The following is a 115,343-nucleotide window of genomic DNA, read 5'->3' as shown; positions in this document are numbered from 1 at the left end:
ACAACCTAAAGCGAGCGCAAGGGTACGCGCGCGCGGGTTAATCTCCCCGGCAGGAAGCGAGGAGGATTAATGGCGATTGAAGAAGCATTCATCATGCAGCGTGCACGACAGCTTTACTGGCAGGGCTACCCGCCAGCAGAGATCGCGCGCCTGATGGGGATCAACCAGAACACGGTTTACTCATGGAAAAAGCGAGATGAATGGGACGCCACACCGCCGATCCAGCGTGTGACAACCTCCATTGATGCCAGGCTAATTCAGCTCACTGGCAAAGACAAAAAGACCGGCGGTGATTTCAAAGAGATTGACCTGCTCACCCGTCAGCTGAAAAAGCTGGATAACGGCACAGCGGCCACCCAGCCGAAGAAAAAGATCCGCAAAAAGCAAAACTATTTCTCAGAGTCGCAGATTGCCGCGCTGCGGGAGAACATTCTCGGCTCTCTGCACTGGCACCAGAAAGGGTGGTATGACAATCACCACTGGCGCAACCGCATGATCCTGAAAAGCCGTCAGGTTGGCGCGACGTGGTATTTCGCACGTGAAGCTCTGGTGCGCGCCCTGTCTGAGGATGTGAAATATAAGCATCAGCGCAACCAAATCTTTTTATCGGCAAGCCGCCGCCAGGCGTACCAGTTTCGTAGTTTCATTCGCTCGGCCGCCGAAGAAGTTGACGTGGAGCTCAAGGGCGGCGACATGATTCAGCTGTTCAACGGCGCCGAGCTGCATTTTCTTGGCACGTCAGCGGCTACCGCTCAGTCATACACGGGCAACCTGTATTTCGACGAATTCTTTTGGGTAGGCCAGTTTGCCAACCTGAAAAAAGTCGCGGGCGCCATGGCAACGCTAAAAGGCCTAACGCGTACCTATTTTTCCACCCCTTCAGCCGAAAGCCATGAGGCTTATCCATTCTGGACAGGTGAAGCATTTAATAAAGGTCGCAGCCATGGCAAGCGCATTGAGTTTGATACATCCTGGAAAACGCTTAACAGCGGCCTGATGTGCCCGGACAAGATCTGGAGGCAGATTGTCACGTTGCAGGATGCTATCGACCATGGATGGGATCTGACTGATATCGACGAAATCCGGGAAGAGAACAGCCCGGAGGAATACGACAACCTGTACGGATGCCAGTTCATCAAAAGCGGTGAAAGCGCCTTTGACTATAACAGGCTACTGGCATGCGGCGCTGATGGTTATGACGACTGGCCCGACTGGCGGCCATATGCGGCCCGCCCCATGGCTGATCGTCCCGTCTGGATTGGCTATGACCCGAACGGCGCCAGCGGCAAGGGGGACAGTGGAGCCATATCCGTTAACGCTGTGCCGATGGTGCCCGGCGGCAAGTTCCGCACGATTGAGACACTACGCATACGAGGGATGGAGTTCGAAGAGCAGGCCAATCTCATTATCGGCATGCTCACCCGGTACAACGTGCAGCACATTGGGATCGATGGCACCGGTATTGGTGAAGCGGTTTATCAGCTGGTTAAAAAGCATTTCCCGGCAGCGGTTTGTTACCAGTTCTCACCGTCCAGCAAGCGAATGCTCGTGCTGAAGATGCAACAGCTGATTCGTGGCGGGCGCTGGGAGTTTGATCGTGGTGAGCTTGACCTGGTTGGTGCATTCAACTCTGTCCGCAAGATCGTTACCCCTGGCGGCGTTGTCACTTACGACACGGACCGCTCTCGCGGCGTCAGTCATGGCGATCTCGCATGGGCGACGATGCTTGCCACCATTAACGAACCGCTGGGACAAGAAGGCGGCAGCAGTATGACAGTTACGGAGTATTAACCTTGAGCAAACAAAGACCCACACGCGGCAGGAAGTATGCCAGGGAGCAGGCAGATCTCGCCGCCTCACTGAAAGCGTCACCGGAGCTGAACTCATTCACCTTCGACGGCCCATGGCCGGTGAGTGGTGCCAGCGACCTGCTTGATAACATGTATTGCGCAGACAACGGGCGATACTACGAAACCCCTATTGACTGGTATGGCCTCGCCCGTCAGTTTGGCTATGCGAGCTGGCACCAGTCGGCGCTTTATTTCAAGCGCAATGTCCTTGCCGGATGCTTTATCCCGCACAAACTTCTTTCCCGCCAGGTGTTCTCCGCCTTCGCACTGGACTGGTTTGTCTTCGGGAATGGCTATCTTGAGATGCGAAAAAACCGGCTTGGTGGTTCCTTTGGCTTTCGTCACTCGCTGGCGAAATACACACGCCGTGGTTCTGACCTGGACACTTACTGGTTTATTCAGGCCGGGCTACAGGATCACATGTTTTCAATGGGCTCGGTATGCCACGTTCTCAGCCCGGATATTCACCAGGAAATATACGGCATGCCTGAGTATTTCGCTGGCCTGCTGTCTGCAAACCTGGCCCATTCTGCTGACAAGTTCAGAAAGCTCTACTACGACAACGGCTCGCACGCTGGCTGCATCGTCTACGTTAACAGCGCGATGGCCGACCAGGAGAGCCTTGATAAGCTCAAAAAGACGCTGACGGATACCCGGCGCGGCGGGGCGTTTAAGAACATCCTTCTGCACGCACCTAACGGCGGCAAAGACTCAGTGCAAATACTGCCATTCAGCCAGATATCGGCTAAGGATGAGTTTGTGGGGGTGAAGTCTTCCACCCGCGATGACATGCTGGCAGCGCACCGGGTGCCGCCGCAGCTGATGGGAGCCATTCCGGAAGGGAACGGTTCATTCGGTGATATTGAGAAAGCGGCTCGCGTGTTCGCCGTCAACGAGCTGACACCCTGCATGGAGGCCATGAAGCATGTTAACGACTGGCTGGGTGAGGAGGTGATTCGCTTCAACCCTTACGCATTGCTTGAACCCACGAAGTGATCTCCTGGCCGCATCGTCATTTCTGGCGGTGCGGTACCACCCGCAGCACCATCATTTCCGGCCATATCGGCCACTCGCGAAACACAAATAAACCACACCCCCTACCAGACGCAACCAGCGGGCTTCTGGTGCGACTTCTCTCGCGCTGCCGCTTCGCTCAACCATCAACATGAGCGCCCGACAGGCGGCGAATGGCGGAGGATATGCCCCCCTTCCTGACCCCCTTTGCGCGCGCTTGCTCCCCCGCCTCGCCTGCGCGCTAAACCGACCTCTTTTTGTGCACTTTGTGCAGGCCGCCCAGGCCCCGCCAGCGCTGGGGCGGCATGGAAAAAAAGTTGTTTCAAAAATTGTGCAGATTTGTGCAACTTTTTGCATCCGCGCGGCCCCATTTTTACACCTGATCAACCTCGCCGAGCGCCACCATGATCGCCAGGCGCTCGGCAGGCGGTAACGCTGCAAATTTTTCCTTCCAGCGCTGCGCTTTTCGCTTAATTCGATAGCGATCATTGTAATTTTTACCTGCAAAAGTATGCGAATAAGCGCGCCCCTCCTGGTAGTTCATCCAGATTTTCTCCGTCCTCACCCCGCCGCGTGTCATTGCCTGAAACTCTTTGCTGCGCCAGCCCACTAACGTTTCGTCATAAAGCTGCGACGGATAGCCAGAAAGGATCACGCTGACGTTCTCCGGCAGACTCATCAGGCAGGCTAACAGACGCTCATGATCCGCAACGGTATATTCATGACGGTACCGGGCGCGGCTGGTGCGCGTTTCTGGCAGATAGGGAGGATCGGAATAGACCAGCACGCGGCCATGTCGAGTAAAGTCCTCTCTTTCCAGAAAACCTACAGCATCACCGTGATACAGGTTCAACAGAGGCGGAGTTTCCCCCACCTCTGACCAGCGATTTCGGGTTAACTTAAAAGCAGTTTCATCTACATCAATTCCAATCGTCCTGGCTGCGAGTGGCTTGTAAAACATTACCGCACCACTGCCCAGGTGCGTTTCAATGTAGGTATCATGCGGAGGCATTTCAGCAATAATCTTTTGATAAACCCCACTCGCCGCTTTACTTCCCAGATAGCTCATAACTTTCTTGCTCCAAAAAACAAACCTGCAGCACCGCCGGAAATGACGGCGCTCGATAGAATGGCCAGCACAGCCAAAAGTGACCATGGCAGACCAGCGCCCTCACAGCTTCATCAGGTTTTTGATCACAATCCTGGTGATAAGGCTGTTGTTCTGCTTAGCTTTTTCCAGGATATAAGCGCAATGCTGGTCTTTAAGCTCATCTGGATTGACACATTGCCCCGCCCCATGCTCAACGGTTACCGATCCATTGCCGTTATAAACAATGCGCCCTTCTGCGTCGTACCCTTCGAAGTAGCTGATATAACTTGATTTCATTTTCGCTCCTTAGCATCAATCCCGGCTTTTCGCTTAGCCGCCTTCTTCCAGCGCGTGACCAGGTCACACACCGCCATGTATTCAGACGTCGGTTTATCTTTCTCACCGGCACGCCATGCCTTCACTTCCTGCAACCGGCCATTGCTCATGGCGATCAGTCCGCCGCCGTGGCGAACGCGGGCACCGCCAGCAATCGACCTCACAACGTCATCGCTGACGAAAATCCTGCAACTACGCAGCTGCGCGCCGATGCTGGCGATGGTTTCCTGGCTGGCTCCGTCTTGTTTCGCAGCCTCTCTTTTCTGTACCTGCCGCAGTGCCGCTTCGGCTTTTTTCTTCTGATACTCCGCAACAGCTGCGGCATAGTTATCCGCACGCCGCTCCGCTTCAGTCCGCAGCTGTTGCCGCCAGCGCTGTTCTGCCTCTTCTGGTGTCAGGCTCATATCTTTCGCAGCGACCACTTTTGGCCCCCACGCCAACGCAGTTTCATCATCAACAGACGTGCGCAGGCCGCGCGCGGTACGCTCGAAGGCATGATCTGAGCTTTCGCGGCCAAAGTTTTTCAGTCTGCTGGTGATTTCCTGCCGCTGCTGGCGTGAATATCGCCGCAAATCTTCGATATTCAGCGGAAGTTCTGTCATCTGACTGTCCGGGTGATCAATACCGACATGCATCGTCGTTTTTGACGGTGTGGTACCAGCTGGCACCGCCACTTTTAACGGTGGTTTTTCGTCCGTTCCGGAGCGCCCCGTACAGTTATTGACAGAACTCCGAGGGGCCGCTGCGCGGCCTTCTAAGGTCAAAATCTCGACCGGCGACGGCTTACGCTTCGGCACAATCTTGTAATCGGTGGTGCGGGTGAAAATGACTGATTCGCTGCCCGTATAAGGGCAATAAACGCCAGTAATTTTGGCGACCGTGTCACCATAATCATTGCCGTTTTCGGTGAATTCATAGTTAAGCCGAACGCGCAGGCAATCGCGCGCGACAAATGGCCCGCCCTGAGCGTTGGTATATCCCGGCCAGTCTGGCGCATCGGCTGCGGCGCGTGCCGCTTCCAGCTCCGGATGCAATACCAGCTCGCGGTCACCTAACCGGCGCAGCTCCCGCCAGGTGGTCACCGGCGCGCCGCCAATCTGCTGAAACTGGCGGATATTCCAGCGTGAAGCCCAGGCACGCACGCGCTTTGCCATATCCCTGACTGGCTGGCCTGACTCAAGATCAAGCTCACCATCCATGCCGTAGCCGTCGATATTTTTGGAAATGTATTTGGCGATATAGCCCGTCGCCGAGCCAAATTGCTCGTCGATTGGCTTAACGGTAAAGCGGTGCTCCTGCGCCCCCGGCTCCTGTCCGTCTTCTCTCATGGCATGCTTACGGAAAATGGCTGTTGCATACTCCACTTCCTCAGGACGGAGGAAGAGCAACAGGTGCCAGTGAGGGGTTCCATCGTGGTGAGGCTCTGCAACACGAAAACCAAATGTACGAATACCTTCGCGACTCCATTTGGCTCTGACGCGCGCCCAGACTTTGCAAAGGTATTTTTGCGTCTGGCGCGGGCTGACGTGCTGGTACTTATCGTTTCGTCTGCCAGACTGGACATGTGTTGAGTGGTAACGCGACGGCGCTGTCAGCGTGTAGAACATGCCAACCAGCCCCATTTCATTCGCCATATCCTCAAAGCCGCGCATGCGCACCATCAGCTCATGTCGCGCGATCTTCGGGTTGGAAACACTACCCATCACCTTATCCAGTAATGAGCTGCGCTCGCCGGTGTCCTGGTCTTCCAGCTCCATCGCCTGAAGGAATTCGAAGTTCGCTTTTTTCTGCGCAACCCATTCCCTGAAGCAGGGATCAGAGCAATATGGTGAAGCCACTTTGCTGACATAGCCGGTCGCGATCATAAGATGCTCGCGCCAGCAGTCATGGATGCGGCGGATTTTGTTAAGCCACCATTTTTCGGAATGAAGTCTGCCAGCGGCACGCAGTGCCTCGTCGGCGTCCAACTCTTCATCGCAATAGCGCACCCACCCTGGGATCGCGATATTGAGCGTCGCCGCTTTGCTCGCTATAGCCCCGTATGCGTAAATCGACGAAAACTCGAGATCGGATGTTTGTTCATACTGAAAATCAAACTCGCGCATAAACTCGCTTTTCATCAGATTCGCAAGCTTATACGCCAGTCTTTTCAGGCGCTTTTTGTCCGCCCACGGCAACAGGTGAAATTCATCACGCAACGGAAGAAGAAGCGCCGGGAGCGTACTTTGTGGGAGATATTGCGCGTTAACCGCATCAACACGGCGTAAAACGTGCCGCTCAAACGTACCGAACAGCCAGCGCACGACGTCTTTTGGCTTGCTTCGTTCGAGGTTTTCAAGGTGCTGCGAGAAGCGCTTACGGATAAACGCCGGGAGCGTTTGCACCCGGCGGCGGAGGTAGTTAGCGCGGCCATTGCGATCAAATGCCTCACGCGCACCACCCTCGCGCGGGCGCAATGGTGCGCGGTAGACCGTATCAACCAGATCGCCATAAGCGAGCGCCCTGCGCTCGCCGTTCGGTGTCAGATACTCAATGGCTGAGCTTTCGGTTTTATGAGGGTTGATGGCCTGCCGTTTGGTATTCCATTCCCATGCTAACGCGGCGAGATCAGACATAACTCACCGTCGCCATATAAGCACTTATGAATGCCGCCGCCGCTTCGATGTTGATGGCGTTTCCGTAGGTGCGCAATCTTCCCACTCTGGCGGGAACCCCATTAACCAAAGGCTTAAGGCCGGGTTTAACTGGCCTCCACTTTCCATCTCTGCAAAAGAGCCAGTCAGAAGCTCCCCAGAAGCCGTTAACCGCGCCGGGCCTGCTATCTGTGCTACCACATCCAGCGTGTCCGTTGACAGCTTCCCATTCCTCACTCTGCCCCCCCGATAACCGCCCTTTCCATCCCTCGCCGCAGGGGTGGGCCAGCCCGCAAGACAAGCAAAGTCCTGTAAGTTCGATTGGCGCCCAGCCAGCTTCCTGGCGATCACCTTCTCGGCATCCTGATAAGCGTTCTTCGTATTGCTTGCTGTTGGTGTCGGCCAGCCAGTAAGTGCGCTCCCGGATGTGCGGCGCACCGACGCCCGCAGACGGAAACGCCGACGCCCCGAAGGCATAGCCCAAACTTTCCATGTCAGTTTGTACAAGGTCGATCCAGTCTTCAGCATCTTTACTTGAAGACTGTTCGCCAAATACCACGACAGGGCGGCACTGGCCGATAAGCCAATGTGTGGAGGGCCATAAGTGCCGCTCGTCAGCAAACCCAAGTCCTTTGCCTGCCGCGCTGAAAGGTTGGCAAGGGCATGACGCTGTCCATGCTGGACGATCATCTGGCCAGCCTGCGCGACGCAATGCGAGTGACCATCCGCCAATTCCGGCGAAGAAATGGCATTGTCTGAAACCTTTGAGATCATTTGGGGTTACATCCTCAATTGAACGTGTATCAACAACACCTGGAGCTATATGGCCGGCGTCGATTAAGTTGCGCAGATGCTGCGCTGCATGAGGGTCGATTTCGTTGTAATAAGCCGTCATCGCGCACCACCTACACCGTCACGGTGTCGCCGGGCTTAACCTGCCGGGCGTCTTTTTCGGTATCACGGATAATGGTCGTGCTGCTGTACCTGCCCCAGCTCAACACCTCCACCTCAACGATCCAGAAATGGCGGTATGGGCGAACGTCGAGCACGCGAGTGATCACTGCATCAACTGTATTCATCGGGTGGCGCCCTCCCGAATCTCTTCGATTGAATCAAGCAGCAATCGACGGCGGGTATGTTCGGCAAAGTGGCGTTTGCCGGTGTCTTTCCGGTAGCACTCTGTTTTACCGACTACCCACATGGATTCCGTCTGATGCAGCTTCTTGCGCTGTGGGCCGTCTTTGGTGATAACGATGCCCGTATGAGTCTTTTTGATGGTCATCAGAAAGGCTCCTGCGTTTCACAGCCCTTGGCAGGGTCGAAGCCTAAAAACATCTCGCCGTAAGTCGCATTCCCCATTACCGGCCCACAATCCGGACAGCAACCACCGCCAGCACGATCGCAGCCATCACACACGCGAAGAACGCCAATAACCTCGCCAGCCATATCGCGGCTTTTGGCGCTCACAGAGCGGCGGACACTCAGGGAGTGAAGATTGAAGGCGGAATAAATTTCGCGAGTTTCAGGCGTGTCGCTGTTTGAGATGATCGAGAGGGTGGCGTACTGACGGTTAACAGCCACAAGAGCCGCTACCAGTGCGCGATGATCATCCAGGGTAAATGGTTTGCCGTAGGCGGTGAAATTGGCGGTGTCGCTCGCAGGGATGTAGGGCGGGTCACAATAAATCACCGCGTCATGCGCGAGTTGCATAACGTCAGGGATAGATTGGCGGAAATCACTATGGACAAAGACTGCTTTTGTGTCGCTGGCCTTTTCGGCGAATAAGCGCATTTCCGCTTCTGGAAAGTAAGGCTCGGCATACTTACCGAATGGAACGTTGAATTCGCCCTTCTGGTTAACGCGATACAGACCGTTATAGCCATGGCGATTCAGGTACAGGAAATACGCGGCATAAAGCATTGCAGCGTCCGGATTAGAGTCAGCCTGGCGGGCCAGTGAATTGAACTCTGTGCGCCGTCTGTAGTATTCCTCCGCACTGTTTCCGCCTTTGAAAGCCCATCGGCAGGCGGCAATAGCGTCTTCTTTGCGGCCGGTTAATTGTCGGAAAAAATTAATCAGCGCGATATTGCTGTCACAGAGAACATAGCGGCGGTAATCCGTGTTCATAAACACTGTTCCGCTACCCACAAACGGCTCAATCAGACAATCCGCTTTCGGCAAATGCTTAAGCAGCTGCGGCATAACGCGGGTTTTTCCTCCCGCCCATTTAATTGGCGATCTGATCATTTGCGAAATTCCTGGTTGTAGGTTTCATGGGTCATGAGTCGCCACTGAGCGCCGCCGTTCTTGCTAAGCAAGCGCCAGCGACGGCCAATACGGATCACGAGATAGGCGTGCGGTTTGATGCGGGTGAAGTTGCGCTGACCACGTGAAAAACATTTCAGGGCTGCGGCGGCCCTGAGGAATACATGCAATGGCGCACTGCAAGCTATTGAAAGACGCGGATGCATGGCAGACCTCACAGGGACTCAAAGTGAGGACTGGTCAGGCGCTGCCAGACCTCGCAAACCTGCTCCGCCCGATATACCGCATCGGTCAGCATGTAGGTTGCCGTCGAGCGGCGCGGGTGCGGCGTATATCCGGTGATACCGGCGATGTGGATCAACGTAGAGAGATGTCGAATTTCGAAAGGCGGCAGAAGCTGATCTGGGATGCCATAGCGGGAGAGAGCATGAGCCAGCGTAGCCACATCAGCTGAATTGCTCGCAGACCAGCAATAGAGTTTTTCGTGTTTTGATGCGGTGGTATTGATAAACCGACAGGCGGACTGTATGGCGTCAATCTCGCTGCAAGTTGCACTGATAACCTCAGCGCGCTGTGCGTTGTCTCCCTTCATGAGCTGCAAAACAGCTTCAGGATAAATGCCCCCTACTGTCCTGATATTTATGGCGCGATAGAATTGAGGACCAATCTGACCTGTCGAGGGCTCGAAGAAAACACACTCAATAGCAAAAATTGGCGAGTCTGGCGCTTTTCCCAGCGCGCGAATATCTAACATGAAGTTATTCATTATTTGTTATCCTCGTTAATGGTTAATTCGCGGCTTGCGATCCACCGCTCGACTGATGAATAAATCTCTTCTGGTGTGGCGCTTTCCTTTTTCAGCTGGCTGACAAAAATACGAAGCAACCCCAAAATGTGGGCGCGCTCGTGCTTTCGTGCGTTGGTGCTTATCTCTACAAACTCCGGATCACTTATTTCGCCATCCAGCTTTATTGACTTAACCGACATGCAACCTCCTGAAAAAGGCAAAACGAATCCCCGGCAAAATAAATGCCGTTAATTTAAGCCTGCTTAATTAGTGGTTAGGGCGAGGTTTTCTTTTAACCTGTTTAAACAACCTTTCGTGCCAGTAATAAAGAAAATCAATAAAGGTCATTCGCGCACGCTCGTGATTGCCTCGGATTGTTTTCTCCAGCCCGTAAATAATCAAATCAATAGACGGGCTATCTGGCGCAACGATAATGCGATTTCCGTTTTTCAAAATTACGGTAAAACCCTGCTCCGCATTTTCTACCGCCTCTCGGATCAGCATTTCCCGTTCCCACGATGTTTTCTCTTCAGTAAACATGTAAGCCCCTTTTTTTGTTACAAGAGTTTTTTAAATGCTCTTGCCAGGGTAGCCAGCACACCTTTATTTATCTTTTTTGTATAAATAAAAGGTTTGTTCATTTCCTTAACAAAACGAACCTTATTAGGTTCCGGCTTAAAGAAACGCCCGTCCGGGCATTCAATCCAGCCCCGCGTATTACGGTAGTGCGTAACCTGACAACCATTTTTCAGGAGGCTTGCAAGTGATGGGATCTCTTCGTTCATATCGTATACCTGTTAAAGTTGCCCGCGTGCTTTGCGCTCTACTTCTTCCCGGCGCGCTTTAAATTCTGATAAGGCTTTTTCTCTTTTCTGCCTAACTTTCTTGCAGTGCAACCTGATTAAAAACTGAATCAGGCTTATTACTGCGATTGAGAAAATTAAGAGCCCAACAATCATTTCAAGCTTCATATTTTTCACCACGCTTTAATCTATCAATGGTCACCATTGCCTCTGCAAAGGCAAAATCAATACCGAAATAGCAGCCGCCGTGCGTAATCTGATATCGCTGGCGGCTGTATGGTTTTTTGCGTGGGAGTTTCAGAATGGTAAAGCCACGGTAAAGGCTGGTTTTACTATTCAGCTGCGTCACCGCTCCGCCAAATCCACTTTTCATGTTCCCCCTCCCTGAAGCGGTTAGCATTAAAGCCCCATCCACAACAACCAGGCATCACGCTGTTCTACCGGGCGGTTGTAATACGCCTCACGCACAGCACGATTGAACTCAGGGATGTAAACCCAGCGCTCACCCGCGCGTGCGTTCGGTTTGGTTGGGTCGCGCAGTTCAATCACTGGCAGCTTTCGGGCTTTGATCATTTCTTCTACTGCGGTCTTAGGTTTGCCGATCAGCTCGGCGAACTTCTCTACGTGGACAGCATCAAGTGGGTACTTGATTGCGTGGTCTTGAGCTTCCATAACACCTCCGAATAGTTGCCGGGCAACCCAGCCCGGCTCAGGGTTTTGTGGTAAATTTTTATTGTGCCCGGCTCTTGACTGGATAGGGGCACGATATTCATTTCAAACAACAAGGAACTACTTATGACCCAAGAAGAAAAAACACTTTTCCTCTTCCAGCAAACTTGCGTGATGCTGGCCAGCCCCTCCTCCACTGTGTCCGTTGGAGGCGGCTCTATCGCAATTCCTCAATCCACGCGCATCAAAAGAAATTTCGACGATATCTATGAAGCGCTGGAGCAAAAGCTCGATGAGAAGCTAAATAAACAAAACATTTCTCAAGATAAGTAAGCAGCTAACTCCATAATCTTGCTTAAGTCTTTGCCGGAGAGATTCTTGCCTGACTCTCCGGCTTTTTCTGTCACAGCCTCGATAGCAGCTAGCGCCAGGAGAACATGGTCCTTACGTTCAACCTCGGTTCCTTCACTAAGCGACAAACCCTTTGACCTCACAGTACCCATCGTTCACCCCCTGCGGGTTACATGTTAATCTCGTAAGATCCAGCCCTTTCTAAACCGTTTGAAAACGTTCTAGCGGCTGGTTTTCACTCCTCGCAAGGTTCCATAAACGAACCTTGATGAGGGCAAATCTAGTTCTAATTTGGAACTCTGTCAATGACCTTTGAAGAGAAGCTAAAACTCATCCGCAGTGCGGAAGAGATCAACCAAGCACAACTTTCTGATATGACTGGAATTTCATTAAGTACGTTGAAGAAGATTGAGGCTGGGTATCACGATCCGGGCTGGAATGTTTTAAGCAAGATCACTCAACATCCCCGCTTTCAGAAATACACGCTATGGCTGATGACTGACAAAACCTCCCCGCAGGCTGGTCAGATTGCACCGGCCCTCGCGCACATTGGGCCAGACTCGCCGGAATCAGACCAATCCGAGAAACAGACTGGTTAACACTTTACAAGCAATACATTTTCAATATTTGTTACCAAGAAAGTGATATCTGCGCCGGAGGGCTTTCTTATGTCGATTAAGAAGCTCGATGATGGTCGCTACATGGTGGACATTAGACCGCGCGGGGCAGCAGGACGCCGCATCCGCAAGACTTTTGAGAGAAAGGCAGAAGCTACAGCGTTTGAGCAATACACGATAGCGAACGCCAGCCAAAAAGAATGGGCTGGTAAGCGCGCCGACCGGCGGCCTTTAAGTGAGTTGCTCGACGCCTGGTGGCGGTACCACGGGCAAAACCATGAAAACGGCAAAAAGGAATTCAATCACCTTTTGAAGACAATAAGCGGCCTCGGCGATCCCGTCGTTAGTCGGTTAAGCAAAAGGGATTTAATGGATTACCGCTCAAGCCGTTTGAATGCCGGGATCAAAGCATCAACGATTAATCGCGAGATGTACCGATTATCCGGCATGTTTACGAAGTTAATACAGATTGAGGAATTTAGCGGTCAACACCCCGTTAACGGGCTTCCACCACTGGCGGAAGAAAACCCGGAAATGACATTCCTGGAGCGGGAAGAGATCAACAGTTTGCTGAGCGTGCTGGAGGGGGATTATCTGTTAGTTGCCCTGCTATGCCTGAGTACCGGCGGAAGATGGTCGGAGGTCGCCACGCTTAAGCGGTCGAATATCGTTAACTGCCGCGTCACGTTCCTGAAGACCAAGAACGGGAAAAAGCGAACGGTGCCGATCTCTGAAGAGCTGGAAAACAAGGTGAAAAAAGAGGCCAGCGGGAAGCTGTTCAAAGTGGATTATGAAAGGTTCTGCAAAATACTGCGGGCGGTTAAGCCGGACATTCCGGAAAACCAGGCAACACACATCCTGCGACACACTTTTGCAAGCCATTTCATGATGAACGGCGGGAATATTATCGCCCTGCAACAGATCCTGGGGCATGCGAATATTCAGCAAACGATGGTCTATGCGCACCTGTCGCCTGACTACCTGCAAAACGCGGTTACACTGAATCCATTGCAGGGAGGAATTGCGGCATAAAATGCGCCCCGGAGTGTCCACATACTGTCCACACTCCGGGAAATTTGAAAACGTTCCAAACCTTCACAACTCTTTTTAAGTCGTTGTTTTGATTTGAATACAGAGGTAAGTGATTGATAAAAAAAACCCCCACATCATGTGGGGGAAGACAGGGATGGTGTCTATGGCAAGGAAAACAGGGTTTACTGGTTACTACGGGTACTGCTATTGCTACTGAAAAACGTCGTTTCCGAGTTTCGCTGCATCCGTGCAACCTCACGCAGCTGGTCCATACGCTGCTGATGTTTGGTGTTCAAAACCGCTTGCTGCTCGGGCGTTAGCAGGTGGAACATTTGGTTGCGGACCTTCGCCATCTCTACCTGGCGGGCAACTTGTTCCTGTGCCATTTTTTCTGCCTGAGCGCGTACAGCGCTTTCGTCAAAATTTTCTGCGGTGACAAGGCGATGCATTGTCTCCATTTCGCTAACATTAACAGGGGGCTGGTCATGTCTTGCCCTCTGCATCAGATCTCGCATCTGTTGACGCTGATGTTCGGTTAAACTTATGCCGTCAAACATATGGCTTTGGCTACTGTGCTGCGTTGTGCCCTCTTGTGAGGAACCGTTATCGCTGATGATAGCTACAGCAGCCTGGCTAAACGCACTGAACGCCAGCGTTGAGGCCATGACGGCAGCGGTAACTTTGCGCATCACTTGCTCCCAAAATCTTTCGTGTCGCGATTCAACGAGAGACAGTCTACGATTCAGGCTGCAAACATGCGTCAGGGGGTGTAAAACAACGTAAAGTCATGGATTAGACAGCCTTGATGTCGTAATTTCTGCCTCGGAGGTATTTAAACAATGAATAAAATCCTGTTAGTTGATGATGACCGAGAGCTCACATCCCTTTTAAAGGAGTTGCTCGACATGGAAGGTTTCAACGTTCTGGTTGCCCATGATGGCGAGCAGGCGCTGAGTCTCCTTGACGACAGCATCGATTTACTTTTGCTCGACGTCATGATGCCGAAGAAAAACGGCATTGATACGCTGAAAGAGCTTCGCCAGACACACCAGACACCCGTAATTATGCTGACCGCACGCGGCAGCGAACTTGACCGCGTACTTGGCCTTGAACTGGGTGCGGATGACTATTTACCGAAACCGTTCAACGACCGTGAACTGGTCGCCCGTATTCGCGCTATCCTGCGTCGTTCGCACTGGAGCGAGCAGCAGCAGAATACCGACAACAGTTCGCCGACGCTGGAAGTGGACTCCCTGAGCCTGAACCCGGGCCGCCAGGAAGCCAGCTTCGACGGCCAGGCGCTGGAATTGACCGGCACGGAGTTCACCTTGCTTTATCTGCTGGCGCAACATCTCGGCCAGGTGGTATCGCGTGAACATCTGAGCCAGGAAGTGCTGGGCAAGCGTCTCACGCCGTTTGACCGCGCCATCGACATGCACATCTCTAACCTGCGCCGTAAGCTGCCGGAGCGTAAAGACGGTCACCCATGGTTTAAAACCCTGCGTGGTCGCGGTTATCTGATGGTCTCCGCTTCATGATAGGAAGCTTAACCGCCCGCATCTTCGCCATTTTCTGGCTGACGCTGGCACTGGTTTTAATGCTCGTACTGATGTTGCCAAAACTCGACTCACGCCAGATGACGGAGCTTCTCGACAGCGAGCAACGTCAGGGCGTGATGATCGAGCAGCACGTCGAAGCCGAGCTGGCAAATGACCCGCCAAACGATTTGATGTGGTGGCGCAGGCTGTTTCGCGCTATCGACAAGTGGGCACCACCCGGGCAACGCCTGCTGCTGGTCACCAGTGAAGGCCGAGTCATTGGTGCCGATCGCAATGAAATGCAGATTATCCGTAACTTTATCGGTCAGGCAGATAACGCCGATCACCCCCAGAAGAAGAAATATGGCCGCGTTGAGATGGTGGGGCCTTTTTCTGTCAGGGACGGGGAGGATAATTATCAGCTCTACCTGATTCGACCGGCGAGCAGTTCCCAGTCTGATTTTATCAATCTGCTGTTTGACCGTCCGCTCCTGCTGCTGATTGTCACCATGTTGGTTAGCTCGCCGCTGCTGTTATGGCTGGCGTGGAGCCTGGCAAAACCGGCGCGTAAGCTGAAAAATGCCGCCGACGAAGTGGCGCAGGGCAACCTGAGACAGCATCCTGAGCTGGAATCCGGGCCACAAGAGTTTCTTGCTGCAGGTGCCAGTTTCAACCAGATGGTGAGCGCGCTGGAGCGTATGATGACGGCGCAGCAACGGCTGCTTTCGGATATCTCGCACGAACTGCGTACCCCGCTAACACGGCTACAGCTTGGTACCGCCCTGCTCCGTCGTCGCAGTGGTGAGAGCAAAGAGCTGGAACGTATTGAAACGGAAGCGCATCGTCTGGACAGCATGATCAACGATCTGCTGGTGATGTCGCGCAATCAGCAGAAAAACGCGCTGGTCAGCGAGACGGTGAAAGCCAATCATCTGTGGCATGAAGTATTAGACAACGCGGCGTTCGAAGCAGAACAGATGGGTAAATCCTTTACCGTCAACTTCCCGCCGGGGCCATGGCCGCTGTACGGTAACCCTAACACGCTGGAAAGTGCGCTGGAGAACATCGTACGTAACGCCCTGCGCTACTCGCATACGAAGATTGAGGTCGCCTTCTCGGTGGATAAAGACGGGATCACCGTGATCGTCGATGATGATGGTCCTGGCGTGAGTCCGGAAGACCGCGAGCAGATTTTCCGACCGTTCTACCGTACCGACGAGGCGCGTGACCGCGAATCTGGCGGTACGGGGCTGGGTCTGGCGATTGTTGAAACCGCCATGCAGCAGCACCGTGGCTGGGTGAAAGCTGACGACAGCCCACTGGGCGGATTACGGTTAACGCTGTGGCTGCCACTGTATAAACGTTCCTGACCCCCACGACCCCCGATGTTGCATCGGGGGTCGTGGTTCATGATCTTATGCTGCCTCACTGACTGACATAACTTTCTGTTTTTTGATGCGTTTCACCAGCAATGTCGAGCAAATAAATCCTGAAAGACTAAAGGCAATCATCACGCTGAACACATAGTTGTATCCGGTGATCCCTTTAAAGTTATCCAGAATCCAGCCGTAGAGTGTGTACGCAAACATCGCGGGCATATAGCCGATAATACAACCAAATGCCATTGCCGAACCGGCATATTGCCGTGGGGTTCCAATTTCATCCATCGGGGCAAAGAAGATGGCACGCTGCGAGAAGATGATGGCGCCAAACCCTAACGTTGCAACCATCCCGATGTAAACGTTCATCGACTGATGAGGGAGTTGCATAAACAACATCATCGCAACGGCTGAAATCAAGAACGTCCATTTCAGGTAGACCGTGGGAGACTTAGCGACTTTATCTGCCAGGAAACCACCCACCGGCCCACCCACCATTTTGAGGGCATACTGGTTAATGATCCCGTACGCCCCTACCAGCGCAACCGGAAGCATGTAGATGTCTTTCAGGAACGGGATGAAATAGGTTAAACCGCAGTAAGCCGCATACACAAAAAAGATACCAAATGATGCTAACCAGACGTTCGGGCAGGTCAGAACATGCTTAATACCTTTCAGGGTTTCAATGTTTGCGCTGCTTCCTTTAGCGTTTTTGACATGGTCATCATCAACGATGAAGTAGGTGATAACACCGGCCATCAGGGTTATGAATGTGTAGTAGAGCAAACCAGCCTGCATCCCTGCTTTCCCTTCACCAAAGTGCACAAAGACGAACAGCGCGCCAGAAGCCACAATAACGTCCACCACACCACGCCCAGCCTCCAGAAGCCCGAACAACCGCCCTTGTTCTTCTTGTGTTCCTAACAGGCGCACAGCTTTTAATAACACCGGCCAGTAAACGACATCAGCAAAGAAGGCCATCGCCGCAAAGCAAATAAGATAACCAGTGAAAGACGGCAGCGTGGATAAATAGAGACCACACAGCCCCACACCAATTAACCCGAAGGGCAGAAGGATCTTCTTAGAATAGCGGTCGGCAATATATAAAGAGAGGAAAAGCCCCGTGGTTTGCACAATCGTATATACCGTAAAACTGAGCCCTATTTGTGTATTTGTCAGCCCCCAGTCACTTTGCATTGGGACATAAAAGACATCCTTCATGCTGGAAAGCTTAAATATCGTCCCACCACCTAATACCAAAAAGCACAGACGAGCCCATTTATTCATGAACATATTCGACACCCTCACTGCAATTTTGAGAGAAAACCGTTCTGTAATATATAAAAATCCAGGCCACCCCTGAAAAAGGAAGCCGTAAGACACTGTTAAATTAATTAAGCAGGTTGTTTTATATTTATAAATTTAGCGCACAAATTACGAATAAATTCAATTTGAGAAATAGCATACTCTTTTTCCTGTGCCAGACGAGCATCAACCAGTTCATTATCAGGAAGTGGCGTAAAACTTGCGTCACGCCACGGTATCCAGGGGTTATCTCCTTCATCATCAAAACGAAATGCTGGTGCGTAATAATCAACCTCTTCTTCAAGGCCAAAAGAAGTGACCTGGGCCTGGTCGTTACCCAACAGTAAAAGTTCACGCAACATCATCTCTACAGGTAGATCGCCGAGCCCTGTACGGCAGGCTTCATGCGCCCATCCTTTACCCTCTTTTATCACTCTGGCATCCTTGATATGAACCTGAGTGATGTAAGGCGACATAGTCCGTAACGCAGCCATTGGCTCTTCATTAGCATTGATCATATTGCCAAAATCAAAGAGTATTGAGAGGTTTTTCATACCACTGTTTTTTACCAGTGTAACCAGCTCATGTCCTTTGAGATCTTCATGCTGTTCAATCGTAAACTGGATACCGCTATTATCAAACTGCGCCAGATAAGCGATATCCTGGGTGATTTTTTCCAGTACTGAATTTAAACGCCCCTCATAACGTGGATAAAATCTGACAGAGGTAGCACCTGTGGCCTGCGCAATAGCAATAGCCTCATCCAGGGTCTTTTTATCTGACGCGCTGGTTTCAATATGAATATCCAGCCCGTATTGCTCGGCTTTCTTTTTAAAAGAACCCAATTGCTCTGGTCGCATATTTCTCAGTGAAAAGGATTCACCGTCTTCAACATGCACTTTCACACCCGATAAATGATTCTGATATGCAATATCCAGTAAATCTTCAGGAAGAACTCTCTCGTAGCGCATGTTTAAATGAAAGGCATAGGCGTGCAAATAAAGACGAATATTTTTTGCACGCTCAGCCAGTTTTTCTCTGATAACGTTTTCCATAATTTTTCTCACTCATCACGAATAACCAGTTCGACGGATTCAAGTCTCCAGTACTCCAGATCAACCTGAACCACTTTCTTTTCAGAGGTGGCACGATGCTTCTCTACCAAAATACCGTACGTATTGGGTGCTACTCCCAGCTCTTTGCAGGCAAGCTCAGGCATATTGACGGGTTTGAAAATCATCTCTTTGATGGTTAAGGCAAGCCCAAACTGCTCTTCCCAGACTTTAGAAAAAGCGTGGTTTTCCAGCTTCACCATAAACTCCGGGGCGGCTTCGGCATCAATCCAGGACTCATGGTAAAAAACTTTATGATCGTCCAGTCCGCACCAGCCGGTAATCAGGTAGGGAGCCCTGGAAGACGAAAAAGCTTTCTCAATATGACGAGGGACGGTATCAACAACATCTTTGGTCAAATAACCCCAGGAAGGTTTTCGCCCCTGCGCACGCGCCTCCGCATTAAAACTGGAGAGCGATTTTGGGTTGTAGATGAATCGCCGGGGAGAGATGAACCACCCGCTGCGGTTCTTGCGGAAAATACGTGCCGCAACCTCAAGCTCAATTAAAACCTGCCTTAAGGTCATGCGTTTAGCATCAAGCAATTCGCACAATTCGCGCTCGGAGGGAAGTCTGGAGCCCGGCGGAAAATCATTAGCCGCTAGCCAACTTTCGAAGCGGTCTCTCAGGAGATCAACATTGTTTTTTTCTTTCATGTCTCGCAATCTGGTTTAAACCAATTTGAAGACACAATATTTGAGCGGAGAAAATTCTCAAGTTTTTTCGGCAAGCTGACGCTATTTTTGTGGGCCAGGTATCAAGTTCATGATTAGCGAGGACAGCGCCAGAAAGGTGCTGTCCTCTTGATTCAGGCGGAGGCTCTCGTTTTTGCAGAAACCGCTATTTCCCCCACAATCTCCGCGAATTATCCTCGATCTCCCCACTAATACGCCGCTTCTGCATCGTTCTTGTCCAGCTGGTTGATAACCCTGCCGCCGACAGGAGGCGATGATACTGGTCGTCGTCAAACGGCATATGCCAGGCTATCGCGCAGGCGTCATACACTGAGACATCGCTCAGGCGTGATGCCAGTTCCAGCGGCGCGTCCGCAGAAACTTGCCCTGCCAGCACTACGCGGTACAGCCAGCCGGTTTTGCCTGCCGTTTGCAGTTGGGCAGACATATCGCTGATGCCAAAATGGTAGTTAAGTTTGAAGCACGGTGAGCGCGGCTGCGTCACCTGAATCAGGGTGTCGCCCCAGCGGAAGATATCGCCGATGAAAACATCCCTCTCCGTCAGCCCTTCGGTGGAGAGGTTCTCGCCAAAGGCTGGTGCGACAAAGAGGTCCGCCTGCTCGGGGAATTCGGTTATCCAGTATTGATAGTGCTCGCGCGGATAGTGGCACAGCGCCCGATCGGGCCCACCGTGGATTTTCCTCTCGGCCTGCTCGTCGCCCGCAAGCCCAAGCTCGGTTAACGTCAGCTCACCGTCGACCTGCACTTTGGCGATGGCACTCGGGCGGCTGCCGTCGTACTCCCTGACCTTGCCTGTAAATACATTCACCGGGTAATGCATTGCTGCTCCTTTTTGCAGATACAAAAAAGCGAGTCATCAGACTCGCTTTTCCTTATTCCTTTCGCAAGTTTTTTAGCGGTTAGTTCACGGTAAGATCCAGCGTTAACTTGTACTCAAATGCATAGCTGGTGTGCCAGTCTTTACCCAGGAAGTGAACCAGCCCGGTGTAATGTCCTGCTGGTAAATCCGGATTATCCGTGCGAGCGTAGGTAAATTTCGCACGCATCCCACCATTGGTGCTGCAGCTCGCGGCTGCATTAAGCGGACGCAGAGAACAGTCAGACTCTCTGTACCCTTTCAAATTCACCATATACTGCTGCCCACTTTCGTCGGTCAGCATGACAGGTGTGGAAACGGCAGAATATCCGCTGGGTGCCCATTCCAGCTGAGTCGGGCCATTTGTTGGATCAACCGTAACAAAACCTAATGACGGGAACCCACCGATCTTTGCTGAAGAATAATTTGATGAATCTGAGTTAATAACCCAGGTATCTTCAATCGTGTTAATAAACTTCACGTTAGCGTTAGACAACGTCGAGTTATTAATGGAAGCCGTCACCGTTGCCATCCCGATATCATGGCCTGAAAGTGTGACAGTGGCGATACCCGAAGCATCCGTTTTGGTACTGGCAGCCGACAGAGTGTTCATCGTGGTTTGCCAGTTTATCGACGCGTCCGGAACAAGGTTCTGGTTAGCGTCTTTTACCTCAACAGTGTATTTCGCAGAATCTACACCGTTGCTGAGTGCAACCGACTTATCCACATTGAGTGACACCAGCTCAGCGGTTTTAACATCGCCGATAAAACTGACCTTAGCCGCTGTAAGCGACTGACCACCTGCCGCCAGCGTTGCCGTCATCACGGCATCACCTGCTTTTGTCGTCGTGCCACTTATCGTCGCAATACCGTTCGCATCCGTCACGCTACTGTCGCCGGATAACGTCATGGCGGCATCATTACTGCGCCAGTTCACAACTATCCCTGGCAAGAGGTTGCCATTCGCATCCTTCACCGTCACCGACCAGGTGACGCGTTCTGCGTTATCCGCCACAGCTTTCGACTTATCGGCTTTGATGGCAGATAACGTCGCCGTATCTGCGTTGCCGATGTAGTTGACCGTCAACGTTTGCTGCGTATGGTTAATTCCCGCGCCAATGACCGTCGGTTGCGCTTTTGTAGCCGTAAATGTAATTTCGGCAATACCTTCGCTATTCGTCGTACTGCTATCGGCAGGCTGGAATTCACCGCTATCGTTATCCGACCCCCAATGCACGATGGCATTGTTAACCGGGTGGTTTCCCTCATCCACCACTGTGGCCTGGAGCGTAATGACATCTTTGCCAGCCACCACATCCGCCGTTTTGCTGGAGGTAATCTGAGACACTTTCTCTGTCGCAGCATCGGCAACATAACGCAATGTCGCAGAGGGTTTATTCACACCATTGAATGTTGCAATCGCTTTGCAGGCGACAACATCCGAGCTCGACAGCATAACGTTTGACTTACCAGCATCATCAGTCACCTGCTCCGCGGCGGATAACTGATAATTCCCCGCAGGCGTTACCTGCCATCCCACATTGGCCTGACTGACCGCGTTACCGTACCGATCTTTTACTGTTGCAGTTAATGCGATTTGATCCTCGCCATTGGCTGCAGCGCTGGATTTATCTGCCACAACCGTTACGGGTATTGCGCTCTGAAGATCGGGAACAATAGTGAGTTGCACTGTTTTTTCGCTATTATTACTGCTCTTAGCCATCACTATGGTCGATGTTGCCAGCGTGCTACTGTAGGTAACGGACGTTTTACCCTCACTATCTGTCGTTGTGCTGGTTTCACTGAATATGCCACTCGCGTTATCACCAGACCATACAACCGGAGCATCTGCGACAGGATGATTGTAATCATCCATAACCGTTGCCGTTAATGTGACTTGCTCGCTTCCTGCGCTGATATCGCTGGTTTTATCTGCAACCAGTGAACGGATCGCTGCCGTAGAAGAATCGATCGTAAACGACACGCTGTCAGATGTTTCTTCATGCCCATTAACAACCGCTTTCACACGATAGTCCGCGACCTGGTCTGATTTCAGGGTAACCGAGACATTTCCCTGGGCATCAGACTCACTCGTTGTCGAGGAAAGCACACCTGTCGCTGGCACCACAGACCAGGCCGCCGTCTCGCCACTCACTGGATTACCGTTTTTATCCGTTACCACGCCAGTGAACGTGATGCTGTCCACGCCGTTAGCCATCGCAGTCGCTTTGCTCACCGACAGATCGCCAATCTGCGCTGTCGTGCTATCAGCAGTGAAAGTCACCACCGGCGCATTCCAGGCGGATCCTGTTCCAGCCTGCGCGGTGAGGCTTACGTCCCCGGCTTTCAGCGTCGTCACACTTACTGACGCAGTGCCGTCTGCACCTGTCTGTGACGTTGCTAAAGACAGTTTCGCGGAAGAAGGTGTGACGCTCCAGTTTACATCCATTCCCTGAAGCGGATTGCCATTCGCATCCGTCACGGTTGCGGTATAAGTCACCTTGTCTTTGCCATCGGCCATCGCGAGTGTTTTATCCGTGGTCACCTGCGAAACCTTGCCAGTGGCCGTATCGGCTACAAACACCAATTCAGGTGAGTTCACCGCAGTTCCCGTCGCAGTATTCACCGATACGATAACGGTTCCCTGCTGCGTGGCGGTGAGTGTCACTGACCCCATACCTGACTCATTTGTCGCATTCTGTGATGCGCTCAATGTGCCTTGCCCCTGAACAATGGACCACTGCAACGTTGATGCAGGAACCGGATGATCGTTAGCATCAACAACTTCCGCCGTCAGCGTAATACGATCATTGTTATTCGCTGTCGCCTGAGATTTATCGACATTCAGCGTTTTCACCACTGCCGTTGTGCTATCCACGGTAAAATTAAGTGCAGGAGATGTCTGCGTTTGTCCGCCCATCGTCGCCGTCACTTCAAGCGTTTCAATGCTTGCTGAAGTGACTTCAATGGTCGCTATCCCGAGAGTGTTAGTTTCAGTAGATGTCCCGGAAAGGTGGGCGGTCGCGCTGCCCGTAGACCAATCGACTTTTGCACCCTTCACCGGGTTTTTGTTGGCATCTTCCACTTTAACTTCAAGTGAAATCGTATCCTGCCCGTTCGCCAGCGCACTGGTTTTACTGGCCGTGATAGTTCCAAGGGTTGCGCTTTCGCTATCGGCAACAAAGGTGAGTTTGTCAGAGGTGACGCTCTCGCTATTGCCGGCAGTGGCGGAAACAATTCCCTGCCCGGCTTTAGCCGAGGCGATCGAGATCGTCGCCACCCCTTGTTCATTGGTGTTGCTCTGTTTATCCGCGAGATGTACCGACGTATTTGCAGAGTCTATCGCCCATTGCACAGGCTGATTAACCAGCGGATGCTGACTGTCATCAGTCACCACCGCTGTAAGCGTGATCGTATCCTGATTATCCGCTTTGGCGACGGTCTTATCCGCTTCAAGATGCGTCACGACGGCGGAATCGGCATCAGCGGTGAATTGCAGCGCAGGGCCTGTAATCGATTCGCCATTTTCCAGTTGCGCGTTAACCGTCAGACTAAGTACATCGTGACTGGTGACCGATACCGTCGCATTACCTTGCGCATCGCTGGTGCTTTGCGCAGCAGAGAAAACGGCATGCGAGTTATCCCCCTGCCATTTAACCTTCGCACCTTGTACCGGTTCATTCGCCGCATTAACCACATGCGCCGTCAGCATAATCGCATCCTGACCGTTCGCCAGTGCCGTATTTTTTGACGCCTCCAGATGGTCAAAGTGTTGAGAGTCGTCTGTTGCATCAAGAGTGACCACGGTTTTATTCAGCTTCGTCGTATCGTACAACGGCTGGATTGTCACATCCCCCGGCACACTTCCGCTGGTGAATGTACTCACATACACCCCTGCGGACTGTTCCCGAAACGCCGTCATTTTCTCGCTAACCAGGTCGGTACCCACCGTCTTTTTCCGTGCGGACACGCGGAGCAACTGGCTGCTCAGATGGCTGGCAAGCCCCGTAATTTTCTGCCCGCCACCGGATGTTATCGTCACCATGACTTGTGTGGTACTCACGCCATCGGCTGGCAAATGCGTATTTTCGGAAGTGGTATCAGAAGTGACCTGAGTGACGTCAAATCCATTCACCGCCACGGTCATATGCGCGGTATCAGATTTATTTCCTCGATTGTCATAAGCCGTTGCGGCTACCACATACATATTTTTCTCAGCACCGTTTTGCTCATAATGCGGTAATACAACAAACCAGGCGCCATTTTTCTCGCTAATTTTCCCGCCATTTTTAACCAGATTTTCGTCTTGCCAGACAATATGATCGACAGGGTATTTTGTCTTAACGTTCACAGTAACAGGCACTGTTTTCGATTCAACGCCTTCAATACGCTCAGGAAGCGAGAGCGAAATAAGATCCTGCTTACGGTATTCCAGCACAATGTTATTGTTACGATTAACCAGATCCATTCGACTGCCAAGTAATGTGCGGCGCTCTTTGACTTTTTCGGAGTCTAGCTGTGTTGCAATGGGTACACCCGGCATCCAGTTAACATTAAATTCAACCTGTGTATCATTGTGATCACCCTTACCCATTTTTTGGTTAAGACCAAATGAAAGAAGGGGGAATGGGGTAAAGTTAATTCCAGCAGTAACAGCATAAGGATTTTTTTGGCGGTCATCATCGTCGTCACCAAACAAGGCAACATCGTCGCCATAATATTGTTCCCAGACCAGTTTTGCGCCGAGCTGAGGATAAACGGGTAAATACCCCTCTGTACGCACATCATAGCCATCTGCGACGCGCTCTTCGTAATCCTGATGTGTTGAAGATGTTTTCCACCCGGAAAGGCGTTTATAACCGTTGGCACTGAGCTTCAAGTAGTCCCAACCTAATTCGCCACCGATACCCATTCGCTGGTGCGTATTGCCGGATACTTGCTGATCATAGAAGGCGTTCACCCCCCACATCCAGCTATCAGCAAAGTAGCGATAGCCAAGGCCGGCGTTGAAGATGTTACGATCGTCTTCGCGTCGCCCACCCAGTTGCGTGAATAATAAATTGGCGCCTTTATCATCATACAGCGGGAGCAGCAGATCCAGATTCGCACTCTCCAGCGAAAAGTTCTGATCAAGACCAATATTCACTCTGGCCGTGCCAAATTGCTGCAACCACTGTTGAATTTCATTAGTGGCTTTACTTGAACCGCTATTAATCAAGGAATTTATAATAGCGTCACTTTGGTAATGGTGCCAACTTACTGATTTAGTGTACGATGGTGTTTTTGAGGTGCTCCCGTGGCTTCCATCTCCATCAGTTGTCCCTCCTGCTCAGCTACTGAAGGCGTGGTGCGTAACGGTAAAAGTACTGCCGGACATCAGCGCTATCTCTGCTCTCACTGCCGTAAAACATGGCAACTGCAGTTCACTTACACCGCTTCTCAACCCGGTACGCACCAGAAAATCATTGATATGGCCATGAATGGTGTTGGATGCCGGGCAACCGCCCGCATTATGGGCGTTGGCCTCAACACGATTTTACGTCACTTAAAAAACTCAGGCCGCAGTCGGTAACCTCGCGCATACAGCCGGGCAGTGACGTCATCGTCTGCGCGGAAATGGACGAACAGTGGGGCTACGTCGGTGCTAAATCACGTCAGCGCTGGCTGTTTTACGCGTATGACAGGATACGGAGGACGGTTGTGGCGCACGTCTTCGGTGAACGCACTCTGGCCACACTGGAGCGTCTTCTGAGCCTGCTGTCGGCCTTTGAGGTCGTGGTATGGATGACGGATGGCTGGCCGCTGTATGAATCCCGCCTGAAGGGAAAGCTGCACGTAATCAGCAAGCGTTACACTCAGCGAATTGAGCGGCATAACCTGAATCTGAGACAACATCTGGCAAGGCTGGGACGGAAGTCACTGTCGTTCTCAAAATCGGTGGAGCTGCATGACAAGGTCATCGGGCATTATCTGAACATAAAACACTATCAGTAAGTTGGAGTCATTACCCGTCACTTTTATTATCCTGGCTTAATAATGAGCCAGCACCAGAAAGCACCCCGGCTATATCTTTATCACTATCGCGGGTATCTGATGGCGTATCTTTTACTTTTGTAGTATTATTTTCACCACTTTTTGTATTGATTTCTACGTTCCGATTTGTTTCGGCATGCGCGGGAAACGAGAACAAGAATGCATTACAAAACGTGAAGTGCAGGTAAAAAAACAGGTAATGGTGCCAACTTACTGATTTAGTGTACGATGGTGTTTTTGAGGTGCTCCCGTGGCTTCCATCTCCATCAGTTGTCCCTCCTGCTCAGCTACTGAAGGCGTGGTGCGTAACGGTAAAAGTACTGCCGGACATCAGCGCTATCTCTGCTCTCACTGCCGTAAAACATGGCAACTGCAGTTCACTTACACCGCTTCTCAACCCGGTACGCACCAGAAAATCATTGATATGGCCATGAATGGTGTTGGATGCCGGGCAACCGCCCGCATTATGGGCGTTGGCCTCAACACGATTTTACGTCACTTAAAAAACTCAGGCCGCAGTCGGTAACCTCGCGCATACAGCCGGGCAGTGACGTCATCGTCTGCGCGGAAATGGACGAACAGTGGGGCTACGTCGGTGCTAAATCACGTCAGCGCTGGCTGTTTTACGCGTATGACAGGATACGGAGGACGGTTGTGGCGCACGTCTTCGGTGAACGCACTCTGGCCACACTGGAGCGTCTTCTGAGCCTGCTGTCGGCCTTTGAGGTCGTGGTATGGATGACGGATGGCTGGCCGCTGTATGAATCCCGCCTGAAGGGAAAGCTGCACGTAATCAGCAAGCGTTACACTCAGCGAATTGAGCGGCATAACCTGAATCTGAGACAACATCTGGCAAGGCTGGGACGGAAGTCACTGTCGTTCTCAAAATCGGTGGAGCTGCATGACAAGGTCATCGGGCATTATCTGAACATAAAACACTATCAGTAAGTTGGAGTCATTACCAAAAAACACCTGCAAACATATTGTTAGCCTTTTATTAACATGCATGGACATTGACCTGAAAAGGGTGAGAACAAAAGCGTTAGCAACTGTCAGCCAGAATATTTTTCAGGTCAAATTATATTCATACAGATAAACCTCGAGTGCTGATATTTTCTTAATTAGAATTTAAGTAAAAATAATCTGATACGCTGAGAGGAAACAATTAAAAAAGCCTGGTGAAATTAACCAGGCTTCATTTATGAATTAACCGGTGATGCCGATATCAGGGATTATTTTTTAGCAGCAAAACGTGCAGCGGCTTCGTCCCAGTTAACAACGTCCCAGAATGCTTTGATGTAGTCCGGGCGACGGTTCTGGAATTTCAGGTAGTAAGCATGTTCCCATACGTCCAGACCCACGATTGGGAAACCGGATGCACCAGAAATTGCTTCACCCATCAGAGGGGAATCCTGGTTAGCCGTTGAAACTACCGCCAGTTTGTCACCTTTCAGTACCAGCCACGCCCAGCCAGAACCAAAACGCGTTGCAGCCGCTTTTTCGAATTCTGCTTTGAAGTTGTCAACTGAACCGAAGTCGCGCTCGATCGCCGCTTTCAGGTCACCCTGCAGGGTGGTACCGGTTTTCAGGCCTTTCCAGAACAGGCTGTGGTTCGCATGACCACCTGCGTTGTTACGCAGTACGGTTTTCTTGTCCGCTGGCAGTTGATCCAGTTTGGTGATCAGCTCTTCAGCAGACAGGTTAGCGAACTCTGGCAGGCTTTCCAGCGCCGCATTCGCGTTGTTCACATAGGTCTGGTGGTGTTTAGTATGATGGATTTCCATCGTCTGCTTGTCGAAATGCGGTTCCAGTGCGTCGTAGGCATACGGCAGGGATGGCAGTGTATAACTCATAATCCTCTCCATTATTGTCGGGCGGCACAGCTGTTAATGCCGCGTAAGCAGTTGGTTCATTATAGTTAATTAAATGATATTGAAAATGATTATCAATGCCGTAATTTTTATAAGGTTATTTGCTTTTAGGAAATGGAGAAATTGTTATTTCTATCATTGAGTTAACACAAATTGCCCAGCGCTTTAATTCTGTTCCGCCACCAGCAGCGCATACGTGTCTGGCTCCAGAGCTTTAAAGATGTGCGGACGATCGGCGGGATAGCAGATGTAATCCCCCGCATTCAGCTCTTCCGCCGCGTCAATCAGGCCGACCAGTGCCCGCCCCTGCGTCACGATAATATGCTCTACCGAGCCAGGCGAATGCGGCTGAGAGAGTCGATCTGCACCCGGTTGGGTCATCAGAAGGTAAACATCGCGACGCGCGCCCGGTGGACACGCCGCCAGTAAAATGGCTTCATAGTTAGCCTGCCCGGCGACCACTTTGGTCCCTTCACCGCGGCGAATCACCTGCGTGGTCGGCTGTTGTGGTTCCAGTAAACGGGCGAAAGGAATATCCAGCGCCACGCAAAGCGACCACAGCGTTTCCAGGCTAGGGTTGCCATTGCCAGACTCCAGCTGGGACAACGTGGATTTAGCGATCCCGGCACGGCGGGCAATTTCCGCCAGTGAAAGTCCGGTTCGCTGGCGTTCTCGCAACAGACTTTTGGCGATTACGCTAATTGGCTGCGTCATATAACGGCCTCTTGTTCTATAAATCGAACGAATCGTTCGTCTTGAAAAACTGTTCTGTTGCGTTCATTATAATGGATACACGTTCGATATGGCTAAAATTGTATGAAGCATCATTTCTCTTGCCTGAAAGGCGACACGATAAAAGCAATCATCCTGGTTTGTCTCGCCGTAGGTGTGGTCGGGATGTCATACGGCTCGCTGGCGATAGCCTACGGTTTTCCTGTTTGGGTACCGTTTGTGCTTTCCATTACCGTACTCGCGGGCGCGTCCGAATTTATGTTTATCGGCATTGTCGCGAGCGGGGGTAACCCTCTGGCGGCTGCGGCTGCCGGGTTGCTGGTGAACGCCCGCCATGTGCCGTTTGGCGTCACGGTGCGTGAACTGGTCGGCAAACGTGGTTTGAGTTTTTTGGGCTGTCACATCATGAACGATGAAAGCGTGGTGTTTGGCCTGTCGCAAAAAACGCCCGAACAGCGTAAAGCTGCCTACTGGTTATGTGGTTTAGGTGTGGCGATTATCTGGCCGCTGGGAGCGCTGCTGGGTGCCATGGTCGGTAAACTTCTGCCAGATCCAGAAACCATCGGGCTGGATGCGGTGTTCCCGGCCATATTACTGGCCTTAGTGGTACCCGCATTTAAAAACCGTACCACGCTGATCCGTGCCTGTAGCGGCGCAGTGTTGTCACTGTCTGCCGTACCGTTTGCTCCGGTCGGTTTGCCGGTTCTGCTGTCTTTACTGGGCCTGGCGGCGAGGAAAAAATAATGGGAAACATGACATTCTTTATTCTGGGGATTGCCATCTTATCGGCAGGGACGTATCTGATGCGTCTGGGTGGTGCAAAGCTCGGCAGCAGGCTGGCACTGTCGGAGCGTTCACAGTCGCTGCTTTCTGACGCGGCAACGGTTTTACTCTTTTCCGTGGCGCTGGCGACAACCTTTTATGAAGGGGAACATTTTGCGGGTATGGCGCGCGTGCTGGGCGTGGCGTTTGCGGTGTTTCTGGCCTGGCGGAAGATGCCGTTAATTGTGGTGATCGTTGCGGCGGCGGTGGTAACGGCGCTACTGCGCCTGGCGGGGATACAATAAAAAAAGCGCCCCGGGGGCGCTCTTTCGACGGTAAAGCGAGATTATTTGTTCAGTTCAGCCGTCATGTGTACACGGTTACCGGAGAATGCCTGGGTAATTTTGTAAGATGACGCGCCTGCTTCCTGAGCCTGTGCAGCGATTTTCGCTTCTGCGCCGTCAATGGTAGAGGCTGTTGCGGTCACAGTCTGTGCTGCGAAAGAACCGAAAGAAGTAGCCAGAGCGATTACAGCGACAAAAGTTTTGATGTTTTTCATGATTTAAACCCTTTCGTTAAGTTGTTTAGATAAGGCGTTGTGCCTTGATGAGATAAATACTAGACCTCATCACCAACAACTAAAAGCGGAAGGATTTGCTAATATCATTCAAAATTACTGATCAACAATTAAGCGCTGAGGATGGGTATAAATTGTCGCCCTTCCCGGCTTGCAGAAGCCCACCAGCGTCAGGTTACAGCGCTCCGCCACCTCCACCGCCAGCGTCGTTGCGGCTGAGACCGCAAACAGAATTTCCACACCGCACATCGCGGACTTTTGCACCATCTCATAGCTGGCGCGGCTGGAAACGAGTGCCGCCCCCTGCTTCCAGACGTCATTTTCACGCGCACGGCGACCGAGCAGCTTATCCAGCGCCACGTGGCGACCCACATCCTCATGCCCACCGGCAATTTCACCTGATGGCAGCACCCAGGCTGCGGCGTGTGTACAACCGCTCAGTTGACCTATCGGCTGAACGTCGTTGAGGTGTTCAAGCGCATGGTCGAGATACGCCAGATTAAAGGTCTGAGTAAACGGCAGGGGCGTAACGGGTTTACCAATATCGTTGAGTTGCTCAACGCCGCAGACACCGCAACCGGTGCGCCCTGCCAGCGCACGTCGACGCTCTTTCAGCCCCATAAAACGGCGGCTCGAGAGTTCAATTTGCACTTCCAGGCCGTTGCAGGCCTGAACCACATCCATGCCGTAGATCTCCTGCGGGTGCTCAATGATGCCCTCCGAAAGAGAAAAACCAATGGCAAAAAGCTCGAGATCTTTCGGAGAGGCCATCATCACCGCATGCGAAATACCGTTGTAAACGAGGGCAACGGGAACTTCCTCGGCCAGAAAATCGGGCGTGGCGTGAGTGATGTGGGGTGGCCTGTGCACCGACAATTCCACAATGCCCGCAGGCAATGACGACGAGTGAGGAGCACGGTTTTGTTTAGACACAGCGGTATTCCTGAACAACCACTAAGGTGAGCCTGCTATTGCAACATAAACTGCAGGTCTTACGCATAGTATGGATCAACTTTTCAACAACCATTCTCCTACTCATTTCGGAGGGGTGCAACCCGACACCCGCTACACGGCTTTAACATGTCGAGCTTCCAATGTGATCAATATCACACTTTATAATCAGCAAGGTGATAATACGTTCACTTTGTTTTAACGCCATGAGAACAGGCATACCGACATTGTGGTATTCTTATGATATCCCTCGTGGAATTGAGGGATTAACGCAAATTTTTCTCCTTTGCGGTCATTCTTTAGCCGCGAAGTCAAAACACCATATATAAGCAATGTCGAAACAAGGAGTGACCCATGCAGGTCAGCAGAAGGCAGTTCTTTAAGATCTGCGCTGGCGGTATGGCAGGCACCACGGCAGCGGCACTGGGCTTTGCGCCCGGCGTAGCGCTGGCGGAAACGCGGCAGTATAAGCTGCTGCGCACCCGTGAAACCCGTAATACCTGTACGTACTGCTCTGTCGGTTGCGGGCTGTTAATGTATAGCCTCGGCGACGGTGCTAAAAACGCCAAAGCGTCTATTTTCCATATCGAAGGCGACCCGGATCATCCGGTCAACCGCGGCGCGTTGTGCCCGAAAGGGGCCGGTCTGGTGGACTTTATCCACTCCGAAAGCCGCCTCAAATTCCCTGAATATCGTGCGCCTGGCTCCGACAAATGGCAGCAAATTAGCTGGGAAGAAGCGTTTGACCGCATCGCAAAACATATTAAAGAAGATCGCGATGCCAACTTTGTTGAGAAAAACGCCGACGGCGTCACGGTCAACCGCTGGCTCTCCACCGGGATGCTGTGTGCCTCTGCTTCCAGCAACGAAACCGGTTATTTAACCCAGAAATTTACGCGTGCACTCGGTATGCTCGCGGTCGACAACCAGGCGCGTGTCTGACACGGACCAACGGTAGCAAGTCTTGCTCCAACATTTGGTCGCGGTGCGATGACCAACCACTGGGTCGACATCAAGAACGCCAACCTCATTGTGGTGATGGGCGGTAACGCCGCTGAAGCGCACCCTGTCGGGTTCCGCTGGGCGATGGAAGCCAAAATCCACAACGGTGCGAAACTGATTGTGATCGATCCCCGCTTTACGCGTACTGCGTCAGTGGCGGATTTCTACACCCCTATTCGTTCAGGTACTGACATCACTTTCCTGTCAGGCGTATTGCTGTACCTGATGACCAACGAAAAATATAACCGCGAATACACCGAAGCCTATACCAACGCCAGCCTGATCGTGCGTGAGGATTACCACTTCGAAGATGGCCTGTTCAGCGGTTATGACGCCGAAAAACGCAAGTACGATAAAACCAGCTGGAACTACGAGCTGGATGAGAAAGGCTTTGCGAAGCGCGATACCACCCTGCAACATCCGCGCTGCGTGTGGAACCTGCTGAAAGAGCACGTTTCCCGCTATACGCCAGACGTTGTCGAAAACATCTGTGGTACGCCGAAGGCGGACTTCCTGAAGGTGTGCGAGCTTATCGCCGAAACCAGCGCGAAAGACAAAACAGCATCGTTCCTGTACGCCCTCGGCTGGACGCAGCACTCCATCGGTGCGCAGAACATCCGTACCATGGCGATGGTTCAGCTCCTGCTCGGCAACATGGGGATGGCAGGCGGCGGCGTGAACGCCCTGCGCGGTCACTCCAACATTCAGGGCCTGACCGACCTCGGTCTCCTGTCTCAAAGCCTGCCAGGCTATATGAATCTGCCAAGCGAGAAACAGCCAGACCTGCAAACCTACCTGACGGCCAGCACGCCTAAACCGCTGCTTGAAGGCCAGGTGAACTACTGGGGCAACTATCCGAAGTTCTTCGTCTCCATGATGAAAGCGTTCTTCGGCGACAAAGCGACGGCGGAAAACAGCTGGGGCTTTGACTGGCTGCCGAAGTGGGACAAAGGTTACGACGTTCTGCAGTATTTCGAGATGATGCACCAGGGTAAAGTGAACGGCTATCTGTGCCAGGGCTTTAACCCGGTTGCCTCGTTCCCGAACAAGAACAAGGTTGTTGAGTCCCTGTCGAAGCTGAAGTTCCTGGTGACGATTGACCCGCTCAATACCGAGACCTCAACCTTCTGGCAGAACCACGGTGAATCGAACGACGTCGATCCATCGAAGATTCAAACCGAAGTGTTCCGTCTGCCATCGACCTGCTTCGCGGAAGAGAACGGTTCTATCGTCAACTCCGGACGCTGGCTACAGTGGCACTGGAAAGGCGCGGACGCCCCGGGCATCGCCATGAACGACGGCGAGATCCTGGCCGGTATCTTCTTACGCCTGCGTAAGATGTATGCGGCTGAAGGCGGCGCGAACCCGGAACCGGTGCTGAACATGAGCTGGAACTACTCGACGCCGGAAAACCCAGCGCCGGAAGAAGTGGCCATGGAAAGCAACGGCAAAGCGCTGGCGGATGTTATCGATCCAGCCACCGGGACCGTGCTGGCGAAGAAAGGCGAGCAGCTGAGCACCTTCGCGCATCTGCGTGATGACGGCACCACCTCAAGCGGCTGCTGGATCTTTGCCGGTAGCTGGACGCCGAAAGGCAACCAGATGGCCAACCGCGACAACGCCGACCCGTCAGGTCTTGGCAACACGCTGGGCTGGGCGTGGGCGTGGCCGCTCAACCGCCGCATCCTCTATAACCGCGCATCCGCTGACCCACAGGGTAACCCGTGGGATCCGAAGCGTCAGCTTCTCAAGTGGGACGGTGCGAAATGGGGCGGTGTAGATATTCCGGACTACAGCACTGCCGCACCAGGCAGCGATGTCGGGCCGTTTATCATGCAGCCTGAAGGGATGGGACGCCTGTTTGCTATCGATAAGATGGCGGAAGGGCCGTTCCCGGAACACTACGAGCCGTTTGAGACGCCGCTGGGCACCAACCCGCTGCACCCGAACGTGGTCTCTAACCCAGCAGCCCGTATCTTCAAGGGCGATTTCGAAGCGCTGGGTAAAAAGGACAAGTTCCCGTACGTGGGCACCACTTACCGTCTGACCGAGCACTTCCACTACTGGACCAAGCACGCGCTGCTTAACGCCATCGCGCAGCCGGAACAGTTTGTGGAGATCGGTGAAAAGCTGGCGAACAAGCTCGGCATTGCCCATGGCGATACCGTGAAAGTCTCCTCTAACCGTGGTTACATCAAAGCCAAGGCGGTGGTGACCAAGCGTATTCGCACGCTCAACGTTCACGGTCAGCAGGTGGATACCATCGGTATTCCAATTCACTGGGGTTATGAGGGCGTGGCGAAGAAAGGGTTCATTGCGAACACTCTGACGCCATTCGTCGGCGATGCGAACACGCAGACGCCGGAGTTTAAGGCCTTCCTCGTGAACGTGGAAAAGGTGTAACGGAGACGACTTATGGCTTATCAATCTCAGGACATTATCCGTCGTTCCGCGACTAACGGTTTCACGCCCGCGCCTCAGGCGCGGGACCACCAGCAGGAAGTGGCGAAGCTTATCGACGTGACCACCTGTATCGGCTGTAAAGCCTGCCAGGTGGCCTGTTCAGAGTGGAACGACATCCGTGACGAAGTGGGTCACAACGTCGGGGTCTATGACAACCCGGCGGACCTGACCGCCAAGTCCTGGACGGTGATGCGTTTCTCGGAAGTGGAGCAGAACGACAAACTGGAATGGCTTATCCGCAAAGACGGCTGTATGCACTGCGCGGATCCGGGCTGTCTGAAGGCGTGCCCGTCAGAAGGGGCTATCATTCAGTATGCCAATGGTATCGTCGACTTCCAATCTGAGCAGTGTATTGGCTGCGGCTACTGCATTGCCGGCTGTCCGTTCAACGTGCCGCGACTGAACCCGGAAGACAACCGCGTCTACAAATGTACGCTGTGTGTTGACCGTGTAAACGTCGGCCAGGAGCCGGCTTGCGTGAAGACCTGCCCGACAGGTGCTATCCACTTTGGTTCGAAAGAGGATATGAAAACGCTGGCGGCAGAACGCGTAGGCGAGCTGAAAACCCGTGGTTACGACAACGCAGGCCTGTACGATCCGGCCGGGGTTGGCGGTACGCACGTGATGTATGTGCTGCACCACGCCGACAAGCCGAATCTGTATCACGGCCTGCCGGAAAACCCGGAAATCAGCGCCACCGTGAAGTTCTGGAAAGGCATCTGGAAACCACTGGCAGCGGTTGGTTTTGCTGCTACCTTCGCAGCGAGCATTTTCCACTACGTCGGTGTCGGCCCGAACCGCGCGGAAGAGGAAGATGACAACCTGCATGAAGAGAAAGACGAGGTGCGCAAATGAGAAAACGTGACACCATCGTGCGCTATACCGCGCCGGAACGTATCAACCATTGGGTCACCGCCTTCTGCTTCATGCTGGCGGCGATAAGCGGGCTGGGGTTCTTCTTCCCGTCCTTCAACTGGCTGATGCAGATCATGGGGACACCACAACTGGCGCGTATACTGCACCCGTTTGTTGGCGTCATCATGTTCGCGTCGTTCATCATCATGTTCTTCCGCTACTGGCACCATAACCTAATCAATCGGGATGATATCTTTTGGGCGAAGAATATTCGTAAGATCGTCGTCAACGAGGAAGTGGGTGATACCGGACGTTATAACTTCGGCCAGAAATGCGTATTCTGGGCGGCGATTATCTTCCTGGTCCTGTTGCTGGTGAGCGGCGTGATCATCTGGCGTCCGTACTTTGCGCCTGCTTTCTCAATCCCGGTGATCCGATTCGCGCTGATGCTGCATTCATTTGCCGCAGTGGCGTTAATTGTGGTTATCATGGTGCATATCTACGCCGCCCTTTGGGTGAAAGGCACCATTACCGCGATGGTGGAAGGATGGGTAACCAGTACGTGGGCAAAGAAACATCACCCACGCTGGTACCGTGAAGTCCGCCAGAAACAGGAAAAGTCATCTGAATGAGTATTCGCATAATCCCGCAAGATGAGCTGGGGTCGAGCGAGAAACGCACGGCGGAATATATTCCGCCGTTGTTATTCCCCAGGCTCAAGAACCTCTACAACCGCCGCGCAGAGCGTCTGCGCGAGCTGGCAGAGAACAACCCGCTGGGCGATTTTCTGCGCTTCGCCGCGCTGATTGCCCACGCGCAGGAAGTGGTGCTGTACGACCACCCTCTGCAAATGGACCTGACTGCGCGCATTAAAGAAGCCAGTGAGCAAGGCAAACCACCGCTGGATATTCACGTGCTGCCGCGCGATAAACACTGGCACAAGCTGCTGCATTCGCTGATTGCCGAACTGAAGCCAGAGATGAGCGGCACCGCGCTGGCCGTTATCGAAAATCTGGAAAAAGCCTCCGATCAGGAGCTGGAAGAGATGGCGAGCGCGCTGTTTGCTTCCGATTTTACGCTGGTCAGCAGTGATAAAGCCCCGTTTATCTGGGCTGCGCTGTCGCTCTACTGGGCGCAAATGGCGAGCCTGATCCCCGGTAAAGCCCGTGCAGAATATGGTGAAGCACGCCAGTTTTGCCCAGTATGTGGCTCTATGCCGGTATCCAGTATGGTGCAGATTGGTACCACTCAGGGGCTGCGCTACCTGCACTGCAACCTGTGTGAAACCGAATGGCATGTAGTGCGCGTGAAGTGCAGCAACTGTGAACAGACTCGCGATCTCAACTACTGGTCGCTGGAAAACGAAGAAGCAGCGGTAAAAGCCGAAAGCTGCGGCGACTGCGGGACTTACCTCAAGATTCTGTATCAGGAAAAAGACCCAAAAGTCGAAGCGGTAGCCGACGATCTCGCCTCGCTGATTCTGGACGCAAAGATGGAGCAAGAGGGCTTTGCCCGCAGCTCGATCAATCCGTTCCTGTTCCCGGGTGAAGGGGAATAATCTCCCGTAACCGTGCCGGGCGACATCAGCTTGCCCGGCCTACAGCTCGACAGCAATACACACCGCTTTCCAGATTTTTATCCTCGACAACATTCTTGTTTTCTTTTGAATTAAACCAGGCTATAAAGCTGTATATCCATACAGTTAAAGGGCATTTTCATGGCACTGGAAAAGGGTATTGCGCAGCTGGTTCAGGGATTTATCGCTGCAGGTCGGCCATCGTCGCGTCGACAGACCATTGAGGTACGACGAGCAGGGTATGTTGCCAGCACGGGGCTTGCCGGGAAGATAGAAACGCGCGTTCAGGTGGAGACGTTTGTCCTTGATGGACTTACCATCCGGGTGTTTTCACCTCTCAATGCGTCTGAATTATTGCCGGCAGCCATCTACTACCACGGCGGGTGCTTTATCAGCGGTGGGTTTGATACGCATGATAATCAGCTCCGCCAGCTGGCATTTTACGGTAACTGCCGGGTGATTGCGGTTCAGTACAGACTGGCACCCGAGCATCAATTCCCCGCAGCACATGACGACGCAGAACGCACTGCAGAGCTTGTCTGGCAGAATGCAGACAAACTGGGTGTAGATAAAAACCGAATCACCCTTTGCGGCGACAGTGCAGGTGGACATCTTGCGCTGGTGACATCACTGCGGCTCAAAGATAAAGGCCTGTGGAATCCAGCACAGCTCATCCTGATCTATCCCATGCTTGATGCCACAGCCAGCTTTGAAAGTTATGCCCTGAATGGCACGGATTATATTATCACCCGCGATACCCTGCTCAGCGGGTATGAAATGTATCTCGCAGAGACTGACCTTCAGCATCCGGAAGCCAGCCCACTGTGGCGCGATGATTTTCACGGCCTTCCGCCTGTGCACATTATTACCGCTGAATACGATCCGCTATGTGATGAGGGAGAAATGCTGTTCCAGCATCTGACTGAGCAGGGTGTGAAGTGTACTGCTCAGCGCTGGCTGGGCGTTATCCATGGCTTCTTTCAGCTTGGCGGTGTTAGTCAGTCAGCACGAGACGTTATGCGGGACATCGCCTGGCGAATTAGCTCAGCCAGGCAATAACAACGAAGGGATTATTCCTCTTCGTTCCCACCCTCTTCATACGCGCCGAATGGCTTCGCCGGAAGAACAATATAGGTGCCTTCAAACACCGCGCCAGATGTTTTGTCACCAAACAGTTCAACCTGCATTTGTACGCGGGCTTTGCGACCTCGGGCCAGGCGATCGAGGTCGCCCCCCAGTGAACCCAGATCGGCCACGGCGCTCGGTTTACCGCTGATCGGTGCGCTATAGCGGATATGGGCGTCGGCCAGAATGATCGTCCCCCCCAGATGGCGCTCACGCAGCATCAGCCAGATAAGCCCCCAGCCGGTCAGCGTAGCCAGCGAGAACAGACTTCCGGCAAACAGGGTGTGGTGTGGGTTTTGATTGCCGATCTCCGGCATGGTGGTGATAAATTTTTGTCCTGTGTACTGCTGAATACGGACACCCATTTTTTCACTCAGCGGAATGTGCTGATACCAGGCTTGCTGTAGCTGCCCGCACCAGTCGGCGCGATGCAAAATATCATCCAGCGTGGCGATAGGTTTAATCATCAAAAAGTGACGAATCGGTGTGGTTTGCGGGGTAGTGATTTCCCCCTGATTAACAAAACCAAGTTTCGCGAAGAACTCCACGGCATCTTCGCGGGCACTACAGGTGACGCGCTTAACGCCTTCCTGACGGGCGACAGATTCCAGGGTCATCGCCATCAGCGTCCCCAGGCCTTTGTCCTGCACGGAGGGATGAACCGCCATAAAGCGAATAGACGCTTCGTTATCGGCGTTGATATACAAACGCCCGACGGCGACGAGGTTGCCCTCTTCATCCATCACCATCTGATGGTGGGCCATCGCGTCCCAGGCGTCGCGTTCAGACCCTTTTGGCTGATGTAATGGCTTGCGCAGCATTTCCCAGCGGAACTGGTAATAGGCTTCTAACTCTTCTTCCGTTTGCGGTACTCGAAGGTGATACATAGCTGTACTCTCTCTTGTTACCCGCGGCCACGCCGCCAGTTGGCTCATACCTGGAGCCAGAATGTGACGGGGCCATCGTTCACCAGCGAAACCTGCATATCCGCAGCGAATCTTCCGGTTTGCGTATTCATTTCCTGCTGGCGACAGCGCTCAACAAAATACTCATAAAGTTCTTCAGCACGATCAGGTGCGGCGCCTTTAGAAAAACTCGGACGCATGCCGCGCTCGGTATCCGCCGCCAGTGTGAACTGGGACACCACCAGCACGCTGCCGCCCGCCTGCTGAACGTTAAGGTTCATCTTACCTTCCGCATCGCTGAAAATACGGTAGCCCAACACACGCTCACACAAGCGGTTGGCTTTTTGTTCGTCATCATCCTTTTCGACACCTAACAACACCAAAAGTCCTGGGCCAATTTCACCCGTCACCTCTCCCTCCACGGTGACGCTGGCACGGGTTACGCGCTGTATCAATGCAATCATGGTTGGTCTGCTTCTTGTTGTTTTTCAGCTGCTGCTGCTTTTTTGAGTTCGCGATAGACACCGAGAGTGACAGTTATTTCGGCACCAAGCAAGACGATACACCAGGTCCAGTAGACCCAGACAAACAAAATCGGGATCACCGCCAGCACGCCGTAAATCAGCTGATAGGACGGAAACATGGTGATGTAGAGGGCAAACCCTTTCTTCCCGAGCTCAAAGAGCAACGCCGCCACTAGCGCCCCCACGACCGCATCACGGTTAGGCACGCGCGTGGTCGGCACGACGCTATAGAGCAGCCAGAATGAGAGCCAAGACAGGATCAGCGGGAAGATGCGAAGCACATTATCAATAACGCCGTTTAAATCACTCGCCCAGCGTAATGAAAGAAGATACGAGCTGATTGCCAGACTCGCCCCGGCCAGCAACGGACCCAGCGTCAGGATCATCCAGTAAACGGCAAAGGAGTACACCTTCGGTCGTGCCTTTTTACTCCGCCAGATGGTGTTCAGCGCGTTATCAATGGCGTACATCAACAGCAGCGCTGTGACGATAAGACCGCATGCCCCCACTGCCGTCATCTTGTTGGAGTTAGCAACGAACTGCTCAATGTAGTTCTGGATGACATCCCCGGTTGCAGGAATAAAATTTGCGAAGACAAAATGGCGAAGCTGCAGACTAACGTCTGCAAACATTGGAAAAGCGGAAAAAAGCGCAAAGATAACCGCCACCAGCGGCACTAATGAGAGCAACGACACGTACGCGAGATTACCCGCCAGCGTGGTCATGTTGTCCTCATCAATGCGATGCCAGAGCAGTTTTAGCCAGGCTCTCAGCGGACGAGTATGATGGGTGGCTTTTTGATGAACGGTTTTTAGCATAACTGCTTCGCAAAGTAGTTTGGTATCGTCTCTTTTCCGGTCACCAGAATTGACGTAATACCCAACTGGTTAGCTCCCTCTATATTATCGGCGTTGTCGTCGAAAAAGACCGCATCGGCCGCGGTAAATCCTTCTGTCTGAAGAACAGCCTGATAAATTCGTGCCTCAGGTTTACGCATCCCCATTTCCTGCGAAAGATAAATCTTATCTGCCGCTGCCTTAACTTCAGGGTACTCCTCAGGCCAGAATGTGGTGTGCAGACGGTTGGTATTTGACAACACCACCACACGATGTCCTTGCTCTCGCAGTTTGTGCATGATGTTCGTAACTTCCGGACGTATCGCCACAAATACCGCCTGCCAGCCGTGAGAAAACTGCTCGTAGCTTAACGGCAGATCCAGCTCATGGCAGAAACGTTCGGCGAACTCTTCATCGCTGATTTCGCCGCGTTCGTGTTGATGGAAGGTCTCGCTCATCACGAAACTCTGCTTCAATGTCGCCAGTGGGACACGGCTAAAATCGCTCCATGCGCCCAGCACCCGATTAAAATCGATATCGACGATTACATTTCCTAAGTCAAAGATATAAAGCATGTTTATCTCCTGCTCGCCGTGGAAAAGTAACTGTAGCGGGAAAGATAAGCTTTGGCTATGCGCCAGATTCAGCTTAGGGGGATTGATCTAAAGAACGAAAATTTAGCATTCGGAGATGCTATTGAGTTTCGGGACAATAGTCAGTGAGACGAGTTTTATTTAAGTGCGTTTTTGCAGAGGTATTCGTATCAATTCAATCTGTAAAACACTACAGAAAAACGCTTCCGTACAGTTTCTTTTCATCACCACATTACCACTACTTACTCCATGGGAATCCCATTTCACGCGGCTTTGCTCGAGATTGATACAAATTCACTTTACTCAAATTTACATTTAGATACAAATACTGCATTTATCTTCTTTTTTATAATGGTAGGTTTACATTACTTTACACATGGAGCAGCACTTTTCGTGAAGATTAAAAAGGGATACATCCTCTGTGCCGTTTTAATAGCGATACTCTGCACTTTCGCTATTTACTCATACAACGCCTACCGATATAAAAAAGCCAGCAGAGATATTTTATATCAACTCTCTAGCCAACTTATTGTGAGGCAAGGGCTTGAACCAAAACTTTCAACCCACCTCGTTTTTGATACATTATATATCGACGGAAATATATCAAAAGATGATGACAAAATAATTTCTTCAATTATCAAAAAAAACCTTATTCCTGTAAGAACAATATCGATAAACAGTGGTGGCGGTGATGTCGAAGCTGCAATCAAAATAGCACGCATTATTCATAACAAAGAAATTAACATTGAGGTCAGGCGATTATGTCTTTCTTCCTGTGCTAACTATCTTTTCCCTGCGGCAAAAAACAAAATCATCAATTATGGTTCCATTATTGGTTTCCATGGCTCACCTAATTCTGATGACAGTAAGTTAACGACCACGGTTAACGGTGAAATCAATACAGACACAACGATAACAGATCGCATTTTCTCAGAAATAAGAAAAACGGATAAAGCATTTTACAAAGATATAAATGTGTCATGGATGATGCCACTTTGCGGGCAAAAAGAAAATATTGGTGATCCAGACACAGGTCTGTCGACGTACAGCGAAAAGGATTTTACGCGTTTTGGCGTAAAAAACATTTCATTCACGGATGGTGAAATGGTATGGAAAAAGTCTATGGATATTATGGGTATACCTTTTGCTCACTATTGCAAGGAAAATTAATAATGCGTGAACTCAATGAAAATGAATTAAGCAATGTAAGCGGTGCAGGAATGTGGGGTTCTATCGGTAGTGCGATTGGTGGGATGTTCGGTGGTGGTAGTGCTGGTTGTAACGGCAGCTATTCCCACACCAGTACCACCAACAAGGATGGTTCTCACTCTGAAAGCACCTCCTTTAGCGGCGGTTGCTCAGTTAACGTTGGTGGTAAAAGCGGTGGTTCGTCAAAAGGTAATGGAGGTTCGAAAAATGGCGGTGGCCGCCAGGGTAATGATCACGGCAGACATTAATTCCTGAATCGTTATCACTCATAGCCGCTGATATTGAGCGGCTATTTCCACAGCCGTAAGAGGCCAGATATGTTTCGCAAGGAAGCTATTGAATATAAGAGTACCCGATGGGAAGGAAAGGCCGTACTTCTCCCAGGGATCCCTTTTGCTTTTATCGTATTGCTCAGCCTGTTTTTTATTGCCTCTATTTCTATTTTTATTGCCAAAGGTTCCTATACCCGGCGCGTCATTGTTCACGGTGAGATAACGACTTTCCCCGGTGCAGTGAATATCTCTGCATCAATGCAGGGTACGGTAGTGAAGAGTTTTGTTAGCGAAGGCGATCGTATAAAAAAAGGTGACGCACTCTTCCTCATTCATTCAGGTGTATCGACGCAATCAGGTCTGGTTGATGAGAACAAAAAAAAGGAGATCACGCTACAGATAAACAGTATCAATGTAATGATGGCAAATTTGATCTCTTCGAAAAAACGTACGCTCAACGCACTGATAATTCAGAAAGTACATTATCAGTCCAGTTTTAACACCTCATCTGAATTGCTTGTGCAGGCTGAGCGGGAACTGCATCAGATTGAGAAAAACGTTAACGATTACCGCAGTTATCAGGAAAAAGGTCTGGTCACGAAAGACCAGATGAGCAGCCAAAACGCACTACTCTATCAACAGCAGAGCAATGTTTCTGACCTGGTCGCCAGAAAATCACAGGACCAGGTTCAGGTAGATATGCTCAATCAGCAGATCCAGTCCCAGGGAGCTGATTATGACCACCAGATTTATCAGCTTGAGCAACAAAAGTATGAGCTGGAAAAAGAAAAGTTAAACACAGAAGCAGAAGGAAATTATGTCATCGAGGCGACAGCCGATGGCTTAATCGACTCCATCAATACGACGCAAGGTAAGATGATCGGCTCCGGCGATGTACTCGCGCGTGTTCAGCAGAATATACATTCGCCATGCTATATCGAAACCTGGGTTCCGGATGAAGTTCTCCCCTATCTTGCGATTGGCCAGCGCGTTAATGTCAGTTACGACGCCTTTCCTTATGAGAAATTTGGTCAGTTCAGGGCATCAATATCAGCAATATCCAGGGTTCCGGCATCGAAACCTGAACTCCTGTCAAAGCAGACCATTGCACACGAATTCTATGACGATAAAAAATCCTGGTACAAAATCATGATCAAACCTGACCTACAGTCTGTGCAGGTTCATGGAAAGCAACTCTCACTGAGCCAGGGAGCAAAAGCGCAGATTTCTCTTTTCCTTGAAAAGAGACGTATCTACGAATGGTTATTATCGCCATTTTACGAAATGAAAATGAGCGTAACGGATGCGGGAAATGAATAATTTTTATACCCCTGAGACGCTGATGCGCAAACTTGATTTGAGGTTATTTAAACGCATCCCGGTTGTCTTTCAAACTGAAGCATCCGAATGTGGCCTGGCCTGTCTTTCAATGATATGCAGTTTTTATGGCAAGCAGGTTGACCTTCTACAACTCCGGCAACAATTCAATTTGTCATCGCGTGGGGTCAACCTCAATGCGATAAAATCAATTGCCAGTGAACTGGAGATGTCGTCACGTGCATTGTCCGTGGAGCTTCAGGAATTACGTGATGTGCGTAAGCCCTGCATTTTGCACTGGGATTTTAACCATTTTGTCGTACTGATTAAGGTCGATAAGAACAGCGTGGTGATCCACGATCCTGCGTTTGGAGGACGGGTAATTAGCATGCCCGAATTGTCCAGGCATTTTACCGGTGTCGTGCTTGAGGTATGGCCGGGAACGGCCTTCTCAGGTCAAAAGAAGCAAAAGAGGTTAAAAACCGCCACGTTATTAAAGAATATCAATGGTCTGACGGCATCACTGACAAAGATATTTTTCTTATCGCTGGTGATTGAGTTGATCAGTCTGCTGTTGCCAGTGGGTACACAATTAGTCACGGATAATGTCATTGCATCCGGAGATTACGGTTTACTCAATCTCATCTGTCTTGGACTGTTCATTCTGATTCTGTTGCGTTTGGCGGTCAGTGTCATACGCTCCTGGACCACGCTGATACTGGGAACACTCATCGACGTCCAGTGGAGTTTTAGCCTCTTTTCGCACCTTATTAAGCTACCGACAACCTATTTTGAAAGGCGCAAACTAGGGGATATTCAGTCTCGTTTCCACTCACTTGATGTGATACGCGCCACATTTACCACCGGTTTAACTGGTAGCATTATTGATACGCTAATGCTCATGGGTTTGCTGATAATGATGTTTTTATACAACCTGCAACTCAGCATGATCGTGGTCTCTTTTACCGCAATATATACCTTCATTCGGTTTGCAACCTATCGATACTACCGCCAGTTATCCGAAGAAGAATTAATCAAGGAGGCACGTCTTAATTCTTATTTTATGGAAACCCTGTACGGTATTGCGACGATTAAGATTCAGGGGATGACTGACCTGAGAATCAATAATTGGTTTAACCTTTTTTCAGATAGGGTCAATACTGGTATTCGTTTGACGCGAATGGATCTTTTCTTTGGTGGCGTTGTATCTTTTATCGCCGCCTGCGACCAAATTGTTATCCTGTGGGTAAGCGGCAAACTGATGATTGATAGTCATTTAACCATCGGCATGTTTATCGCGTTTAACACCTTCAGGAGCCAGTTCTATGATCGAATAAATACCCTCATCAACTTTATCATTCAGCTGAACATCATCAACTTACATAATGAACGCGTTGCCGATATTGCGCTACAGGAAGCAACGTCTTTAACGGCCACCAGCCCGCTGCGTTTACCACAGGGAGCCTTAACGCTTGAAACCCAGGATCTGGCCTACCGTTATGATAACCATGCAGACCCCATCTTCAGTAAACTGAATCTGACCATTCATGCCGGAGAGAGTATTGCTATTACGGGCGTGTCGGGTGCCGGTAAAAGCACCCTAATGAAAGTGTTATGCGGATTATTCGAACCCGCGAACGGCTGTGTCCGAATTAATGGCATTGATATTAAGCAACTTGGTTTTGAGCATTATGCTGAACGCATTGCCTGTATTATGCAGGAAGATAAGCTGTTTTCGGGCTCAATCAAAGAAAACATCGCCGGTTTCCGGCCTGACATTGACGAGCAATGGATGGTGGAATGCGCCATCGCCAGCCATATTCATAATGACATTTTAAAACTACCGATGGGTTATGAGACACTGATTGGTGAACTCGGGGAAGGGTTATCCGGTGGTCAAAAACAGCGGCTTTATATTGCCAGGGCATTATACCGCAAACCGGGTATTCTATTCATGGACGAGGCGACCAGCCACCTGGATAAAACCAGTGAGAGCCAGGTCAATCAGTCTATACAAGCGATGAATATTACCAGGATCATTATCGCACATCGCGAAACCACGATTTCATCGGCAGATCGGGTGTTCGTGATAAATGGAGAAGAGCTACCCTAATCTGTTGAATTTCGCGGAACAGAGATTGACTCAGGACATGTCAATTCCGGGTAATAAAGGAAGTCTGGTCATTATCAAATAAAAAGCCGCTGAACGCTCAGCGGCTTTTTACGTTCCGGGTAATGAGAACGCTTACCCGGCCTACGGCATAACCGTATTAGTCTTCTTTCGCACCGCGCATAGCACGTTTACGATCGTTCTCGGTCAGGTGACGTTTACGGATACGAATTGACTGTGGAGTCACTTCTACCAGTTCGTCGTCATCGATGAATTCCAGAGCCTGCTCCAGAGTCATCTTGATCGGTGGAACCAGAACCGTTGCTTCGTCAGTACCGGACGCACGCATGTTGGTCAGTTTCTTACCGGTCAGGCAGTTTACAGTCAGGTCGTTAGAACGACTGTGAATACCGATGATCTGGCCTTCATAAACTTCAGCACCGTGACCCAGGAACAGCTTACCGCGATCCTGCAGACCGAACAGCGCAAACGCAACCGCTTTACCCTGACCGTTGGAGATCAGCACGCCGTTGTTACGCTGGCCAACTTCGCCCGGACGAACATCGTCGTAGTGGCTGAAGGTGGAGTACAGCAGACCAGTACCGGAAGTCATGGTCATGAATTCAGAACGGAAGCCGATCAGACCACGGCTTGGGATCACGTAGTCAAGACGTACGCGGCCTTTGCCATCTGGATTCATGTTTTTCAGGTCGCCTTTACGCTCACCCAGAGCCTGCATCACAGAACCCTGGTGCTGCTCTTCAACGTCCAGTGTCACGTTTTCGAACGGCTCTTGTTTACGGCCGTCGATTTCGCGGAAGATAACTTTCGGACGGGAAACCGCCATTTCGAAACCTTCACGACGCATGTTTTCGATCAGAACAGACAGGTGCAGCTCACCACGACCTGAAACGCGGAATGCGTCAGCGTCTTCGGTTTCTTCAACGCGCAGCGCAACGTTGTGCACCAGCTCTTTGTTCAGGCGGTCAAGGATCTGACGAGAGGTAACAAATTTACCTTCTTTACCACAGAACGGAGAGGTGTTGACGTTGAAGAACATGGATACGGTTGGTTCATCAACGGACAGGGCTGGCAGCGCTTCGACGTTCTGCGGGTCGCAGATGGTGTCGGAGATGTTCAGTTCACCCAGACCGGTGATGGCGATGATGTCGCCCGCTTCCGCGATGTCGCTCTCGATACGCTCAAGGCCCAGGTGAGTCAGTACTTTACCGACTTTACCGTTACGGGTTTTGCCTTCGCTATCAATGATAGTGACCTGCTGGTTAGGCTTCACTTTACCGCGCTTGATACGACCAATGCCGATTACACCAACATAGTTGTTGTAGTCGAGCTGAGAGATCTGCATCTGCAGGGTGCCGTCGAGATCGACGTTTGGCGCAGGAACACGGTCAACAATCGCCTGGTACAGCGGGGTCATGTCTTCAGCCATGTCTTCGTGATCCAGACCCGCAATACCGTTCAGCGCAGAAGCGTAAACGATAGGGAAGTCCAGCTGCTCGTCGGTCGCGTCGAGGTTAACGAACAGGTCGAATACCTGGTCAACAACCCAGTCAGGACGCGCGCCAGGACGGTCAACTTTGTTGATAACAACGATTGGCTTCAGACCATGGGCAAATGCTTTTTTGGTCACGAAGCGTGTCTGTGGCATTGGGCCATCCATTGCGTCAACGACCAGCAGAACGGAGTCTACCATGGACATTACACGTTCAACTTCACCACCGAAGTCGGCGTGCCCTGGGGTATCAACGATGTTGATACGGTAGTCATTCCATTTAATCGCGGTGTTTTTCGCGAGGATGGTAATCCCACGCTCTTTCTCCAAATCGTTGGAGTCCATCACGCGTTCTTGGGTTTCGGCACGCGCATCAAACGTACCGGATTGCTGCAGCAGCTTGTCAACCAGGGTAGTTTTACCATGGTCAACGTGCGCGATGATGGCGATGTTACGCAAATTTTCGATCACAACTTTGCCTCAGGCATTTAGAAATAGCGCGTTATTGTACACGGATTAATCGCACTACAAAACAGGATCACAAACATCCCCCGCAAACAAGTATTGCAGAGATGCTTTGTGATCGCTTTCACGGAGCGGTAAAAGGGCACTTTAACGTAAATTGCACCAATATAGTGCTCAATGTTCACATTGAAGCACTATACTGGTGCAACAAATCCATTGTGGTGCAGCCCTTTTGCACTATGGTGCGCATGATAACGCCTTTTTGGGGTGTTTTAAAAGTTGGCACAGATTTCGCTTTATAAAAAATACATGGCACCAGCCAGTACAAACAGAAATTGAAGACCTCGTTACCACGACGACAATGACCAATCTGGAGAGTTAAGTATGTCCGCTGAACACGTTTTGACGATGCTGAACGAACATGAAGTGAAGTTTGTTGATCTGCGCTTCACCGATACCAAAGGTAAAGAACAGCACGTCACAATTCCTGCTCATCAGGTAAACGCCGAATTCTTCGAAGAAGGCAAAATGTTTGACGGCTCCTCCATTGGTGGCTGGAAAGGCATTAACGAATCCGACATGGTTCTGATGCCAGATGCGACCACTGCGGTCATTGATCCGTTCTTCGAAGAACCAACCCTGATCATCCGTTGCGACATCCTCGAGCCAGGCACGCTGCAGGGCTACGACCGCGACCCACGTTCTATCGCAAAACGCGCTGAAGAGTACCTGCGTTCTACCGGCATCGCAGACACCGTTCTGTTCGGGCCAGAGCCAGAATTCTTCCTGTTCGACGACATCCGTTTCGGTGCGTCTATTTCTGGTTCCCACGTTGCTATCGACGATATCGAAGGCGCATGGAACTCTTCCACCAAATACGAAGGTGGTAACAAAGGTCACCGTCCAGGCGTTAAAGGCGGTTACTTCCCGGTTCCTCCGGTCGACTCAGCACAGGACATTCGTTCCACCATGTGTCTGGTGATGGAAGAGATGGGCCTGGTAGTTGAAGCTCACCACCACGAAGTGGCGACTGCGGGTCAGAACGAAGTGGCTACCCGCTTCAACACCATGACCAAAAAAGCAGACGAAATTCAGATCTACAAATACGTTGTGCACAACGTTGCGCACCGTTTCGGTAAAACCGCTACCTTCATGCCAAAACCTATGTTTGGCGACAACGGTTCCGGTATGCACTGCCACATGTCTCTGTCCAAGAACGGTACCAACCTGTTCTCTGGTGACAAATATGCTGGTCTGTCTGAGCAGGCGCTGTATTACATCGGCGGCGTAATCAAACACGCTAAAGCGATCAACGCCCTGGCTAACCCAACCACTAACTCCTACAAGCGTCTGGTCCCGGGCTACGAAGCACCAGTAATGCTGGCCTACTCTGCGCGTAACCGTTCTGCTTCTATCCGTATCCCGGTTGTTGCTTCTCCTAAAGCGCGTCGTATCGAAGTGCGCTTCCCGGACCCAGCGGCTAACCCATACCTGTGCTTCGCAGCACTGCTGATGGCTGGTCTGGATGGTATCAAGAACAAGATCCACCCAGGCGAAGCAATGGACAAAAACCTGTACGACCTGCCGCCAGAAGAAGCGAAAGAGATCCCACAGGTTGCTGGTTCTCTGGAAGAAGCCCTGCAGGCGCTGGACGCAGACCGCGAGTTCCTGACTGCAGGTGGCGTATTCACTGACGACGCTATCGATGCTTACATCGCCCTGCGTACTGAAGAGAACGACCGCGTGCGTATGACTCCGCATCCGGTAGAGTTCGAGCTGTACTACAGCGTTTAATTAAGTTGTTTTACCCGGCGTCACAAACGCCGGGGGTAGTTGCCGTGGAAACTTTTAGCCCATCTCCGGATGGGCTTTTTTCTCCACCAACAACCTGATCTCGCGCGCTTTTTACGACGAAAAAGCTATACTGCACTAAATTAGTGCAAACAACTCCAGGAGACTGCTGAATGGCAACTGGCACGCTGCCCGATGCTGGGCAGATCCTCAATTCTTTGATTAACAGTATCTTGCTGGTCGACGACGAGCTGGCCGTACATTATGCCAACCCGGCGGCACAGCAGCTGCTCGCCCAAAGCGCACGTAAACTGTTTGGCACCCCGCTTCCGGAATTACTGAGTTATTTTTCGCTGAATATTGGCCTGATGCAGGAGAGTTTGCAGGCCGGTCAAGGATTCACGGATAACGAAGTCACGCTGGTTATCGACGGGCGCTCGCATATTCTGTCACTGACTGCCCAACGCCTTCCTGAAGGACTGATCCTGCTGGAAATGGCGCCAATGGATAATCAGCGCCGACTGAGCCAGGAGCAGCTTCAGCATGCCCAGCAAATTGCCGCCCGCGACCTGGTGCGAGGTCTGGCGCATGAAATCAAAAACCCGCTGGGTGGGTTACGCGGCGCAGCACAACTCCTGACAAAGGCGTTGCCCGACCCCGCGCTGGCGGAGTACACCAACGTCATCATCGAACAGGCCGACCGCCTGCGCAATCTGGTTGACCGTCTTCTCGGGCCACAGCAACCGGGTATGCACGTATCAGAGAGTATTCATAAAGTGGCTGAGCGGGTGGTGAAACTGGTTTCGATGGAATTACCAGAAAACGTCACGCTGGTGCGTGATTACGACCCAAGCCTGCCAGAACTGGCACATGACCCGGATCAGATTGAGCAGGTACTGTTGAATATCGTACGCAATGCCCTGCAGGCTCTGGGGCCTGAAGGGGGCGAGATTATTTTACGTACCCGCACCGCCTTCCAGCTCACGTTACACGGCGTACGCTATCGACTGGCAGCACGAATCGACGTTGAGGATAACGGACCTGGTATTCCATCGCATCTACAGGACACCCTGTTCTACCCGATGGTAAGTGGTCGCGAAGGCGGAACCGGCCTGGGCTTATCCATTGCACGCAGTTTGATCGATCAACACTCTGGAAAAATTGAATTTAACAGTTGGCCGGGACACACCGAGTTTTCGGTTTTCCTGCCGATTAAAAAATAAAGGTGACGTTTATGCAACGAGGGATAGTCTGGGTAGTCGATGACGATAGCTCCATCCGTTGGGTGCTTGAACGCGCGCTCACAGGGGCAGGATTAAGCTGCACGACGTTTGAGAGCGGCAGCGAAGTGCTCGACGCACTCACCACCAAAACGCCCGATGTTCTGCTCTCAGATATTCGCATGCCGGGAATGGACGGGCTGGCACTTTTAAAACAGATCAAACAACGCCACCCTATGCTTCCGGTCATCATAATGACGGCGCACTCCGATCTTGATGCCGCAGTGAGCGCCTATCAGCAAGGGGCGTTCGATTACCTGCCAAAACCGTTTGATATCGACGAAGCGGTAGCGCTGGTTGAGCGTGCAATTAGCCACTATCAGGAACAACAACAGCCTCGCCACACACCCGATTTTGGGCCAACAACTGACATTATCGGCGAAGCGCCGGCGATGCAGGATGTGTTTCGTATTATTGGCCGTTTGTCTCGCTCGTCCATCAGCGTATTAATTAACGGCGAATCGGGAACCGGTAAAGAGCTCGTGGCGCATGCATTACATCGTCACAGCCCGCGGGCAAAAGCCCCATTTATCGCCCTGAATATGGCAGCAATCCCGAAGGATTTGATTGAATCCGAACTGTTCGGCCACGAAAAAGGGGCATTTACCGGCGCGAACACAATTCGTCAGGGGCGCTTTGAACAAGCTGACGGTGGAACACTGTTCCTGGATGAGATCGGCGATATGCCGCTGGATGTCCAGACCCGCCTGCTGCGCGTACTGGCCGACGGGCAGTTTTATCGCGTGGGTGGCTATGCGCCGGTGAAGGTGGACGTGCGCATTATCGCCGCGACTCACCAGAACCTGGAGCAACGCGTGCAGGAAGGAAAATTCCGTGAGGACTTATTCCATCGCCTGAACGTCATTCGCGTCCATTTGCCACCGCTGCGTGAACGCCGGGAAGATATTCCTCGTCTGGCACGTCACTTCCTGCAGGTTGCAGCTCGGGAACTGGGTGTGGAGGCGAAGCAGCTTCATCCAGAAACCGACGCAGCCCTCACGCGTCTCGCGTGGCCAGGTAACGTGCGCCAGCTGGAAAACACCTGCCGCTGGCTGACCGTGATGGCCGCCGGACAGGAAGTCCTGATTCAGGATTTACCGGCCGAGCTGTTTGAAGCAACCGCACCAGAGAGCAGTACCGGGCACGCGCTGCCGGACAGCTGGGCGACGCTGCTGGCGCAGTGGGCCGACCGCGCACTGCGTTCCGGTCATCAAAACTTACTCTCAGAGGCTCAGCCAGAGATGGAACGTACGTTATTGACCACTGCGCTCCGCCATACACAAGGGCATAAGCAGGAAGCCGCTCGCCTGTTAGGATGGGGACGTAATACCCTGACGCGCAAGCTGAAAGAGCTGGGAATGGAGTAATATCCGCTCTTGTGTAAAGGTTATTAATTGAGCGCAAATTGCCGTTATTTTGCGCTTTACTGTTTCGATGAGTTTTGTATGATCGTGCCCGGAAATTGGGGGAACCATCATGCTGGAATCATTAGTGAATTTGCTCTCTAGCGGTGCAGCCGAAAGCCATACACCGCAAACAGCCGTTGCGGCTATGTTGTGTGCGGCGCTGGTTGGGCTGTTTAGCTAGCGGGATTGAACGTAAAAGCCGGGTGGCGGCTTCGCCTTACCCGGCCTATGTTTCGTACTTTTGGCTATGCGCCTTAAATCACCCGCGAGAACTGCTGCATACGCGCTTTCTGACGCAGATACGTGTCAAAGCACATGCAAATATTACGGATCAACAGACGCCCTTTCGGCGTGACCTCAATCATACTCTCCGATACATCCACCAGCCCATCTTTCGCCAGCGGTGCAATCAGCTTCAGGTCTTCCGCAAAATAATCGCTGAAGTTCAGCTCCCACTGCGCTTCCACGTCACTGAAATCGAGACGGAAGTTGCAGATAAGCGCCTTAATGACATCACGGCGAATACAGTCGTCGCGCGTTAACGCAATGCCGCGCCACAGCGCGTTGCCGATGTCATCAACCTGCTGGTAGTACGACTTCAGCTCTTTCTGGTTTTGTGCATAGCAGTCGCCAATCATGCTAATGGCAGAGACGCCCATCCCCAGCAAATCGGTATCGCCCTGGGTGGTGTAGCCCTGGAAATTGCGGTGCAGGACCCCTTCGCGCTGAGCAATCGCCAGTTCGTCGTCCGGACGGGCAAAGTGATCCATGCCAATGAACTGATAACCGGTTGCGGTCAGCGAAGTAATAGTTTCCTGTAAAATATCCAGCTTCTGTTGGGCAGAAGGGAGATCGGCATCTTTAATTTTGCGCTGGGCAGCAAACAGCGTCGGCAGATGCGCATAGTTAAAGACGCTCAGACGGTCCGGGCTGAGTTCGGCCACACGTTTCAGCGTGAAGGCAAAACTTTCCGGCGTCTGCTTTGGCAGGCCGTAAATCAGGTCAATGTTGGTCGAGGTGAAACCAATCTCACGCGCGTGATTGAGCAAGGCGAAGATAAACTCTTCGTCCTGCTCACGGTTCACCAGACGCTGTACTTCTTTATTGAAATCTTGCACGCCCATACTCAGGCGGTTAAAACCTTCAGCGCGTAAGTGATCCAGTACATCCAGCTCAATTTCACGCGGATCGACTTCGATCGAGATTTCAGCGTCGGCGTTAAAACTGAAATTGCCGCGCAGCAGGTTCATCAGGCGGCTAATTTGCGCTTTATTAAGATAGGTTGGCGTGCCGCCGCCCCAGTGAAGCTGGCTAACGTGACGGCCAGCAAAAAGCGGAGCGCGATGGACAATTTCTTGTTCGAGCGCGTCAAGATACTGATCAGCTTTATGCTGCTGGCGGGTCACAATTTTATTGCAGCCGCAGAAGTAACAAAGCTTGTGGCAGAACGGAATATGGACGTAGAGCGACAGCGGACGCTCAGGATAGCGCGCGACAGCCTGCTGGAAATCACGCTCTCCGAAGGCATCGGAGAACTCCAGCGCGGTGGGGTATGACGTATAACGCGGCCCGGAATAGTTATATTTCTGGATTAGGGCCAAATCCCAGTCGATAGTTGGTACAGACATGCTCACTCCTTCCGTTGGTGTCGCGTTCGTACACGGCGGCCCGACCTGGCCCCGTTGCGGGCCATCATTCGGGTGCGCAGCCACTTCTGTCGCCGCGACAACCGCCGTAGTTTAACGAATAACCACACTAGATAACATATAATCGGAAGGGTTATAAGCAGGACTATCGTACCTGCCGGGTGCAAATGTTAGTTTCCGCCCTTCAGAAGACGCATCATATCTTCCTGTTTCTCATCTTCTTCTTCATCTTCGTCATCGTCGTATGACAGGCCCAGCTTCTGCATCAGTTCATCAATGCGATCCAGTTTGGCATCCACCCATGACTGCTCTTCAGCAGTCAGGGTTTCACCCTCTTCAAGACGTTCCAGCAGCGCGTCCAGGCGCTCATCGTTCTCCAGCATATCCAGCTCAGCCTGCGGTGAAAGCATAGGTTTCTCGCTCTTTGGTTTGTGCTGCTTAGTGACCGGGGTGTCTGTCACGCCCAGTGGAATGGGAGTTTTACTGCCGATACGAGGATCTTTCTGCTGCTTACCTTTTGCAGAAGCGCCCGCAGTACCACCACCGTTTGCACGGCTACCCGCAGCATGACCGCGATGCTTTTTGTCGCGTTTACGGTCGCGCGCTTCCTGGTTCAGTTCTTCGCGCGTTTTGCGGCGTGCTTTTGCAGGGCGTTTAGCACCCGCAGCGGAGGTTGGTTTTTTCATGATGTTTTATCTTTAAGTCGTTTTCTTCAGTATAGAATTGCGGCGAAATCTAGCAGAAAGCAAGCAAAGAAAAAAGGCGACAGAGCAATCTGTCGCCTTTTTTCCTGACTCACAACCCTTAGCGGGTCAGACATTCCATGTTTGCCAACAACAAACCCTGTTTATCCCTTGGCTTATACCGTCCGTGATACGGTTCCATTTCCTGTTAAAACGCCTCCAGGCGCTGGTCATCCTGACAATCCTGCGTCTTCGCCTCCTGGCGCTCCTGACCCTAATCCTTAAGTCGATATCCTGTTGGCTTCCTCGCCCTGACGCACACTTTACCTTGTTCCGTTAAACTAACAAGCAACGAAACGGTACAAAAAGGGATTTTCAGATAATTACCTGGAAATAAGCTAATGATTTAAAACAGTTTGGCTTTTTTGACGCCTGCGATTTCTCTGAAATATCCCAAAGCATGATTAGCCGATCTCTCACAACGGCCGGGGCTTTCACCTACAGACCTATGCAATCAGAAAAGCCTTTTGCCTGCATTCGGGTATAATCCCCTTCAGATTACGATTTTGGAGACGACCACGTGACTACCTGGAACTACCAACAGACGCATTTTGTCACCAGTGCGCCCGATATTCGCCACCTTCCTTCTGATACCGGTATTGAAGTGGCATTTGCTGGCCGCTCCAATGCGGGGAAATCCAGCGCCCTGAACACGCTGACCAATCAGAAAAGCCTGGCGCGTACCTCAAAAACACCTGGCCGTACCCAGTTGATTAACCTGTTTGAAGTCGCAGAGGGCAAACGCCTGGTCGACTTACCGGGCTACGGTTACGCTCAGGTCCCCGAAGAGATGAAAATCAAGTGGCAGCGTGCGCTGGGTGAATACCTGGAAAAACGCATGTGCCTGAAAGGCCTGGTGGTGCTGATGGATATCCGTCACCCCCTGAAAGATCTGGATCAGCAGATGATCGACTGGGCTGTAGCAAGCGATATTGCCGTACTGGTACTGCTGACGAAAGCCGATAAGCTGGCAAGCGGTGCGCGTAAAGCGCAGGTGAATTTGGTTCGCGAAGCGGTGCTGGCTTTCAACGGCGATGTGCAGGTGGAGCCGTTCTCCTCGCTGAAAAAGCAGGGCGTGGACAAACTGCGTCAGAAGCTCGACACCTGGTTTAGCGAGCTGGAACCCGCGACGGAAGCGGAAGAAGAGTAATACCGAGCGCGGCGATGTCCGCGTTTTTTTGCCTGATTTTTTCTTTGCCGCAATAAAAAACGCCCCAGTCATTACTGACTGGGGCGGCTAAAATATTCAGCCAAATCCGATTACGTGAAGTAAAAGGTCTGAAAGATAGAACATCTTACCTCTGTACCCTACGCCGATAACTCTACCCCTTTTTTTGCTGCAGAAAAAGCACTTTTTGTAGTTTTTTTTCATTATTTACATAGGGAATTCTAATGATCGTCACAAAACGCACTTCGTTATGTTGCTAACTTACATAAAAAGCGCGTTATTCGTAGAGCCTTTAGTGAGCCTGATCCCAGTTTTCACCACTTCCGACTTCCACCAGCAACGGCACGTCGAGTGTCATGCTGCTTTCCATCAGTTCGTGGATCTTCTTCGATACAGCGTCGAGGTCGTCTTTGTGCACTTCGAATACCAGTTCATCGTGAACCTGCATGATCATTTTCACGCGGGGCTTCTCTTTTTCCAGCCAGGCATCAACGGCGATCATCGCACGCTTAATGATGTCCGCCGCGGTACCTTGCATAGGGGCATTGATCGCCGCACGTTCAGCACCCGCGCGGCGCGCGGCATTGCTGGATTTGATGTCCGGTAAGTAGAGACGGCGGCCATCCAGTGTTTCGACGTAACCTTTCTCTTTCGCCTGTGCGCGGGTACGCTCCATATATTCCAGCACGCCCGGATAACGCTCGAAGTAGAGATCCATATACTTCTGCGACTCTTTGCGTGGAATGTTGAGCTGGCGCGACAGACCAAATGCGCTCATACCGTAGATCAAACCAAAGTTGATCGCTTTGGCGCTGCGGCGCTGTTCGTTGGTTACGCTATCCAGCGGCAAACCGAAGACTTCCGCCGCGGTTGCCCGGTGAATATCCTTCCCTTCGGCAAACGCGGTCAACAAACCTTTGTCGCGGGACAGATGCGCCATAATGCGCAGCTCAATTTGCGAGTAGTCTGCAGAGACGATCAGGTAGTCATCTGGAGCAATAAAAGCCTGACGGATTCGGCGGCCTTCTTCATTACGTACCGGAATGTTCTGCAGGTTTGGATCGGTTGAAGAGAGTCGACCCGTCGCCGCCACAGCCTGATGATACGACGTATGCACACGGCTCGTTTTCGGGTTGATCATCAGCGGGAGCTTATCAGTGTAAGTGGACTTCAGCTTCGCGAGACCCCGATACTCCAGAATCACTTTTGGCAGGGGGTAATCCAGTGCCAGCTCTTCAAGCACCTCTTCAGACGTCGACGGTGCACCACCAGGCGTTTTCTTCAGCGGCTTGATGCCCTGCTTTTCAAACAGGATGGTTTGTAGCTGTTTCGGCGACGAGAGGTTAAACGGTTCTCCAGCAAGCTCATGCGCTTTTTGCTCAAGCTCGGTCAGACGCTGCGCGAGCTCCCCGGAGTGGTTATGCAATACGGTTGGATCGATTTTAACGCCATTGCGCTCAATACGTGAAAGCACAGGCACCAATGGCATCTCAATATGCTGGAATACGTTCAGCGGCCCTGCTTCTTTCTGAAGTTTTGGCCACATCTTCAGGTGCAATTGCAGGGTGACATCCGCGTCTTCCGCCGCATAGCGACCCGCCTCTTCGAGTGCAATCTGATTGAAGGTAAGTTGATTTTTCCCTTTACCGGCAATCTCTTCGAAAGTGATGGTTTTATGTTTCAGCCAACGGTCTGATAAGGAATCCATATCATGGCGACCTGCAACGCTGTCCAGAATGTAGGATTCCAGCATGGTGTCGAATGCAATACCGCGCAGCTCAATATCGTAGTTTTGCAGAATACCGCGATCGTACTTCAGGTTTTGCCCGACTTTGAGCGCCTTGTCGTCTTCCAGAATCGGCTTCAGCAGCTCGAGCACACGTTCACGGGAGATCTGCGCCGGCGCATCCAGGTAATCGTGCGCAACAGGGACATAAGCCGCCATCCCCGGTTCAGTGGCAAATGACAGGCCCACCATATTGGCAGAGATGTTGTCGAGGCTGTCGGTTTCCGTGTCAAAGGCAAAGACCGGCGCTTTTTTCAGTTTCTCAATCCAGGCGATCAGCTGCGACTCTTCAAGAATCGTTTCGTAGTTTTCGAAGGACAAGGTTACGGCTTCTTCTTCGGCTTGTTCTTCAGCATCAACCACTATCGTCTCTTTCGGTTTTGCTGCTGGCTTAGCCCCTTTTGCCTGTAACCACTTGCCGCTTTCGACGTCGGTGATCCAGCGCTTGAATTCGTATTGCTTAAACAAGTTCAGCAGATCGTCAGCAGAAGGCTGCTGCACTTCCAGTTGCTCACAACCCAGTTCCAGTTCGACATCGGTTTTAATCGTTGCCAGCTTATAAGAAAGGTAAGCCACCTCTTTGTTATCTTGAAGTTTTCCGGCCATGGTTTTTGCACCACGGAAGGAGAGCCCGGCGATTTTATCCGATTCCGCGTACAGCGTATCCAGCCCGCCCAGCCCCTGAAGCAGCGCCTGTGCCGTTTTTTCACCGACACCAGGGACTCCTGGGATGTTATCCGACGAGTCGCCCATCAACGCGAGGAAGTCGATAATCAGCTCAGGCGGTACGCCATATTTTGTGACAACCTCTTCAGGCCCCAGAATGGTGTTGGTCATGGTGTTAATCAGGGTGATACCTGGCGTTACCAGCTGCGCCATATCTTTATCACCGGTGCTGATCAGCACCGGACGGCCCATTTTTTCAGCTTCACGCGCCAGCGTGCCGATGACGTCATCGGCTTCAACACCAGAGACCGCCAGCAGCGGCAGCCCCATCGCTTTCACCATGGCGTGCAGCGGCTCAATCTGCGCACGCAGATCGTCAGGCATTGGCGGACGGTGAGATTTGTAATGCTCAAACAACTCGTCGCGGAAAGTTTTGCCTTTGGCATCAAAGACCACCGCCGCATGGGTTGGCTGATACTGGAGTATCAGGCTGCGCAGCATGTTAAGCACGCCATACATCGCGCCGGTAGGTTCCCCTGCGCTATTGGTCAGAGGAGGAAACGCATGATACGCCCGATACAGGTAAGAAGAGCCGTCGACGAGAATAAGAGGGTTTTCTGGGATCTGAACCATAATGTCCGTGCCTTTAATCAATTTATGGCTAAAGGATGCCACAGAAGGATGAAAACATCAGTTATTAGCGCCAGATACAGGAAAAGATTTTACGATCGTGAAGATCTCTCGCAAAAAACAAACTGTGGATAAGTTTGTGTATATTTTCACTTCATATGAATAACAGACGCAAAAAATACATACGAGATATAATTTAGATCTTAATTATCATAATGTTACTTTGTTAGATCTCATCTGTATTACCCACTGATGGCAATTTAGTCTATGTGGATATAAGCCCTGATTCGTGCAGAATCGTAGCGAAATCTTCTGCAGTAGGGAAAAAGCCACCAACTCTCCGTGTGAAAGCGCCATTACTTCGTCTGTTTTCTGGTAAAATCAGCGCCCAGCGCCGAATAGCCGGTCGCTCAATTACAGCTAACTATTTGAAAAAGCTAACCATGTCGAGATTGCTCGCTGCAATAACATTACTGTTAAGCATCATTTTAACGATTCTGGTGACTATCGCCTGTTCTGTGCCGATCATTGTCGCAGGAATGATTAAACTGTTGCTGCCTGTGCCTGTGGTGTGGCGAGCCGTATCCACATTTTGTAATTTCATGATGTATTGCTGGTGTGAAGGGCTGGCGATCCTGTTGTACCTGAACCCGCAACTGAAGTGGGATGTTGAAGGGCTGGAGAGCCTCAACAAAAAGAACTGGTACCTGCTAATTTGCAATCACCACAGTTGGGCTGACATCGTGGTGTTATGTGTGCTTTTCCGTAAGCACATCCCGATGAACAAATACTTCCTGAAACAGCAGCTCGCCTGGGTTCCTTTCATCGGTCTGGCCTGCTGGGCGCTTGATATGCCGTTTATGAAACGCTACTCGCGCAGCTATTTGATCCGTCATCCGGAACATCGCGGTAAGGACGTGGAGACCACGCGCCGTTCCTGTGAAAAGTTTCGCGCGCACCCAACAACCATCGTGAACTTTGTTGAAGGCTCCAGGTTTACTGAAGAGAAGCGTCAACAAACACGTTCTCCTTTTCAGAACCTGCTGCCGCCAAAAGCCGCAGGTATTGCGATGGCGCTTAACGTGCTGGGTGCTCAGTTCGATAAATTACTTAACGTCACCCTCTGCTACCCGGAAAACGATAAAACGCCGTTCTTCGATATGCTCAGCGGCAAGCTGACGCGCATTGTTGTGCGTGTTGATCTGGTACCGATCGAGGCCGAATTACACGGTGACTACGTTAACGATAAGAATTTTAAACGTCGTTTCCAGTTATGGCTTAATACTCTCTGGAAAGAGAAAGACGAACAGATAGACAACATTAAATCTTCATACAAAAACGCCGGTCAGTGACCGGCGTTTTTACATCAACAATCTTACTTCTTCTCAACCAGGTATTTCACAGTATCTGCGTACTGCTGTACGAAGATATCCATGCTGCTGGTGTCCATGCCCTGCATGTTCAGCTGATACTTGCCATTAACAAACATCGCCGGAACACCCTGAAGCTGCAGGTCGGCAGCAGCTTTTTCCTGCTGGGCCACCAGAGATTTCACGACAAAGCTGTTCCATGCCGCGTCATAGTCTTCACCTTTCACACCCGCATCAACGAATACTTTACGGATATCCGCAGTGGTCTGAACGGTCTGGGTTTTCTGTACGCCTTCAAACATTGGGGAAGTGATCTTATCTTCCACGCCCAGCGCGATAGCAACTGCCCACGCCTGAGTCAGGTCTTTACCCAATGGACCCAGGAACTCAACGTGGTACTTAGTCATTTTGGTGCCTTCTGGCAGCTTTTTCTTCACGTTATCGGAAACATGCAAGACCTGCTCGAACTGATAGCAGTGTGGGCAATAGAACGAGAAGAACTCCAGAACCTGTGGCTCGCCAGCAACAGGCTTGTCCAGCGTGATGTACTGTTTTCCGTCGGTAAACTGCGCAGCAGAAGCGCTAAATGCCAGAATCATACCTGCCAGCGCCAGCCAAATTTTTTTCATGATTAACTCTCTCCTGGGTGTGTCCAATTAATACATCGGCGTTAATTGCAGAGGGGGCTCCTGAAGAACCTTAACCTGCTCAGTAAATGTAGATATCTGGCTGCGCCAGTAATCCTCTCCGGTAAGCCACGGGAAATTTCTAGGAAACGCGGGATCATCCCAACGCCTGATTAACCATGCGAGATAATAAACAAAACGCATCGCGCGTAAAGGCTCAATCAAGACAATTTCATCTGAATTAAACGGGCTAAATTCTTCATAAGCTTCAATAATGGTTTCAAGCTGCATGCGTTGCTCGGCTTTGTCGCCATTGAGCAGCATCCACAGGTCCTGAACCGCAGGCCCCATACGCGCATCATCGAGATCGACAAACAGCGGGCCATCACGCCAGAGAATATTTCCTGCGTGACAATCACCATGCAAACGCAGGACGGAAATATCATCGCGCCAGCTGGCTTTAACTGCCCCAATAAGTTTATCGGTGGCGCTGAGGAAACTATCCTTTAACGCTGTGGGGATCAGCGCAGAGGTTTCGAATACTTCGCGAGGTTCAAGAAGGTATTCCTGAATGCCGATAATCGGACGAGCAATAAAAGATTTTTTACGTCCCGTCTGATGTATACGTCCCAGATAGCGGGCCACCCACTCCATTTGATCAATATTATCCGCTTCAAACTGGCGACCCCCCAGGCTTGGGAAGACAGCGTAGTAGAACCCTTCGTGCATAAGAAGCGTTTGGTTATTGAATTTTAGCGGAGCGGCAACAGGTACATCATCATCCAGCAGATCATGAGCAAATTGATGCTCTTCCTGAATTTGTTCTGCTGACCAACGTTTAGGGCGATAGAACTTCACGACGAAGCGCTGACGCTCCTCATCCTGAAATTGATAGACGCGGTTTTCGTAGCTATTTAACGGCGTTAGCCCGGAATCCACCCGGATACCCTGTTCAAACAGGGCATCCATAATGGTATCCGGGTGTAATGTCTGGAAAGTAAAAGCCTGGTCGTTCATCCGATCATCCGGAAATTATACGAATGATTCAGGATATCATCTTGTGGCGATTTCGGTGCCGCCGCTTACAAGCTTTTACTCTTTAATTACGCCTCTGGCGCGCAGTAATGCGGTTTTAAAATCTTCCTCATAATCTTTCTGAATACCAGGAATAACAGCATCTTTAGCTGAGTCACGCATTTTAAGATGGTAGATCAGGATATCATCAGAAAGGTCTGCCAGTTCGCCGTCAAAACCTGACTCTTTCGCCAGTTTCTGTAAAAATTGCATCAGATTCAGCTCTGGCTCTTTTTGCCAGGCTGGCTGGAGGAGTTCAATGACTTCATTAAGACGTTTACATTTCATGGTGGTGCTCCTTTCATTTAGAGTGACACGTTAGCAGGGTCAATCCCACAATAAAAGAGGCGATATTCGTGAATCTTAACCAGGAAATCACTGGGGTCGTTCTGGCGGGTGGCAGAGCGACGCGAATGGGGGGAAAAGATAAGGGGCTTCAGCTTTTGAACGGTAAACCCTTGTGGCAATGTGTCGCTGATGCGCTTAAAGGCCAGGTGACGACAATGGCCATCAGTGCTAACAGGCATATTGAGACATACCAGCGTAGCGGCTACGCCGTTTATCAGGATAACCAGACAAATTACCCAGGACCGCTGGCTGGTATGCTTTCGGTTATGCAGCAGTCGCCCGGAGAGTGGTTTATTTTCTGTCCTTGCGATACCCCGTTGATTCCGTCCTGTCTTGTCGAGCGTCTGGTGCGACTTCGTGGTGCAGCCCCCGTGGTCTGGGTACATGACGGTGAGCGTGATCATCCTGCTATCGCGTTGATGCACAGATCATTAGTACCTGCTCTTCAGGAGTACCTGATGGCGGGAGAGCGTAGGGTGATGGTCTTTATGCGTCAGTCTGGCGGCCATTCCATTGATTTCAGTGATATGAAGTCTGCGTTTGTGAACGTGAATACAACTGAAGATTTGCAGATGATGCAGGAGAAATGATGATACCTGTTCTGGCCATTTCCGCCTGGAGTGGGACCGGGAAAACCACGCTGTTGAAAAAACTCATACCTGCCCTTTGTGTCAGAGGTATACGCCCAGGATTGATCAAGCATACCCACCATAATACGGATGTCGATAAACCAGGCAAAGACAGCTATGAGTTGCGTAAAGCGGGTGCAGCGCAAACGATGGTAGCAAGTAGTCAGCGCTGGGCGCTGATGACAGAAACACCAGATGAGGCACCGCTGGATCTCGCTTACCTCGTCAGTCGAATGGATCATTCCACGCTGGATCTGGTGCTGGTTGAGGGTTTTAAGCATGAGGCCGTGCCTAAGATCCTGCTGTTCCGAAGCGATGCCGGGCATGATGTCAGCGAGTTAACGCTTGATGAGCATGTGATTGCCGTAGCCAGTGATATTGTGTTGCCGCTTGAGGTTCCGGTGCTCGATTTAAATGACGTGGATGGGATTGCGGAGTTTATTGTGGAGTGGAGTGCGATCTGACGACTTGCCGGGCGGTACTTCGCCTGTTTTTTTGCATATAAACGCAAAAAGGCCATCCTTCCGGATGGCCTCTTCACTTGTTTGATGCCTGGCAGTTCCCTACTCTCACATGGGGAGACCCCACACTACCATCGGCGCTACGGCGTTTCACTTCTGAGTTCGGCATGGGGTCAGGTGGGACCACCGCGCTAAAGCCGCCAGGCAAATTCTGTTAATCTGTATCAAAGCTGAAAATCTTCTGTCTCTCTTCGCCGAAACAGCTTCGGCGTTGTAAGGTTAAGCCTCACGGTTCATTAGTATCGGTTAGCTCAACGCATCGCTGCGCTTACACACCCGACCTATCAACGTCGTAGTCTTCAACGTTCCTTCAGGACCCTTAAAGGGTCAGGGAGAACTCATCTCGGGGCAAGTTTCGTGCTTAGATGCTTTCAGCACTTATCTCTTCCGCATTTAGCTACCGGGCAGTGCCATTGGCATGACAACCCGAACACCAGTGATGCGTCCACTCCGGTCCTCTCGTACTAGGAGCAGCCCCCCTCAATTCTCCAGCGCCCACGGCAGATAGGGACCGAACTGTCTCACGACGTTCTAAACCCAGCTCGCGTACCACTTTAAATGGCGAACAGCCATACCCTTGGGACCTACTTCAGCCCCAGGATGTGATGAGCCGACATCGAGGTGCCAAACACCGCCGTCGATATGAACTCTTGGGCGGTATCAGCCTGTTATCCCCGGAGTACCTTTTATCCGTTGAGCGATGGCCCTTCCATTCAGAACCACCGGATCACTATGACCTGCTTTCGCACCTGCTCGAGCCGTCACTCTCGCAGTCAAGCTAGCTTATGCCATTGCACTAACCTCCTGATGTCCGACCAGGATTAGCTAACCTTCGTGCTCCTCCGTTACTCTTTGGGAGGAGACCGCCCCAGTCAAACTACCCACCAGACACTGTCCGCAACCCGGATTACGGGTCTACGTTAGAACACCAGCCATTAAAGGGTGGTATTTCAAGGGCGGCTCCACGCAGACTGGCGTCCACGCTTCAAAGCCTCCCACCTATCCTACACATCAAGGACCAGTGTTCAGTGTCAAGCTATAGTAAAGGTTCACGGGGTCTTTCCGTCTTGCCGCGGGTACACTGCATCTTCACAGCGAGTTCAATTTCACTGAGTCTCGGGTGGAGACAGCCTGGCCATCATTACGCCATTCGTGCAGGTCGGAACTTACCCGACAAGGAATTTCGCTACCTTAGGACCGTTATAGTTACGGCCGCCGTTTACCGGGGCTTCGATCAAGAGCTTCGCGTTGCCGCTAACCCCATCAATTAACCTTCCGGCACCGGGCAGGCGTCACACCGTATACGTCCACTTTCGTGTTTGCACAGTGCTGTGTTTTTAATAAACAGTTGCAGCCAGCTGGTATCTTCGACTGATTTCAGCTCCACCCGCAGGGGCTTCACCTACATATCAGCGTGCCTTCTCCCGAAGTTACGGCACCATTTTGCCTAGTTCCTTCACCCGAGTTCTCTCAAGCGCCTTGGTATTCTCTACCTGACCACCTGTGTCGGTTTGGGGTACGATTTGATGTTACCTGATGCTTAGAGGCTTTTCCTGGAAGCAGGGCATTTGTTACTTCAGCACCGTAGTGCCTCGTCATCACACCTCAGCGTTAATAAGGTACCGGATTTACCTGGAACCTCCGCCTACATGCTTAAACCGGGACAACCGTCGCCCGGCTAACATAGCCTTCTCCGTCCCCCCTTCGCAGTAACACCAAGTACAGGAATATTAACCTGTTTCCCATCGACTACGCCTTTCGGCCTCGCCTTAGGGGTCGACTCACCCTGCCCCGATTAACGTTGGACAGGAACCCTTGGTCTTCCGGCGTGCGGGCTTTTCACCCGCATTATCGTTACTTATGTCAGCATTCGCACTTCTGATACCTCCAGCACCCCTCACAGGACACCTTCAACGGCTTACAGAACGCTCCCCTACCCAACAACACATAGTGTCGCTGCCGCAGCTTCGGTGCATGGTTTAGCCCCGTTACATCTTCCGCGCAGGCCGACTCGACCAGTGAGCTATTACGCTTTCTTTAAATGATGGCTGCTTCTAAGCCAACATCCTGGCTGTCTGTGCCTTCCCACATCGTTTCCCACTTAACCATGACTTTGGGACCTTAGCTGGCGGTCTGGGTTGTTTCCCTCTTCACGACGGACGTTAGCACCCGCCGTGTGTCTCCCGTGATAACATTCTTCGGTATTCGTAGTTTGCATCGGGTTGGTAAGCCGGGATGGCCCCCTAGCCGAAACAGTGCTCTACCCCCGAAGATGAGTTCACGAGGCGCTACCTAAATAGCTTTCGGGGAGAACCAGCTATCTCCCGGTTTGATTGGCCTTTCACCCCCAGCCACAAGTCATCCGCTAATTTTTCAACATTAGTCGGTTCGGTCCTCCAGTTAGTGTTACCCAACCTTCAACCTGCCCATGGCTAGATCACCGGGTTTCGGGTCTATACCCTGCAACTTAACGCCCAGTTAAGACTCGGTTTCCCTTCGGCTCCCCTATACGGTTAACCTTGCTACAGAATATAAGTCGCTGACCCATTATACAAAAGGTACGCAGTCACACCACGAAGGTGCTCCCACTGCTTGTACGTACACGGTTTCAGGTTCTTTTTCACTCCCCTCGCCGGGGTTCTTTTCGCCTTTCCCTCACGGTACTGGTTCACTATCGGTCAGTCAGGAGTATTTAGCCTTGGAGGATGGTCCCCCCATATTCAGACAGGATACCACGTGTCCCGCCCTACTCTTCGAGTTCACAACCTGTGCATTTTCGTGTACGGGACTATCACCCTGTACCGTCGGACTTTCCAGACCGTTCCACTAACACACAAGCTGATTCAGACTCTGGGCTGCTCCCCGTTCGCTCGCCGCTACTGGGGGAATCTCGGTTGATTTCTTTTCCTCGGGGTACTTAGATGTTTCAGTTCCCCCGGTTCGCCTCGTTAACCTATGTATTCAGTTAACGATAGTGTGACGAATCACACTGGGTTTCCCCATTCGGACATCGCCGGGTCAAAGGTTCATATCACCTCGCCGGCGCTTTTCGCAGATTAGCACGTCCTTCATCGCCTCTGACTGCCAGGGCATCCACCGTGTACGCTTAGTCGCTTAACCTCACAACCCGAAGATGTTTCTTTCGATTCATCATCGATTTGCGAAAATTTGAGAGACTCGAACACACATTAACTGTGTGTCGTTTCAATTTTCAGCTTGATCCAGATTTTTAAAGAGCAAAACTTCGCAGTGCACCTTTTCAGGTTCACTCTGAAGTTTTCTTGGGTTCGCAGTAAAGGATGGTGGAGCTATGCGGGATCGAACCGCAGACCTCCTGCGTGCAAAGCAGGCGCTCTCCCAGCTGAGCTATAGCCCCATCGTTTGCAATCTCTGTACCGCTCATCCTTTAAAAGGAGTTTGGTAGGCCTGAGTGGACTTGAACCACCGACCTCACCCTTATCAGGGGTGCGCTCTAACCACCTGAGCTACAAGCCTGCAGAGATTTTTACTGCTGTTTTTCATCAGACAATCTGTGTGAGCACTGCAAAGGCAGGTTCTTTAAGGTAAGGAGGTGATCCAACCGCAGGTTCCCCTACGGTTACCTTGTTACGACTTCACCCCAGTCATGAATCACAAAGTGGTAAGCGCCCTCCCGAAGGTTAAGCTACCTACTTCTTTTGCAACCCACTCCCATGGTGTGACGGGCGGTGTGTACAAGGCCCGGGAACGTATTCACCGTAGCATTCTGATCTACGATTACTAGCGATTCCGACTTCATGGAGTCGAGTTGCAGACTCCAATCCGGACTACGACGCACTTTATGAGGTCCGCTTGCTCTCGCGAGGTCGCTTCTCTTTGTATGCGCCATTGTAGCACGTGTGTAGCCCTACTCGTAAGGGCCATGATGACTTGACGTCATCCCCACCTTCCTCCAGTTTATCACTGGCAGTCTCCTTTGAGTTCCCGGCCGGACCGCTGGCAACAAAGGATAAGGGTTGCGCTCGTTGCGGGACTTAACCCAACATTTCACAACACGAGCTGACGACAGCCATGCAGCACCTGTCTCAGAGTTCCCGAAGGCACCAATCCATCTCTGGAAAGTTCTCTGGATGTCAAGAGTAGGTAAGGTTCTTCGCGTTGCATCGAATTAAACCACATGCTCCACCGCTTGTGCGGGCCCCCGTCAATTCATTTGAGTTTTAACCTTGCGGCCGTACTCCCCAGGCGGTCGACTTAACGCGTTAGCTCCGGAAGCCACGCCTCAAGGGCACAACCTCCAAGTCGACATCGTTTACGGCGTGGACTACCAGGGTATCTAATCCTGTTTGCTCCCCACGCTTTCGCACCTGAGCGTCAGTCTTTGTCCAGGGGGCCGCCTTCGCCACCGGTATTCCTCCAGATCTCTACGCATTTCACCGCTACACCTGGAATTCTACCCCCCTCTACAAGACTCTAGCCTGCCAGTTTCGAATGCAGTTCCCAGGTTGAGCCCGGGGATTTCACATCCGACTTGACAGACCGCCTGCGTGCGCTTTACGCCCAGTAATTCCGATTAACGCTTGCACCCTCCGTATTACCGCGGCTGCTGGCACGGAGTTAGCCGGTGCTTCTTCTGCGGGTAACGTCAATTGCTGAGGTTATTAACCTCAGCACCTTCCTCCCCGCTGAAAGTACTTTACAACCCGAAGGCCTTCTTCATACACGCGGCATGGCTGCATCAGGCTTGCGCCCATTGTGCAATATTCCCCACTGCTGCCTCCCGTAGGAGTCTGGACCGTGTCTCAGTTCCAGTGTGGCTGGTCATCCTCTCAGACCAGCTAGGGATCGTCGCCTAGGTGAGCCGTTACCCCACCTACTAGCTAATCCCATCTGGGCACATCTGATGGCAAGAGGCCCGAAGGTCCCCCTCTTTGGTCTTGCGACGTTATGCGGTATTAGCTACCGTTTCCAGTAGTTATCCCCCTCCATCAGGCAGTTTCCCAGACATTACTCACCCGTCCGCCGCTCGTCACCCGAGAGCAAGCTCTCTGTGCTACCGCTCGACTTGCATGTGTTAGGCCTGCCGCCAGCGTTCAATCTGAGCCATGATCAAACTCTTCAATTTAAAAGTTTGATGCTCAATGAATTAAACTTCGTAATGAATTACGTGTTCACTCGTTGAGACTTGGTATTCATTTTTCGTCCGAGGACGTTAAGAATCCATGTCACTTTGAGTGCCCACACAGATTGTCTGATAAATTGTTAAAGAGCAGTGCCGCTTCGTTTTCGCTGCGGCGCGGGGTGTGCATATTACGCTTTCCCGCTACAGAGTCAAGCGTTTATTTTGCTTTTCTCTGCTGACCCGGCGGCGTGTGTGCCGTTGTTCCGTGTCAGTGGAGGCGCATTATAGGGAGTTATTCCGACGTGACAAGAGGAAATTTAAAAAAAGTTTTCATCCGTGTCTTTTTTCACCAACAGCGATGAAATCAAGCTACAAATTGTTCTATTTGATGTATCTGCAACCACAATCACACTCGAGGTGGCATAATTATCAGCATGAATCTTTAAGGAATAAAAGCGATGCCATTAAGCGCACAACAGCTGGCCGCCCAAAAAAACCTGTCGTATGTGCTGGCAGAGAAGCTGGCTCAGCGGATTTTAGCGGGTAAATATGCCCCAGGCAGCATCCTGCCGGGTGAAATGGAGCTGGGTGAGCAGTTTGGAGTGAGTCGTACAGCAGTTCGTGAAGCGGTGAAAACCCTAACGGCAAAAGGTATGGTGCTTCCACGTCCCCGCATTGGCACACGTGTCATGCCACAGAGTAACTGGAATTTTCTCGATCAGGAGCTGCTCTCCTGGTGGATGACGGAAGATAACTTTCATCAGGTTGTCGATCACTTTCTGGTGATGCGCAGCAGTCTTGAACCACAGGCGTGCCTGCTTGCCGCCACGCTTGGAACGGCAGAACAGAAAGCACAGCTCAACGCGTTAATGGAAGAGATGGTGTTCCTGAAAAAGCACTTCAACCGGGAACGCTGGGTTGAGGTCGATATGTCCTGGCATGAACATATCTATATGATGAGTGCCAATCCGTTCCTCACCTCTTTTGCTTCTTTATTTCATTCGGTGTACCACACTTACTTTACCTCTATTACACAAGACGAAGTGGTTAAACTGGATTTGCATCAGGCGATAGTGGATGCCATTCAGGAAAGCGACGGGCAGCGAGCCCTGAGTGCGTGCCAGGCATTGCTGGCCGCGCCAACCCACCAGCAGGTAAATAAATGACAAAGAAAAAAGCGCGCAGCATGGCCGGATTGCCGTGGATTGCAGCCATGGCGTTTTTTATGCAGGCACTGGATGCCACCATCCTCAACACAGCGCTTCCCGCTATTGCGCAAAGCCTTAACCGCTCCCCGCTGGCGATGCAGTCCGCCATCATTAGCTACACCCTGACGGTCGCGATGTTAATTCCGGTCAGCGGCTGGCTGGCCGACCGCTTCGGCACCCGCAGAGTTTTCATGTTGGCCGTAACGCTCTTTACGCTCGGCTCGCTGGCTTGTGCGCTCTCCTCATCCTTAACGGAGCTGGTTATCTTCCGCGTATTACAAGGTATTGGCGGAGCGATGATGATGCCCGTGGCACGCCTTGCCTTGCTGCGAGCCTATCCTCGAAGCGAACTGCTTCCCGTGCTCAACTTCGTCACCATGCCAGGCCTGGTTGGCCCGATACTTGGCCCGGTACTAGGTGGTGTGTTTGTCACCTGGGCAAGCTGGCACTGGATCTTCCTGATTAATATTCCTATTGGCGTTGCCGGGCTACTGTATGCACGCAAATATATGCCGAACTTCACCACGCCAAGACGCAGCTTCGACATGGGAGGCTTTTTCCTGTTTGGCCTGAGCCTGGTGCTCTTCTCAAGCGGGATGGAACTGTTTGGTGAGAAGATTGTAGCAACATGGATTGCGCTCTCCGTCATCCTCAGCGGTATTCTGCTGTTCCTTCTTTATATACGTCACGCGCGCCGTCACCCGACACCGTTAATCTCACTCGGACTCTTTAACACCCGAACGTTTTCCGTAGGGATTGCAGGCAACATTGCGTCACGTCTGGGGACGGGTTGCGTACCGTTTCTGATGCCATTGATGCTGCAGGTCGGTTTCGGCTACCCGGCACTGATTGCTGGCTGCATGATGGCGCCCACGGCAATGGGCTCGATTCTGGCAAAATCAACGGTTACACAAGTGCTGCGCTGGTTTGGCTATCGTAAGACGCTGGTTGGCGTAACGGTCTTTATCGGTCTGATGATTGCGCAGTTCTCTCTGCAATCCGCCGCCCTTCCCGTATGGATGTTGATCCTGCCGTTATTTGTGCTGGGCATGGCGATGTCAACGCAGTTTACGTCGATGAATACCATCACGCTGGCAGATCTGACGGACGAGAACGCCAGCAGCGGCAACAGCGTGCTGGCGGTGACGCAACAGCTGTCGATCAGTCTTGGGGTGGCCGTAAGTGCGGCGGTACTGCGGTTTTATGAAGGTTTTGACAGCACGAATACCGTCGAGCAATTCCACTATACGTTTATCACGATGGGCGTTCTCACCGTCGTTTCAGCGCTGGTCTTTATGCTGTTAAAACCGAAAGACGGCCGCAACCTGATCAAAGAACGCCATAAAGCAAAGTCTAAGCCGAACCGCGTTCCATCAGAACAGGAGTAAGCTGCAGGCGTTGCTGTTGCAGCGTGGGCTGCGCCATACGGTGGATCAACACATCGATGGCCAGCTCGCCCAGTTCATCCTTCGGCTGATGAATCGTGGTCAGCGGTGGGGTCATGTAGCTAGCCAGTTCGATATCATCGTAACCAATTACCGCCATATCATCCGGAACGCGCAAGCCTGCCTGATATAACGCCTGATAGGCGCCAAATGCCATGGCATCGTTGCCGATAAAGACGGCCTGCGGACGCTGCGGCTGCGCCAGCAAGGTCTGCATCGCTTCAAAGCCACCGTGAAACTCAAAATCACCGGTAATACGGTAGCCTTCGGGCACAGAAAACCCCGCCCGGGCCATAGCAGAGAGATACCCTTCCAGACGCAAACGCGCCGGGGTTTTATCCAGCGGACCGGTAATACAGGCAATGCGGGTGTAACCTTTATCGATCAGATACTGGGTGGCCATGTCGCCCCCCAGCAGGGAGTTATCCTGAATCAGATCGCTGGTACCGTCGAACGGTGCCCAGTCCATCATCACCGTGGGAATAGAGGGATAACGCTGGATAATCTCTTTCGAGGGCTGGTGTGTTTCGGTACAGAGCAGCAGTAGCCCGTCGACGCGTTTTTGCATCAGCGTCTCCAGGTTGCGGTTCATTCTCTGCTCGTCACCTTCGGTATTGCACAGCACCAGGCTGTAGCCACGCTCGAAGCAACTACGCTCTACACCTCGCACAAGCTCAGAATAGAAAGGGTTGGTACTGGCCGTAATCAGCATACCAATAGTGCGCGTCTGGTTGAGCTTAAGACTACGCGCCAGCGCAGATGGCGCATAGTTGAGTTCTTTTACCGCAGCTTCGACTTTCTCCCGAATCGCCTCGCTGACGAAGCGATCGTTGTTTATAACGTGAGAGACCGTCGAGGTAGAAACACCCGCCATACGGGCGACATCTTTCATTGTTGCCAAGCGTTACCCCTGCTGACTTAAGAATTCATCGATCTCTTTACGCCACGGAACGGAAGGCTGGGCCCCTTTGCGCGTCACGGCAATCGCGGCAGCAGCATGTGCAAAACGGATCGCATCATCCATTCGCTTGCCTTCCAGTAGCGCGGTCACCAGCGCACCATTGAAGGTGTCTCCCGCAGCGATGGTGTCAATCGCTTTCACCTTAAAGCCCGGCACTCGACGGCCTTCGCCATTGACGCTTGCCCACACCCCACGGCTACCAAGGGTGATAATCACGGTACCGATGCCTTTATCATGCAATGCACGTGCAGCTCGCGCGGCATCGTCATCATTTTCGACACGAATGCCTGTCAGCTTTTCCGCTTCGGTTTCGTTTGGCGTAATGATGTCCACCAGCGCCAGCAGCTCGTCTGATAATACACGGGCAGGAGCGGGATTAAGTACGACAGTGGTATGATTTTCATGCGCAATTTTGGCGGCGGCCAGCACGCTTTCAACCGGTGACTCCAGTTGCATCAGCAACGCTTCGGCATTCGCAATGATCTCACGTTGCGCTTCTACGCGCTCTGTTGTCAGAGCAGCGTTGGCACCAGCATGAATACCGATGACATTCTCACCTTCTGCGTTGACGAAAATCAGCGCCACGCCGGTAGATTCCCCTGCAACCACGCTGACCGGTGCGATATCGATATTATCGCTCGCCAGCTGTTTGCGTACGCGCTCACCGGTATCGTCATCACCCGTGCAGGCGATAAACGCAATATTCGCCCCACTGCGACCGGCGGCGACGGCCTGGTTTGCACCTTTACCGCCAAATGCCACCTGATACTGGTTACCCGTGACCGTTTCGCCCGGTGTAGGGAATGATTCAAGGTTAAGAATGTGATCGGCATTGATACTGCCAAGGACGACGAGGTTGCCTGCGGTTTTCATGGTTGGGTTGTCCATCTGAGAGCGCCACCGGTGTTACCCGGTGGCGTATGCCACACTTTTCTTTATTGGTGTCCCTCAGGCAGCCGCTGGCTGCCTGATTCGCCTTTTACTGCTTGATGACCAGTTTCAGGTCAACAGGGTATTTGGCCTGAACTTTTTCGCCCTTCAGCACTTTGTCGGCAGTTTCAACGCCAGTCGCGCCAATCTGCTCCGGCAACTGAGCGATGGTCGCAGCCAGTTTGCCATCGTTTACTGCTTTTTCACCATCCGGCGTACCGTCAAATCCGACAACCATCACATCAGATTTACCTGCAGTCTGCAGGGCACGCAGCGCACCCAGTGCCATTTCGTCGTTCTGCGCGAATACTGCCTGCACGTCAGGATGTGCGGTCAGCAGGTTCTGCATCACGTTCAGACCTTTAGTACGGTCGAAATCGGCAGGCTGGCTGGCCAGGACGTTAAATTTGTGTGCAGCAACGGCCTGCTGGAAGCCTTCGCCACGTTCACGGGCAGCAGAGGTACCCGCGATACCCTGTAATTCGATAACTTTCGCGCCTTCACCGGCTTTCTTCGCGATGTAATCACCCGCGATTTTACCGCCCAGCACGTTATCAGACGCAATGTGGCTGACCACGTCACCTTTAGAGGCCTGACGGTCCAGGGTGATCACCGGGATCTTCGCCTGGTTTGCCATTTTAACGGCATTACCTACGGCATCAGAATCAGTTGGGTTGATCAGCAGAATTTTGGTACCACGAACGGTTAAGTCCTGAACGTTAGCCAGCTCTTTCGCCGGGTTGTTCTGGGAATCCAGCACCACCAGGTTGTAGCCCAGTTTGTCCGCTTCTTTCTGCGCGCCATCCTTCAGAGAGACGAAGAACGGGTTGTTCAGCGTGGAGATAACCAGCGCGATGGTGTCTTTCGCCATAGCGTTAGCACTTACGGTTGCGCTCAGCGCGACAGCAGAAACCAGGGTAGCCAGTTTTTTCATGTTCATATCTAAGATGTCCTGTAGTGTCGTCAGTTACTGTTTTTTGTTGTCTACCAGTACCGCCAGCAAAATCACCACTGCCTTAACGATCATCTGGTAATAGGAGGAAACACCTAACAAATTCAAACCATTATTCAGGAAACCGAGAATCAGTGCGCCGATCAATGTCCCAACAATGCGACCTTTACCACCCGCAAGACTCGTACCGCCCAGAACCACTGCCGCAATGGCATCCAGCTCATAACCCGTGCCCGCCGTTGGCTGCGCGGAGGAGAGGCGCGCCACTTCGATGATGCCTGCCAGAGAAGCCAGCAAGCCGCACAGGGAATAAACGATAATTTTAACTTTATTGACGCTAATCCCGGACAAACGCGTTGCCGCTTCGTTACCGCCCAGCGCATAGATATAACGACCCAGACGGGTGTGATGCAGCATGTACCACGCCGCCAGGAAGACGATAGCCATGATCCAGACCGGGGTCGGAATACCCAGCGGGCGGCCGATACCGAACCAGCCAAACAGATCGGCGTTATCGGTAAAGCCGGTGTTCACCGGGCTGCCGTTGGTGTAAACCATGGTCACACCGCGCAGCAACAGCATCATCACCAGCGTCGCGATGAACGCCTGAACACGCCCTTTCGCCACAATCACGCCGGTCACGGCACCGATTGCCGCCCCAGCAGCCAGCGCTGCAGCCACGGCCACCAGCGCGTTAACCTCAACACCGACAAGGGAAGCGGCGATCGCACCGGTGAGCGCCAGCAGGGAACCAACGGACAGATCGATCCCTGAGGTCAAAATCACCAGCGTCATCCCGACCGCCATAATGGCGTTTACAGAAGTCTGCTGAAGGATATTGAACAGGTTATTAACGGTGAAAAAGTTCGGACTCATGGTCGACACAATCGCGATCAGCACCAGCAGGGCAATCAGCGATTTTTGTTCCATCAGCCATGCCTTTGTGAAATAACGGCGACCAGAAACAGCCTGGGTAGTCATCTTCTTACTCCTGATTCACGCGATTAAGCTTGCCCACAGCGGCAGCCATCAGAACTTCCTGGGTGGCCTGCTCGCGAGTGAATTCACCGCCGAGATGCCCTTCATGCATGACGATAATGCGATCGCTCATGCCTAATACTTCTGGCATCTCGGAAGAGACCAGAATGATGCTCAGACCGTCGGCCTTGAACTGGTTGATCAGCTGATAAATCTCTTTCTTCGCGCCGACATCCACACCGCGGGTGGGTTCATCGAGGATTAGCACTTTCGGGCGCGTCATCAGACCACGCGCAATCGCCACCTTCTGCTGATTACCACCGGACAACAGGCCAATTGCCTGCTCCATCGACGGTGTTTTGACGTTAAACAGACGGATAAAATCGCTGACCGCCTGCTGTTCGTCTTTGTGTTTCAGCGTACCGCCGCTGTGACTGAAATAGCGCAGTGCGGTAAGCGACATGTTCTCTTTAACCGACATGCCCAGCACTAAGCCATCGCGCTTACGGTCTTCAGAAATATAGACAATGCCATTCGCCAGACCATCTTGCGGAGAGCGGGTGACCACTTCATGACCGTCGAGGGTGACATAACCGCTGGTGCGCGGCAGTGCGCCGTACAACACTTTCATCAGCTCGGTACGCCCAGCGCCCATCAGGCCCGCCACACCGAGGATTTCCCCCTGACGCAGGGTAAAGGTCACATCGTTCACACCTGGACCGCAGAGGTTGTCCACCTTCAGGCGGATCTCACCCGGCGCTTTATCCAGATGCGGATATTGATCTTCGAGCTTACGTCCCACCATCATTTCGATGAGCGTATCTTCGGTCAGCGTGGCGACTTCGCGCTCGGCAATAAACTGTCCGTCGCGGAAAACGGTGACGTCATCGCAGATTTCGAAGATCTCTTTCATGCGGTGAGAGATATAGACAATCCCGCGCCCCTGCGACTTCAGCTCGCGGATAACGCGGAACAGGGATTCGGTTTCGGTATCGGTCAGGGCATCAGTCGGTTCATCCATAATGATGACCTTCGACTCAAAACTCAGCACTTTCGCGATTTCCACCATCTGCTGATCGCCAATGGAAAGTTCACCCACCAGTCGGTCGCTCTTAAAGCGCAGGTTCAGCTTCGCCAGCAGTTTATCCGCTTCGGCATACATGGTTTTCCAGTCGATTTTACCGAACCGGTTTACGAACTCGCGACCCAGGAAGATATTCTCCGCAATGGTCAGCTGCGGGATCAGGTTCAGCTCCTGGTGAATAATACCGATACCCGCTTCCTGAGAGGATTTCGGGCCATTGAAGGTGGTCTCTTTACCCAGCCAGACGAGTGAACCGGCATCACGTTGGTAGATCCCGGTCAGCACTTTCATCATGGTGGATTTGCCAGCGCCGTTTTCGCCCACCAGCGCCATCACGCGCCCGGGGTAGACGTTCAGCGCCGCACCGGAGAGGGCTTTTACGCCCGGGAACGACTTATCGATCCCTTTGAGTTGCAGTAATGCGTCCATGATGGCCTCAGAAGGTGACGCCAGCACAGAGAATGATATTCGCATACGGGGAACACTCCCCGCTGCGAATCACCGCCTGACTGTCTGCGGTTTGTTGTTTGAACTGCTCGTGCGTTGTGTAACGAATTTCTATGATGTTTCCCTGGTGTTGTTGCAGTTGCTCAATATGGCTGAGCAACGTTTCGTGGAGTTGCGGATTATGTTGTTTGATTTCCGCAGCGAGAATGGCCGCCTCAACCTGCATCTCCGCCGTCACGACTTCCAGTACCTGCATAAACGAAGGAACACCCTGCGTTAACGCCATATCAATACGGGTTGTGCTACGCGGAACCGGTAAGCCTGCATCGCAAACCACCAGCGTATCGGTATGCCCAAGACGGGAAATAACCGACGAGATTTCTGAGTTGAGTACAGTGCCTTTCTTCATTTTCTTGCTCCACTAGCGAAACGTTTCGCTAAAATCAGTTTAGTCTCAACGGTGTTCAGAAAACCACCATGACGTAACAGATTTGTGATCGACGTCGAAACGTTTCGCTAAGTGAAATGTAGAGACAATTATGGAGGGTAGGCAGGGGGGTTTGTAAGCCGGGTAAGCGCAGCGCCACCCGGCATTTAATGCAGGCTTAAATCTCGACCTGTGTACCCAGCTCAATCACTCGGTTAGGCGGGATCTCAAACTGGTCAGGCGCACGCAGGGCGTTACGTTGCAGGATAAGGTACAACTTGCCGCGCAGGCGCAGATACCACGGACGCTTGCCAATAATCAGTGACTCGTGTGACATGAAGAATGACGTCTCCATCATCCGGCAGCTCAGCCCTTCCAGGCCGCAGCGGTGGAAGACCTCTTCCACGTTTGGCGTTTCACGCCAGCCGTAGCTTGCCACCACGCGCCAGAAGGTAGGCGACAATTGCTCAATCTGAACACGACGCACATTGTGAACATACGGTGCATCTTCGGTGCGCAACGTCAGCAGAATCACACGCTCGTGCAATACCTTGTTGTGCTTAAGATTATGCATCAACGCAAACGGGATCACGTTCAAGGCACGAGACATGTACACCGCAGTTCCCGGTACACGCACTGGCGGGGATTTCTCCAGCGACGCAATCATCGCCTCCAGAGAATTCCCGTGTTCGTGCATACGACGCAGCAGACGGAAGCGCTCGCTTTTCCATGTGGTCATGACAATAAACATCACCAGACCCAGCGTCAGCGGTAGCCAGCCACCGGAAACAATCTTGTCGAGGTTCGCGGAGAACAGCGGCACGTCGATACACAGGAAGCCCACCAGAATCATCGCCACGAGGAATTTATTCCAGTGCCAGTTTCGGTACGCGACCGTTGTGGAGAGGATCGACGTCAGCACCATGGTACCGGTGACCGCAATACCGTACGCCGCCGCCAGGTTGCTGGAATGCTCGAAGCTGACGATGACGATCACCACAGCGAAATAGAGCAGCCAGTTAACGAACGGGATGTAGATCTGGCCCGACTCCATCTCTGAGGTATGGATGATGCGCATAGGTGAGAGATACCCCAGACGCACGGCCTGGCGCGTCAGAGAAAACACGCCTGAAATCACCGCCTGAGAGGCAATGACGGTCGCAAGCGTCGCCAGAATCAGCATCGGTACCAGTGCCCAGTCAGGGGCCAGCAGGAAGAATGGGTTCTTTATCGCTTCCGGATTTTTGAGCAACAGCGCGCCCTGGCCGAAGTAGTTCAGCACCAGAGACGGCAGTACCACAATAAACCAGGCCACGCGGATAGGCAGTTTCCCGAAGTGTCCCATGTCAGCATACAGCGCTTCAACGCCGGTGATGGAGAGCACAACCGCCCCCAGCGCCACGAAGGAAACCACTTTGTATTCGAGGAAGAAATTCACGGCCCAGTAGGGGTTTAGCGCTTGCAGCACTTCCGGGTTAGCAATAATGCTGCGTAAACCAAGCGCCGCCAGGATCAGGAACCAGGCCAGCATAATCGGCGCGAACAGTTTCCCCACCAGCCCGGTACCGTGCTTCTGGATCATAAACAGCAGCGTCAGGACAATAATGGCCAGAGGAACAACCCAGGAATCAAGCTGCGGGGCAATAATCTCCAGCCCCTCTATCGCCGAAAGCACTGAGATAGCAGGCGTGATGACGACTTCCCCATAGAAGAAACTGCCGCCAATCAGGCCGATGATGACCAGCACCGACGTCATTCTGGCTGACGTGTTACGCCCGGCAAGGGACATCAGGGTCAGGATACCGCCTTCGCCTGCGTTATCAGCGCGCATAACAAAGGAGAGATATTTAACAGAAACCACCAGGATCAGCAGCCAGAAGATGAGGGACAGGAAGCCAAATACGGCATCGCGTTCAACACCAAAGCCAAACTGGCCGGACAGACATTCACGAAGCGTATAAAGCGGGCTGGTGCCGATATCACCGTAGACAACCCCGATCGCCGCAAGCGTAATTGCGGGTAATGATTGCTTATTATCAGTGCTCATAGACTAGTCTTTTCGTTTAAATAACAAATGTGTTCCTGGTCCCTTGGTCCACAAAAAGCGCACAGTATGCCTGATTCGTTGCAAAATCGTACCCCTAAATGCAACCGCATTAATGTAGCGCAAAGAAAATTGCGCCGCACTTCAGTCTATTACCAGCCCTGGCTGAAACGTCTATACTCGCTTCAATTGGCCGCCACGACGGCGAAAGGATGCAAAAACTATTATGGCTCACTCACATTTATTAGCAGAAAGAATTTCCCGCCTCAGCAGCGCGCTGGAAAAAGGCCTTTTCGAGCGTAGCCACGCCATCCGCCTCTGTTTACTGGCGGCGTTGAGCGGCGAAAGCGTATTTCTGCTGGGTCCACCGGGTATCGCCAAAAGTCTGATTGCCCGCCGACTGAAATTTGCCTTTCAGAACGCCCGCGCGTTTGAATACCTGATGACCCGCTTTTCCACCCCGGAAGAAGTGTTTGGCCCCCTTTCTATTCAGGCGCTGAAAGATGAAGGGCGCTATGAGCGTTTGACGGCGGGATATCTGCCTGAGGCAGAAATTGTCTTTCTTGATGAAATCTGGAAAGCGGGACCGGCCATTCTGAACACCCTGCTCACGGCGATAAACGAACGTCGGTTCCGCAACGGTGCCAGTGAAGAGAAAATCCCGATGCGTCTGCTGGTGGCCGCCTCCAACGAACTCCCCGAGGCCGACAGCAGTCTGGAAGCGCTGTATGACCGCATGCTGATCCGCCTGTGGCTGGACAAAGTGCAGGATAAATCCAACTTCCGCTCTATGCTGGTGAGCCAGCAGGATGAGAATGAAAACCCGGTCTCCGCTTCGCTTCAGGTTACCGATGAGGAATATCAGCAGTGGCAGCAGGAGATCGGCAAAATCAAACTGCCAGATGCCGTCTTCGAGCTGATCTTCATGCTGCGCCAGCAGCTCGATTTACTCCCTTCAGCGCCCTATGTCTCCGATCGTCGCTGGAAAAAAGCAATCCGCCTGCTGCAGGCCAGTGCCCTGTTCAGCGGCCGTGATGCCGTTGCGCCAATCGATCTGATCCTGCTGAAAGATTGCCTCTGGCACGACGCAGAAGGCATGAACCTGATGCAGCAACAGCTTGAAATATTGATGACCAGACACGCCTGGGGACAACAGGCGATGCTCAACCAGCTTGGTGCTATTGCCCAACGACGCATCCAGTTACAGCAGCAACAAAGTGATAAAACGGCGCTGAAAGTGAACCGGCTGGGTGGAATGTTCGCCCGCAAACCTCACTACGAATTACCCGCCGAGCTGACTAGCCCGACGCTTACCCTGCTGCTCCAGCAACCGCTAAAGCTCCATGATATGCAGGTTGTACACGTTACGATTGAGCGCGAGCCGCTATCGCAATGGCTGGATAAAGGTGGAGAAATCCGCGGAAAACTCAACGGCATCGGTTTCGCGCAGCCGCTAAGTATGGAAGTGGACAGTAGCCAGCATCTGGTGATCCGCGATGTGAGCTTGCAGGGATCGCGTCTTGCACTGCCTGGCACCGCCTCTGACAGCGTTCCTGAAGAGATTAAGCAGCAGCTGGAAGCGCTGGATACCGAATGGCACCAGCAACACACCCGCTTTAGCGAGCAGCAAAAATGCCTCTTTATACATAGCGACTGGTTAGGTCGCATTGAAGCCAGCCTGCAGGATGTGAGCACACAGATTAAACAGGCGCGTCAATGCTAACGCTGGATACGCTTAACATCATGCTGGCCGTCAGCGAAGAAGGGTTGATCGAAGAAGTGGTCATTACCCTTCTGGCGTCGCCGCAGCTGGCCGCATTCTTTGAAAAATTTCCGAAGCTTAAAAAAGCGATGACGGACGATCTCCCACGCTGGCGTGAAAACTTGCGTCAGCGGTTCAAAGAGACCGAGGTCCCCCCTGAGTTAACGGAAGAGGTGGCCTGTTATCAGCAGTGCCAGCGGCTCTCAACGCCACAGTTTATCGTTCAGCTTCCGCAAACCCTGACATTGCTCGACAACGTCCACTCCCCGTTTGCCAGCCAGGCCCGGGCGCTGGTCACGGATAACGCCACCTTCACGCCCGCGTTGCACACTCTCTTTTTACAGCGCTGGCGCCTCAGCCTTGTCGTTCAGGCCACAACATTGAACCAGCAACTGCTGGATGAGGAGCGTGAACAACTGCTCAGTGAAGTTCAGGAACGCATGACCTTAAGCGGTCAGCTCGAGCAGGTACTGGTGGAAAATGAAAACGCCGCCGGGCGTCTCTGGGATATGAGCGCCGGTCAGCTTCGGCGCGGGGATTATCAGCTGATCGTCAAGTACGGCGATTTTCTGGCACAGCAGCCCGAGCTGATGAAACTCGCAGAACAGCTGGGCCGTTCAAGGGAGGCAAAGTCAGTCCCAAAGAAAGATGCCCCGATGGAAACCTTCCGCACCCTGGTACGCGAACCGGCAACCGTTCCCGAGCAGGTCGACGGGCTTCAGCAAAGCGATGATATTTTGCGCCTGCTGCCCACCGAACTCAGCACGCTGGGAATGACTGAACTAGAGTATGAGTTTTACCGTCGGCTGGTGGAAAAGCAGCTTCTTACTTACCGGCTACACGGCGAAGCCTGGCGCGAGAAGCTCAGCCAGAGGCCAGTCGTCCACCAGGATTTTGATGAGCAGCCGCGCGGACCTTTTATTGTTTGCGTGGATACGTCCGGATCGATGGGCGGGTTTAATGAGCAATGTGCAAAGGCGTTCTGTCTGGCCTTGATGCGCGTGGCGCTTGCCGATCGCCGTCGCTGCTTCATCATGCTCTTCTCCAGCGAGGTGGTGGGTTATGAGCTGACGAACCAGCAGGGTATCGAACAGGCGATCCGCTTTTTAAGCCAGCGTTTTCGCGGCGGCACGGATTTAGCCAGCTGTTTTCGTAGCATTGTGGAGAGAATGCAGGGCGGCGACTGGTACGACGCTGACGCGGTGGTAATTTCCGATTTTATTGCCCAGCGTCTGCCGGATGATGTGGTGAATAAAGTGAAGGAGTTACAGCGGGTGCATCAGCACCGTTTCCACGCGGTGGCGATGTCCGCCCATGGAAAACCCGGCATCATGCGCATCTTCGATCATATCTGGCGCTTCGATACCGGGTTGCGTAGCCGCCTGCTCAGACGCTGGCGGCGTTAATCACAGAAGGGAGCCAACGCTTTCGCGTACTTGCTGCGGCCAGACGCCACACTGAACCTGACCGATATGCGGCAACTGAAGCAGTAACATGGTCAGACGGGACTGGCCGATACCGCCACCTATGGTCTGCGGCATTTCCCCGCGTAGCAGCGACTGGTGCCACTCTAATTTGAGACGCTCTTCGTCGCCAGTAACGGCCAGCTGACGCTTCAGCGCATCAGCATCCACGCGGATCCCCATAGAAGAAAGCTCAAATGCATCTTCCAGCACCGGGTTCCAGACCAGGATATCGCCATTCAGACCCGCGTATTCGCTCTCACCGCGTGTGCTCCAGTCATCATAATCCGGCGCACGAACGTCGTGGCGTTTGCCGTCAGACAGTTTGCCGCCGATCCCCATCAGAAACACAGCACCTAATTCTTTGGCGATTGCGCGTTCACGGCCTTTAGCATCCAGATCCGGGAAACGGCTCAGCAGCTCCTGGCTGTGCACAAAGTGGATCGTATCCGGCAGGAACGGTGCCAGACCAAACTCTTTGCTTACAGCCGCTTCGGTCGCTTTGATCCCAGCGTAGATCGCCTCAACGGTGGATTTCAGCGTACCGACATGGCGCTCGCCATCACCCATTACGCGCTCCCAGTCCCACTGATCAACGTAGACAGAGTGAATTGGAGTAAGGCGGTCTTCATCGGGGCGAAGGGCTTTCATGTGCGTGTAGAGCCCTTCGCCCGCGCTGAAGTCGTGTTGTCCCAGGGTTTGACGCTTCCATTTCGCAAGGGAGTGAACCACTTCGAACTGGGCATCTGGCAGTGTTTTCACTTTCACCTGCACCGCTTTTTCGCTTCCAGATAAGTTATCCTGCGTCCCGTCACCCACGCGGCTCAGAATGGGAGCCTGGACTTCAATCAGTCCAAGTTTATCTTCCAGCTGGCGTGAAAAATGGGATTTAACGAAACTGATCTGGCGTTGTTTTGCGATATAAGCGGTTTTCATTATTTATACTCCTGCGTCCTGTTGCTATTGATTAAGCAACAGAAATGGCACCTTATTCAATAACCAATCAACAAAAAGCCTCCTTCACTTTTGATTCGATAAAATAAACCGCTAGAATAGGGTGATTCATCAATCTTCATAAGAAAAAGCTATGGAAAATTATCAGATCGACAATCTCGACCGCGGCATCCTGGAGGCCTTAATGGCTAATGCCCGTACCGCCTACGCCGAACTGGCAAAACAGTTTGGTGTCAGCCCGGGAACAATCCATGTTCGCGTAGAGAAGATGAAGCAGGCGGGGATCATTACCGGCGCACGCATTGACGTCAGCCCCAAGCAGCTGGGTTATGACGTTTGCTGTTTCATCGGTATCATTCTTAAAAGCGCAAAAGACTACCCTTCTGCCCTGGCAAAGCTGAACGCACTCGATGAAGTCACAGAAGCCTATTACACCACCGGGCACTACAGCATCTTTATAAAAGTCATGTGTCGATCCATCGACGCCCTCCAGCAGGTACTTATCAACAAGATCCAAACAATCGATGAAATTCAGTCCACCGAGACCCTAATCTCTCTGCAAAACCCGATCATGCGTACCATCCGCCCGTGATCGGGCAAATTCATTCCCACATTTTCCACAGGTAGATCCCAGCTCGTTCACAGCGTACAATGGCCGCCTCTTTATCTGAGCGAGCGATCAATGGCTGACATTACTCTTATCAGTGGCAGCACCCTGGGCGGTGCGGAATACGTTGCGGAACATCTGGCTGAGAAGCTGGAAGAAGCAGGTTTTTCCACAGAGACACTGCACGGACCGCTGCTTGAAGATCTCCCGACTGATGGGATCTGGCTGCTGATCACCTCCACACATGGCGCAGGCGACCTGCCGGATAACCTGCAACCTTTATATGACGAACTGCAGGAACAACAACCAGACCTGTCCAACGTCCGTTATGGTGCGGTAGGTATCGGAAGTCGTGAATATGACACCTTCTGTGGCGCAATAGAGAAAGTTGAGGCCGCTGTTACCGCCTGTGGTGCAAAACAGCTGGGTGAAACGCTGAAGATCAACATCCTCGATCATGATATTCCGGAAGATCCAGCCGAGATCTGGCTGGCAGAATGGAAAAATTTACTCAAAAACGATTAAAGATCGCGCGAACAGATGTGGATAACTCTGGTTAAAAGCTCGTATTAAGCCGTAGTTATCCAAATAACAACTCTGGTATGGTTTTTGACCTGTGCATAAAGTGGCGATCTGATCCCAGCTTATACGGTCCAGGATCACCGATCATTCACAGCAAACGATCCTTCCTAACCGCATGATCTTATTTGCCGGATCGGACTTATCCACAGAGGTCGGCGATCCTAATAAGAGATCACAATAGAACAGATCTCTAAATAAAAAGATCTTCTTTTTAATAGCCCAGGATCCCAATGCTTTCTCGAAAGACTAAAGTTGAGTAGAATCCACGGCCCGGGCTTCAATCCATTTTCATACCGCTTTACGCGAGGCAGACCACCATGTTTTATCAGGATCCTTTTGACGTCATTATCATTGGCGGGGGTCATGCAGGCACTGAGGCCGCAATGGCCGCAGCGCGAATGGGTCAGCAGACCCTGCTTTTGACACACAATATCGACACGCTTGGACAGATGTCCTGTAACCCGGCGATTGGCGGCATTGGGAAAGGACACCTGGTAAAAGAAGTGGATGCACTTGGCGGCCTGATGGCGAAAGCGATCGATCATGCTGGCATTCAGTTTAGGATACTAAACGCGAGTAAAGGCCCTGCGGTACGAGCAACCCGTGCCCAGGCTGACCGCGTGCTTTACCGTCAGGCGGTACGTACTGCACTGGAGAATCAGCCAAACCTGATGATCTTCCAGCAGGCAGTTGAAGATCTTATCGTTGAGAACGATCGTGTTGTGGGTGCCGTAACCCAGATGGGCCTCAAGTTCCGCGCGAAAGCCGTGGTGCTGACCGTGGGCACATTCCTCGACGGTAAAATTCATATTGGTCTGGATAACTACAGCGGTGGACGTGCTGGCGATCCGCCGTCGATTCCACTGTCTCGCCGTCTGCGTGAACTGCCGTTGCGCGTCAGCCGCCTGAAAACGGGCACACCTCCACGTATTGATGCGCGCACCATTGATTTCAGCGTGCTGGCGCAACAGCACGGTGATAACCCAATGCCCGTGTTTTCGTTCATGGGCAATGCGGCGCAACATCCGCAGCAGGTACCGTGTTACATCACGCATACCAACGAGAAAACCCATGACGTGATCCGCAATAACCTCGATCGCAGCCCAATGTACGCAGGCGTGATTGAAGGGATCGGCCCACGCTACTGCCCGTCGATCGAAGACAAAGTGATGCGTTTTGCCGATCGCAACCAGCACCAGATCTTCCTGGAGCCGGAAGGACTGACCTCAAACGAAATTTACCCGAATGGCATCTCCACCAGCCTGCCGTTCGATGTGCAGATGCAAATTGTTCGCTCAATGCAGGGGATGGAGAATGCGAAAATCGTTCGTCCTGGCTACGCTATTGAGTACGATTTCTTCGATCCTCGTGACCTGAAGCCAACCCTGGAAAGCAAATTCATCCACGGTCTGTTCTTCGCGGGGCAGATTAACGGCACCACCGGCTACGAAGAAGCGGCTGCACAGGGTCTGCTTGCCGGTCTGAACGCTGCGCGCTTCTCTGCTGAGAAAGAAGGCTGGGCACCAGGCCGTTCTCAGGCGTATCTGGGAGTGCTGGTCGACGATCTCTGCACGCTGGGCACAAAAGAACCGTACCGTATGTTTACCTCGCGCGCGGAATACCGCCTGATGTTGCGCGAAGACAACGCCGACCTGCGTCTGACCGAAATGGGTCGCGAGCTGGGTCTGGTCGATGACGAACGCTGGGCGCGTTTCAACGAGAAGCTGGAGCGTATTGAACAGGAACGTCAGCGGCTGAAAACCACCTGGGTGAATCCGCAGGCGGAAACTGCAGCCGAAGTGAACGCTCACTTGACTGCACCGCTGTCGCGCGAAGCCAGCGGCGAAGATTTGCTGCGCCGTCCTGAAGTCACCTATGAGAACCTGGTCAAACTGACCGCGTTCGCACCGGGCCTGGAAGACGCTGAAGCGGCAGAGCAGGTTGAAATCCAGGTTAAATACGAAGGTTATATTGCGCGCCAGCAGGATGAGATTGAAAAACAGCAGCGCAACGAAAACACGCTGCTGCCGGAGATGCTGGACTATCGTCAGGTCACTGGTCTTTCCAACGAAGTGATCGCCAAGCTGAACGATCATAAACCTGTGTCGATTGGCCAGGCATCCCGCATATCGGGCGTTACTCCGGCCGCGATTTCGATTCTGCTGGTGTGGTTAAAAAAACAGGGCATGCTGCGCCGCAGCGCGTAATGCTCTGAACATTGCCCGGTGGCGCTGCGCTTACCGGGCCTACAGAATTCCATAGGGCGGGTAAGCGAAGCGCCACCCGTCACTTAAGTTTCTCAACAGGTATTCACCGTGCTCAACAAACTCTCTCGTCTGCTGGATCAGGCAGGTATTTCGCTCACCGATCACCAGAAAAATCAGCTGGTGGCCTACGTCGATATGCTGAACAAATGGAATAAAGCGTACAACCTAACCTCAGTACGAGACCCCAACGAGATGCTGGTACGCCATATTCTCGATAGCATTGTGGTTGCGCCTTATCTGAAAGGTGAACGCTTTATTGATGTGGGGACAGGCCCTGGTCTACCGGGCGTTCCGCTGTCGATTGTTCGTCCTGAGAGCCAGTTCACGTTGCTGGACAGCCTTGGCAAGCGCGTACGCTTTTTACGTCAGGTACAGCATGAGCTGAAGCTTGAGAACATCACGCCCGTGCAGAGCAGGGTAGAGGAGTTCCCGGCGGAGCCACCGTTTGATGGTGTTATCAGCCGCGCGTTTGCTTCGCTCAATGATATGGTGAGCTGGTGTAAGCACTTGCCTGCAGATAATGGCCGTTTTTATGCGCTGAAAGGGCAGTTGCCTGGTGATGAGATTGAACAGCTTCCGGATGGTTTTGCTGTTGAATCCATCGAGAAATTAAATGTTCCTCAACTCGATGGGGAACGTCACCTGGTGATAATTAAGCCAAACAATTTTTAAAAAATTAATAAAAAATGTGGAATTTGTGCTGTTCTTACCATGTTAAAAAACAGCACAACTACTTGGGTTTTACCAGACAGCTTTTAACCTCGTTTTTACTAAGGTTTTTCTTACGTTTAACCTGACAGTTATTCTTCACTATGAAGATAGTCAATAGCGAAAATATAAGTCTGCTAAAAATGGAAGGCAGAAACCAGAACGCAATGTTAATTATTTATTAAGAATGTCAATGAAAGGTTTTTATTGTGTACGGGGCTGTTTTGAAAATAGTTACGACATTTTGTGTTTGATTTCATAAAGATATATTTAAGCGATTTGCGCCTTTGATTAATACAACCTTATCGCAAATGTGTGTTTTGTGATCTCGTGCACGCTTTGCTGTCAACGTTTTCGCGCTGTTTGCACTTTTGGTCGAAGGTCGATGCTTTCTGAGAAAGTTAAAAAATAGCGGTGGGGAAAAATATTTAAACATTTATTCACCTTTTCGCTACTTAATGTTTGAAATCACGGGTGCGCACCGTATAATTTGACCGCTTTTTGATGCTTGACTCTGAGCCTTAAAGGACGTTTTATACGACACGCGGCATACCTCGAAGGGAGCAGGAGTAAAAACGTGATGTCTGTGTCGCTCTTGAGTAGAAACGTTGCTCGTAAGCTTCTGTTCATTCAGTTTCTGGCTTTGATAGCAAGTGGACTGCTGTTTAGCCTCAAAGACCCCTTCTGGGGCATCTCCGCCGTGTGCGGGGGTTTGGCGGTTGTACTGCCAAACGTGTTGTTTATGATTTTTGCCTGGCGTCATCAGGCGCATACACCCGCCAAAGGCCGCGTGGCCTGGTCCTTCGCCCTCGGCGAAGTGTGTAAGGTGTTGCTGACCTTTGCTCTACTGGTGATGGCGCTGGCGGTTTTGAAAGTGGTCTTCATGCCGCTGATAGCTACGTGGGTTTTGGTGCTGGTGGTACAAGTTCTGGCTCCAGCTGTAATCAATAACAAAGGGTAAAAGGCATCATGGCTTCAGAAAATATGACGCCGCAGGATTACATAGGTCACCATCTGAATAACCTTCAGCTGGACCTGCGTACATTCTCGCTGGTGGATCCACATAACCCCCCGGCCACCTTCTGGACGATCAACATCGACTCCATGTTCTTCTCGGTGGTTTTGGGTCTTCTGTTCCTGGCCATGTTCCGCGGTGTTGCTAAAAGAGCGACCAGCGGTGTTCCAGGGAAATTCCAGACGTTCATCGAAATGATCATCGGCTTCGTCCATGGCAGCGTCAAAGACATGTACCATGGCAAGAGCAAGCTGATTGCTCCGCTGGCCCTGACCGTGTTCGTTTGGGTCTTCCTGATGAACCTGATGGACCTGCTGCCTATCGATCTGCTGCCGTTTATCGGCGAGCACATCTTCGGCCTGCCTGCACTGCGCGTGGTTCCGTCCGCAGACGTGAACATCACCCTGTCGATGGCGCTGGGCGTGTTTATCCTGATTCTTTTCTACAGCATCAAAATGAAAGGCGTAAGCGGCTTTGTGAAAGAGCTTACCTTGCAGCCGTTCAACCACTGGGCGTTTATTCCGGTCAACCTGATCCTGGAAGGCGTTAGCCTGCTGTCCAAACCTGTATCACTGGGTCTGCGACTGTTCGGCAACATGTATGCGGGTGAGCTGATTTTCATTCTGATCGCGGGTCTTCTGCCGTGGTGGTCACAGTGGATTCTTAATGTGCCATGGGCCATTTTCCACATCCTGATCATTACGCTGCAAGCCTTTATCTTCATGGTTCTGACGATCGTCTATCTGTCGATGGCGTCTGAAGAGCACTGATTTTTTACCAACACTACTACGTTTTAATTGAAACAAACTGGAGACTGTCATGGAAAACCTGAATATGGATCTGCTGTACATGGCTGCCGCTGTGATGATGGGTCTGGCGGCTATCGGTGCTGCGATCGGTATCGGCATCCTCGGGGGCAAATTCCTGGAAGGCGCTGCGCGTCAACCTGATCTGATTCCTCTGCTGCGTACTCAGTTCTTTATCGTTATGGGTCTGGTGGATGCTATCCCAATGATCGCTGTAGGTCTGGGTCTGTACGTGATGTTTGCTGTCGCGTAGTAGTAGTTTTAAAACCCTAAGCCACAGAAATTAAAGAGGTATTGTGCTGTGAACATGAACGCAACAATCCTCGGCCAGGCCATCGCGTTTATTCTCTTTGTCTGGTTCTGTATGAAGTATGTATGGCCGCCATTAATGGCTGCCATCGAAAAACGTCAGAAAGAAATTGCTGACGGTCTGGCTTCTGCAGAACGCGCTAAGAAAGATTTGGACCTTGCACAGGCCAACGCGACAGACCAGCTGAAAAAAGCGAAAGCGGAAGCTCAGGTTATCATCGAACAGGCTAACAAACGCCGTTCGCAGATCCTGGACGAAGCCAAAGCTGAAGCAGAACAGGAACGTACTAAGATCGTGACACAGGCTCAGGCTGAAATTGAAGCTGAGCGTAAACGTGCTCGTGAAGAACTGCGTAAGCAGGTTGCGATTCTGGCTGTTGCTGGCGCCGAGAAGATCATCGAACGTTCCGTGGATGAAGCTGCTAACAGCGACATCGTGGACAAACTTGTCGCTGAACTGTAAGGAGGGAGGGGCTGATGTCTGAATTTGTTACGGTAGCTCGCCCCTACGCCAAAGCAGCTTTTGACTTTGCTATCGAACACCAAAATGTCGATCGCTGGCAGAATATGCTGGCGTTTGCCGCTGAGGTGACGAAAAACGAACAAATGGCCGAGTTGCTTTCCGGTGCGTTAGCACCTGAAACTCTCGCCGCGTCGTTTATCGCCGTGTGCGGAGAGCAACTGGATGCCAACGGCCAGAACCTGATTAAGGTAATGGCAGAAAATGGTCGTCTCCGTGTGCTCCCGGATGTTCTCGAGCAGTTTGAGCACTTACGTGCCCTTAGTGAAGCTACTGCTGAAGTTGAAGTAACTTCTGCGACTGAACTGAGTAATGAACAGCTTGCGAAAATTACCGCCGCGATGGAAAAACGTCTGTCACGCAAAGTTAAGCTGAATTGCAAAATCGATAAGTCTGTAATGGCAGGCGTAATCATCCGTTCGGGTGATATGGTCATTGATGGCAGCGTACGCGGCCGTCTTGAGCGCCTTGCAGACGTCTTGCAGTCTTAAGGGGACTGGAGCATGCAACTGAATTCCACCGAAATCAGCGAACTGATCAAGCAGCGCATTGCTCAGTTCAATGTTGTGAGTGAAGCTCACAATGAAGGTACTATTGTTTCTGTAAGTGACGGTGTTATCCGCATTCACGGCCTGGCCGATTGTATGCAGGGTGAGATGATTTCCCTGCCGGGTAACCGTTACGCTATCGCACTGAACCTGGAGCGCGACTCCGTAGGTGCAGTTGTGATGGGTCCATACGCTGACCTCGCCGAAGGCATGAAGGTTAAGTGTACTGGCCGTATTCTGGAAGTGCCGGTTGGCCGTGGCCTGCTGGGTCGCGTTGTTAACACCCTGGGTGCGCCAATCGACGGTAAAGGTCCGGTTGAGCACGATGGCTTCTCCCCAATCGAAGTTATCGCACCAGGCGTTATCGATCGTCAGTCCGTAGATCAGCCTGTTCAGACAGGTTATAAGTCCGTTGATGCCATGATCCCAATCGGTCGTGGTCAGCGTGAACTGATCATCGGTGACCGTCAGACCGGTAAAACCGCGATGGCTATCGACGCCATCATCAACCAGCGTGATTCCGGCATCAAATGCGTGTACGTGGCTATCGGCCAGAAAGCGTCCACCATTTCTAACGTGGTTCGTAAACTGGAAGAGCATGGCGCACTGGCTAACACCATTGTTGTTGTTGCAACCGCTTCCGAATCTGCTGCACTGCAATACCTGGCGCCATACGCGGGTTGCGCAATGGGCGAATACTTCCGTGACCGCGGTGAAGATGCACTGATCGTATACGATGACCTGTCTAAACAGGCTGTTGCTTATCGTCAGGTTTCCCTGCTGCTCCGTCGTCCACCTGGACGTGAAGCGTTCCCTGGCGACGTATTCTACCTCCACTCTCGTCTGCTGGAGCGTGCTTCCCGCGTTAACGCGGAATACGTCGAGAACTTCACCAAAGGTGAAGTGAAGGGTAAAACGGGCTCTCTGACCGCACTGCCGATCATTGAAACCCAGGCGGGTGACGTTTCTGCGTTCGTTCCGACCAACGTAATTTCCATTACCGATGGTCAGATCTTCCTGGAAACCAACCTGTTTAACTCCGGTATTCGTCCGGCGGTTAACCCGGGTATCTCCGTATCCCGTGTTGGTGGTGCTGCTCAGACCAAGATCATCAAGAAACTGTCCGGTGGTATCCGTACCGCGCTGGCACAGTATCGTGAACTGGCTGCGTTCTCTCAGTTCGCATCCGATCTGGACGAAGCAACCCGTAAACAGCTGAGCCACGGTCAGAAAGTGACCGAGCTGCTGAAGCAGAAACAGTACGCACCAATGTCTGTTGCTCAGCAGGGCCTGGTACTGTTCGCGGCTGAACGCGGTTACCTCGAAGATGTGGAACTGGCGAAAATCGGTAGCTTCGAAGCCGCTCTGCTGGCTTACGTCGACCGTGATCACGCTCCGCTGATGCAAGAGATCAACCAGACCGGTGGCTATAACGACGAAATCGAAGGCAAGCTGAAAGCTATCCTCGATTCCTTCAAAGCAACCCAATCCTGGTAATCGTCCGGCGGCTTGTCTCAGGACAAGCCGCCTGGCATTGAGGAGAAGCTCATGGCCGGCGCAAAAGAGATACGTAGTAAGATCGCAAGCGTCCAGAACACGCAAAAGATCACTAAAGCGATGGAGATGGTCGCCGCTTCCAAAATGCGTAAATCGCAGGATCGCATGGCGGCCAGCCGTCCTTATGCAGAAACCATGCGCAAAGTGATTGGTCACCTTGCAAACGGTAATCTGGAATATAAGCACCCTTACCTGGAAGAACGCGACGTTAAGCGCGTGGGCTACCTGGTGGTGTCGACCGACCGTGGTCTGTGTGGCGGCTTGAACATTAACCTGTTCAAAAAACTGCTGGCGGATATGAAAGCATGGTCTGAAAAAGGCGTTCAGTGCGATATCGCAATGATCGGCTCTAAAGGCGTCTCTTTCTTTAACTCCGTTGGTGGCAACATTGTCGCTCAGGTGACCGGTATGGGTGATAACCCGTCCCTGTCCGAACTGATCGGCCCGGTTAAAGTGATGTTGCAGGCCTACGATGAAGGCCGTCTGGACAGACTGTACGTTGTCAGCAACAAATTCATTAACACCATGTCTCAGGTTCCAACGCTTACTCAGATGCTGCCTTTACCGGCATCAGAAGATGATGAGCTGAAGCACAAAGCCTGGGATTACCTGTATGAACCCGATCCGAAACCGCTGCTGGATACCCTGCTGCGTCGTTACGTTGAATCTCAGGTTTATCAGGGCGTTGTAGAAAACCTGGCCAGCGAGCAGGCCGCACGAATGGTGGCGATGAAAGCCGCGACCGATAATGGCGGCAGCCTGATTAAAGAGCTGCAGTTGGTTTACAACAAAGCTCGTCAGGCCAGCATTACTCAGGAACTCACCGAGATCGTCTCGGGGGCCGCCGCGGTTTAACCAGGTTTACGAATTACGTAGAGGATTCAAGATGGCTACTGGAAAGATTGTCCAGGTAATCGGCGCCGTGGTGGACGTCGAGTTCCCTCAGGACGCCGTACCACGCGTGTACGACGCGCTTGAGGTACAGAATGGTAACGAGAGCCTGGTGCTGGAAGTTCAGCAGCAGCTCGGCGGCGGTATCGTGCGTACCATCGCGATGGGTTCTTCCGACGGTCTGCGTCGTGGTCTGGAAGTTAAAGACCTTGAGCATCCGATCGAAGTCCCGGTAGGTAAAGCAACGCTGGGTCGTATCATGAACGTATTGGGTCAACCAATCGACATGAAAGGCGACATCGGTGAAGAAGAGCGTTGGGCTATCCACCGCGCGGCACCTTCCTACGAAGAGCTGTCCAGCTCTCAGGAACTGCTGGAAACTGGCATCAAAGTTATCGACCTGATGTGTCCATTTGCGAAGGGCGGTAAAGTTGGTCTGTTCGGTGGTGCGGGTGTAGGTAAAACCGTAAACATGATGGAGCTGATCCGTAACATCGCGATCGAGCACTCCGGTTACTCCGTATTTGCGGGCGTAGGTGAACGTACTCGTGAGGGTAACGACTTCTACCACGAAATGACCGACTCCAACGTTCTGGACAAAGTATCCCTGGTTTACGGCCAGATGAACGAGCCACCAGGAAACCGTCTGCGCGTTGCGCTGACCGGTCTGACTATGGCTGAGAAATTCCGTGACGAAGGCCGTGACGTTCTGCTGTTCGTTGATAACATCTACCGTTACACCCTGGCCGGTACGGAAGTATCTGCACTGCTGGGTCGTATGCCTTCAGCGGTAGGTTATCAGCCGACTCTGGCGGAAGAGATGGGTGTTCTTCAGGAACGTATCACCTCTACCAAAACCGGTTCTATCACCTCCGTTCAGGCGGTATACGTACCTGCGGATGACTTGACTGACCCATCACCAGCAACCACCTTTGCGCACCTTGATGCAACCGTGGTACTGAGCCGTCAGATCGCGTCTCTGGGTATCTACCCAGCCGTTGACCCGCTGGACTCCACCAGTCGTCAGCTGGATCCACTGGTTGTTGGTCAGGAACACTACGACACCGCGCGTGGCGTACAGTCCCTGCTGCAACGTTACCAGGAACTGAAAGACATCATCGCCATCCTGGGTATGGATGAACTGTCTGAAGAAGACAAACTGGTGGTAGCACGTGCGCGTAAGATCCAGCGCTTCCTGTCCCAGCCGTTCTTCGTTGCGGAAGTATTCACCGGTTCTCCAGGTAAATACGTTTCCCTGAAAGACACCATCCGTGGCTTTAAAGGCATCATGGAAGGCGAATACGATCACCTGCCAGAGCAGGCGTTCTACATGGTTGGTTCCATCGAAGAAGCAGTGGAAAAAGCCAAAAAACTTTAACGCCTTAATCGGAGGGTGATATGGCAATGACTTACCACCTGGACGTCGTCAGCGCAGAGCAACAAATGTTCTCTGGTCTGGTCGAGAAAATCCAGGTAACGGGTAGTGAAGGTGAGCTGGGTATTTTCCCGGGTCACGCACCGCTGCTCACCGCCATTAAGCCTGGTATGATCCGCATCGTTAAACAGTTCGGTCACGAAGAGTTTATCTATCTGTCCGGCGGCATTCTTGAAGTGCAGCCTGGCAGTGTGACCGTTCTGGCCGATACCGCTATTCGTGGCCAGGATCTCGACGAAGCGCGAGCCCTGGAATCGAAGCGTAAGGCTGAAGAGCACATTAGCAGCTCTCATGGTGACGTGGATTACGCTCAGGCGTCTGCGGAGCTGGCCAAAGCGATCGCGAAACTGCGCGTTATCGAGTTGACCAAAAAAGCGATGTAACACCGGCTTGAAAAGCACAAAAGCCAGTCTGGGTTCCAGGCTGGCTTTTTTTTTCGGCCTTAATTCATGATGAAAAAGATGTAGAATTTTAGGCATCAAACGTTTTTACTTCTCACTCAAACTACCGTCAGGATGCGTATGTCAAACAGTGCGATGAGCGTGGTGATCCTTGCCGCTGGCAAAGGTACCCGCATGTATTCCGATCTGCCTAAAGTGCTTCACACGCTGGCAGGAAAGCCGATGGTGCAGCATGTCATTGATGCAGCAAATGAACTGGGTGCCCGTCAGGTTCATCTGGTCTACGGCCACGGTGGCGATCTGCTTAAAAAGACGCTGAGCGATGACAAGCTCAACTGGGTGCTTCAGGCTGAGCAACTGGGTACAGGTCACGCGATGCAGCAGGCAGCACCGTTCTTTGCCGATGACGAAGATATTCTGATGCTCTACGGCGATGTTCCGCTGATCTCCGTTGAAACACTAACTCGCCTGCGTGAAGCCAAACCGCAGGGCGGCATCGGTTTGTTAACCGTCGTGCTGGACGATCCAACCGGTTATGGCCGCATCACCCGTGAAAACGGCAACGTAACGGGGATTGTTGAACATAAAGACGCCAGCGACGAACAGCGCCAGATTCAGGAGATCAACACCGGTATCCTGATTGCCAATGGCGCGGATATGAAGCGCTGGTTGTCGAAGCTCAACAACAACAATGCGCAGGGTGAATACTACATCACCGACATCATTGCGATGGCATATCAGGAAGGACGTGAGATTGCGGCGGTACATCCGGCACGCATTAGCGAAACCGAAGGGGTGAATAACCGCCTTCAGCTTTCCCGTCTGGAGCGCGTTTATCAGTCCGAACAGGCCGAAAAACTGCTGCTGGCAGGCGTGATGCTGCGTGACCCGGCGCGTTTCGATCTGCGTGGTTCCCTGTCCCACGGTCGTGACGTTGAAATTGATACTAACGTTATCTTTGAAGGCAAAGTCACTCTGGGCAATCGCGTCAAAATTGGCGCTGGCTGCGTGATCAAAAACAGCGTCATCGGTGACGATTGCGAAATCAGCCCTTACAGCGTGGTGGAAGATGCGCATCTTGAAGCGGCGTGCACCATTGGACCGTTTGCGCGTCTGCGCCCGGGCGCTGAGCTGATGGAAGGGGCTCACGTGGGCAACTTCGTTGAGATGAAAAAAGCGCGTCTGGGTAAAGGCTCTAAAGCCGGTCATTTGACCTATCTGGGCGATGCGGAAATTGGCGATAACGTCAATATTGGTGCAGGCACAATCACCTGCAACTATGACGGTGCCAACAAGTTTAAAACCATTATCGGTGATGATGTGTTTGTCGGTTCCGATACACAGCTGGTGGCACCGGTTACCGTGGGCAACGGGGTAACGATTGCCGCCGGGACAACCGTTACGCGCGATATCGCCGATAACGAGCTGGTATTAAGCCGTGTGCCACAGGTGCACAAGCAGGGCTGGAAACGCCCGGTGAAGAAAAAGTAACGGATTTACCCTCGCCCCTTTGGGGAGAGGGTCGGGGTGAGGGGATAACATAATCCTCCCCCCACAAGCAGTACCCATAAAAATAACCCCACTCTCTACAAGGCTCGGGGTGCCCGGAAAGGGCAAATACAGGTCAGCGACAACGCAGGCGTTATGCCTAAATTCGGAATCTAAAACTATGTGTGGAATTGTTGGCGCAGTTGCGCAGCGTGATATTGCTGAAATCCTTCTCGAAGGTTTACGTCGTCTGGAATACCGTGGCTATGACTCTGCTGGTCTGGCCGTGGTCGATGCAGAAGGTCATATGACCCGTCTGCGTCGTCTCGGTAAAGTGCAGATGCTGGCCCAGGCCGCGGAAGAACATCCGCTGCATGGTGGTACCGGTATTGCGCACACCCGCTGGGCGACGCACGGCGAACCGTCTGAAGGCAACGCGCACCCGCATGTGTCTGAACACATCGTGGTCGTGCACAACGGCATTATCGAAAACCACGAACCGCTGCGCGAAGAACTGAAAGCGCGCGGCTATACCTTCGTCTCTGAAACTGACACCGAAGTGATTGCTCACCTGGTGCACTGGGAGCTGGAGCAGGGCGGTACACTGCGTGACGCAGTTCTGCGTGCTATCCCTCAGCTGCGCGGTGCATACGGCACGGTGATCATGGACTCACGCGATCCGTCCACGCTGCTGGCCGCACGTTCCGGTAGCCCGATGGTTATCGGTCTGGGCATGGGTGAAAACTTTATCGCCTCTGACCAGCTTGCGCTCCTGCCAGTTACCCGTCGCTTTATCTTCCTGGAAGAGGGTGATATTGCGGAAGTGACTCGTCGCAGCGTGACCGTATTCGATACCAAAGGCGAGCAGGTGAAACGCCAGGAGATCGAATCTAACCTGCAGTACGACGCGGGCGACAAAGGCGCTTACCGTCACTACATGCAGAAAGAGATTTACGAGCAGCCAAACGCCATCAAAAACACCCTTACCGGGCGTATTAGCCACGGCGAGGTAGATCTGAGCGAGTTGGGTGCAAACGCGAACGAACTGCTCAGCAAGGTTGAGCATATTCAGATCGTGGCCTGCGGTACCTCCTACAACTCCGGTATGGTTTCTCGTTACTGGTTTGAATCCCTGGCGGGCGTGCCGTGTGATGTGGAAATCGCGTCTGAATTCCGCTACCGCAAATCCGCTGTACGTCGTAACAGCCTGATGATCACCCTTTCTCAGTCTGGTGAAACGGCGGATACGCTGGCGGCGCTGCGTTTGTCTAAAGAGCTGGGCTACCTTGGCTCTCTGGCCATCTGTAACGTCCCTGGCTCATCGCTGGTGCGTGAATCCGATCTGGCGCTGATGACCAAAGCGGGTACCGAAATTGGCGTGGCTTCCACTAAAGCGTTTACCACTCAGCTGACCGTTCTGTTGATGCTGGTGGCGAAACTGGCACGTCTGAAAGGCGAGGATGCCTCTGTTGAGCATGACATCGTTCATGGCCTGCAGGCACTGCCGAGCCGTATTGAGCAGATGCTGTCCCAGGACAAACGCATTGAAGCACTGGCAGAAGATTTCTCCGACAAGCATCACGCCCTGTTCCTGGGTCGTGGCGATCAGTATCCGATTGCGCTGGAAGGCGCGCTGAAGCTGAAAGAGATCTCCTACATTCACGCGGAAGCCTATGCGGCAGGCGAGCTGAAACACGGCCCACTGGCGCTGATTGACGCCGATATGCCGGTCATCGTTGTGGCTCCTAACAACGAACTGCTGGAAAAACTGAAATCTAACATTGAAGAAGTGCGCGCCCGCGGTGGTGTTCTGTACGTCTTCGCCGACAAAGATGCCGGTTTTGTCAGCAATGACAACATGCACATCATCGAGATGCCGCATGTGGAAGAGGTGATTGCACCGATCTTCTACACCGTTCCGCTGCAGTTGCTGGCTTATCACGTTGCGCTGATCAAAGGCACCGACGTTGACCAGCCGCGTAACCTGGCGAAGTCTGTCACCGTAGAATAATCCCTTCAGGCTCCACCTTCGGGTGGAGCTTTTCTATCCCGCCTGGCTTGTTTTTAATCAACTCTTTTGCGTTTTTATTTATGACAATCTGTCATCTTCAGCTACTTTTTTCAGTGTCACATAAAGAAAATATTTCTGAAAACGTCTTGTCATAAAAGTGGCTAACACGATGAAAATTAAGCTTTCTTCTGCTGGTTTTTAAGTGAAATTTCCATTGTCATAAAACTGTCATAATTAGTACATTTATCTGTCACCTGTTTGTCCTATTTTGCTCATCGTAGCCACTAAACAACGATTTACGAAAATCTTGCAGGAGACATTATGAAAGTTATGCGTACCACTGTCGCAACTGTTGTCGCCGCGACCTTATCTCTGAGCGCGTTCTCTGTATTTGCAGAAGCAAGCCTGACTGGCGCTGGTGCAACCTTCCCTGCGCCGGTGTATGCCAAATGGGCGGATACCTACCAGAAAGAAACCGGTAACAAGGTTAACTATCAGGGTATCGGCTCCTCCGGTGGCGTTAAACAAATTACCGCTAATACCGTTGATTTCGGTGCATCAGACGCTCCGCTGTCTGATGACAAACTGGCACAGGAAGGTCTGTTCCAGTTCCCGACCGTGATCGGCGGTGTGGTTCTGGCCATCAACCTGCCGGGCGTGAAGTCTGGTGAACTGGTGCTGGACGGCAAAACCCTGGGTGACATCTACCTGGGTAAAATCAAAAAATGGGATGACGAGGCGATTGCCAAACTCAACCCAGGCCTGAAACTGCCTTCTCAGAACATCGCTGTGGTTCGCCGCGCTGATGGTTCTGGTACCTCTTTCGTGTTCACCAGCTATCTGGCGAAAGTGAACGAAGAGTGGAAATCTAAAGTCGGTTCTGGCTCTACCGTTAACTGGCCAACTGGTTTGGGTGGTAAAGGCAACGACGGCATCGCCGCTTTCGTACAGCGTCTGCCGGGCTCTATCGGTTACGTAGAATACGCCTACGCTAAACAGAACAACCTGTCCTACACCAAACTGGTTTCTGCTGATGGTAAACCTGTCAGCCCGACCGAAGAGAACTTTGCCAACGCGGCAAAAGGCGCTGACTGGAGCAAATCTTTCGCTCAGGATCTGACTAACCAGAAAGGCGAAGGTGCATGGCCAATCACCTCTACCACCTTCATCCTGGTTCACAAAGAGCAGAAGAAACCTGAGCAGGGCGCCGAAGTGCTGAAGTTCTTCGACTGGGCGTACAAAAACGGCGGCAAACAGGCTAATGCCCTGGATTACGCTACCCTGCCAGAAAACGTGGTTGAGCAAATTCGCGCTGCGTGGAAAACCAACGTGAAAGATAGCAGCGGTAAGGCATTGTATTAATTTAGCATTCTGACGAAAATGGCGGGTGGCGCTTGCGCTTACCCGCCGATTTCGTAAACGCGTTTAACAGAAGAGTGATTTATGGCTGCAACCAAGCCTGCATTTAACCCTCCGGGTAAAAAAGGTGACATGATTTTCAGCGCGCTGGTTAAACTGGCTGCGCTGATTGTGCTATTGCTGCTGGGCGGCATTATTGTGTCTCTGATTTTCTCCTCCTGGCCGAGCATCCAGAAATTCGGTTTCTCCTTCCTGTGGACAAAAGAGTGGGACGCGCCGAACGATATCTACGGTGCGCTGGTGCCGATTTACGGCACGCTGGTGACCTCGTTCATCGCCTTGCTGATTGCGGTTCCCGTCAGTTTTGGTATTGCTCTGTTCCTGACGGAACTGGCACCGGGTTGGCTGCGTCGCCCACTGGGTATTGCCATCGAGCTGCTGGCGGCCATTCCGAGTATCGTTTACGGCATGTGGGGCCTGTTTATCTTTGCGCCGCTGTTCGCAACGTACTTCCAGGAACCCGTGGGTAATGTACTTTCCGCCATCCCGTTTGTGGGTGCCCTGTTCTCTGGCCCGGCTTTCGGTATCGGTATTCTGGCTGCAGGTGTGATCCTCGCCATTATGATTATTCCGTACATTGCGGCGGTCATGCGCGATGTCTTCGAACAAACGCCGGTGATGATGAAAGAGTCGGCCTACGGTATCGGCTGTACCACCTGGGAAGTTATCTGGCGCATTGTCCTTCCGTTCACCAAAAATGGGGTGATTGGCGGCGTGATGCTGGGTCTGGGACGTGCGCTGGGTGAGACCATGGCGGTGACCTTTATCATCGGTAACACCTACCAGCTCGACAGCGCATCACTCTTCATGCCGGGTAACAGTATTACCTCTGCACTGGCGAATGAATTTGCTGAGGCGGAATCCGGTCTGCACGTCGCGGCGTTGATGGAGCTGGGTCTGATTCTGTTCGTGATCACCTTCATTGTTCTGGCGATCTCCAAGCTGATGATTATGCGCCTCGCTAAAAATGAGGGGGCACGCTAATGGCAACTCTCGAAATGCAAGCTACCGCTGAACTGGCGGAATCCCGCCGCAAAATGCAGGCCCGACGCCGTTTTAAAAACCGTATCGCGCTGACGCTCTCAATGGGAACCATGGCATTTGGCCTGTTCTGGCTGGTCTGGATCCTCTTCTCGACGGTTGTGCGCGGGATTGACGGGATGTCGCTGGCGCTGTTTACCGAAATGACGCCACCGCCAAATACGGCGGGTGGTGGTCTGGCGAATGCCCTGGCGGGCAGCGGGTTGCTGATCCTGTGGGCAACGGTATTTGGTACGCCGCTGGGCATCATGGCAGGCATCTATCTTGCGGAGTACGGTCGTAAATCCTGGCTGGCGGAAGTCATTCGTTTCATCAATGACATCCTGCTTTCAGCCCCGTCTATCGTGGTGGGTCTGTTTGTTTACACCGTCGTGGTGGCACAGATGGAACACTTCTCCGGCTGGGCGGGTGTGATTGCGCTGGCGCTGTTGCAGGTGCCTATCGTCATTCGTACTACCGAGAACATGCTGAAACTGGTGCCGGACAGCCTGCGTGAAGCGGCTTACGCACTGGGAACGCCGAAATGGAAGATGATCTCTGCGATTACGCTGAAAGCGTCAGTCTCCGGGATCATGACCGGTATCCTGCTGGCGGTTGCGCGTATCGCGGGTGAAACGGCACCGCTGCTGTTCACCTCCCTCTCCAACCAGTTCTGGAGCACGGACATGATGCAGCCGATCGCCAACCTGCCGGTGACGATCTTTAAATTTGCGATGAGCCCATTCGCGGAATGGCAGCAACTGGCCTGGGCCGGGGTGCTGATCATTACCCTTTGCGTACTGTTGCTGAACATTCTGGCGCGCGTCATTTTCGCGAAGAAGAAACACGGTTAATTTTTTACGGCGCGGCAGCTCGCGGCGCCGAATGAGGAAATGAGTCAATGAGTATGGTTGATACTGCCCCGGGTAAGATTCAGGTTCGTGATTTGAACTTCTACTACGGCAAATTCCATGCCCTGAAGAATATCAACCTGGATATCGCGAAGAACCAGGTTACGGCATTCATCGGTCCGTCTGGCTGTGGTAAATCCACGCTGCTGCGTACCTTTAATAAAATGTATTCGCTCTATCCGGAGCAGCGCGCTGAAGGTGAAATCATCCTGGACGGCGAAAACATTCTGACCCAGGCTCAGGATATTGCTCTGCTGCGCGCAAAAGTGGGGATGGTGTTCCAGAAACCCACGCCGTTCCCGATGTCCATTTATGACAACATTGCGTTTGGTGTTCGCCTGTTTGAAAAACTCTCCCGTACCGATATGGACGAGCGCGTGCAGTGGGCTTTGACCAAGGCCGCATTATGGAACGAAACCAAAGATAAGTTGCACCAGAGCGGGTACTCTCTCTCCGGTGGTCAGCAGCAGCGTCTGTGCATTGCGCGTGGTATCGCCATTCGCCCGGAAGTGTTGCTGCTGGATGAACCGTGTTCAGCGCTGGACCCGATCTCAACGGGTCGTATTGAAGAGTTGATCACCGAGCTGAAGCAGGATTACACCGTGGTTATCGTGACCCACAACATGCAGCAGGCTGCACGTTGTTCCGATTACACGGCGTTTATGTACCTGGGCGAGTTGATTGAGTTCAGCGATACGGATGCGTTGTTCACCAGACCCGCTAAAAAGCAAACTGAAGATTATATTACTGGCCGCTACGGTTGATTTGGAGTGAACCATGGACAACCTTAATCTTAATAAACACATTTCAGGCCAGTTCAACGCAGAGCTGGAAAGCATTCGCACGCAGGTCATGACCATGGGTGGCATGGTTGAGCAGCAGCTTTCCGATGCGATCACGGCAATGCACAACCAGGACAGCGAGCTGGCGAAGCGCGTCATTGAAGGCGACAAAAACGTCAACATGATGGAAGTCGCTATCGACGAGGCCTGCGTTCGTATTATCGCCAAGCGTCAGCCAACAGCGAGCGACCTGCGCCTGGTGATGGCGATTATCAAAACCATCGCCGAGCTGGAACGTATTGGAGACGTGGCGGATAAAATCTGCCGCACCGCGCTGGAGAAATTCTCTCAGCAGCACCAGCCACTGCTGGTGAGCCTGGAGTCGCTGGGTCGTCACACCGTGCAGATGCTGCATGACGTGCTGGATGCCTTTGCGCGTATGGATCTGGACGAAGCGGTACGTATTTACCGTGAAGACAAGAAAGTCGACCAGGAATACGAAGGCATCGTGCGTCAGCTGATGACCTACATGATGGAAGATTCACGTACGATCCCAAGCGTACTGACTGCCCTGTTCTGCGCGCGCTCCATTGAGCGTATCGGTGACCGCTGCCAGAATATTTGCGAATACATCTTCTACTTCGTGAAGGGGCAGGACTTCCGTCACGTGGGCGGCGATGAGCTGGATAAGCTGCTGGCGGGTAAAGATCCGAAAGAGTAATACCTGAGGCGGGTGGCGCTAGCGCTTACCCGCCCTACGTTAACTTAACGCGTAATATCCCACCCACGCGCCTTCCACAGTGCTGGCAACTGCGCCAGATCGGTAAAGGTCGTCACTTTTGGATGATCGATCGGTTTGTTGTGCGGATCGGCGCAGAAGTAAAACACTTCCATTCCCGCATCAATCCCTGACTGCGCGCCCGCAGACGAGTCATCCACCAGAATGCAGTTTTCTACTTTAACGTTCATTGCGTTGGCCGCATGGAACATCAGCGCCGGATCGGGCTTCCAGCGTTGAATATCGTAGCCGCTGAACAGTTTTTCCGGGAAATGATGCAACATCTCCAGTTTCCCCAGTGAGTGCTGCATTTTGCTGACCGGACCATTAGAGACCACGCAGATTGGCACCGTCATCGCATCCAGAAGCGTATTCGCCCCGGCGATGACCTCCAGTTCGGAATCAAACAGGCGTGCGACCTCGGCGCGGTAAACCGGCTCGAGATCCCCTTTTGCCAGATCCACACCGTGCTCGTCGTTAATGATGTCGATAATCTCGTACAGTTTCACGCCCTTAAAGCGTTTGAACACCTCTTCGAGATCGAGCGTAATACCAAATTCCTGGAACATGGCGACATACGCACGGGAACAAATGACCTCACTGTCGACAAGCGTACCGTCGCAGTCGAAAAATACCGCCTCAATTCCGGACATGTCTTTCCCTTTTAACAAGTTTAACGTTTACGTGATGTGGTTTTACGACACGCAATCGTTGCCGTATAAGCAAATTCAATGAAAAAAAGTACCCTACAACCGCCCTTATTGTCGCATTTTGGTATAGGATAGCGACGAATTTTCCCTCCTTGTTCGGAAATTGATGATGAGTCAACAACACACTACCCAGGCATCTGGTCAGGGTCTGCTTGAGCGCGTGTTTAAACTGCGCGAGCACGGCACAACGGCACGCACCGAAGTGATCGCCGGTTTCACCACCTTCCTGACGATGGTCTATATCGTTTTTGTTAACCCGCAAATTCTGGGCGTTGCTGGCATGGATACCAGCGCCGTCTTCGTGACTACCTGTCTGATCGCGGCTCTCGGCAGCATCCTGATGGGCGTGTTCGCTAACCTGCCGGTTGCACTGGCACCTGCGATGGGTCTGAACGCATTCTTTGCGTTCGTGGTTGTTCAGGCGATGGGCCTGCCGTGGCAAGTGGGCATGGGCGCTATCTTCTGGGGCGCTATTGGTCTGCTGTTGCTGACTATTTTCCGCGTACGTTACTGGATGATTGCCAACATTCCTGTGAGCCTGCGCGTGGGCATTACCAGCGGTATTGGTCTGTTCATCGGTATGATGGGGCTGAAAAACGCCGGCGTTATCGTGGCTAACCCGGATACGCTGGTAAGCATCGGTCACCTGACCTCTCACAACGTGCTGCTGGGCGTGCTGGGCTTCTTTATCATCGCGATCCTGGCTTCCCGCAATATTCATGCGGCGGTGCTGGTATCCATCGTGGTGACCACGCTGCTGGGCTGGCTGCTGGGTGACGTTCACTACAACGGTATCGTTTCTGCGCCACCGAGTGTTTCCACCGTTATTGGTCACGTTGATCTGGCGGGTTCCCTGAACCTGGGCCTGGCGGGCGTGATTTTCTCCTTTATGCTGGTAAACCTGTTCGACTCCTCCGGTACCCTGATTGGCGTGACCGACAAAGCAGGTCTGGCCGATGAGAAAGGGAAGTTCCCACGCATGAAGCAGGCGCTGTTCGTTGACAGCATCTCGTCTGTTGCGGGCTCCTTTATCGGTACCTCTTCTGTTACCGCTTATATTGAATCCTCTTCCGGTGTTTCTGTGGGAGGCCGTACTGGTCTGACGGCGGTCGTGGTGGGTATCCTGTTCCTGCTGGTGATCTTCCTTTCGCCGCTGGCGGGAATGGTTCCACCGTATGCGGCAGCCGGCGCGCTGATCTACGTAGGTGTGCTGATGACCTCCAGCCTGTCACGCGTGAAGTGGGATGACTTAACCGAAGCGGTGCCAGCGTTTATTACCGCCGTGATGATGCCGTTCAGCTTCTCGATTACCGAAGGTATCGCGCTGGGCTTTATCTCTTACTGCGTAATGAAGATCGGTACGGGTCGCTTCCGCGACCTCAGCCCATGCGTCATCGTTGTCGCGCTGCTGTTTGTGCTGAAGATTGTGTTTATTGACGCCAAATAAACATATTTGTACCCTCTCCCTGTGGGAGAGGGCTAGGGTGAGGGCATCAGGCCGCAATAAGCTTAAGCCTTCACCCGCTTAATATAATCGCCAAACGCAGTCAGCTGACCAGACAGATGGTCACGCGTGCTCTGATCCACCACTTCACCCGTCTGCGGGTCGACCTTGTTCTGAATCACTCCGCCCATAAACTCCGGCTTGTTCATCACCATCGCATCCAGGAACACCAGAATCTGGCGCAGGTGATACTGGCAGCGCGCGCCGCCAATGGCACCCATAGAACTGGTCTGGATCAGCACGGGTTTACCTGAAAGAGGCTGCTCAGGGAGGCGGGATAACCAGTCAATGGCGTTTTTCAGACCGCCAGGAACGGAGTAGTTATACTCTGGTGTGACAATAACCACACCATCGGCCTGACGGATTTGCGCCGCCAGCGCCTCAACGCTCTGCGGGAACCCTTCTTCCTGCTGGACATCTGCATCATAGAGCGGGATGTCACCAATAGATGGAAGGGCACTAATCTCCATACCTGCCGGTGCCAGCTGTGGCAGCGTGCGGGCAACCATCCCATTAAATGAACCTTTGCGCAGGCTTCCCAGTAACGTAACGACTTTTAACGTATCAGACATGATTACTCCTGTTTCATCATGATGACCCTGAATGGATCAGCTAAGGGTGTATGCTTTTTCTGCCGGTAAACTGGTTAAACGCATCAGGCGTGCGGCGGGCTCGTTGGCGCGTTCGGGCACATCAGGAAGGCTACGCCATCCCTGTTGACTGTCAAATTCCCAGATTTTCATGCGTTCGATAGCGGGGGTAACCGCAATGGACCAAATGAGGACATCCTCTGCGTCACTGAGCGCTTCTACCAGCGTAGCTTGGGTGGCTCGAAGACGTCCGGAACCTGGCAGCAGCTGCAGCATACTGGCGTCGTCTGAGGCGCATCCACAGAGCTTTCGAATGCTCTGGCGTAGGGTGATGAGCTGAGCTCTGGCCTCGTTGGGATCGTTCTGGTTACGCACCCACAGCTTTTCATTGCTGGAGAGCGGGTAATCATCGTGTGGGTTCGCGCCGTGGATGCCCCGGGTTGCGCGCTGAAGTTCCATATCCAGCCCACAATTCCCTTCGGTGGTGAGTGCTACCCCAATGATATTTCCCGTATAGGCAATGGAAAAACGGGGGAGATCCGGGTTAGCAAAAACCGGGCGGCCTTCAGGTTGGGTGATGATATCCGGCAGTTCACTGGTGCCGTACAACATAAACAACAGCTCTGCGAGAAGCGCTCTGGACGCTAAAAAACGTGTCCTGCGGTGTTCCGGGAGTTTGCGTGCTTCACTGTGACAGGCTGAAGAAATTCGTGCCGATACGAGGCGTCCTTCTGTAAGTATCCCTCTTGCAAAGTGCGTTGCCATTTTTCGCTCCTTGATAATGGTCGTAATCGGTTAAACGGTTACATGATTATCGCTTAACTTCACTCCTGTTTTAATCAGTAAATGGGAGTAAGAGAAGCCTGAGGACCGAACTTTACATTTTCTTAGGTAAAAATTGGATCGCTGCCACCGTACAACGCCTTGATAGTCTCTCTCAACCAGAGAATTTTCGGATTATGGCTGTTCCGTTTATGCCAGATCAGGGTGAAGGGGACGGTCAACTTTTCAGCCTGCGCTTCGTCAATCGGAATAGGAAGCGCGATCAGCTTCCGCTGGTGGAGTTCATTGTAGTGGTGGCAGTAGTGGGGAGCCGTAGCGATATAATTATGGCCAGGCTGCGCCGCCATAAACATCGCCTGTTCGAAACCCGGCAGGCACATGGCGATATTGCGCTCACGTCCCATCTCCTTTAGCACCTCATCAAGCGCCCAGGTGTCGCTGCGCTCCCAGAAGATACTGATATGCGGGTAGCGCAGGAAGGTCTCCAGGTTCCACTCTTCCTGAAGTGCCGGGTGATCCTCGCGCAGATAAACACACGGACGGTCACTAAACAGGATTTCGTAGTCGATAAACCACGGCAACAGCTTCAGCAGTTCGCGGGAACGTGGATGTGTTTCGCGACCAGTGAAACCAAGATCCACTTCCCCACGCGTAATGGCGTCCAGAGAGTCGTAATCCCAGTGACGCATCTTCACCGTAGCCTGCGGATAGCGCTGGTTCACCTGCTCCAGCAGGGCGTTAAAGCGGATCAGCATTAACGGCGTTTCGGCGGCCAGCACGAACGTCAGCCCGCCTGGCGCGTCATGGTGGAATTTATCGAGGATCTGGTTGCCGATTTGCATCCAATCGGCCAGATCCTGCTCCAGGCTTACCGTCAGTGGCGTCGGCAGTAACCCTAACGGTGTTTTGACAAACAGCGGGTCGTCGAACCAGTCGCGCAGCTTGGCCAGTGATTTACTCACCGCGGACGGCGTCACGTTCATCCGCTTCGCCGCTTTGGTGACGCTACGCTCCTGCAGCAACAGCTGCAGGCACAGCAACAGGTTAAGATCGAGACTGCTGATGGGCTTCTTCATAATTTGCCGCGGGCTGGATGAGCATAAGTAAGGTAATACAGACCATGCTACAGCCAATCAGAATCCCGATCAGCATATTGAGCGCATTAAGTCCGATTACCGCTGCCAGCCAAATCCACAGGGACGAGCCACAGACCTGAGCGATACCCAGCACGGAGCTTGCCACGCCTGCCCGTAGTGAGAACGGGCCGAGCGCCTGGCTCATCGCCACGCCAAAGCCAACCGAGAATCCGGCGCAAATGAGGGTAATGCCTACCAGCATCACCACATGTGAGCTGGTGGTTGCCAGAATCACGCCTGCTGCGAGAAATAACACCTGTGAGGTCAGCATCAACGTGCGCTGGCTGAAAATATTTAGCGCAAAGGGGGTGGAAAACGAGACGGCCATACTGACCATCGCGGTTAATGCCATCACTGTTGAATACTCACCCCGATCGAAGCCCATGGTCTCCATCAGTAAAACCGGGGAAACGTTTACATAGGTCAGGATCACCGCCACGCTTAACGTGGTTACGGCCAGACGACTGAGGAAAAAACGGTTAAGCAGCTTCTCGGCTGGGTGAATCGTTGCTGAGTGTGCCGTACTTTGCGAACCTGGGTGAGTTTCTCTTAGCACGGAAATGGACAACACAAAGACCAGCCCCCCCATTGCTGCCATCGTCCAGAAAAGGCTCTGCCACGGGAATTTCAACATGATCAGATAACCAACAACCGGAGCCAACACCGGAATAATACAGGTGATGCCGTTGAGCATAGAGAGCACTTTGGCGCGGCGTTGGGCGCTTAATGTGTCGCGTAAAATTGCGAAAGCCACCACGTAACAGCCGCCCGCCCCGATGCCCTGGATAAAACGGCCTGCCAGGAACAGGGCACTATCCTGCGCCAGTGAACAGAGCACGGAAGCCAACGCAAAGATGATGGCTCCCGTTATGGCGACGGGTTGGCGACCAGCCTTATCTGCGACCTTCCCGGCAAACACCATCGATGACGCCATTCCCGCGAGGTAGGCCGAAAACGCGATGTGCAACTGAGCTTCACTGGCACCCAGATCGCGGGCGATGTGCGGTAATCCCACCAGATACATATCAATGCCAGACGGATAAAGCAGAACTAATGTGAAACTACAAAACAGAAAACGCGCCATAAAACCCCCATAGATGCAGGCATGCAGGATAGGGGGTGAGAAGGGATTAGGCGAGTTGCCATTTGGACAAAGGTGATTTCCTGGAAGGAAATCACCATGTTTTCGTGGGTATTACTTACCAATACAGAAGCTTGAGAAGATCCTTCCCAGCAGATCGTCCGACGTAAACTCCCCGGTGATCTCACTCAGATTCTGCTGTGCCAGACGCAGCTCTTCCGCCAGCAGTTCACCCGCCCACGCACCGATCAGCTGCGCTTTGCCCTGGTCAAGATGGCGTGCCGCCTCTTCCAGCGCCTGCAGGTGACGACGACGCGCCAGGAAGCCACCTTCCATGCTGGTGTCAAAGCCCATGCTCTGCTTGAGATGGTTACGCAGGTCGTCAACGCCTTCACCGGTACGCGCCGACAGGCGGATCAGTGAGTGACCATTCACATCGCTGATTCCCAGCGTTTCGCCAGTCACATCTGCTTTATTTCGCACCACGGTGATAGGCAGCTTCGCCGGCAGACGGGCAATAAAGTCTGGCCAGATCTCAGCCGGGTCAACAGCGTCGGTGGTTGTGCCGTCCACCATAAACAGCACGCGGTCGGCCTGCTCGATCTCCTGCCAGGCGCGTTCGATACCGATGCGCTCGACTTCGTCGCTGGCATCGCGCAGACCGGCGGTATCAATGATATGCAGCGGCATCCCGTCGATATGGATATGCTCGCGCAGTACGTCGCGGGTGGTGCCGGCAATGTCGGTCACGATCGCCGCTTCACGGCCCGCCAGGGCGTTCAAAAGGCTCGATTTCCCGGCATTAGGACGTCCGGCAATCACCACCTTCATCCCTTCCCGCAGCAGGCTACCCTGACGCGCTTCGGCACGTACCGCGTCGAGATCGTTCATCACCTGGTTGAGCTGGGCTTCGATTTTACCGTCAGAGAGGAAGTCGATCTCCTCATCCGGGAAATCGATAGCCGCTTCCACGTAGATCCTGAGGTGAGTAAGTGCTTCCACAAGGTGATTCACGCGCGCGGAGAATGCCCCTTGCAGCGAGTTCAGAGCGGAGCGAGCAGCCTGTTCAGAACTGGCGTCGATCAGGTCCGCTATCGCCTCGGCTTGCGCCAGGTCGAGCTTATCGTTCAGGAAAGCACGTTCAGAGAACTCGCCTGGCTTCGCAATACGCAGGCCCGGCAAGGTTAGAATACGTTTTAACAGCAGATCGAGGATAATCGGGCCGCCATGGCCCTGCAGCTCCAGCACGTCTTCACCGGTAAAAGAGTTTGGGCCTGGAAACCACAGCGCAATGCCCTGGTCCAGCGGCGTGCCGTCGGTATCTTTAAACGGCAGGTAATCAGCGTAGCGGGGTTTTGGCAGTTTACCCAGTACCGCTTCGGCGACCTCGCGCGCCTTCAGGCCGGAGATACGCAGAATGCCTACACCACCGCGTCCCGGTGGGGTTGCCTGGGCGACGATAGTGTCGTTATGGCTCATGGTTGGTCTCGTTCAATACAAATAAAAAAGGCGGTCAATCGACCGCCCTTATTTTAGCGTTAACTTACCGAATCAGGACTTTTTCTTTTCGCGGCTATGCAGGCCACGTTTTTCCAGACCACGGTAAATCAGCTGCTGCTGGATGATGGTCACCAGGTTGCTGACGATATAGTACAGCACCAGACCTGACGGGAACCACAGGAAGAACACGGTGAAGATGACCGGCATAAAGGTCATGATCTTCTGCTGCATCGGGTCGGTCACCGTGGTCGGCGACATCTTCTGGATGAAGAACATCGTCACGCCCATCAGGATCGGCAGGATGTAGTACGGGTCCTGTGCAGACAGGTCATGGATCCACAACGCGAACGGCGCATGGCGCAGCTCAACGGAACCCATCAGCATGTAGTACAGCGCAAGGAAGATTGGCATCTGAATCAGCAGTGGGAAGCAACCACCCAGTGGGTTTACTTTCTCTGCTTTATACAGGGCCATCATCTCCTGGCTCTGACGCTGTTTGTCATCGCCCAGACGCTCACGCATGGCCTGAATCTTCGGCTGCAGCATGCGCATCTTCGCCATGGAGGTGTACTGCGCTTTAGTCAGCGGGTACATGATGCCACGAACGATGAAGGTGATAACGATGATGGAGAAGCCCCAGTTACCCAGGAAGCTGTGGATGAACTTCAGCAGCTTAAACAGCGGCTGGGAGATGAACCACAACCAACCGTAATCTACGGTCAGGTCCAGGTGTGGCGCAACGGCGGCCATTTTGTCCTGGATTTCCGGGCCGACCCACAGGGTGCTTGCCATTTTACCGGTTTGACCCGGCTGAACCAGAACTGGCTGAGATTTGTAGCCGATGGCTGCAAGACCGTTACCCAGGTTCGCGGTGTAGAAGTTGTTGGTACCGTCGTTATTAGGCACCCACGCAGTGGCGAAATACTGCTGCAGCATTGCCACCCAACCGCCTTTAGCGCTGACGTTCAGGTTTTCGTTATCGGCAATGGTGTCGAATTTGTATTTCTCATACTTCGCGTCAGGCGTGGAGTACGCCGCGCCACGGAAGGTATGCAGCGCAAAGTTGCTGCTTCCGGTGTCACGGTGAGACGGCAGATTGATGGACTGCTTCAGCTGGCCAAAGGTCGACAGTTCCAGTGGTTTCGCACTGGCGTTCTGTACGGTGTAGCCCACGTTCACCGCATACTCACCGCGTTTCAGGGTGAAGGTTTTTGTGAAGGTGTTGCCTGCGGCGTCGGTATACGTCATCGGGATAACGAGTTCGTTCTGACCATCAGCCAGTACAAAGGTGTCGTTCTCGACGTTATACAGTGGACGCGCACCGTTAGCCGGGTTATCCGGGCCATCACGACCGGTCAGGCCGCTCTGCGCCTGGTAGATAAACTCAGGCGTGGTTTCCAGTAACTGGAACGGTTCGTTAGACTTCAGCTCTTTCGGGTAGGTCAACAGCAGCGCCTGCTCAACATCACCACCACGGGTGTTAATAGTCAGCTCAAGCACATCGGTCTTAACCGTAATCTGTTTCCCCTGGCCACTGGCCGGTACGCCCTGGTCGGCGGCGCTACCCGCTGCGGTGGTCGTGGTCTGCGTGGTCTGCTGCTGGGGTTGAGGATTTTTATCCTGCTCCCATGCCTGCCAGATCATGAAAGACACGAACAACAAAGCGATGATAAGAAGATTGCGTTGCGAATCCATCGTTAGTGTTCTCTGGTATCAAAGGGTCCTGGAGGGACGGGGTCGTCTCCACCGGGGTGTAAAGGGTGGCATTTTAATACGCGTTTCACCGTCAACCAACTGCCTTTTATCACTCCAAACCTGCGCAATGCCTCAATTCCGTAGCTTGAGCACGTTGGTGTGAAACGGCAATGTGGCCCGAGTAGCGGACTAATCAGGCGTTGATAGACCCGAATGAGGGCTATCAGGACCCGTGAGCCAGGCGACAGTGGCGGCGCCATAATTTTTCCAACGCTTCCGAGAGAGCACGGTTATCGAGGTCGGCAACCCCCTTTTTAGCCACCACCACGAAATCCATCGAAGGCAGTTCGTGCTGACGTAAACGGAAGCTTTCACGCGTCAGACGTTTAATCCGATTGCGTTCATGCGCTCGCTTAACATTTTTCTTGGCGACTGTGAGACCGATGCGGGGATGCCCCAGCGAATTTTGGCGGCCGAGGATGGTGATTTGCGGCGTGCCAGCCCGTTGTGGCTGCTGGAAGACGAAAGTGAAATGAGCGGGAGTTAACAAACGTAACTCCCTGGGAAATGCTAGCTTAACCACTCAGGGGTTAGCTTTATTACTTGGAAACGGTCAGACGAGCGCGGCCTTTAGCACGACGACGTGCCAGAACCTGACGACCATTTTTAGTAGCCATACGAGCACGGAAGCCGTGAGAACGGTTGCGCTTCAGTACAGACGGTTGAAAAGTGCGTTTCATGGCGATTTCTACCTAAACTTGAATAAATTCACTGACTTTTGCGTATACCCGAACGAATTTCGAACGACTAACGCCTCAGCGTGGGTGATTAAAGAGGCCGGATTGTAATAATTGTACACTCCGGAGTCAATTCTCTTTCCTTATTTCCCGCGTATTTCCGCACGTTTTCGCGTGGAAAATGAGCAACGGACGACGCAGGAAGATGAGCATCACGCGCCGGGTCGAGGATTATACGGGCTCGTCGACAAAGCGCAAGGATCGTCCCGGATCTTCGTTAGATCATTTAAGCAATAAATTGTCTGTGCTCATTAATTTTTCCAATATGCGGGCTAAATCGTGGGGCACTTGTGCCAGGATCGTTTACACTTACCCGGTTTCAGATCGTCCTGTGGATAAATCGGGAAGAATCTGTGAGAAACAGAAGATCTCTGGCTCAGTTTAGGCTATGATCCGCGGTCCCGATCGGGATCCCAGGATCCTGGTCAGGATTAAATTGCAGATAGCAATTCGCACATCCCCCTATGCACAGGGTCATGTCGATGTGCGCCAACAATCATGAATATTCAATAGTTTTCTTTTATTGTTCGAGTGGAGTCCGCCGTGTCACTTTCGCTTTGGCAGCAGTGTCTTGCCCGATTGCAGGATGAGTTACCAGCCACAGAATTCAGTATGTGGATCCGCCCGTTGCAGGCGGAACTGAGCGATAACACGCTGGCTTTGTATGCGCCAAACCGTTTTGTGCTCGATTGGGTAAGGGATAAGTACCTCAATAACATCAATGGACTGCTGAACGATTTCTGCGGGTCAGATGCCCCACAGCTGCGCTTTGAAGTGGGCACAAAGCCGGTCACCCAAACCGTTCGTGAAACCGTGAACGTAGCAGCGCCTGCTCAGGCTGCTCCTGCTCCGGCCCCTCGCGTCGCACCCGCTCGTCAGGGCTGGGATAATGTTCCTGCACCTGCTGAGCCAACCTACCGCTCTAACGTTAACGTTAAACACACGTTCGATAACTTCGTTGAAGGTAAGTCGAACCAGTTAGCGCGCGCGGCGGCTCGTCAGGTTGCGGATAACCCCGGAGGTGCCTACAACCCACTGTTCCTTTATGGCGGCACGGGTTTAGGTAAAACGCACCTTCTGCATGCAGTGGGTAACGGCATTATGGCGCGCAAGCCGAATGCGAAAGTGGTGTATATGCACTCCGAGCGCTTCGTTCAGGACATGGTAAAAGCCCTGCAAAACAACGCGATCGAAGAGTTTAAACGCTATTATCGTTCCGTTGACGCCCTGCTGATCGATGACATTCAATTCTTTGCTAATAAAGAACGATCGCAGGAAGAGTTTTTCCACACCTTCAATGCGCTGCTGGAAGGCAATCAACAGATCATTTTGACCTCGGATCGTTATCCAAAAGAGATCAACGGTGTCGAAGATCGTCTGAAATCCCGCTTTGGCTGGGGCCTGACTGTGGCGATCGAGCCACCGGAACTGGAAACCCGCGTTGCGATCCTGATGAAGAAAGCCGATGAAAACGACATTCGCCTGCCGGGTGAAGTGGCGTTCTTCATTGCCAAGCGTCTGCGCTCCAACGTGCGTGAGCTGGAAGGGGCACTGAACCGTGTTATTGCTAATGCCAACTTTACCGGCCGTGCGATCACGATCGATTTTGTGCGTGAAGCGCTGCGCGATTTGCTGGCATTGCAGGAAAAATTAGTCACCATCGACAATATTCAAAAGACGGTGGCTGAGTACTACAAGATCAAAGTGGCAGATTTACTGTCTAAACGTCGTTCCCGCTCGGTGGCGCGTCCGCGTCAGATGGCGATGGCGCTGGCAAAGGAGTTAACCAACCACAGTCTGCCGGAAATCGGGGATGCGTTTGGTGGCCGTGACCATACGACCGTGCTGCACGCTTGTCGCAAGATTGAGCAGTTACGTGAAGAAAGCCACGACATAAAAGAAGATTTTTCCAATTTAATCAGAACATTATCATCGTGACGCTATGAAATTTACTGTTGAACGTGAACATTTATTAAAACCGCTGCAACAGGTGAGTGGCCCATTAGGTGGCCGCCCAACGCTGCCTATT

General features: G+C 52.4%; 110 protein-coding genes, 2 tRNA genes, 3 rRNA genes and 1 pseudogene (1 of these 116 only partly in view). 55 read left to right on the top strand and 61 right to left on the bottom strand.

Annotated elements, in window-relative coordinates:
• The first annotated feature begins 69 nt into the window (after positions 1-69).
• Positions 70-1,791 carry a terminase large subunit domain-containing protein gene (locus AC0XWG_RS07540; protein ID WP_008500365.1) on the top strand — a complete coding sequence of 574 codons (1,722 nt, stop codon included), beginning with the start codon at positions 70-72 and terminating at the stop codon, positions 1,789-1,791.
• Positions 1,792-1,793: 2 nt separating this feature from the next.
• Positions 1,794-2,846 carry a phage portal protein gene (locus AC0XWG_RS07535; protein ID WP_268047033.1) on the top strand — a complete coding sequence of 351 codons (1,053 nt, stop codon included), beginning with the start codon at positions 1,794-1,796 and terminating at the stop codon, positions 2,844-2,846.
• 391 nt (positions 2,847-3,237) lie between these two features.
• On the opposite strand, the gene AC0XWG_RS07530 is transcribed toward AC0XWG_RS07535, so the two are convergent.
• The 15 genes from AC0XWG_RS07530 to AC0XWG_RS07460 form a co-directional block, all read right to left on the bottom strand.
• The gene (locus AC0XWG_RS07530; RefSeq protein ID WP_202714701.1) at positions 3,238-3,933 is read right to left on the bottom strand and encodes a DNA adenine methylase; all 696 of its coding nucleotides are present in this window, start codon (positions 3,931-3,933) and stop codon (positions 3,238-3,240) included.
• 102 nt (positions 3,934-4,035) lie between these two features.
• Positions 4,036-4,251 (bottom strand): hypothetical protein, encoded by a 216-nt coding sequence (locus tag AC0XWG_RS07525; RefSeq protein WP_252064137.1) that lies wholly within the window; start codon positions 4,249-4,251, stop codon positions 4,036-4,038.
• Positions 4,248-6,905 carry a replication endonuclease gene (locus tag AC0XWG_RS07520; protein WP_475680509.1) on the bottom strand — a complete coding sequence of 886 codons (2,658 nt, stop codon included), beginning with the start codon at positions 6,903-6,905 and terminating at the stop codon, positions 4,248-4,250. Before AC0XWG_RS07520 ends, AC0XWG_RS07525 begins: the two co-directional genes overlap by 4 nt.
• A complete protein-coding gene (locus AC0XWG_RS07515; protein ID WP_255800318.1) occupies positions 6,898-7,818 on the bottom strand; it encodes a DNA cytosine methyltransferase in 921 nt (306 codons plus the stop codon). Before AC0XWG_RS07515 ends, AC0XWG_RS07520 begins: the two co-directional genes overlap by 8 nt.
• Positions 7,819-7,828: 10 nt before the next feature.
• The gene (locus tag AC0XWG_RS07510; protein ID WP_016155221.1) at positions 7,829-8,002 is read right to left on the bottom strand and encodes a hypothetical protein; all 174 of its coding nucleotides are present in this window, start codon (positions 8,000-8,002) and stop codon (positions 7,829-7,831) included.
• Positions 7,999-8,205: a hypothetical protein gene (locus AC0XWG_RS07505; RefSeq protein WP_255800317.1), complete on the bottom strand. Its 207-nt coding sequence runs from the start codon at positions 8,203-8,205 to the stop codon at positions 7,999-8,001. Before AC0XWG_RS07505 ends, AC0XWG_RS07510 begins: the two co-directional genes overlap by 4 nt.
• On the bottom strand, positions 8,205-9,170 hold the full coding sequence (locus AC0XWG_RS07500) for a DNA adenine methylase (RefSeq protein WP_255800316.1): 966 nt from the start codon (positions 9,168-9,170) through the stop codon (positions 8,205-8,207). The genes AC0XWG_RS07505 and AC0XWG_RS07500 overlap by 1 nt, the downstream gene beginning before the upstream one ends.
• A complete protein-coding gene (locus AC0XWG_RS07495; protein WP_023305083.1) occupies positions 9,167-9,394 on the bottom strand; it encodes a ParE family toxin-like protein in 228 nt (75 codons plus the stop codon). The genes AC0XWG_RS07500 and AC0XWG_RS07495 overlap by 4 nt, the downstream gene beginning before the upstream one ends.
• A gap of 8 nt (positions 9,395-9,402) precedes the next feature.
• Entirely contained in the window at positions 9,403-9,954 is a 552-nt protein-coding gene (locus AC0XWG_RS07490) for a 3'-5' exonuclease (protein ID WP_171845583.1), read from the bottom strand.
• On the bottom strand, positions 9,954-10,175 hold the full coding sequence (locus AC0XWG_RS07485) for a hypothetical protein (protein ID WP_255800315.1): 222 nt from the start codon (positions 10,173-10,175) through the stop codon (positions 9,954-9,956). The genes AC0XWG_RS07490 and AC0XWG_RS07485 overlap by 1 nt, the downstream gene beginning before the upstream one ends.
• Positions 10,176-10,242: 67 nt before the next feature.
• Positions 10,243-10,515, bottom strand: a complete 273-nt coding sequence (locus AC0XWG_RS07480; RefSeq protein WP_023305085.1) for a hypothetical protein — start codon at positions 10,513-10,515, stop codon at positions 10,243-10,245.
• A 17-nt stretch (positions 10,516-10,532) separates the two neighbouring features.
• Positions 10,533-10,760 carry a phage filamentation protein Fil family protein gene (locus AC0XWG_RS07475; RefSeq protein WP_255800314.1) on the bottom strand — a complete coding sequence of 76 codons (228 nt, stop codon included), beginning with the start codon at positions 10,758-10,760 and terminating at the stop codon, positions 10,533-10,535.
• Between the two features lie 12 nt (positions 10,761-10,772).
• A complete protein-coding gene (locus AC0XWG_RS07470) occupies positions 10,773-10,946 on the bottom strand; it encodes a hypothetical protein (protein ID WP_255800313.1) in 174 nt (57 codons plus the stop codon).
• A complete protein-coding gene (locus AC0XWG_RS07465) occupies positions 10,936-11,151 on the bottom strand; it encodes a hypothetical protein (RefSeq protein WP_000834931.1) in 216 nt (71 codons plus the stop codon). Before AC0XWG_RS07465 ends, AC0XWG_RS07470 begins: the two co-directional genes overlap by 11 nt.
• Before the next feature lie 26 nt (positions 11,152-11,177).
• A complete protein-coding gene (locus AC0XWG_RS07460; RefSeq protein ID WP_268047021.1) occupies positions 11,178-11,450 on the bottom strand; it encodes a Cox family DNA-binding protein in 273 nt (90 codons plus the stop codon).
• Positions 11,451-11,573: 123 nt separating this feature from the next.
• On the opposite strand from AC0XWG_RS07460, the gene AC0XWG_RS07455 reads away from it, so the two are divergent.
• The 3 genes from AC0XWG_RS07455 to AC0XWG_RS07445 all read left to right on the top strand — a co-directional run bounded on the left by AC0XWG_RS07455 (position 11,574) and on the right by AC0XWG_RS07445 (position 13,447).
• Positions 11,574-11,780, top strand: a complete 207-nt coding sequence (locus AC0XWG_RS07455; protein ID WP_268047019.1) for a hypothetical protein — start codon at positions 11,574-11,576, stop codon at positions 11,778-11,780.
• 323 nt (positions 11,781-12,103) lie between these two features.
• Positions 12,104-12,397: a helix-turn-helix transcriptional regulator gene (locus AC0XWG_RS07450; protein ID WP_000141951.1), complete on the top strand. Its 294-nt coding sequence runs from the start codon at positions 12,104-12,106 to the stop codon at positions 12,395-12,397.
• A gap of 69 nt (positions 12,398-12,466) precedes the next feature.
• Complete coding sequence (locus AC0XWG_RS07445; RefSeq protein WP_475680508.1) at positions 12,467-13,447, top strand: phage integrase; 981 nt, start codon at positions 12,467-12,469, stop codon at positions 13,445-13,447.
• A gap of 182 nt (positions 13,448-13,629) precedes the next feature.
• Here AC0XWG_RS07445 and cpxP read toward each other — a convergent pair whose 3' ends face one another.
• Complete coding sequence (gene cpxP, locus AC0XWG_RS07440) at positions 13,630-14,136, bottom strand: cell-envelope stress modulator CpxP (RefSeq protein WP_108091208.1); 507 nt, start codon at positions 14,134-14,136, stop codon at positions 13,630-13,632.
• A 150-nt stretch (positions 14,137-14,286) separates the two neighbouring features.
• Here cpxP and cpxR point away from each other — a divergent pair, with 150 nt between their 5' ends.
• Positions 14,287-14,985, top strand: a complete 699-nt coding sequence (gene cpxR, locus AC0XWG_RS07435; protein WP_028018126.1) for an envelope stress response regulator transcription factor CpxR — start codon at positions 14,287-14,289, stop codon at positions 14,983-14,985.
• On the top strand, positions 14,982-16,355 hold the full coding sequence (cpxA, locus tag AC0XWG_RS07430; protein ID WP_028018127.1) for an envelope stress sensor histidine kinase CpxA: 1,374 nt from the start codon (positions 14,982-14,984) through the stop codon (positions 16,353-16,355). Before cpxR ends, cpxA begins: the two co-directional genes overlap by 4 nt.
• A 45-nt stretch (positions 16,356-16,400) precedes the next feature.
• On the opposite strand, the gene AC0XWG_RS07425 is transcribed toward cpxA, so the two are convergent.
• The 5 genes from AC0XWG_RS07425 to AC0XWG_RS07405 all read right to left on the bottom strand — a co-directional run bounded on the left by AC0XWG_RS07425 (position 16,401) and on the right by AC0XWG_RS07405 (position 25,550).
• The gene (locus AC0XWG_RS07425; protein WP_028018128.1) at positions 16,401-17,651 is read right to left on the bottom strand and encodes an MFS transporter; all 1,251 of its coding nucleotides are present in this window, start codon (positions 17,649-17,651) and stop codon (positions 16,401-16,403) included.
• Between the two features lie 107 nt (positions 17,652-17,758).
• Complete coding sequence (locus AC0XWG_RS07420; RefSeq protein ID WP_475680507.1) at positions 17,759-18,724, bottom strand: sugar phosphate isomerase/epimerase family protein; 966 nt, start codon at positions 18,722-18,724, stop codon at positions 17,759-17,761.
• 8 nt (positions 18,725-18,732) lie between these two features.
• Entirely contained in the window at positions 18,733-19,437 is a 705-nt protein-coding gene (locus AC0XWG_RS07415) for a UTRA domain-containing protein (protein WP_028018130.1), read from the bottom strand.
• A gap of 184 nt (positions 19,438-19,621) precedes the next feature.
• Positions 19,622-20,296 carry a 6-hydroxyaminopurine reductase gene (gene yiiM, locus AC0XWG_RS07410; RefSeq protein ID WP_128348433.1) on the bottom strand — a complete coding sequence of 225 codons (675 nt, stop codon included), beginning with the start codon at positions 20,294-20,296 and terminating at the stop codon, positions 19,622-19,624.
• A gap of 79 nt (positions 20,297-20,375) precedes the next feature.
• Complete coding sequence (locus AC0XWG_RS07405; RefSeq protein WP_475680506.1) at positions 20,376-25,550, bottom strand: Ig-like domain-containing protein; 5,175 nt, start codon at positions 25,548-25,550, stop codon at positions 20,376-20,378.
• Positions 25,551-25,628: 78 nt separating this feature from the next.
• Here AC0XWG_RS07405 and AC0XWG_RS07400 point away from each other — a divergent pair.
• Both AC0XWG_RS07400 and AC0XWG_RS07395 read left to right on the top strand, forming a co-directional pair.
• Positions 25,629-26,326 (top strand): IS1 family transposase gene (locus tag AC0XWG_RS07400; RefSeq protein WP_223216367.1). Its coding sequence is split into 2 segments (ribosomal slippage): positions 25,629-25,878 and positions 25,878-26,326, totalling 699 coding nucleotides; the frame shifts between segments, so codons are not numbered across the junction.
• A gap of 289 nt (positions 26,327-26,615) precedes the next feature.
• A protein-coding gene (locus tag AC0XWG_RS07395; protein WP_223216367.1) for an IS1 family transposase occupies positions 26,616-27,313 on the top strand; the annotation gives its coding sequence in 2 pieces (ribosomal slippage) (positions 26,616-26,865 and positions 26,865-27,313; 699 coding nt in all).
• Positions 27,314-27,597: 284 nt separating this feature from the next.
• On the opposite strand, the gene sodA is transcribed toward AC0XWG_RS07395, so the two are convergent.
• Together sodA and AC0XWG_RS07385 are read right to left on the bottom strand one after the other, a co-directional pair.
• A complete protein-coding gene (sodA, locus tag AC0XWG_RS07390; RefSeq protein WP_010436906.1) occupies positions 27,598-28,218 on the bottom strand; it encodes a superoxide dismutase [Mn] in 621 nt (206 codons plus the stop codon).
• 183 nt (positions 28,219-28,401) lie between these two features.
• Positions 28,402-28,950 carry a helix-turn-helix domain-containing protein gene (locus AC0XWG_RS07385; protein WP_128348431.1) on the bottom strand — a complete coding sequence of 183 codons (549 nt, stop codon included), beginning with the start codon at positions 28,948-28,950 and terminating at the stop codon, positions 28,402-28,404.
• 102 nt (positions 28,951-29,052) lie between these two features.
• Between AC0XWG_RS07385 and AC0XWG_RS07380 the strand changes: the two genes are divergently transcribed.
• On the top strand, positions 29,053-29,712 hold the full coding sequence (locus AC0XWG_RS07380; RefSeq protein WP_028018134.1) for an AzlC family ABC transporter permease: 660 nt from the start codon (positions 29,053-29,055) through the stop codon (positions 29,710-29,712).
• Positions 29,712-30,035 carry an AzlD domain-containing protein gene (locus AC0XWG_RS07375; RefSeq protein ID WP_028018135.1) on the top strand — a complete coding sequence of 108 codons (324 nt, stop codon included), beginning with the start codon at positions 29,712-29,714 and terminating at the stop codon, positions 30,033-30,035. Before AC0XWG_RS07380 ends, AC0XWG_RS07375 begins: the two co-directional genes overlap by 1 nt.
• 41 nt (positions 30,036-30,076) lie before the next feature.
• On the opposite strand, the gene AC0XWG_RS07370 is transcribed toward AC0XWG_RS07375, so the two are convergent.
• Both AC0XWG_RS07370 and fdhD read right to left on the bottom strand, forming a co-directional pair.
• Positions 30,077-30,289: a YdgH/BhsA/McbA family protein gene (locus AC0XWG_RS07370; protein ID WP_128348430.1), complete on the bottom strand. Its 213-nt coding sequence runs from the start codon at positions 30,287-30,289 to the stop codon at positions 30,077-30,079.
• 114 nt (positions 30,290-30,403) lie between these two features.
• Positions 30,404-31,240: a formate dehydrogenase accessory sulfurtransferase FdhD gene (gene fdhD, locus AC0XWG_RS07365; protein ID WP_475680505.1), complete on the bottom strand. Its 837-nt coding sequence runs from the start codon at positions 31,238-31,240 to the stop codon at positions 30,404-30,406.
• Between the two features lie 372 nt (positions 31,241-31,612).
• Here fdhD and fdnG point away from each other — a divergent pair, with 372 nt between their 5' ends.
• The 5 genes from fdnG to AC0XWG_RS07340 all read left to right on the top strand — a co-directional run bounded on the left by fdnG (position 31,613) and on the right by AC0XWG_RS07340 (position 38,213).
• Complete coding sequence (gene fdnG, locus AC0XWG_RS07360) at positions 31,613-34,663, top strand: formate dehydrogenase-N subunit alpha (RefSeq protein WP_139156818.1); 3,051 nt, start codon at positions 31,613-31,615, stop codon at positions 34,661-34,663.
• A gap of 12 nt (positions 34,664-34,675) precedes the next feature.
• Entirely contained in the window at positions 34,676-35,578 is a 903-nt protein-coding gene (gene fdxH / locus AC0XWG_RS07355) for a formate dehydrogenase subunit beta (RefSeq protein WP_028018139.1), read from the top strand.
• Positions 35,575-36,210, top strand: a complete 636-nt coding sequence (gene fdoI, locus AC0XWG_RS07350; protein WP_008501832.1) for a formate dehydrogenase cytochrome b556 subunit — start codon at positions 35,575-35,577, stop codon at positions 36,208-36,210. The genes fdxH and fdoI overlap by 4 nt, the downstream gene beginning before the upstream one ends.
• A complete protein-coding gene (gene fdhE, locus AC0XWG_RS07345) occupies positions 36,207-37,136 on the top strand; it encodes a formate dehydrogenase accessory protein FdhE (protein WP_028018140.1) in 930 nt (309 codons plus the stop codon). The genes fdoI and fdhE overlap by 4 nt, the downstream gene beginning before the upstream one ends.
• A gap of 159 nt (positions 37,137-37,295) precedes the next feature.
• Entirely contained in the window at positions 37,296-38,213 is a 918-nt protein-coding gene (locus AC0XWG_RS07340) for an alpha/beta hydrolase (RefSeq protein WP_128348427.1), read from the top strand.
• 11 nt (positions 38,214-38,224) lie between these two features.
• Here AC0XWG_RS07340 and fabY read toward each other — a convergent pair whose 3' ends face one another.
• The 4 genes from fabY to yihX are packed head-to-tail and all read right to left on the bottom strand — an operon-like array spanning position 38,225 to position 41,119.
• The gene (gene fabY / locus AC0XWG_RS07335) at positions 38,225-39,166 is read right to left on the bottom strand and encodes a fatty acid biosynthesis protein FabY (RefSeq protein ID WP_028018144.1); all 942 of its coding nucleotides are present in this window, start codon (positions 39,164-39,166) and stop codon (positions 38,225-38,227) included.
• Positions 39,167-39,210: 44 nt separating this feature from the next.
• Positions 39,211-39,648 carry a D-aminoacyl-tRNA deacylase gene (gene dtd / locus AC0XWG_RS07330; protein ID WP_047345532.1) on the bottom strand — a complete coding sequence of 146 codons (438 nt, stop codon included), beginning with the start codon at positions 39,646-39,648 and terminating at the stop codon, positions 39,211-39,213.
• Positions 39,645-40,526, bottom strand: coding sequence for a virulence factor BrkB family protein (locus AC0XWG_RS07325; RefSeq protein WP_028018146.1), 882 nt, complete (start codon positions 40,524-40,526; stop codon positions 39,645-39,647). Before AC0XWG_RS07325 ends, dtd begins: the two co-directional genes overlap by 4 nt.
• Positions 40,520-41,119: a glucose-1-phosphatase gene (gene yihX / locus AC0XWG_RS07320; RefSeq protein WP_128348426.1), complete on the bottom strand. Its 600-nt coding sequence runs from the start codon at positions 41,117-41,119 to the stop codon at positions 40,520-40,522. Before yihX ends, AC0XWG_RS07325 begins: the two co-directional genes overlap by 7 nt.
• 411 nt (positions 41,120-41,530) lie before the next feature.
• Between yihX and AC0XWG_RS07315 the strand changes: the two genes are divergently transcribed.
• The 4 genes from AC0XWG_RS07315 to AC0XWG_RS07300 all read left to right on the top strand — a co-directional run bounded on the left by AC0XWG_RS07315 (position 41,531) and on the right by AC0XWG_RS07300 (position 46,048).
• Positions 41,531-42,307: a hypothetical protein gene (locus AC0XWG_RS07315; protein WP_108091217.1), complete on the top strand. Its 777-nt coding sequence runs from the start codon at positions 41,531-41,533 to the stop codon at positions 42,305-42,307.
• Between the two features lie 2 nt (positions 42,308-42,309).
• Positions 42,310-42,594: a hypothetical protein gene (locus tag AC0XWG_RS07310; RefSeq protein WP_028018149.1), complete on the top strand. Its 285-nt coding sequence runs from the start codon at positions 42,310-42,312 to the stop codon at positions 42,592-42,594.
• 69 nt (positions 42,595-42,663) lie between these two features.
• Positions 42,664-43,938 (top strand): HlyD family secretion protein, encoded by a 1,275-nt coding sequence (locus tag AC0XWG_RS07305; RefSeq protein WP_475680504.1) that lies wholly within the window; start codon positions 42,664-42,666, stop codon positions 43,936-43,938.
• Positions 43,931-46,048 (top strand): peptidase domain-containing ABC transporter, encoded by a 2,118-nt coding sequence (locus tag AC0XWG_RS07300; RefSeq protein WP_475680503.1) that lies wholly within the window; start codon positions 43,931-43,933, stop codon positions 46,046-46,048. The genes AC0XWG_RS07305 and AC0XWG_RS07300 overlap by 8 nt, the downstream gene beginning before the upstream one ends.
• A 157-nt stretch (positions 46,049-46,205) precedes the next feature.
• Here the strand turns inward: AC0XWG_RS07300 and typA are convergent, their stop codons facing one another.
• Entirely contained in the window at positions 46,206-48,029 is a 1,824-nt protein-coding gene (gene typA / locus AC0XWG_RS07295; protein WP_023331638.1) for a ribosome-dependent GTPase TypA, read from the bottom strand.
• A 378-nt stretch (positions 48,030-48,407) separates the two neighbouring features.
• Here typA and glnA point away from each other — a divergent pair, with 378 nt between their 5' ends.
• The 4 genes from glnA to AC0XWG_RS07275 all read left to right on the top strand — a co-directional run bounded on the left by glnA (position 48,408) and on the right by AC0XWG_RS07275 (position 52,681).
• Complete coding sequence (gene glnA, locus AC0XWG_RS07290; protein WP_008501856.1) at positions 48,408-49,817, top strand: glutamate--ammonia ligase; 1,410 nt, start codon at positions 48,408-48,410, stop codon at positions 49,815-49,817.
• A 170-nt stretch (positions 49,818-49,987) separates the two neighbouring features.
• Positions 49,988-51,037 (top strand): nitrogen regulation protein NR(II), encoded by a 1,050-nt coding sequence (glnL, locus tag AC0XWG_RS07285; RefSeq protein WP_028018152.1) that lies wholly within the window; start codon positions 49,988-49,990, stop codon positions 51,035-51,037.
• Positions 51,038-51,048: 11 nt separating this feature from the next.
• Entirely contained in the window at positions 51,049-52,461 is a 1,413-nt protein-coding gene (gene glnG / locus AC0XWG_RS07280) for a nitrogen regulation protein NR(I) (RefSeq protein ID WP_020883985.1), read from the top strand.
• Positions 52,462-52,570: 109 nt separating this feature from the next.
• Positions 52,571-52,681, top strand: coding sequence for a YshB family small membrane protein (locus AC0XWG_RS07275; protein ID WP_049008129.1), 111 nt, complete (start codon positions 52,571-52,573; stop codon positions 52,679-52,681).
• A gap of 73 nt (positions 52,682-52,754) precedes the next feature.
• Here the strand turns inward: AC0XWG_RS07275 and hemN are convergent, their stop codons facing one another.
• Both hemN and yihI read right to left on the bottom strand, forming a co-directional pair.
• The gene (gene hemN / locus AC0XWG_RS07270) at positions 52,755-54,128 is read right to left on the bottom strand and encodes an oxygen-independent coproporphyrinogen III oxidase (RefSeq protein ID WP_128348421.1); all 1,374 of its coding nucleotides are present in this window, start codon (positions 54,126-54,128) and stop codon (positions 52,755-52,757) included.
• Between the two features lie 188 nt (positions 54,129-54,316).
• Positions 54,317-54,832 carry a Der GTPase-activating protein YihI gene (gene yihI, locus AC0XWG_RS07265; protein ID WP_049008125.1) on the bottom strand — a complete coding sequence of 172 codons (516 nt, stop codon included), beginning with the start codon at positions 54,830-54,832 and terminating at the stop codon, positions 54,317-54,319.
• A gap of 577 nt (positions 54,833-55,409) precedes the next feature.
• On the opposite strand from yihI, the gene yihA reads away from it, so the two are divergent.
• The gene (yihA, locus tag AC0XWG_RS07260) at positions 55,410-56,039 is read left to right on the top strand and encodes a ribosome biogenesis GTP-binding protein YihA/YsxC (RefSeq protein ID WP_049008123.1); all 630 of its coding nucleotides are present in this window, start codon (positions 55,410-55,412) and stop codon (positions 56,037-56,039) included.
• Between the two features lie 96 nt (positions 56,040-56,135).
• Here the strand turns inward: yihA and spfP are convergent, their stop codons facing one another.
• Together spfP and polA are read right to left on the bottom strand one after the other, a co-directional pair.
• Positions 56,136-56,183: a small protein SpfP gene (gene spfP / locus AC0XWG_RS07255; RefSeq protein ID WP_071892919.1), complete on the bottom strand. Its 48-nt coding sequence runs from the start codon at positions 56,181-56,183 to the stop codon at positions 56,136-56,138.
• A 166-nt stretch (positions 56,184-56,349) separates the two neighbouring features.
• Entirely contained in the window at positions 56,350-59,142 is a 2,793-nt protein-coding gene (gene polA, locus AC0XWG_RS07250) for a DNA polymerase I (RefSeq protein WP_128348420.1), read from the bottom strand.
• A 440-nt stretch (positions 59,143-59,582) separates the two neighbouring features.
• On the opposite strand from polA, the gene AC0XWG_RS07245 reads away from it, so the two are divergent.
• Positions 59,583-60,491 (top strand): acyltransferase, encoded by a 909-nt coding sequence (locus tag AC0XWG_RS07245; protein ID WP_028018157.1) that lies wholly within the window; start codon positions 59,583-59,585, stop codon positions 60,489-60,491.
• A 23-nt stretch (positions 60,492-60,514) separates the two neighbouring features.
• On the opposite strand, the gene dsbA is transcribed toward AC0XWG_RS07245, so the two are convergent.
• The 3 genes from dsbA to AC0XWG_RS07230 all read right to left on the bottom strand — a co-directional run bounded on the left by dsbA (position 60,515) and on the right by AC0XWG_RS07230 (position 62,497).
• Entirely contained in the window at positions 60,515-61,138 is a 624-nt protein-coding gene (gene dsbA / locus AC0XWG_RS07240; protein WP_028018158.1) for a thiol:disulfide interchange protein DsbA, read from the bottom strand.
• A gap of 27 nt (positions 61,139-61,165) precedes the next feature.
• A complete protein-coding gene (locus AC0XWG_RS07235; protein ID WP_028018159.1) occupies positions 61,166-62,152 on the bottom strand; it encodes a serine/threonine protein kinase in 987 nt (328 codons plus the stop codon).
• 75 nt (positions 62,153-62,227) lie between these two features.
• Positions 62,228-62,497, bottom strand: coding sequence for a YihD family protein (locus tag AC0XWG_RS07230; RefSeq protein ID WP_003861904.1), 270 nt, complete (start codon positions 62,495-62,497; stop codon positions 62,228-62,230).
• A gap of 68 nt (positions 62,498-62,565) precedes the next feature.
• On the opposite strand from AC0XWG_RS07230, the gene mobA reads away from it, so the two are divergent.
• Together mobA and mobB are read left to right on the top strand one after the other, a co-directional pair.
• Positions 62,566-63,147, top strand: coding sequence for a molybdenum cofactor guanylyltransferase MobA (gene mobA / locus AC0XWG_RS07225; protein ID WP_128348419.1), 582 nt, complete (start codon positions 62,566-62,568; stop codon positions 63,145-63,147).
• Positions 63,147-63,650, top strand: a complete 504-nt coding sequence (gene mobB / locus AC0XWG_RS07220; protein ID WP_049008116.1) for a molybdopterin-guanine dinucleotide biosynthesis protein MobB — start codon at positions 63,147-63,149, stop codon at positions 63,648-63,650. The genes mobA and mobB overlap by 1 nt, the downstream gene beginning before the upstream one ends.
• Positions 63,651-63,736: 86 nt before the next feature.
• Here the strand turns inward: mobB and rrf are convergent.
• From rrf to AC0XWG_RS07195, 5 genes are all read right to left on the bottom strand, one after another.
• Positions 63,737-63,852: ribosomal RNA gene (gene rrf, locus AC0XWG_RS07215) — 5S ribosomal RNA — on the bottom strand.
• A 70-nt stretch (positions 63,853-63,922) separates the two neighbouring features.
• Positions 63,923-66,827, bottom strand: a 23S ribosomal RNA gene (locus AC0XWG_RS07210).
• A 180-nt stretch (positions 66,828-67,007) separates the two neighbouring features.
• A tRNA-Ala gene (locus tag AC0XWG_RS07205) sits at positions 67,008-67,083 on the bottom strand.
• Positions 67,084-67,125: 42 nt separating this feature from the next.
• Positions 67,126-67,202: transfer RNA gene (locus tag AC0XWG_RS07200), tRNA-Ile, on the bottom strand.
• A 69-nt stretch (positions 67,203-67,271) separates the two neighbouring features.
• A 16S ribosomal RNA gene (locus AC0XWG_RS07195) occupies positions 67,272-68,811 on the bottom strand.
• The 16S, 23S and 5S rRNA genes sit together here with 2 tRNA genes alongside, the layout of an rRNA operon.
• 455 nt (positions 68,812-69,266) lie before the next feature.
• On the opposite strand from AC0XWG_RS07195, the gene AC0XWG_RS07190 reads away from it, so the two are divergent.
• Together AC0XWG_RS07190 and mdtD are read left to right on the top strand one after the other, a co-directional pair.
• A complete protein-coding gene (locus AC0XWG_RS07190) occupies positions 69,267-69,974 on the top strand; it encodes a FadR/GntR family transcriptional regulator (RefSeq protein WP_049006053.1) in 708 nt (235 codons plus the stop codon).
• Complete coding sequence (mdtD, locus tag AC0XWG_RS07185) at positions 69,971-71,404, top strand: multidrug transporter subunit MdtD (RefSeq protein ID WP_128348457.1); 1,434 nt, start codon at positions 69,971-69,973, stop codon at positions 71,402-71,404. The genes AC0XWG_RS07190 and mdtD overlap by 4 nt, the downstream gene beginning before the upstream one ends.
• Here the strand turns inward: mdtD and rbsR are convergent.
• The 7 genes from rbsR to kup all read right to left on the bottom strand — a co-directional run bounded on the left by rbsR (position 71,370) and on the right by kup (position 79,287).
• Positions 71,370-72,362 (bottom strand): ribose operon transcriptional repressor RbsR, encoded by a 993-nt coding sequence (rbsR, locus tag AC0XWG_RS07180; protein ID WP_128348458.1) that lies wholly within the window; start codon positions 72,360-72,362, stop codon positions 71,370-71,372. The genes mdtD and rbsR overlap by 35 nt on opposite strands.
• 3 nt (positions 72,363-72,365) lie before the next feature.
• Complete coding sequence (gene rbsK / locus AC0XWG_RS07175) at positions 72,366-73,295, bottom strand: ribokinase (protein WP_028017752.1); 930 nt, start codon at positions 73,293-73,295, stop codon at positions 72,366-72,368.
• Positions 73,296-73,401: 106 nt separating this feature from the next.
• Positions 73,402-74,292 carry a ribose ABC transporter substrate-binding protein RbsB gene (rbsB, locus tag AC0XWG_RS07170; protein ID WP_028017753.1) on the bottom strand — a complete coding sequence of 297 codons (891 nt, stop codon included), beginning with the start codon at positions 74,290-74,292 and terminating at the stop codon, positions 73,402-73,404.
• 27 nt (positions 74,293-74,319) lie between these two features.
• A complete protein-coding gene (gene rbsC / locus AC0XWG_RS07165; protein WP_028017754.1) occupies positions 74,320-75,285 on the bottom strand; it encodes a ribose ABC transporter permease in 966 nt (321 codons plus the stop codon).
• A gap of 4 nt (positions 75,286-75,289) precedes the next feature.
• Positions 75,290-76,795 (bottom strand): ribose ABC transporter ATP-binding protein RbsA, encoded by a 1,506-nt coding sequence (rbsA, locus tag AC0XWG_RS07160; protein ID WP_128348491.1) that lies wholly within the window; start codon positions 76,793-76,795, stop codon positions 75,290-75,292.
• A 7-nt stretch (positions 76,796-76,802) separates the two neighbouring features.
• Entirely contained in the window at positions 76,803-77,222 is a 420-nt protein-coding gene (rbsD, locus tag AC0XWG_RS07155) for a D-ribose pyranase (RefSeq protein WP_045911552.1), read from the bottom strand.
• Positions 77,223-77,418: 196 nt separating this feature from the next.
• Positions 77,419-79,287 carry a low affinity potassium transporter Kup gene (kup, locus tag AC0XWG_RS07150; protein WP_028017756.1) on the bottom strand — a complete coding sequence of 623 codons (1,869 nt, stop codon included), beginning with the start codon at positions 79,285-79,287 and terminating at the stop codon, positions 77,419-77,421.
• A 223-nt stretch (positions 79,288-79,510) separates the two neighbouring features.
• Here kup and ravA point away from each other — a divergent pair, with 223 nt between their 5' ends.
• Both ravA and viaA read left to right on the top strand, forming a co-directional pair.
• On the top strand, positions 79,511-81,007 hold the full coding sequence (gene ravA / locus AC0XWG_RS07145) for an ATPase RavA (protein WP_475680502.1): 1,497 nt from the start codon (positions 79,511-79,513) through the stop codon (positions 81,005-81,007).
• Complete coding sequence (viaA, locus tag AC0XWG_RS07140; RefSeq protein WP_028017758.1) at positions 81,001-82,452, top strand: ATPase RavA stimulator ViaA; 1,452 nt, start codon at positions 81,001-81,003, stop codon at positions 82,450-82,452. The genes ravA and viaA overlap by 7 nt, the downstream gene beginning before the upstream one ends.
• Here the strand turns inward: viaA and asnA are convergent, their stop codons facing one another.
• Positions 82,453-83,445, bottom strand: a complete 993-nt coding sequence (gene asnA, locus AC0XWG_RS07135) for an aspartate--ammonia ligase (RefSeq protein WP_028017759.1) — start codon at positions 83,443-83,445, stop codon at positions 82,453-82,455. It lies immediately after the preceding gene.
• Between the two features lie 151 nt (positions 83,446-83,596).
• Between asnA and asnC the strand changes: the two genes are divergently transcribed.
• The 20 genes from asnC (at position 83,597) to phoU (ending at position 103,461) form a co-directional block, all read left to right on the top strand.
• The gene (gene asnC / locus AC0XWG_RS07130; RefSeq protein WP_008500198.1) at positions 83,597-84,055 is read left to right on the top strand and encodes a transcriptional regulator AsnC; all 459 of its coding nucleotides are present in this window, start codon (positions 83,597-83,599) and stop codon (positions 84,053-84,055) included.
• Between the two features lie 90 nt (positions 84,056-84,145).
• Positions 84,146-84,595, top strand: coding sequence for an FMN-binding protein MioC (gene mioC, locus AC0XWG_RS07125; RefSeq protein WP_475680501.1), 450 nt, complete (start codon positions 84,146-84,148; stop codon positions 84,593-84,595).
• Between the two features lie 374 nt (positions 84,596-84,969).
• On the top strand, positions 84,970-86,859 hold the full coding sequence (gene mnmG, locus AC0XWG_RS07120; protein WP_014072433.1) for a tRNA uridine-5-carboxymethylaminomethyl(34) synthesis enzyme MnmG: 1,890 nt from the start codon (positions 84,970-84,972) through the stop codon (positions 86,857-86,859).
• A gap of 108 nt (positions 86,860-86,967) precedes the next feature.
• Positions 86,968-87,591, top strand: a complete 624-nt coding sequence (gene rsmG / locus AC0XWG_RS07115) for a 16S rRNA (guanine(527)-N(7))-methyltransferase RsmG (protein ID WP_108089275.1) — start codon at positions 86,968-86,970, stop codon at positions 87,589-87,591.
• A 616-nt stretch (positions 87,592-88,207) separates the two neighbouring features.
• Positions 88,208-88,588, top strand: a complete 381-nt coding sequence (atpI, locus tag AC0XWG_RS07110) for a F0F1 ATP synthase subunit I (RefSeq protein ID WP_128348461.1) — start codon at positions 88,208-88,210, stop codon at positions 88,586-88,588.
• 8 nt (positions 88,589-88,596) lie between these two features.
• The gene (gene atpB, locus AC0XWG_RS07105; RefSeq protein WP_023309789.1) at positions 88,597-89,412 is read left to right on the top strand and encodes a F0F1 ATP synthase subunit A; all 816 of its coding nucleotides are present in this window, start codon (positions 88,597-88,599) and stop codon (positions 89,410-89,412) included.
• A gap of 49 nt (positions 89,413-89,461) precedes the next feature.
• Positions 89,462-89,701: a F0F1 ATP synthase subunit C gene (gene atpE, locus AC0XWG_RS07100; RefSeq protein WP_000429386.1), complete on the top strand. Its 240-nt coding sequence runs from the start codon at positions 89,462-89,464 to the stop codon at positions 89,699-89,701.
• A gap of 48 nt (positions 89,702-89,749) precedes the next feature.
• The gene (gene atpF, locus AC0XWG_RS07095; RefSeq protein ID WP_003862370.1) at positions 89,750-90,220 is read left to right on the top strand and encodes a F0F1 ATP synthase subunit B; all 471 of its coding nucleotides are present in this window, start codon (positions 89,750-89,752) and stop codon (positions 90,218-90,220) included.
• Between the two features lie 14 nt (positions 90,221-90,234).
• Positions 90,235-90,768: a F0F1 ATP synthase subunit delta gene (atpH, locus tag AC0XWG_RS07090; RefSeq protein WP_028017763.1), complete on the top strand. Its 534-nt coding sequence runs from the start codon at positions 90,235-90,237 to the stop codon at positions 90,766-90,768.
• Positions 90,769-90,780: 12 nt separating this feature from the next.
• Positions 90,781-92,322: a F0F1 ATP synthase subunit alpha gene (gene atpA / locus AC0XWG_RS07085; protein WP_028017764.1), complete on the top strand. Its 1,542-nt coding sequence runs from the start codon at positions 90,781-90,783 to the stop codon at positions 92,320-92,322.
• Positions 92,323-92,373: 51 nt separating this feature from the next.
• On the top strand, positions 92,374-93,237 hold the full coding sequence (gene atpG, locus AC0XWG_RS07080) for a F0F1 ATP synthase subunit gamma (RefSeq protein ID WP_023333921.1): 864 nt from the start codon (positions 92,374-92,376) through the stop codon (positions 93,235-93,237).
• 31 nt (positions 93,238-93,268) lie between these two features.
• Entirely contained in the window at positions 93,269-94,651 is a 1,383-nt protein-coding gene (gene atpD, locus AC0XWG_RS07075) for a F0F1 ATP synthase subunit beta (RefSeq protein WP_003862362.1), read from the top strand.
• A gap of 20 nt (positions 94,652-94,671) precedes the next feature.
• Entirely contained in the window at positions 94,672-95,091 is a 420-nt protein-coding gene (locus AC0XWG_RS07070; protein WP_006177560.1) for a F0F1 ATP synthase subunit epsilon, read from the top strand.
• A 138-nt stretch (positions 95,092-95,229) separates the two neighbouring features.
• Entirely contained in the window at positions 95,230-96,600 is a 1,371-nt protein-coding gene (glmU, locus tag AC0XWG_RS07065) for a bifunctional UDP-N-acetylglucosamine diphosphorylase/glucosamine-1-phosphate N-acetyltransferase GlmU (RefSeq protein ID WP_049006041.1), read from the top strand.
• 178 nt (positions 96,601-96,778) lie between these two features.
• A complete protein-coding gene (glmS, locus tag AC0XWG_RS07060; RefSeq protein WP_048990817.1) occupies positions 96,779-98,608 on the top strand; it encodes a glutamine--fructose-6-phosphate transaminase (isomerizing) in 1,830 nt (609 codons plus the stop codon).
• Between the two features lie 321 nt (positions 98,609-98,929).
• Positions 98,930-99,970, top strand: a complete 1,041-nt coding sequence (gene pstS / locus AC0XWG_RS07055; RefSeq protein ID WP_028017767.1) for a phosphate ABC transporter substrate-binding protein PstS — start codon at positions 98,930-98,932, stop codon at positions 99,968-99,970.
• Between the two features lie 81 nt (positions 99,971-100,051).
• Entirely contained in the window at positions 100,052-101,011 is a 960-nt protein-coding gene (gene pstC / locus AC0XWG_RS07050; RefSeq protein ID WP_028017768.1) for a phosphate ABC transporter permease PstC, read from the top strand.
• Positions 101,011-101,901 carry a phosphate ABC transporter permease PstA gene (gene pstA / locus AC0XWG_RS07045; RefSeq protein ID WP_028017769.1) on the top strand — a complete coding sequence of 297 codons (891 nt, stop codon included), beginning with the start codon at positions 101,011-101,013 and terminating at the stop codon, positions 101,899-101,901. Before pstC ends, pstA begins: the two co-directional genes overlap by 1 nt.
• Positions 101,902-101,948: 47 nt before the next feature.
• Positions 101,949-102,722, top strand: a complete 774-nt coding sequence (pstB, locus tag AC0XWG_RS07040) for a phosphate ABC transporter ATP-binding protein PstB (protein ID WP_028017770.1) — start codon at positions 101,949-101,951, stop codon at positions 102,720-102,722.
• Between the two features lie 13 nt (positions 102,723-102,735).
• Positions 102,736-103,461, top strand: a complete 726-nt coding sequence (phoU, locus tag AC0XWG_RS07035) for a phosphate signaling complex protein PhoU (protein ID WP_008500182.1) — start codon at positions 102,736-102,738, stop codon at positions 103,459-103,461.
• A 44-nt stretch (positions 103,462-103,505) separates the two neighbouring features.
• On the opposite strand, the gene yieH is transcribed toward phoU, so the two are convergent.
• On the bottom strand, positions 103,506-104,171 hold the full coding sequence (yieH, locus tag AC0XWG_RS07030; protein WP_475680500.1) for a 6-phosphogluconate phosphatase: 666 nt from the start codon (positions 104,169-104,171) through the stop codon (positions 103,506-103,508).
• 166 nt (positions 104,172-104,337) lie between these two features.
• On the opposite strand from yieH, the gene adeP reads away from it, so the two are divergent.
• Complete coding sequence (gene adeP, locus AC0XWG_RS07025; RefSeq protein WP_028017772.1) at positions 104,338-105,675, top strand: adenine permease AdeP; 1,338 nt, start codon at positions 104,338-104,340, stop codon at positions 105,673-105,675.
• A gap of 62 nt (positions 105,676-105,737) precedes the next feature.
• Here adeP and AC0XWG_RS07020 read toward each other — a convergent pair whose 3' ends face one another.
• The 10 genes and pseudogenes from AC0XWG_RS07020 to AC0XWG_RS06975 all read right to left on the bottom strand — a co-directional run.
• Complete coding sequence (locus tag AC0XWG_RS07020) at positions 105,738-106,304, bottom strand: NADPH-dependent FMN reductase (protein WP_028017773.1); 567 nt, start codon at positions 106,302-106,304, stop codon at positions 105,738-105,740.
• A gap of 36 nt (positions 106,305-106,340) precedes the next feature.
• Positions 106,341-107,087 (bottom strand): 4'-phosphopantetheinyl transferase family protein, encoded by a 747-nt coding sequence (locus tag AC0XWG_RS07015; RefSeq protein WP_028017774.1) that lies wholly within the window; start codon positions 107,085-107,087, stop codon positions 106,341-106,343.
• Between the two features lie 122 nt (positions 107,088-107,209).
• Entirely contained in the window at positions 107,210-108,181 is a 972-nt protein-coding gene (yidZ, locus tag AC0XWG_RS07010) for an HTH-type transcriptional regulator YidZ (protein ID WP_028017775.1), read from the bottom strand.
• Positions 108,150-109,325 carry an MFS transporter gene (locus AC0XWG_RS07005; protein ID WP_128348466.1) on the bottom strand — a complete coding sequence of 392 codons (1,176 nt, stop codon included), beginning with the start codon at positions 109,323-109,325 and terminating at the stop codon, positions 108,150-108,152. Before AC0XWG_RS07005 ends, yidZ begins: the two co-directional genes overlap by 32 nt.
• A gap of 111 nt (positions 109,326-109,436) precedes the next feature.
• Complete coding sequence (gene mnmE, locus AC0XWG_RS07000; protein WP_128348467.1) at positions 109,437-110,801, bottom strand: tRNA uridine-5-carboxymethylaminomethyl(34) synthesis GTPase MnmE; 1,365 nt, start codon at positions 110,799-110,801, stop codon at positions 109,437-109,439.
• A 72-nt stretch (positions 110,802-110,873) separates the two neighbouring features.
• Complete coding sequence (yidC, locus tag AC0XWG_RS06995; protein WP_028017778.1) at positions 110,874-112,517, bottom strand: membrane protein insertase YidC; 1,644 nt, start codon at positions 112,515-112,517, stop codon at positions 110,874-110,876.
• A gap of 2 nt (positions 112,518-112,519) precedes the next feature.
• Positions 112,520-112,777, bottom strand: a complete 258-nt coding sequence (yidD, locus tag AC0XWG_RS06990; RefSeq protein WP_001307474.1) for a membrane protein insertion efficiency factor YidD — start codon at positions 112,775-112,777, stop codon at positions 112,520-112,522.
• Complete coding sequence (gene rnpA, locus AC0XWG_RS06985) at positions 112,741-113,100, bottom strand: ribonuclease P protein component (RefSeq protein ID WP_024907873.1); 360 nt, start codon at positions 113,098-113,100, stop codon at positions 112,741-112,743. Before rnpA ends, yidD begins: the two co-directional genes overlap by 37 nt.
• A 16-nt stretch (positions 113,101-113,116) precedes the next feature.
• Positions 113,117-113,257, bottom strand: coding sequence for a 50S ribosomal protein L34 (gene rpmH / locus AC0XWG_RS06980; protein ID WP_000831330.1), 141 nt, complete (start codon positions 113,255-113,257; stop codon positions 113,117-113,119).
• Between the two features lie 228 nt (positions 113,258-113,485).
• Positions 113,486-113,536: pseudogene (locus AC0XWG_RS06975) on the bottom strand (hypothetical protein); the annotation flags it as partial.
• A 321-nt stretch (positions 113,537-113,857) separates the two neighbouring features.
• On the opposite strand from AC0XWG_RS06975, the gene dnaA reads away from it, so the two are divergent.
• Both dnaA and dnaN read left to right on the top strand, forming a co-directional pair.
• Complete coding sequence (gene dnaA / locus AC0XWG_RS06970; RefSeq protein WP_010426558.1) at positions 113,858-115,252, top strand: chromosomal replication initiator protein DnaA; 1,395 nt, start codon at positions 113,858-113,860, stop codon at positions 115,250-115,252.
• A 4-nt stretch (positions 115,253-115,256) separates the two neighbouring features.
• Positions 115,257-115,343: the 5' portion of a DNA polymerase III subunit beta gene (gene dnaN, locus AC0XWG_RS06965; RefSeq protein WP_008500170.1), read on the top strand. 1,014 nt of this gene lie beyond the right edge of the window; 87 of the gene's 1,101 nt are visible here — the first part of the coding sequence; its start codon is at positions 115,257-115,259; the stop codon falls past the right edge of the window.

Source organism: Enterobacter sp. DVT3837 (assembly GCF_056238685.1).
Note: the sequence above shows the minus strand (reverse complement) of the source record. Positions and strands in the feature narration are given on the sequence as shown.

Coding starts and splice junctions, on each gene's coding strand:
- AC0XWG_RS07540 (WP_008500365.1), top strand. CDS start 70: ATGGCGATTGAAGAAGCATTCATCATGCAGCGTGCACGACAGCTTTAC.
- AC0XWG_RS07530 (WP_202714701.1), bottom strand. CDS start 3,933: ATGAGCTATCTGGGAAGTAAAGCGGCGAGTGGGGTTTATCAAAAGATT.
- AC0XWG_RS07525 (WP_252064137.1), bottom strand. CDS start 4,251: ATGAAATCAAGTTATATCAGCTACTTCGAAGGGTACGACGCAGAAGGG.
- AC0XWG_RS07520 (WP_475680509.1), bottom strand. CDS start 6,905: ATGTCTGATCTCGCCGCGTTAGCATGGGAATGGAATACCAAACGGCAG.
- AC0XWG_RS07515 (WP_255800318.1), bottom strand. CDS start 7,818: ATGACGGCTTATTACAACGAAATCGACCCTCATGCAGCGCAGCATCTG.
- AC0XWG_RS07510 (WP_016155221.1), bottom strand. CDS start 8,002: ATGAATACAGTTGATGCAGTGATCACTCGCGTGCTCGACGTTCGCCCA.
- AC0XWG_RS07505 (WP_255800317.1), bottom strand. CDS start 8,205: ATGACCATCAAAAAGACTCATACGGGCATCGTTATCACCAAAGACGGC.
- AC0XWG_RS07500 (WP_255800316.1), bottom strand. CDS start 9,170: ATGATCAGATCGCCAATTAAATGGGCGGGAGGAAAAACCCGCGTTATG.
- AC0XWG_RS07495 (WP_023305083.1), bottom strand. CDS start 9,394: ATGCATCCGCGTCTTTCAATAGCTTGCAGTGCGCCATTGCATGTATTC.
- AC0XWG_RS07490 (WP_171845583.1), bottom strand. CDS start 9,954: ATGAATAACTTCATGTTAGATATTCGCGCGCTGGGAAAAGCGCCAGAC.
- AC0XWG_RS07485 (WP_255800315.1), bottom strand. CDS start 10,175: ATGTCGGTTAAGTCAATAAAGCTGGATGGCGAAATAAGTGATCCGGAG.
- AC0XWG_RS07480 (WP_023305085.1), bottom strand. CDS start 10,515: ATGTTTACTGAAGAGAAAACATCGTGGGAACGGGAAATGCTGATCCGA.
- AC0XWG_RS07475 (WP_255800314.1), bottom strand. CDS start 10,760: ATGAACGAAGAGATCCCATCACTTGCAAGCCTCCTGAAAAATGGTTGT.
- AC0XWG_RS07470 (WP_255800313.1), bottom strand. CDS start 10,946: ATGAAGCTTGAAATGATTGTTGGGCTCTTAATTTTCTCAATCGCAGTA.
- AC0XWG_RS07465 (WP_000834931.1), bottom strand. CDS start 11,151: ATGAAAAGTGGATTTGGCGGAGCGGTGACGCAGCTGAATAGTAAAACC.
- AC0XWG_RS07460 (WP_268047021.1), bottom strand. CDS start 11,450: ATGGAAGCTCAAGACCACGCAATCAAGTACCCACTTGATGCTGTCCAC.
- AC0XWG_RS07455 (WP_268047019.1), top strand. CDS start 11,574: ATGACCCAAGAAGAAAAAACACTTTTCCTCTTCCAGCAAACTTGCGTG.
- AC0XWG_RS07450 (WP_000141951.1), top strand. CDS start 12,104: ATGACCTTTGAAGAGAAGCTAAAACTCATCCGCAGTGCGGAAGAGATC.
- AC0XWG_RS07445 (WP_475680508.1), top strand. CDS start 12,467: ATGTCGATTAAGAAGCTCGATGATGGTCGCTACATGGTGGACATTAGA.
- cpxP (WP_108091208.1), bottom strand. CDS start 14,136: ATGCGCAAAGTTACCGCTGCCGTCATGGCCTCAACGCTGGCGTTCAGT.
- cpxR (WP_028018126.1), top strand. CDS start 14,287: ATGAATAAAATCCTGTTAGTTGATGATGACCGAGAGCTCACATCCCTT.
- cpxA (WP_028018127.1), top strand. CDS start 14,982: ATGATAGGAAGCTTAACCGCCCGCATCTTCGCCATTTTCTGGCTGACG.
- AC0XWG_RS07425 (WP_028018128.1), bottom strand. CDS start 17,651: ATGAATAAATGGGCTCGTCTGTGCTTTTTGGTATTAGGTGGTGGGACG.
- AC0XWG_RS07420 (WP_475680507.1), bottom strand. CDS start 18,724: ATGGAAAACGTTATCAGAGAAAAACTGGCTGAGCGTGCAAAAAATATT.
- AC0XWG_RS07415 (WP_028018130.1), bottom strand. CDS start 19,437: ATGAAAGAAAAAAACAATGTTGATCTCCTGAGAGACCGCTTCGAAAGT.
- yiiM (WP_128348433.1), bottom strand. CDS start 20,296: ATGCATTACCCGGTGAATGTATTTACAGGCAAGGTCAGGGAGTACGAC.
- sodA (WP_010436906.1), bottom strand. CDS start 28,218: ATGAGTTATACACTGCCATCCCTGCCGTATGCCTACGACGCACTGGAA.
- AC0XWG_RS07385 (WP_128348431.1), bottom strand. CDS start 28,950: ATGACGCAGCCAATTAGCGTAATCGCCAAAAGTCTGTTGCGAGAACGC.
- AC0XWG_RS07380 (WP_028018134.1), top strand. CDS start 29,053: ATGAAGCATCATTTCTCTTGCCTGAAAGGCGACACGATAAAAGCAATC.
- AC0XWG_RS07375 (WP_028018135.1), top strand. CDS start 29,712: ATGGGAAACATGACATTCTTTATTCTGGGGATTGCCATCTTATCGGCA.
- AC0XWG_RS07370 (WP_128348430.1), bottom strand. CDS start 30,289: ATGAAAAACATCAAAACTTTTGTCGCTGTAATCGCTCTGGCTACTTCT.
- fdxH (WP_028018139.1), top strand. CDS start 34,676: ATGGCTTATCAATCTCAGGACATTATCCGTCGTTCCGCGACTAACGGT.
- fdoI (WP_008501832.1), top strand. CDS start 35,575: ATGAGAAAACGTGACACCATCGTGCGCTATACCGCGCCGGAACGTATC.
- fdhE (WP_028018140.1), top strand. CDS start 36,207: ATGAGTATTCGCATAATCCCGCAAGATGAGCTGGGGTCGAGCGAGAAA.
- AC0XWG_RS07340 (WP_128348427.1), top strand. CDS start 37,296: ATGGCACTGGAAAAGGGTATTGCGCAGCTGGTTCAGGGATTTATCGCT.
- fabY (WP_028018144.1), bottom strand. CDS start 39,166: ATGTATCACCTTCGAGTACCGCAAACGGAAGAAGAGTTAGAAGCCTAT.
- dtd (WP_047345532.1), bottom strand. CDS start 39,648: ATGATTGCATTGATACAGCGCGTAACCCGTGCCAGCGTCACCGTGGAG.
- AC0XWG_RS07325 (WP_028018146.1), bottom strand. CDS start 40,526: ATGCTAAAAACCGTTCATCAAAAAGCCACCCATCATACTCGTCCGCTG.
- yihX (WP_128348426.1), bottom strand. CDS start 41,119: ATGCTTTATATCTTTGACTTAGGAAATGTAATCGTCGATATCGATTTT.
- AC0XWG_RS07310 (WP_028018149.1), top strand. CDS start 42,310: ATGCGTGAACTCAATGAAAATGAATTAAGCAATGTAAGCGGTGCAGGA.
- AC0XWG_RS07305 (WP_475680504.1), top strand. CDS start 42,664: ATGTTTCGCAAGGAAGCTATTGAATATAAGAGTACCCGATGGGAAGGA.
- AC0XWG_RS07300 (WP_475680503.1), top strand. CDS start 43,931: ATGAATAATTTTTATACCCCTGAGACGCTGATGCGCAAACTTGATTTG.
- glnA (WP_008501856.1), top strand. CDS start 48,408: ATGTCCGCTGAACACGTTTTGACGATGCTGAACGAACATGAAGTGAAG.
- glnL (WP_028018152.1), top strand. CDS start 49,988: ATGGCAACTGGCACGCTGCCCGATGCTGGGCAGATCCTCAATTCTTTG.
- glnG (WP_020883985.1), top strand. CDS start 51,049: ATGCAACGAGGGATAGTCTGGGTAGTCGATGACGATAGCTCCATCCGT.
- AC0XWG_RS07275 (WP_049008129.1), top strand. CDS start 52,571: ATGCTGGAATCATTAGTGAATTTGCTCTCTAGCGGTGCAGCCGAAAGC.
- hemN (WP_128348421.1), bottom strand. CDS start 54,128: ATGTCTGTACCAACTATCGACTGGGATTTGGCCCTAATCCAGAAATAT.
- yihI (WP_049008125.1), bottom strand. CDS start 54,832: ATGAAAAAACCAACCTCCGCTGCGGGTGCTAAACGCCCTGCAAAAGCA.
- polA (WP_128348420.1), bottom strand. CDS start 59,142: ATGGTTCAGATCCCAGAAAACCCTCTTATTCTCGTCGACGGCTCTTCT.
- AC0XWG_RS07245 (WP_028018157.1), top strand. CDS start 59,583: ATGTCGAGATTGCTCGCTGCAATAACATTACTGTTAAGCATCATTTTA.
- dsbA (WP_028018158.1), bottom strand. CDS start 61,138: ATGAAAAAAATTTGGCTGGCGCTGGCAGGTATGATTCTGGCATTTAGC.
- AC0XWG_RS07235 (WP_028018159.1), bottom strand. CDS start 62,152: ATGAACGACCAGGCTTTTACTTTCCAGACATTACACCCGGATACCATT.
- AC0XWG_RS07230 (WP_003861904.1), bottom strand. CDS start 62,497: ATGAAATGTAAACGTCTTAATGAAGTCATTGAACTCCTCCAGCCAGCC.
- mobB (WP_049008116.1), top strand. CDS start 63,147: ATGATACCTGTTCTGGCCATTTCCGCCTGGAGTGGGACCGGGAAAACC.
- AC0XWG_RS07190 (WP_049006053.1), top strand. CDS start 69,267: ATGCCATTAAGCGCACAACAGCTGGCCGCCCAAAAAAACCTGTCGTAT.
- mdtD (WP_128348457.1), top strand. CDS start 69,971: ATGACAAAGAAAAAAGCGCGCAGCATGGCCGGATTGCCGTGGATTGCA.
- rbsK (WP_028017752.1), bottom strand. CDS start 73,295: ATGAAAACCGCAGGCAACCTCGTCGTCCTTGGCAGTATCAATGCCGAT.
- rbsB (WP_028017753.1), bottom strand. CDS start 74,292: ATGAACATGAAAAAACTGGCTACCCTGGTTTCTGCTGTCGCGCTGAGC.
- rbsC (WP_028017754.1), bottom strand. CDS start 75,285: ATGACTACCCAGGCTGTTTCTGGTCGCCGTTATTTCACAAAGGCATGG.
- rbsA (WP_128348491.1), bottom strand. CDS start 76,795: ATGGACGCATTACTGCAACTCAAAGGGATCGATAAGTCGTTCCCGGGC.
- rbsD (WP_045911552.1), bottom strand. CDS start 77,222: ATGAAGAAAGGCACTGTACTCAACTCAGAAATCTCGTCGGTTATTTCC.
- kup (WP_028017756.1), bottom strand. CDS start 79,287: ATGAGCACTGATAATAAGCAATCATTACCCGCAATTACGCTTGCGGCG.
- ravA (WP_475680502.1), top strand. CDS start 79,511: ATGGCTCACTCACATTTATTAGCAGAAAGAATTTCCCGCCTCAGCAGC.
- viaA (WP_028017758.1), top strand. CDS start 81,001: ATGCTAACGCTGGATACGCTTAACATCATGCTGGCCGTCAGCGAAGAA.
- asnA (WP_028017759.1), bottom strand. CDS start 83,445: ATGAAAACCGCTTATATCGCAAAACAACGCCAGATCAGTTTCGTTAAA.
- asnC (WP_008500198.1), top strand. CDS start 83,597: ATGGAAAATTATCAGATCGACAATCTCGACCGCGGCATCCTGGAGGCC.
- mioC (WP_475680501.1), top strand. CDS start 84,146: ATGGCTGACATTACTCTTATCAGTGGCAGCACCCTGGGCGGTGCGGAA.
- mnmG (WP_014072433.1), top strand. CDS start 84,970: ATGTTTTATCAGGATCCTTTTGACGTCATTATCATTGGCGGGGGTCAT.
- atpI (WP_128348461.1), top strand. CDS start 88,208: ATGTCTGTGTCGCTCTTGAGTAGAAACGTTGCTCGTAAGCTTCTGTTC.
- atpB (WP_023309789.1), top strand. CDS start 88,597: ATGGCTTCAGAAAATATGACGCCGCAGGATTACATAGGTCACCATCTG.
- atpE (WP_000429386.1), top strand. CDS start 89,462: ATGGAAAACCTGAATATGGATCTGCTGTACATGGCTGCCGCTGTGATG.
- atpH (WP_028017763.1), top strand. CDS start 90,235: ATGTCTGAATTTGTTACGGTAGCTCGCCCCTACGCCAAAGCAGCTTTT.
- atpA (WP_028017764.1), top strand. CDS start 90,781: ATGCAACTGAATTCCACCGAAATCAGCGAACTGATCAAGCAGCGCATT.
- atpG (WP_023333921.1), top strand. CDS start 92,374: ATGGCCGGCGCAAAAGAGATACGTAGTAAGATCGCAAGCGTCCAGAAC.
- atpD (WP_003862362.1), top strand. CDS start 93,269: ATGGCTACTGGAAAGATTGTCCAGGTAATCGGCGCCGTGGTGGACGTC.
- AC0XWG_RS07070 (WP_006177560.1), top strand. CDS start 94,672: ATGGCAATGACTTACCACCTGGACGTCGTCAGCGCAGAGCAACAAATG.
- glmU (WP_049006041.1), top strand. CDS start 95,230: ATGTCAAACAGTGCGATGAGCGTGGTGATCCTTGCCGCTGGCAAAGGT.
- glmS (WP_048990817.1), top strand. CDS start 96,779: ATGTGTGGAATTGTTGGCGCAGTTGCGCAGCGTGATATTGCTGAAATC.
- pstS (WP_028017767.1), top strand. CDS start 98,930: ATGAAAGTTATGCGTACCACTGTCGCAACTGTTGTCGCCGCGACCTTA.
- pstC (WP_028017768.1), top strand. CDS start 100,052: ATGGCTGCAACCAAGCCTGCATTTAACCCTCCGGGTAAAAAAGGTGAC.
- pstA (WP_028017769.1), top strand. CDS start 101,011: ATGGCAACTCTCGAAATGCAAGCTACCGCTGAACTGGCGGAATCCCGC.
- pstB (WP_028017770.1), top strand. CDS start 101,949: ATGAGTATGGTTGATACTGCCCCGGGTAAGATTCAGGTTCGTGATTTG.
- phoU (WP_008500182.1), top strand. CDS start 102,736: ATGGACAACCTTAATCTTAATAAACACATTTCAGGCCAGTTCAACGCA.
- yieH (WP_475680500.1), bottom strand. CDS start 104,171: ATGTCCGGAATTGAGGCGGTATTTTTCGACTGCGACGGTACGCTTGTC.
- adeP (WP_028017772.1), top strand. CDS start 104,338: ATGAGTCAACAACACACTACCCAGGCATCTGGTCAGGGTCTGCTTGAG.
- AC0XWG_RS07020 (WP_028017773.1), bottom strand. CDS start 106,304: ATGTCTGATACGTTAAAAGTCGTTACGTTACTGGGAAGCCTGCGCAAA.
- AC0XWG_RS07015 (WP_028017774.1), bottom strand. CDS start 107,087: ATGGCAACGCACTTTGCAAGAGGGATACTTACAGAAGGACGCCTCGTA.
- yidZ (WP_028017775.1), bottom strand. CDS start 108,181: ATGAAGAAGCCCATCAGCAGTCTCGATCTTAACCTGTTGCTGTGCCTG.
- AC0XWG_RS07005 (WP_128348466.1), bottom strand. CDS start 109,325: ATGGCGCGTTTTCTGTTTTGTAGTTTCACATTAGTTCTGCTTTATCCG.
- mnmE (WP_128348467.1), bottom strand. CDS start 110,801: ATGAGCCATAACGACACTATCGTCGCCCAGGCAACCCCACCGGGACGC.
- yidC (WP_028017778.1), bottom strand. CDS start 112,517: ATGGATTCGCAACGCAATCTTCTTATCATCGCTTTGTTGTTCGTGTCT.
- yidD (WP_001307474.1), bottom strand. CDS start 112,777: ATGGCGCCGCCACTGTCGCCTGGCTCACGGGTCCTGATAGCCCTCATT.
- rpmH (WP_000831330.1), bottom strand. CDS start 113,257: ATGAAACGCACTTTTCAACCGTCTGTACTGAAGCGCAACCGTTCTCAC.